The sequence below is a fragment of the Sphingomonas sp. SP6 genome, assembly GCF_058313435.1.
Genome location: NZ_JBZFLG010000003.1, coordinates 1 through 111418 on the forward strand (window position 1 = coordinate 1; position 111418 = coordinate 111418).

A 111418-nucleotide genomic window follows, 5' to 3' on the forward strand; every position below is an offset into this window, starting at 1 on the left:
CGGGCTGAGATCGCTGCCGGTCTGGGCGATGCCGATGATCGGCTTGCCGGACCGCAGCTCCTCCAGGCTCAGCCCGAAGTTCAGATACCGCTCCAGATACAGCGACGTCATGTCGATGTTCGATGGATTGTCGAACCACGCGCGACTGCGCAGCTTGGGGGCGTTGATCGGGTCGGCCATGTCGGTCGAATACTCTCGTCGGATCAGCGCGCGGAGACGCGGAAGATCATGCGGTGGTGATAGGGCTTGCCGGGGTCGACGCGGGCCGACCCGAAGGCGGGCTGGTTGGGCGTGTCGGGGAACACCTGCGGCTCCATCGCGATCGCGTCGCCCATCCGGTAGACGTGGCCCCGCTTCCCGACGAACGATCCGTCGAGGAAATTGCCCGTATAGACCTGGACTCCGGGCTGGTCGGTGAGCACCTCGAGCACGCGGCCCGAGGCGGGGTCCTCCAGCCGTGCGGCGAGCTTGGGCTCCTTCGTACGGCCCGCATCAAGAACGAAATTATGGTCGTAGCCGCGGCCGAACACGATCTGCGGGTCGCGGCCGTCACGGATACCGTCCGCGACGACGCGCCCCTGCGTGAAGTCGAACACGGTGCCGGCGACCGGCTTCATCTCGCCGGTCGGGATGAGCGCGGCATTGACGGGGGTGAAGCGCGCGGCGGGGATCGTCAGCCGGTGCTGGAGGACGCCGTCCGGCGCGCCCTCGCCACCCAGGTTGAACAGCGCGTGATTGGTCAGGTTGACGATCGTCGGCGCGTCGGTCTTCGCATCCATGTCGATGGTCAGGCTGCCCTTGTCGTCGAGCGCATAGGTGACCGTCACGTCGAGCTTGCCGGGATAGCCCTGGTCCCCTGCGGCGCTGGTCAGCGCCATCGTGACGCTCGCCTGCGCGCCGGATTTGACCGCGACGATCCGCCACGCGCGCTTGTCGAACCCCTGGGCGCCGCCGTGGAGCGAATTGGTCTTGTCGTTGAGCGGGAGCTGATAGCCCTTGCCGTCCAGAGTGAACCTGCCGCCGGCGATGCGGTTGGCGTAGCGGCCGACCGTCTGCCCCCAGAAATTGGGATGATCGACATAATTCTTGAGCGTGTCGTAGCCGAGCTCGATGTCGGCGACCTTGCCGTTCCGGTCCGGAACCTCGAACGCCTGGAGCGTCGCGCCGTAGGTGATGACGCGCGCCTTCACGCCGTTCGCCCCGGTCAGCGTCACCGCCTCGATCGCAGTGCCGTCGGGAAGCGTGCCGAAGCCCGCGCGCGCGGCGGTGGCCGCCCAGCCGAGGCCTGGACATGTTAGCGCTATCCCGGCTACACCGATCGCCAGCCTGCGACGGACCATCATCGTCCCCTCTCCCTCATTGACGCGATCGGTCGATAGTATAAACTCCGACAAATTGTAAAGCGGCGTCGCACCGATTTGCGAGGGCGGACGCTTCGAAGGGAGGGGATCGCCCGAATGCCTGCCGTGCCCACGTCCACCGGCGCGATCGCGCCGGGAACGCCGACCTACGGCTCCGCGCTGCGCCTGCTCGCCAGCCTGTTCTTCATGTGGGGGTTCATCACCGTCATCAACGGGACGCTGCTGCCCCACCTGCGCAGCGTGTTCGAGCTCTCCTATCTCCAGACCACGTTGATCGAGAGCGTCTGGTTCATCGCCTATTTCGTCGCCTCCTTTCCGAGCGCGAAGCTGATCGAGCGGATCGGTTATCAGCGCGCGATGGTGGTCGGCCTGGCGCTGATGGCGGTCGGGGCGCTGGCGATGGTGCCGGCGGCGCGGATCCCATCCTACGCGGTCACGCTGGCGGCGCTGTTCGTGATCGCGAGCGGGATCACGCTGCTCCAGGTCGCGGCCAACCCTTATGTCGCCGTCGTCGGCCCGCCCGAGACCGCCTCGTCGCGGCTCAACCTCGTCCAGTCGATGAACTCGCTGGGCGCCACGCTCGCGCCGCTGTTCGGGGGCTATCTGATCCTCGGCCGCTCGACATCGGGCACGGCCGCGGGCGCCGCGGTCCTGACTCCGGCCGAGCGGCTGGCCGACGCCCAGGCGGTGCAGCTGCCGTATCTGATCGTCGCTGCGGTGCTGGTCGCGCTGGCGGTCGTGATCGCGCGCTTCCCGCTCCCCGCGATGGGCCAGGCCACCGAGCGCGCGGCGAAGGAGGACCGGCGCAACCACTCGCTGTGGCGGCACCGCAACCTGGTGTTCGGCGTGCCTGCGATCTTCATCTACCTGATCGCCGAGATCGGCGTCGGCAACCTGTTCATCAACTTCGTCTCTCAGCCCGAGATCGGCAATCTGACCCACGAACAGGCGTCGCACTATCTGTTCCTGCTGTGGGGCGGGATGTTCGTCGGCCGGTTCGCGGGCAGTTTCCTGATGCAGCGGATCGCGCCCGAACGGTTGCTCGCGGGCGTCAGCATCGGCGCGTTCGTCGTGATGGTGCTGGCGGCGGTCACCAGCGGGCCGGTGGCGATGTGGGCGCTGATCTCCGTCGGGCTGTTCCACTCGATCATGTTCCCGACGATCTTCACGCTCGGCATCCGCGGCCTAGGCCCGTTGACCGAAGAGGGATCGGGGCTGCTGATCATGGCGATCGCGGGCGGCGCTCTGGTGTTCGTGCAGGGTATCATCGCCGACACCTACGGTCTTCAGACGTCGTTCTGGCTGACCGCGGCGTGCGAACTGTACGTGCTGTTCTACGCGCTTTGGGGAGCCAGGCCGGTCGGCGGCGACGCTTGACCGACCGGCCTTCGTCTGCGACCCGCCCTTACGAGTTCATGTCGGAGTAATCACCGTGACCAGCATCACCGGAGCCATCCTCGTCGGCGCCGAGCAGCGCGCCGCGGGCGCGACCTTCGACGCGGTCGATCCGTCGACCGGCCACGCGATCGGGCCGAAGTTCCACGAGGCGGGCGAAGCAGACGTGGCCGACGCCTGTGCGCTCGCCGCCGCCGCCGCGCCTGCGTTCGGCGCATCGACTCCGGAGGATCGCGCGACGTTCCTCGAGACGATCGCCGAACAGATCGTCGCGGTCGGCGACGAGCTGATCGCGCGCGCCGTCCAGGAAAGCGGGCTGCCTCGTCCGCGGATCGAGGGCGAGCGGGGCCGCACCGTCGGCCAGCTGAAGCTGTTCGCCGCGGTGCTGCGCGAGGGGTCGTGGATGGACCTCACGATCGACCCGGCACTCCCCGATCGCGCGCCGCTCCCCCGCCCCGATCTCCGCCGGATGAACCTCCCGCTCGGCCCGGTCGCGGTGTTCGGCGCATCGAACTTCCCGCTCGCCTTCTCGGTCGCGGGCGGTGACACCGCCTCGGCCTTCGCCGCCGGTTGCCCGGTCGTCGTCAAGGGTCACCCCGCGCATCCCGGCACGGGCGAGCTGGTCGCGCGGGCGATCCGCGCCGCCGCCGACGCCTGCGCGCTGCCGGCGGGCGTCTTCTCCTACCTGCCCGGCACCACCAACGCGCTCGGCGGCGCGCTCGTCGCCGATCCGCGGATCAAGGCGGTGGGCTTCACCGGCTCGCGCGGCGGCGGGCTGGCGCTGGTCCGCATCGCGCAGGGCCGCCCCGAGCCGATCCCGGTCTATGCCGAGATGTCGAGCATCAACCCGGTGATCCTCTTCCCCGCCGCCGCCAGGGCGCGCGGGGCCGAGCTGGGCAAGGCGTACGTCGCCTCGCTGACGCAGGGCGCCGGGCAGTTCTGCACCAATCCCGGGCTGGTGATCGCGGTCGAGGGCAGCGAGCTCGACGCCTTCACGGCTGCCGCCGCCGAGGCGCTGACCGGCGCGGCGGCGCAGCAGATGCTGACCCCGGGCATCGCCTCCGCCTTCGCGAGCGGCGTCGCCGCGCTCGAATCGCACGCCGCGGTCACGACCGTCGCGCGCGGCCCCGTGGGCGAGGGCGTCAACCAGGCGCAGGGCGCGTTATTCACCGCCGAGGCCGAGGCCTTCGCCGCCGACGCCGCGCTCGGCCACGAGGTGTTCGGATCGTCGTCGATTGTCGTTCGCGCGAAAGACTGGGGCGAGGTCGCGCGGCTGATCGCCGGGCTCGAGGGCCAGCTGACCGCAACCTTGCTGTTCGACGAGGCCGACGAAGCGCTGGTCGCGCCGCTGATCCCGCTCCTCGCCGAACGGGCGGGGCGAGTGCTCGCGAACGGCTGGCCGACCGGGGTCGAGGTCAGCCATGCGATGGTTCACGGCGGGCCGTTTCCCGCGACCAGCGACAGCCGCACCACCTCGGTCGGCGCGCTGGCGATCGCGCGCTTCCTGCGGCCGGTCTGCTTCCAGAACCTGCCCGAGCGGCTGCTGCCCGATGCGCTCAAGGACGCCAACCCCTTTGCCGCGCCGCGCCGCGTCGACGGCGCGCTGACGCTCGCCTGAGGAGGACCTCATGACCATCTCGCTGATCCAGTTCCGCGGGCGCGACGGAACGCGCGGCGTCGCCGCAGTGCATGACGGGGCGGACCCGGTGATCGTGCCCGGCGCGACCACCACCCTCGCCCTCGCCCGCCGCGCGCTCGCCGAAGGGACCACGCTGGCGGCGCTCGTCGCCGATACGATCGACGGCGAGTCCCTCGATCTCAATGCCGCGACCCTGCTCGCCCCGATCGATCACGAGGATCCGGCGCATCTGCTGCTGACCGGCACCGGCCTCACCCATCTCGGCTCGGCCGAAGGGCGCGACAAGATGCACCGCGCGGCCTCCGAAGCGACCACCCAGACCGATTCGATGAAGATGTTCCTAATGGGGGTGGAGGGCGGCAAGCCGGCGAACGGCGCCGGCGTCCAGCCCGAATGGTTCTACAAGGGCGACGGCTCGCAGCTGGTGGCGCCGATGGCGCCGCTCCCCTCCCCCGCCTTCGCGCTCGATGCCGGCGAGGAACCGGAGATCGCGGGCGTCTATCTGATCGCCGACGACGGCACGCCGGTTCGCCTGGGCTATGCGCTCGCCAACGAATTCTCCGATCACGTAACCGAGCGCGGCAACTACCTCTGGCTCGCGCATTCGAAGCTGCGCCCGGCAGCGCTTGGCCCCGAGCTGCTGCTCGGCGAGCTGCCGGCGAGCGTCGAGGGCACCAGCCGCATCCTGCGTGACGGCGCGACGATCTGGGAGAAGCCGTTCGTCTCGGGCGAGGCGAACATGTCGCACAGCCTCGCCAACCTCGAGCATCATCACTTCAAATACGCGCTGTTCCGCCGTCCCGGCGACCTCCACGTCCACTTCTTCGGTACCGCGACGCTGTCGTTCAGCGACGAGGTGCGGACGCAGGAGGGCGACGTGTTCGAGATCCACGCCGCGCCCTTCTCGCTTCCCGTCCGCAATCCGATCGGGCGGGCCGCCGACGAGACCGTGACGGTCCGCGCGCTGTGACCACGCCCGTCCGGATCGCGATCGTCGGACTCGGCAAGATCGCCAACGACCAGCACCTCCCCGCCATCGCCGGCAGCGACACGTTCGCGCTCGTCGCCGCCGCCAGCCATCACGGGACCGCGGAGGGCATCCCGGTGTTTCCGGACATCGATGCGCTGCTCGCGTCCGATGTCTCCGTCGACGCGATCAGCATGTGCCAGCCCCCGCAGGCGCGCTTCGACGATGCCGCCAAGGCGATCCGCGCGGGCAAGCACGTCTTGCTCGAAAAGCCCCCCGGCGCGACGCTCGCCGAGGTCGAGGCGCTGACCCGGCTCGCCGGCGCGGCGGGGACGACGCTGTTCGCGGCCTGGCATTCGCGCTTCGCCCCCGGCGTCCGCGACGCGCGCGCCTGGCTGACCGAGCGGCGGATCAATCGCGTCGAGATCGTGTGGAAGGAGGACGTGCGCCGCTGGCATCCCGGCCAGACGTGGATCTGGCAGGCGGGCGGGATGGGGGTGTTCGATCCCGGCATCAACGCGCTGTCGATCGCCACCGCGATCCTGCCGCGCCACTTCTTCCTGCGCGACGGCACGCTGGAGGTGCCCGCAAACTGCGCCGCCCCGATCGCCGCCGAGCTCAACATGGTCGGCATGAGCGGCTGCCCGGTCCACGCGGTGTTCGATTTCCGCCAGACGGGGCCGCAGACCTGGGACATCACAGTCGAGACCGACGACGGCGTGCTGGTGCTGAGCGATGGCGGGGCGAAGCTCTCGATCGACGGATCGCCGCGCGAGGTCGGCGAGGAGCGCGAGTATCCCAGCCTCTATCGCCGGTTCGGCCGACTGATCGCGGAAGGCCGTAGCGACGTCGATCCCTCGCCGCTGACGCTGGTGGCGGACGCCTTCCTGCGCTGCCGGCAAGTGGCGGTGGAAGCGTTCGTGGAGTGAGTGCGGGGTTGCGGGGTTGCGCGGCCAGGTCAATCACGCGCGCGTCGGCCGCACCGGCCGTTCGACGACGTTGTTTATCTCGCGGGTGTGCGGCGCGGGCTCGGTGACCTGATCCGGGCCTCCGGTCCGCCGCGCCTCGCAAACCGTGTCGTCCGCCGCGACCGAGCCGCTCGGGTGGTTCGTCACCCCTCCATCGCGCTCTTGGTATCCTCAAGCGCCAGATCGACCAGCACCCGCATCGCCTCGATCGCGCCCGCCTCGTCCTTGGCGGCGATCGCGTCGTAAACGCGGACGTGATCGGGGATGGGGTTGCGGGGCAGTGCGCGAAGCCGCTGCTTGAACTGCGTCGTCCAGTTGACCGCGGCGCCGATGCTGGCGGAGAGCACGACCAGCGCGTCGTTATGCGTCGCGCGCAGGATCGCGTTGTGGAAGTCGCGGTCGGCCGCGCGCCCCGCCTCGGTCGCCAGCGTGTGGCGGCGCATCGCAGCCAGCGCATCCTTGATCAGGGCGAGGTCCGCCTTGTCGCGGCGTTGCGCGGCGAGCCCGGCGGCGGCGGGCTCGACGATCGCGCGGAGTTCGAACAGCGAGCGGACATAGCCGATGTCCGGCTGGCCGGCGAAGGCCCAGGCCAGCACGTCGGGATCGAGGAGGTTCCACCGGTCGCGCGGCAGCACGCGCGTCCCCGCCTTGGGACGGCTCTCGACCAGACCCTTGGCGGCAAGCACCTGGATCGCTTCGCGGTACGCGCTGCGCGACACGTCGAGCTGTTCGGAAAAGGCGACCTCGCCCGAGAGCGTGTCCCCGGGCGCGAACTCTCCCGAGACGATGGCGGTGCCCAACTTATGCGCGATCGCACCGTTGAGGCGGCGACCGGTGCCGCGGCGTCGCCCTTCCAGGGGCGCCTGTGGCTCCACGCCGTCTAGTTCGTTCATGCCGGTCTCCCCCCTCCCCTGTAACAGTCGGTTTCGCCCGACGGAACGTGCGAAATGCCGTTGACTTGAGCGCATCATATGTCTGACTAAACGGAACGCAACCGCTGCGCGCCGATCGCACCGCGGGACATCGGGAGGATCGCATGAAGCGTCGTTGGGCTGCCGCAGTCGGCGTGCTCGCCATCACCTTCGGGGGCACCTCCCCGGCTGTGTCGCAGGAGCGCGCGACCGCGACGCTCCGGGCCGACCGCCCCGGGGCGACCTACGACCGGCGCATCTTCACCCAGTTCGCCGAGCATCTCGGCAACGGCATCTACGGCGGGCTGTGGGTCGGCCCGGACTCGCCGATCCCCAATACCCGCGGCTTCCGCAACGACGTGGTCGCGGCGCTCAAGGCGCTGGGTGTGCCGGTGATCCGCTGGCCCGGCGGCTGCTTCGCCGACGAATACCACTGGCGCGAGGGGATCGGGCCCAAGGCCAAGCGCCCGGTCAAGATCAACACGCACTGGGGCGGCGTCACCGAGCCCAACACCGTCGGCACGCACGAGTTCATGGACCTCGTCGGGCAGGTCGGGGCCGAGCCGTACATCTCGGGCAACGTCGGCAACGGGTCGCCGCGCGAGATGGCGGAGTGGGTCGAGTACATGACCTCGCCGGCCGGCAGCCTCGCCGACGAGCGCGCCGCCAACGGCCACAAGGCGCCCTGGGCGGTCCCCTATTTCGGGATCGGCAACGAGCTGTGGGGCTGCGGCGGCAACATGCGTCCCGAATACGCCGCCGACGAGACGCGCCGCTACGCGACCTTCGTCAAGGCGCCCAAGGATACGCGCATCCTCAAGATCGCCTCGGGCGCGAACGTCGACGACTATCACTGGACCGAGGTGATGATCCGCGAGGCCAAGGGCCAGGTCGACGGCCTCAGCCTCCATTATTACACCATTCCCGGCAGCTGGCCGCCGCGCGGCGACAGCGTCAATTTCGACGAGACCGCCTGGGCCGAGACGATGGCGCAGGCGCTGCGCATGGACGAGCTCGTCACCAAGCATTCGGCCGAGATGGACAAGCTCGATCCGGAGAAGAAGATCTTCCTCGCGGTCGACGAATGGGGCACGTGGTTCGCGCCCGATCCGGGTACCAACCCCGGCTTCCTGCGCCAGCACAACACGCTCCGCGACGCGCTCGTCGCCGCCGCCACGCTCAACGTCTTCGCCAAGCATGCCGACCGCGTGAAGATGTCCGCGATCGCGCAGATGGTGAACGTGCTCCAGGCGATGATCCTGACCGAGGGCAGCAAGATCGCGCTGACCCCGACCTACCAGGTCTTCATGATGTATAAGCCCTGGGCGGACGCGACGGTGCTGCCGATCACGGTCACCGCGCCGACCTATGCCAAGGGCAAATGGTCGATGCCCGCGGTCAGCGCCTCGGCGGTGCGCGACAAGGGTGGCGTGATCCATGTCGCGCTCGCCAACCTCGATCCGAACACGTCGGTGACGGTCTCGACGACGCTGACCGGCGTATCGGCGCGCGGCGTGACCGGGCAGGTGCTGACCGCGACGGCGATGAACGCGACCAACGGTTACGGCGTCGCCCCGACGGTCGCGCCGGTGCGGTTCGACGGCGCGAAGCTGGCAGGGGGGACGCTGACCGCGACGCTGCCGGCCAAGTCGATCGTCACGCTGGAGCTGAAGTGATGCGCTGGGCGGCGCTCGCGGCGGTCGCGCTTGCGAGCGCCGCGCCCGCCCAGACGCTCAACTCGCAGCTCACCGGCGATCTCGTCCCGACCCACGATCCGGTCATCATCCGCGAGGGCAAGATCTACCACGTCTTCTCGACCGGCGAGGACGGCGGCAGGCAGGTTCGCGCCAAGACCTCACCCGATCTGATCCACTGGACCGCGGCGGGCGGGCTGATCGACGCGCTCCCCGCCTGGGTCGCCACCGCCGTCCTCGGCGCGAAGGACATCTGGGCGCCCGACATCTCATTCGTCGATGGCCGTTACCGGCTCTACTACGCCGTCTCGACGTTCGGCTCGAACCGCTCGGCGATCGGGCTGTTCACCTCGCCGACGCTCGATCCGGCCAAGCCCGGTTACGGCTGGCGCGACGAGGGGCTGGTGGTCCAGTCGACCGCGGCAAGCGACTTCAACGCGATCGACCCGAACTTCATCCGCGACCGCGACGGCCGCGACTGGCTCGCGCTCGGCAGCTTCTGGACGGGGCTCAAGCTCTTTGCGCTCGGCAAGGACGGCAAGCTCGCCAAGCCCGGCGAGGCCCCGACGTCGATCGCCCGCCGCCCCGTCCCCGCCGGCGCGCCCGACCCGATCGAGGCGCCCTTCGTCATCGATCGCGGCGGCTTCTACTGGCTGATCGCCAGCTATGATTACTGCTGCAAGGGCGTGGCCAGCACCTACTACACCGTCGTCGGCCGATCGAAGGCGATCACCGGCCCGTATCTCGGCAAGGACGGCTCCTCGATGATGCAGGGCGGGGGGACCATCCTGCTCCGCGCCGATTTGACCGAGAAGGGCCGGTTTCGTGGCCCCGGCCACGCCGGCCATATGCGCGACGGCGACACCGACATCATCGCCTACCACGCATACGACAAGGACAACAAAGGCGCGCCGACGCTCCGCCTCGCCCGCTTGACGTGGGGCGCGGACGGCTGGCCGACAGCAGAGGAATGACCATGTTCACCCGCCGTACCTTCATCGCCGGCACCGCCGCCGCGACCGCGCTGCCCGCGCTGGCCAAGAGGCCCGCCGCACCCGTCATCGTCAACCCGGTGGTGAAGCAGCGCGCCGACGCGCAGGTATTCCGCCACACCGACGGCTGGTACTATCTCACCGGCTCGGTCCCCGAATACGACCGGCTGGTGCTGCGGCGATCGAAGACGCTCCAGGGCCTCGCCACCGCCGAGGAGCGGGTGCTGTGGCGGCACGAGAAGACGGGGCCGAGGTCGGGTTTCATCTGGGCGCCCGAGTTGCACCTGATCGACGGCCAGTGGATCATGTACTTCGCCGCCGGGCCCTCGGGCGGCGGCGAGGACGTGTTCCGGATCCGCACCTTCGCGGTGAAATGCGACGGGCCGGACCCGATGACCGGCAGCTGGTCCGTGCTCGGACAATTGCAGACAGAGTGGGACAGCTTCACCCTCGATTCGACCAGCTTCGTGTTCAAGGGCCGGCGCTACCTCGCCTGGGCGCAGCGCGAGCCGGGGATCGAGACCAATTCGAACCTGTATCTCGCCCCCCTCGCCACCCCGCTGACGCTCGCCGCCAAGCAGGTGCGGCTGACGGTGCCGACGCTCGACTGGGAGATCCGCGGGTTCAAGGTCGCCGAGGCGCCCGCGGTCCTCCACCGCAATGGCCGTCTGTTCATGACCTATTCGGCGAGCGCGACCGACGCGCGCTACTGCCTGGGGATGCTCACCTGCCGCGACGACGTCGACATCATGGATCCGGCGAACTGGTCCAAGTCGCCGGTCCCCGTGTTCCAGACCTCCGAGCGCAACAAGGTGTTCGGCCCCGGGCACAACAGCTTCACCGTCGACGAGAGGGGCCGCGACGTGCTCGTCTATCACGGCCGCGACTATGCCGAGATCAAGGGCGATCCGCTGTTCGATCCGAACCGCCACACGCGGATGCAGCATTTCCGCTACCGCGCAGACGGTACTCCCGATTTCGGCGAGCCGGTCGCCAACGGCCCGCTGCGCGTGTGATCCCGTTCGTGCCGAGCGAAGTCGAGGCACCTGACATCAGTCCCTCGACCGCGCTTGAGACGAACCGGGGAAGGCACGTCACGTGAGGATCGACCGGCGCGAGCTGCTGGCGGGTGGCGCGGCGCTCGCGGCGACGCCGGCCGTCGCCGCCGCGCCGCGCGCAGACGTGCTCGCGCCGACCCCGCCGATGGGTTGGAACAGCTGGAACAGCTTCGCCACCACGATCACCGAAGCGCAGACGCTCGAGCAAGCGCGGATCATGGCGCGCGAGCTGCTGCCGTTCGGCTACGATACGCTGACTGTCGACATCCAATGGTACGAGCCGGCGGCGAAGAGCTACGAATATAACGCGCATCCGGAACCGGCGATGGATGCGCATGGCCGGCTTCAGCCCGCGCCCAACCGCTTTCCGTCGAGCGCGAACGGGCGCGGGTTCGCACCGCTTGCCGCGCAGGTCCATGCGCTCGGGCTGAAGTTCGGCATTCACGTGATGCGCGGCATTCCGCGCGCCGCCGTCGAACGGGATCTGCCGGTATTCGGCACGCGCGTCCGCGCCCGCGACATCGCCGACACCTCCAGCATCTGCCCATGGAACCCCGACATGTATGGAGTGGACATGGCGAAGCCGGGTGCGCAGGCGTATTACGACGGCCTGTTCCGGATGTACGCGGGCTGGGGTGTCGACCTCGTCAAGATGGACGACATGAGCCGTCCCTATGACGCCCACGCGCCCGAGATCGAAGCCGCGCGCAAGGCCGTGGATGCCTGCGGCAGACCGATGATCCTCAGCCTCTCGCCCGGCGAGACCCCCCTCGCCCGCGCCGATCACGTCCGCGCTCATGCCGAGATGTGGCGCATCTCCGACGATTTCTGGGACGAATGGCCGCTGCTGCTGGCGCAGTTCACCCGGCTGGAGAATTGGAACGCCCACATGGGCGGCGGGCGTTGGCCCGACGCGGACATGCTCCCGCTCGGCCGGCTGGCGCTCGGCGCCCGTGACACGCGGCTCACGCCGGACGAACAGCGGACGCTGATGACGCTCTGGGCGATCGCGCGCTCGCCGCTGATCATGGGCGGCGACCTGCGCCACCTCGATCCCGCGACCAGGACGCTGCTGACCACCCCCGCGGTGATCGCCGTCAACCAGGCATCGCACGCCAACCGCCCGCATTTCTTAGCGGACGGCTGGCGGGTCTGGACCGCCCGGCCCGACGACGCTCCCGACGACGCTTACCTGGCGCTGTTCAACACGACCGACGGCGAGCGCGAGCTGCGCCTTCGGCTCGACCGGATCGGCATCGGCGGGCAGCGGATCGCCACCGACCTGTGGTCCGGCGAGCGCTCCGGGCCGATCGGCCGCGTCCTCCGCAAATGCGTCCCGGCGCACGGCGCGACCCTTGTCAGGCTGACGCGCGCCACGCTTTAGTCCGACAAGATTCCGCTTGCGAGCCGCGGGAAGTCGGACTAGGCGAATGTCCGAGTAATGGACGTCACAAGAACGTCCGTATCGGCTTCGACCGCCAATGGGGGGGATCAACATGGCACCCAAGACTTTCATTCTCTCGTCCGCTTCGGTCCTGTCGCTGCTGGCGGCGACGTCCGCGTTCGCTCAGGCCGGTTCCGAGCAGCCCGGCCAGCCCGGCACCCCGGCGCAGCAGGCCGGCGACACCACCGGCGGCACGCCTTCGGGTGATGCCACGGGAGCGGTCGATGCCCCCGCGCAGGATCAGGCGCAGGACGATGTCGTCGTCACCGGCGTCCGCGCCTCGATCGTCGGCGCGATCAACCGGCGCCGTGAGTCGACCCAGATCGTCGATTCGATCGTGGCCGAGGACGTCGGCAAGTTGCCGGACAATAACGTCGTCGAGGCGCTCCAGCGCGTCACCGGCATCCAGGTCACCGATCGTGGCCAGGGCGAGGCGGCGGGCATCCAGATCCGCGGGCTTCCGGACGCGCTGACCACGCTCAACGGGCGCAACATCTTCACGGGCGTGGGCCAGTCGTTCTCGCTCCAGGATATCTCGGCGAACCTCGTCAAGCGGGTCGACGTGTTCAAGACCCGCGCCGCCGAGCAGATCGAGACCGGCCTCGCCGGCCAGGTCGACGTCGTCACCCGCCGCCCGTTCGATTTCGACGGCTTCGCGATTTCGGCGCTCGCCCGCGGGATCTACGACGAGGAAGCCGACAAGGTGAACCCGAACGGCGCGCTGCTCATCAGCGACCGCTGGGAGACCGGGATCGGCGACATCGGCCTGCTGGTGAACGGCAGCTACACGCGGACCAAGTTCCGCCAGATGTCGACCACCGCGGGCGCGTTCGTGCCGTTCGCGACGCTCGCTCCGCCCGCCGGATCCGGGCTGACCGGCTTCCAGCGTATCTTCCCCGCCCCGACGAATCCGCTGACGGGCGAGTTCATCAACACGCCCGGCCTCGGCAACTGGCAGGTCGGGACGGAGACGGGTCTTCCCACCGCCGCGGGTTCGACGATGAGCGTCAACGGCGTCGAGACCCCCTATTGGCTGTCGCGCGACGCGGTGTTCAGCTCGGACCTGTACGGCAAGCGCGAGCGCCCATCCGTCAACGCCGCGCTCCAGTGGGCGCCCAACAGCAGCTCGGTCTATACCGCGGAGGTCTATTACGCGGGGTTCCGCGGGGAGACCTTCAACAGCCTGCAGTTCAGCTTCGTCGACTTCTGGGCGAACCCCCAGGCGCCGGAGCTTTACGATGGCACCAACATCGTGAAGTCGCGCGTCGCCAACAGCGTCTACGGCTTCAACAGCGCCGACTACGGCAACAGCCGCACCGACAGCTTCGTCTACGCGCTGAACGGCAAGTGGGACCTGGGCAGCCGCGGCAACATCGTCGCCGACGTGGCCTACCAGACCAGCGAGAACCGGACCAACTTCTTCGCCCAGCGCACCGAGCGGGTGGCAAACCAGATCACCACCGACTTCAACGCCGGCGGCGGCATCCCGTCCTACCACTTCGACGACGATTCGCTGCTGACCGATCCGGCGCAGTGGAACGTGGCGCAGCTTTACGACAATTCGAGCCGCGACAAGGGCAGCGCCATCACCGGGACGCTCGAGGGCAACTACACCTGGGACGAGGGTTTCCTCCGCCAGATCAAGGCGGGCTTCCGCTTCGACGACCGCAAGGCGTCGAGCGACGTCCGCACCGCGGACGCGGCGCCGCTCGGCCGCTCGCTCGCGAGCTTCCCGAAAGAGGCGACCTTCACCAACAAGGACTTCTTCGAAGGCCGCGCCGACATCCCGACCACCTGGGTGCTCCCCAACGGCTATTACAATTACGCGCACAGGGACGAGATCCGGGCGCTCTACGGACTGGCGACCTCGGATCAGCTCTCGCTCACCCGGGTGTTCGACATCGACGAGGTGACCCTCGCCGCCTACGTCCAGGCGGATGCGGAGCTGTCGATCTTCGGCCGGCCGCTCAAGCTCCAGGGCGGCGTCCGCTTTGTCTCGGTCGATACGGATGCGGTCTTCCGCGATCGGTTCAACGGCGGCGCGGTCTCGAGCTCGTCGCCGGGTTCGAGCCGCTTCCTGCCGAGCTTCACAGCTCGCTACGAGATCACGCCGAAGGTCCGCCTCCGGTTCAACTACGGGGAAACGGTGCGCCGGCCGAACTTCGCGGACATCAACCCGAACTTCTCGCTGACCGGGGATCTCACCAACGTCGGCTACGGCAGCGGCTCGGCGGGTACCGCCAATCTCCAGCCGACCACGTCGAAGAACTACGACGTCGCCGCGGAATGGTATTTCGATCGCAACAGCGCGATCACGGTCACCGGTTTCCGTCGCGAGATCCAGGGTCTCGTCGTCCCCGTCAGCCAGCTCGAGTACATCCCGAACAACGGCATCGTCGCCGGGGCGACCGATTACTTCGTGATCAGCCGTCCGGCGAACGCCTCCGACGGCGTCCTGAAGGGCCTGGAGATCGGGGTGACGTACTTCCCCACCTATCTGCCCAGGTTCCTCGATGGGCTGGGCTTCCAGGGCAGCGCCACGATCCTCGATTCCAAGCAGAACGTGCCGATCTTCAACGGCGCGGGTCAGCAGGTCGGCCAGCAGGAATCGGGCTTCTTCGGGGTCTCGGACTTCTCGTACAACGCCACCCTCGCCTACGATAACGGGCCGATCGGCGCACGTCTGTCCTACGTCTGGCGCAAGGCGTGGCAGGTCCGGTACGAGGCGCGGCTGTTCGCCAACCCGCTGGGTGTCTGGCGGCGTCCCGAGGGCAGCCTCGATTTCCAGCTGACCGCCAAGCTGACCGACCGGCTGGGCCTGACCTTCGACGCGGTGAACCTCCTCCGGCTCAAGCAGCAGGAATATTACAAGTTCGGGGATGTCGGGAACGCCGATCAGTTCAACCTCGGCACGGTGCTGGTCCCCAGGACCTTCGCGCTCGGCGTCCGCTACAGCTTCAACTGAGCTTCCTCCGACTGGGCGGGCCGCAAGGTCCGCCCATCTTGTTTTGAAGGACCTGTGCTGTGAAGCGTATCTTCCCGCTCGCGCTGCTGGCTCTCGTCTCGGCCTGCGGCGGATCGGACGGGGGCGGGACGACCACCCCGGTCGTCATGCCGACGCCCACCCCATCGCCGACCCCGACGCCGTCACCGACGCCCACTCCAACGCCGACCCCGAGTTCGATCCCGCTCACCGGCGACATCAGCCCGGTCCACGATCCGGCGATCCTGAAGGACGGGAGCACCTACCTCCTGTTCGCGACCGGCAATATCGGCGACCGCGAGGGGCTGCTGGGCTTGCGCACCTCGACCGATCTCCATGCCTGGACCCTGCGCGGCGCGAGCTTCACCGCCCTGCCCGCCTGGGTGAAGACGGCGGTGCCCGACGCCGCCGGGATGTGGGCGCCGGACATCTCGAAGGTCGGCAGCCAGTACCGGCTCTACTACGCGGTCTCGAGCTTCGGGAAGAACCAGTCGGCGATTGGTCTCGCTGTCGCGGACAGGGTCGATCCCGCCGCCCCCGCCGCCAACTGGCGCGATCAGGGACCGGTGATCCAGTCGCAGACGACCGACGATTTCAACGCGATCGATCCGATGGCCTTCACCGATGCCGACGGTCGGATGTGGCTGGCGTTCGGCAGCTATTGGTCCGGCCTCAAGATCATCCGGCTCGACCCCGCGACGGGGCTGCGCCTCGCCGGCGATCCCGCCCCGCGCGCGCTGGCGCAACGCGCCTCGCCCGACGCGATCGAAGCGCCCTACATCGTCCGTCATGGGAGCTATTATTATCTGTTCGCGTCCTTCGACGCCTGCTGCCAGGGATCGAAGAGCACCTATTACACCGTTGTGGGTCGGTCCTCGGCCCCCGACGGCCCCTATGTCGACCGCGACGGCAAGGCGATGACGAGCGGCGGCGGCACGATCGTCCTCACCAACGGCCAGGGCGACGGCAGCCGCTTCGTCGGCCGTGGCCACGTTGCGATCCTCCAGCAGGCCGACGGCGACTATATCGTCTATCATGCCTACGACACCCAGGCTAACGGCGCGCCGACGCTTCAGATTCAGCCCCTCGCATGGGACGGCGATGGCTGGCCGGTGGCGCAGTAGGGCGGCGCTGTCGGCGGCGCTGGCGCTCGCGACGCCGGCGCTCGCCGACCCTTATGCCGACCGCTTCGGCGCCGACGCCGACTGGTATCGCGGCCGCGTGCCGCTGTTCGAGAGCTCCGATCCCCAGCTCGACGCCGTTTACGACTATCGCTGGACAATCGTCCGCGCGCACCAGCGCGATCTCGGGACAAGCGGCTATCTCACCACCGAATTCCTCGACGACGTGCCGTGGCAGCGTGAGCCTTATGCCGGGCTCAACGACGCGACGGGCTTCCACCTGAACGAGCTCCGCTGGCTGCGCGATCGGCGGTTCGCGGCGGATTACCTCGATCACATGCTGACCGGCGGCGACGACCGGCATTTCACCGATTACATCGCCGACAGCGTCTGGAGCCGCTACCTCGTCGACGGCGATCGTGGCGAAGCGCTCAAGCATCTCTCCGCACTCCGGCACCTGTACGGCGCCTGGGACGACCATTTCGATTTCACCCGCGGGCTCTACTGGATCGAGCCCCTGCTCGACGCGACCGAATATACGATCTCCTCGATCGACGCCTCGGGCGGCAGGGACGGGTTCCGCGGCGGCGACGCCTTCCGCCCCTCAATCAACAGCTACATGTTCGCGCAGGCGCGCGCGCTCTCGCGGCTGACCGCGCTCGCGGGCGACGAGGCGGCCTCCGCCGATTATGCCGCACGCGCCCAGGCGATCCGCACTCGGGTGCAGGCGAACCTCTGGAACCCCGCGCTCCGGCACTTCACCGATCGCTACAAGGCGACCAACGATCACGTCCGCGCCTGGGATTTCATCCGCGGCCGCGAGTTGGTCGGATACGTGCCCTGGGCGTTCGACCTCCCCGACGATACGCCGGGTCATGCCGCGGCATGGAGGGCGCTGCTCTCTCCCGACGAGTTCGCCGCGCCCCATGGATTGCGCACCGTCGGGCCATCGTACCAATATTACATGCGCCAGTACCGCTACGAAGGGACCGCACCCGAATGCCAGTGGAACGGCCCGGTCTGGCCGTTCCAGACGACCCAGGCGCTCACGGGCATGGTCAACCTGCTCGATCATTACCGCCAGTCGGTCGTCACCCGCGCCGACTTCGCGCGCCTTCTCCGGCAATATGCACGGATGCACTTCCAGAACGGCCGGCTCGACCTGGAGGAGGACTATGACCCCGGAACCGGCAAGCCGATCGTCGGCCTGGCGCGTAGCCACCATTACTTCCACTCGGGCTTCATCGACCTGGTGATGACCGGCGTCGTCGGCATCCGGCCGCGCGCCGACGACGTGCTCGAGATCAATCCGCTGTTTCCCGAAAGAGGGCCGCAGGCGCTCGGCTGGTTCGCCGTCGACGGCGTCCGCTACCACGGTCACGACGTCTCGGTGCGCTGGGACGTCGATGGCGCGCATTACCGCGCGGGCAAGGGCCTGCGCGTGTCGATCGACGGGCGCGAGGTCGCCTCGGCGCCGGTTCTTCGGCGGATCATCGTCCCGATCGCCCGCGCCACCGCCGATCCGATGATCCGCCCGATCGACCGCGCGGTGCAGCTGGTCCGCGGCGACTTCCCGCGCGCGAGCGCCTCGAGCAACCCCGACCCCGAAGCGCTCCACGACGCGATCGACGGCCGCACCTGGTTCTTCCCGGAGGCGAAGAACGGCTGGGAGTCGGCGGGGGGCCGCGACGAATGGTTCGCGGTCGATCTCGGCCGGCCGACACGCCTGACCCGCGCCGAACTCGCCGTCTCCGCCGACGGGACATCGTTCGTCGCGCCGACGCACGTGGTGGTCGAACGCTGGAGCGGCACCGCCTGGACGCCGCTTGCGGAGACGCGACCGATCGCCAACGGAGTGACCCCACTCCGCTGGCCTGCGGTCGTCGGCGAGCGCATCCGGGTCCGGATGGAAGGGCGGGGCGCGGGGCGCTTCCGGCTGGTCGAACTCAAGCTGTTCTAGCTGTTCGCGACCGCCGCCGGCGCGCCCCCGACCACGACCGGGAAGGTGAAGACGTCGCCGGCCATCGGCTGCGCGGCCAGCGCCTCCGCGGACAGGCCCTGGCGCGCGGTGGTGGCGTAAGCGGTCCGACCGTCCGCGCCGCCGATCGCCACCTTGGTGACGTTCGCGACGGGAAAGCGCACCTCGTCGGTCAGCCGCCCGCGCGCATCGTACCGCCGCGCCGCCCCGCCGCCGTAGAAACCGAGCCATACGCCCCCGTCCGCGTCGCAGACCGCGCCATCGGGATAGCCTTCGTTTCCGGTGAACTCCAGGAAGCGAGCGGGCGCGGTAAGCGCGCCGTCCGCCGCGACGGTAAAAGCGGTGACCGTCCGCGCCACGGTATCGACATGGTACAGCCGCCGTCCGTCCGGCGCGATCGCCGGGCCGTTGGTAATGACGACCGGGTTGACGACCGTCGACGTCGCCACCCCGCGATCGAGGACGAACACGCGGCCGGTGGCGGACGCCTCGTCATTGTCCATCGTCCCGAAATAAACCCGACCCGACGGATGCACCGCCGCGTCGTTGAGCCGGTTGGCGGGATGCTCGGCGTCGATCTGGGCGATCCGCGCGAACGTGCCGGTCTCGGGCGAGAAGCGGTGCGGACCGGATTTCAGCCCCGCGATCAAGGCGCCGTCGTTGGCGGGGAGCACCCAGCCGACGAACTCCGGCGCAGACCAGCGATCGACCGTGCCGCTCGCCGGCGTGTGGCGGAAGATCGTGCGGCCCTTGATGTCGACGAACCAGAGCGCATCGCCGATCCAGATCGGCCCCTCCCCCAAGTCGGCGCCGATCTCCAGCAGCCGCGTCGCCTCGACCATATCATCACTCCGACTATTCGCAGCCTGCTTACGGCGTTCGCCGCCGGCGCTCCATACGTATTCATGACCTCACGCGCTTGCCCTGAACGGTGCAGCGGTGCGACACGCATGCGGGTCAGCCGGGAGATACATGCATGCCGATCCGTCGTTCGTTGCTGGGCGCGCTGGCGCTGAGCGCGCTCCTCGTCGGCGGAGCGGCCCCGGCACCGGCGCAGGGGACGGTTGCGATGACCGCAGGCCAGGATGGGCTCGAGCTGAGGCGCGGCGCGCTGGTGCTCCGTGTCGACGCGCTGACCGACGCGGTGATCCGCCTCCGCATCGGCAAGACGGGTGCCCTGCCGGAGGATGCGAGCTGGGCGGTCGCTGCCTCGGCCCGCAAGCAGCGGGTGCAGGTCACGCCGACCGCGGACGGCTTCCGGACCAGGCAGATCGCGGTCCACGTCGATCCGGCGACGCTCGCGGTCACCGTCGCCGATCTGGCGGGCAGGACGATCGTCGCCGACGCCGCCGCCGCGGCGGTCGACGGCACGGCCTTTTCGCTCAAGAAGACCATGCCGTTCGGCGAACATTACTTCGGCCTTGGCGACAAGACCGGTGGGCTTGATCGTCGCGGTAAGGCCTTCGTCGACTGGAACACCGACGCCTTCGGCTTCTCCTCGGCCGACGACCCGATCTACAAATCGATCCCCTTCTTCGTCGCGGTGGGTGGCGCGGGCGGCAGCTACGGCCTGTTCCTCGACAACACCTTCCGGACCGGCTTCGACTTCGGCCACAAGGCCGACGGCGTGCTGGAGATATCGGGTCCGGACGGCCCCATCGACTATTACGTCATCGCCGGGCCGACCACCGCCGAGGTCGTCCGCCGCTACACCGACCTGACCGGCAAGGCGCCACTCGTGCCGCAATGGGCCCTCGGCTATCAACAGTCGCGCTACAGCTACATGACCGCCGACGAGCTGCGCGCCGTTGCCGGGCGGCTGCGCGCCGCGAAGGTGCCGACCGACGTGCTCTGGCTCGACATCGGCTTCCTCGACAAGAACACGCCCTTCACCGTCGACAAGACCGCCTACCCCGACCTGCCCGGGCTGATCCGCGACATGGGCAAGGACGGATTCAAGGTGGTGACGATCACCGATCTCCACACCGCCGCCAACCGCCCGGACGGGACCTATCCGCCCTACGATAGCGGCAAGGCGGGCGATCACTTCGTCAAGAACCCCGACGGCTCGACCTATATCGCCCCGGTCTGGCCCGGTCCCTCCGCCTTCCCCGACTTCACGCAGAAGCGCACGCGCGACTGGTATGGCTCGCTGTTCAAGGAGCAGGTGGCGATGGGCGTCGCCGGCGCCTGGAACGACATGAACGAGCCGGCGATCTTCGAGACGCCGACCAAGACGATGCCGCTCGACACCGTCCACCGGATCGACACCGACGATTTCGCCCCCCGCAGCGCCGACCACCGCGAGATCCACAACGTCTACGGAATGGAGAACACCCGCGCGACGTTCGAGGGGTTGACGCGGCTCGCCCCGAACGAGCGCCCGTTCGTGATGACCCGCGCGAGCTACGCCGGGGGGCAGCGCTACGCCGTCACCTGGACCGGAGACAATAGCGCGACCTGGGATCACCTGAAGCTGTCCGTGCAGCAGATCATCAACCTCGGCCTGTCCGGCTTCTCGTACAGCGCCGCCGACGTCAGCGGCTTCGCAGGCGGGCCGAGCGCCGACCTGTTGACGCGCTGGTTCCAGATCGGCGCGTTCTACCCCGTGTTCCGCGATCACTCGGCGACCGGCACCCCGCGCGTCGAGCCCTGGGTCGACGGCCCCGACCATCTCGCGATCCGCCGCCGCTTCGTCGAGGAACGGTACCGGCTGATGCCGTATCTGTACGCGCTGGCGGACCAGAACGCGCGCGTCGGCGACTCCATCCTGCGCCCGGTGTGGTACGATTACCCCGAAGCGGCCAAACTGCCCTGCGATCAGAGCTGGGCATTCACGCTCGGCAGGTCGCTGCTGATCGCGCCGCCGCCTTCGCCCGAGAGCCCGCAGGCCTATGACGTCTGCCTGCCCAGCGGCGGATGGTTCGACTATTGGACCGGGCTGCCCGTCGCCGCGACCCCGATCGAGAGCCGCGGGCCGATCCAGTCGGCGACGCAGGCGACCGGCGCGGCGACCGCGATCGGCGACCGGGTGCGCGAGACGCCGCGGCTCGACCGCCTCCCGGTCTATGTCCGCGCGGGGAGCATCGTCCCGCGTCAACCGCTGGTGCAGTCCACCGCCGAGACGCCGGTCGGGCCGCTCGAACTCCACGTCTATCCCGGTGAGGGGTGCGAAGGCGTGCTCTACGCCGATGACGGCCACTCGATGGCCTATACCCGCGGCGTCCTGCTACGGCAGACGATCCGCTGCCAGCGGACTGCGACCGGGCTGGCGATCACGTTCGCCAAGCGCGAGGGGAGCTTCAAGCCCTGGTGGTCGCAGCTGCGCGTCGTCGTCCACGGCATGACCCGATCCGCCGTGGTCAGGCTCGGGGCGAACACCGTCGCGGCGCAGAGTGATGCGGCGGCGCAGACGCTGACCTTCGACATCGCGGACCAGTTGCAGGCGAGGGTGGTGACGATCGGCTGAAACTCGGCGATCAAGGGCATCTGATGAGCTGGATCCTCACCGTCCGACACCATGGCCGTGAGCGGCAACCCGTCGTCGTCATCGACGGCTTCGCCCCCGCGCCCGAGCGCTTCCTGGACGACGCCGAGTTCCTGTCCTTCCGCCCGATCGGCGAGCATTACCCCGGCGTCCGCGCGCCCGTCGCTGCGCCCATGCTTCGCTCGCTGCTCGCCGATCTCGCACCGGTCGCCGCCGAGACGTTCGGGCTGACCGAGCTCGAGACCGTCGACGCCTTCTACTCGCTCGTGACGACGCCCGCGCGCGATCTCGCGCCCATCCAGCGTCTTCCCCATTTCGACGAGGTCTCGCCCACCCGCCTTGCGTTGCTTCACTTCCTCGCCCGCGACGAGACCAGCGGCACCGCCTTCTATCGGCACCGCACGACCGGGTTCGAGAGCGTCGACGCCGCGCGCCTCCCCGCCTACCGCGCCGCGCTCGACGCCGATCTGAAGCGTCACGGTCTGCCCGATGCCGGATACATCGGCGGCGACACGCCGGTCTACGAGCGACTTGCGCTCCACCGCGGCCGTTTCAACCGCGCGCTCCTCTACCGCTCGAACACCCTCCACTGCGCGTTCATCCCGCCGGAAATGGCGCTCACCGCCGATCCCGCGTCAGGCCGGCTCACGGTCAACACCTTCCTAGACGGCCGCGCCTGACGCGCGACTGTTGCTCGCGCGCCACGCACCCGGGCCGCGGGCGGTGAACGTCCAGTGAATACGTATGTGGCATTCTTCCCACCAGGCTCGCCGCGGACCTAAAGCGCGGATGTGACAACGACCAGGATCGGCCGCGCGACGTGCGTGCGAGCCGGCGTTCAGGGGAGGACCAAGATGACGGCATCGGTGAAGCTTTCGGCGCGGGCACGACTTGCGGCCCGGGCGAGCGCGTTGACGCTGGCGGGCGCGATGCTTGCCGCTGGCCCGGCTCAGGCGCAGGAGGCGCCGAACCCCGGCTCGCCCAGCGCCGATCCCTCGTCGGCGGCCTCGGTCCAGAGCGCACCGATTCCCGCCGACGGCCGTCCCCAGTCGGCGGCTCAGCCCGATCCGGCCGCCACTGGTCCTGCGACCGATGCGCCGGCGCCGCAGGCCGATATCGGCACCCCCGCGGCGGACGCCTCGCCCGTGACCGACGACATCGTCGTCACCGGCATCCGCGCCTCGCTCGCCTCTTCCGCCAAGATCAAGCGCGACGCCACGCTGATCGTCGACTCGGTCTCGGCCGAAGACGTCGGCAAGCTCCCCGACGTGTCGATCGCGGACTCGCTGGCGCGCATCCCCGGCGTCACCGCGCAGCGTCTGGAGGGCCGCGACCAGCGGCTGTCGATCCGCGGCCTCGGCCCCGACTTCTCGACCACGCTCCTCAACGGCCGCGAGCAGGTCACCGTCGGCGACAATCGCGGCGTCGAATACGATCAATATCCGTCCGAGTTCTTCCAGAACGTCAACGTCTACAAGTCCGCCGACGCCTCGCTGATCGCGGCGGGCATCGCGGGGACGGTCGACCTGCGCATGCTGCGGCCGCTGTCGAGCAACAAGCGCGTGATCGCGCTCAATGCGCGCGGCCAGATGAACGGGATCGACAACCTCAACCCGGATTCGTCGCGCTATGGCTACCGCGCCTCGGCGACCTACGTCGACCAGTTCGCCGACGATACGTTCGGCGTCGCGATCGGCGTCTCGGCGACCCAGACCCCCTCGCAGGACGAGCGGTTCAACGCCTGGGGCTATAACGGCGCCGGCACCGCCGCCGACCCGTACGTGATCAGCGGCGCAAAGCCCTATGTCCAGTCGAACGAGCTGCGCCGCTACGGCGCGGTCGCAACGCTGGAGTGGAACCCGTCGGATCGTTTCCACTCGACCTTCGACGCGCTCTACTCGCACTTCACCGAGGAGCAGCACCTGCGCGGGATCGAGTTCCCGCTCGCTGGCAACGTCGGCCCGGACAACATCACCGTGAACTCGGTCACGGACGGTTTCGCCGACGACGTGACCTTCAACGGCGTTCACGGCATTCAGCGCAACGACTATAACAAGCGCACGGCCGAGAACTTCTCGTTTGGCTGGAACAACGATTTCGCGTTGTCGGACCGCGTGCACTTCAACGTCGATGCCAGCTGGAGCCGCGCGACCCGGACCGATTTTCTGCTCGAGACCTACACCGGCACCGGCTACCAGAAGGGCGGCCCCGACGACACCGTCACCGCGACCCATCGGTCGGACGGCATCACTCGCCTGGTGCCGACGCTGGACTATACCGATACCAGCATCTTCAAGCTCACCGATCCGCAGGGCTGGGGCTACAATGGCGTCGCGCCGGTGGTCCAGGCCGGCTTCCTCAACCGACCGAGCTTCAAGGACGACCTGAAGTCGCTGCGCGCCAGCTTCAACGGCGAGATCGATTCGGGGATCATGAAGAGCTGGGAGGTCGGCGCCAACTATTCTCAGCGCAAGAAGACCAGCGCTTACCAGTCCTACTTCCTCTGCCCCAACGGCGGGAACGCGGACTGCAGCGTGGCCGGCAGCGCGGTGACCTCGCTCGCGGTGCCCGAGCAGGCGATCCTGGGCGAGAACATCCCGCTCGATTACCTCGGTGTGCCCGCGGTGCTCGCGCTCGATCCGCTCTACCTTTACAATAACTCGCTCACGGCGGCGTACGACGGTCGTCCGGGCTCGCTCGTCCGCGACAACACCGTGACCGAGAAGATCTGGACGGGCTACGCCAAGCTGACGCTCGACGGCGAAGTCGGCGGCAGGAACCTGAAGGGCTCGCTGGGTCTCCAGGTAGTTCGCACCGACCAGAGCTCGGTCGGCCAGGTCGCCGGCGTCGTCGACGGCGTGGTCCTGATCGCTCCCGCCCGCGAGAGGGAGGTTTACACCAACGTCCTGCCTTCGGGCACGATGTCGTTGGAAGTGATCCCCAGCGGCTTCATCAAGCTCGGGGCGTCGCAGACGATGGTCCGTCCGCGGCTCGACCAGGAGCGGGTGACCCAGGACGTCACCATCAACATCGCCAACATCGGCGTCGCGCCGTTCGACCTCAACCCGGTGTTCACCTCCAACGGCGGCAACGTCTCGCTGAAACCGTATCAATCCACCAACATCGATCTCTCGTTCGAGAAGTACTTCAACGGCGGCGGCTATCTGGCGCTGTCGGGCTATTTCAAGAACCTGACCGATTTCGTCAATCCGACCAACACGCTGGCGCAGGACTTCTCGTCGCTTGTGGGCACGCTCTCGGCGGAGCAGCAGGCGGCGATCATCGCTAGCGGGCAGCAGATCGGTCAGATCACGCGCCCGGTGAATAACGGCAACGGCTATCTGCTCGGTCTTGAGATGACCGCCTCGCTTCCGTTCAAGCTGTTCTCGAACGCGCTCGACGGCTTCGGCGTGTTCGCGACCGCCAACTATACCAAGTCCGAGATCACCTACGCCAAGAACCCGGCGCCGATCACGCTGCCGGGCCTGTCCGACTGGGTCGCCAGCGGCACGGCCTATTACGAGAAGAACGGCTTCCAGCTGCGCGCCAACTATCGCTTCCGCTCGACCTTCCTCGGCGAAGTCGCCGGCCTCTCGGCGAACCCGACGTATCGTCAGGTGCGGCCGGAAGGCATCCTGGATGCGCAGATCGGCTACGAGTTCCAGGAGGGCTTCCTCAAGGGCCTCTCCATCCTGGTCCAGGGAAAGAACCTCACCGACGCCCCCTTCATCACCTACCAGAACAACGACGAGCGTCAGGTGATCGATTATCAGCGTTACGGCCGCGATTATTATATCGGGGTCGGCTACAAGTTCTGATCCACCCCTCCGGATCGGACACTCGGCCGCCGCCCGCGCGTATTCGGGGCGGCGGCCTTCTTTTTCGGAGCGAAAGCGAGGAAGAGGCTGCCGATGGACCAGCCCCCCGTCACCATCGTCATCGCCGGGGGCGGCACCGCCGGGTGGATGGCCGCCGCGGCGCTCGGCCAGTTCCTCGAGAGCGGCTACCGCGTTCGCCTGGTCGAGTCCGAGGAGATCGGGACCGTCGGCGTCGGCGAGGCGACGATTCCGCAGATTCGCCTGTTCAACGCCGGGCTCGGCCTGGATGAAGACGCCCTCCTCCGCGCCACGCAGGGGACGATCAAGCTCGCGATCGAGTTCGACGGCTGGCGCCGGCCGGGCGAGGCGTACCTTCACGCCTTCGGCGATGTCGGCCGCGACGTCGGACTGATCGCCTTCCAGCATTACTGGCTGCGCGCCCGCGCCGCGGGCTTCGCCGGACCGCTTTCACACTACACGCTCAACGACATCGCTGCCCGCGCGGAACGGATGCACCGCGGCGATCCCGTGACCGCGCCGACGATCCCGCCGCTCCCTTACGCCTTCCACTTCGACGCGACCCTCTACGCCCGCTATCTCCGCCGCTTCGCCGAGCTGCGCGGGGTCGAGCGGACAGAGGGCAGGATCGTGCGGGTCGAACAGCACGGCGACTCCGGCGATCTCGCCGCGCTCCACCTCGAATCCGGCGAGCGGGTGGCGGGCGAGATCTTCTTGGACTGCACCGGCTTCCGCGCGCTGCTGATCGGCGAGACGCTCGGCGTCGGATTCGAGAGCTGGTCGCACTGGCTCCCCTGCGACCGCGCCTGGGCCGTCCCGACCGAGAACGCGGGACTGCCCAAGCCCTACACCCGCGCCATTGCGCGGGAAGCGGGGTGGCAGTGGCGCATCCCGCTCCAGCATCGCACGGGCAACGGCCTGGTCTATTCGAGCGCGCACTGGAGCGACGACGCCGCGCGGGGGGCGCTACTCGCCAGCCTCGAAGGCCGGCCGCTCGCCGACCCCCGTCCCTTGCGCTTCACCGCGGGTCGTCGGCAAGCGGCCTGGTCGCACAACGTCGTCGCCATCGGCCTCGCGGGCGGCTTCCTCGAACCGCTCGAGTCGACCAGCATCCACCTGATACAGGCCGCGATCGCGCGCCTCCTCAAGCTGCTTCCCGGTGCCAAGGTCGACCCTGCCGAACGGCGCGAATACAACCGTCAGACCGATTTCGAGATCGAGCGGATCCGCGACTTCATCATTCTCCACTATCTGGCGAACGAGCGCGACGAGCCCTTCTGGCGCGAACGCCGGGAGACGCCGCCGCCCGACACGCTCGCCGCCAAGCTCGATCTCTGGCGCGGCAAGGGCCAGATCGTCCGGGAGCATGAGGAGCTGTTCACCGAGGTCGGCTGGCTCCAGGTCCTGGCCGGACAAGGGGTCGCGACCGCGGGCTGGCACCCGCTCGCCGACGCCATTCCCGAGAAGGACCTTGCCGAATACCTCCGGACGATCGAGGGGCTCTATCGGCGCGAGGTGGCGCAGTGGCCGACCCACGCCGAGTTCATCGCCCGGACCTGCGCCGCGCGTCCAGCCTAAGCGGCGGCGTGGAGATAGGCGGGATCGAAGCCACCGATCCGGCGCAATCGCGCCCAGTCGGTGATCGACACGTCGCGCCGGTCGCGCGCGATCACGCCGTCGCGGGCCAGGTCCCGGAGCATCCGGTTGACATGGATCGAGGTGAGGCCGGTCGCGTCGCCGATCTGCTCCTGCGTCATCGGCAGCTCGAACCGCTCGGGACTGCCGAGCCCCGCCGCCTCGCGCCGCGCGGCGAACTCGCACAGCATATGCGCGATCCGCGATCTGGCGTCGCGCCGCCCGACGTTGAGCACCCATTCGCGGAAGATCGAGGCATCGATCAGCGTGGCGCGCCACAGCGCCTCGTTGACGCAGGGCCGTTCGCGGATCAGCTGGCGCAGGTCGGCGTCGGGCACCCACGCCACAACTCCTTCGGTGATCGCCTGCAAGGTGTGGTCCGCCTTCGCGAGCAGCATCTGGTCGAGATCGAGGATGTCGCCCGGCAGGTGGAAGGAGACGATCTGCCGCGCCCCTTGCGACGTGGTCTTGTGACGGCAGGTGTATCCGCTCAGCAGCACGGCGCAGGTCGCGACGCGCTCGCCTTCGCGCACCAGCATCTGATTGGCCGCGAAGGTGCGGAGCTTGAAGGGCAAGGCGCGGATGGCGGCTCGGTCCTCGTCGTCCAGCGGAGCGAGGCATGACAGCCTGCGGATCACCCGGTTGAAAACGTCGTCATCGTTCGCGGTCACTCGTCCCCCGTCGCACCGCCGCCCGCCGACCTTATGGAAGTTCGACGCGCGTTGTTCAGGAGCCAAGGCGTTGCCTGGGACGCGCGACCGCGTCTTTGATGCAGGTTTAAAACCGCATCAAAGACGCATGTCGACCGCGATCCGGGCGAGATAGTCGCCGTGAGCCGGAATCGCACGCAGCGTCTGGGCCATGCCGGTGCGCAGGTCCGTCAGCGACTTGGCGAGCGCGTGCTGCGGCAGCATCGCCGCGAGCCGGTGGTGCGATCGGGGGACGATCCCCTGCCCCAGCATCACCGACGTCCAGCTGTCGACGCGGAAGATCTCGTGCCCGTCCTGGTGCGCCATCGCGCTTTCCGCGAACAGCGCGATCCGCTCGGCAAGGCTGTCGGGGATCGGCATGTCGGCGCAGCGCCGCCAGAACGGCTCCTGGCGCTGGGTGAGGTGGTAATGGAGGATGATGAAGTCGCGCACATGTTCCCATTCGGCGCGCGCCTGGGCGTTAAAGCGCTGGGCGAGCGCAGCGTGATCGCGGGTGAACGGGAATTGCTGGATCAGCCGCGTCACCGCGATCATCACCAGATGGATGCTGGTCGATTCCAGCGGCTCGATGAATCCGCCCGCGAGGCCAAGCGCGATGCAGTTCTTGGCCCAATGCTCGCGCCGCATCCCCGTCGTGTACCGGATCAGCCGCGGGTCGAAGAGCGGCGCGCCGTCGAGCGAGGCGAGCAGCGTTTCGCGCGCCGTGTCCTGCTCCATGAACCCGCTGGCGAAGACGATCCCGTTGCCGACGCGGTGCTGGAGCGGGATGCGCCAGCGCCAGCCGGCCTCATGGGTGATCGCGCGGGTGTAGGGGACCGGCGGGCCGGCGCTCTCGCTTTGCACCGCGAAGGCGCTGTCGCTCGCCAGCCAGTGGCTCCAGTCTTCGAACGGCACCCCCAGCGCCTGCCCGATCAGCAGCGCGCGAAAGCCGGTGCAGTCGAGGAACAGATCGCCCCCGACGCGCTCGCCGGAGGCGAGGTGCAGCGCGGCGATCGCGCCGCTTGCCGGGTCGAGCTCGACCCGTTCGATCCGCCCCTCGCGGCGCTTGGCGCCGGCGGGCTCGGCGATGGCGCGCAGGAACTTCGCATAGGCCGTCGCGTCGAGGTGATAGGCATAAGCGAGCGGCGACGTGTCTCCGCTCGCGAACTTGCCCGCGAGCGCCGCCTGCGCCTCGAGCGAATAGTCGCAATATTCGCCCGCGACGCCGGACGCCCGTCCCTCCAGCCAGAAATGCTGGAAATCGGCGAGCATCACCGATCGGCCGATCGTGCCGAACGGATGGAAGTAGCGGTCCTCCGCAAGCCGCCAGCCTTCGAACGAGATGCCCAGCTTGAACGTGGCGTTCGTGGCCCGAACGAAGTCCCGTTCCTCGACGCCGATCAGCTGGTGGAACGTCCGCGTCGTCGGGATGGTGGATTCGCCGACCCCGACGGTGCCGATCTCGTCCGATTCGATCAGTGTCACGTCGACCAGCGGCCCGAGCTGTTTGACCAGGGCCGTCGCGGCGAGCCAGCCCGCGGTGCCTCCGCCGGCGACGACCACACGAACGGGGGGAGGAGCTTGGGTCATCGGTTGAGCCTGTGCAGGAGATAGGCTCGCAGCCGCCGCGCGCCGATCTCGTCGAGCGGCGCAAGCGGTCCGCGCGCGGCTTCCGGCAGATGCGCGACGGGCTGCGCGGACTCGCCGAAGATGTAATAGTCGAACAGCGCGCGCCACGCCGCCTTTTCGGCCGGAGAGCGGTCGCGCAGCGTCAGCATGGCGTGGAGCATCGTGTCGGCGGGGGTGTCCAGGAACGGCGGGGCGTCGTTCCACCAGTAATTGACCATGACGTTGAAGGGCGAGAGCGCCTCGACATTGTGCCACCACATCGCCGGGTAGAAGAGCGCGTCGCCCGGCTCCAGCTCGGCGACTTGGGCGGCCGCCAGCGCCTCGGCGAACCGCGGATACCGATCGAGATCGGGAGCGCGCAGATCGACCAGGCTGACGACCTGCCCGCCGGGCGTCGGCTCGAGCGGGCCGGGATAGAGGTTCGCCACCTGCTCCGGGGGGAACAGGGTAAATCGGCGACGCCCGACCAGACAGCAGGCGATGTTGTTGGTCTGATCGTAATGCGTCGAGGCGATCGTCCGATTGCCGATCCAGATGCTCACCAGCAGCCGATCGGGCTCGGCGACCGAGCCGGCAAGCCGAAGGTCATTGGCGTCGCGAAAGCCCGGCAGATAGGTGTCGAGATCGGTCGAGCCGACGTAGAAGGACGGCGGCGCGGGATCGTCCAGGTGCGCGATGATCTGGTCGAGATAGGCGTCGAGCTGGACGCGGGACGGGGTGAAGTTGAGCTTGGTCAGACCCGGTTCGTAGAAATAGCGCCCTCCCGCCTCAGGCGGTGCCGTCGACCCGACCACCGGGCGACCCGAGGAGAACGATTTCAGGTAGTCGGCGGCCGCCGCGGGCGATCGCGCGCCCTCCGCCATCATGGGCCAGTCGCACACGACGCCCTTGAGGATTGCGGGCTCGCCCGCCGCGAGCAGCTCGGCGATCGGAAGGTCGCCGGGCGCAAGCCGCTCGATCACGCGGACCGGACGCGGAGCCGGGGTCATCCAGCGTCCTTGTCCCGCTTCATCGCCGCCAGCCGGCCGATGTTGCCGAGCGACGCCGCCGCGAGCACCGCGAGCGGCAGGTGTCCGTCGCGGTTGAGCCGGTGGACCGTCGCCGCATCAAGCCGAGCCAGCGCCTCGCGAGACACGATGACCACGTCGGCAACGGCGTAGCGACGTCCGTCCCCGATCTCGACGTCGAGCGTCACAGGCTGGAGCAGTCCGGCGTCGCCCAACGCCGACGCAAGCGCGCGCATCGCCGACGCGCCCTCGTGGATGATCCGCAGCGCATCCGCCATACGTTCGAGCAGCGGCGCATTGCCGCCGTGTGGGAGGAACAGCGGCTCGCCCTCGTCCTCGCTGATCCGTGGGTGATCGAGATCGACGTTGATCACCGGCCCTGCCGCGGCATCGGACGACCCCGCAGCGATCGACAGCGGTCCGCGTCGCAGGACCGCGGGGACGAAGCGCGCGTCCCACCCGCTCTCGCTCAGGAACAGATTCTCGCGCGGGTCGAGACCGAGCAGCGCGAAGGACCTGAGGTCGCCGCCCTCGTCCTGGCGGAAGACGATAGGATACTCGCGCTGGACCTCCTCGAACTCGCTTGGGAAGACCAAGGCCTGGTTCAGATCGTCGCCGAACGCCGCACCGTGACCGGTGCGCACGCGCAAGCCGGCATGATCGACGTTGTTGAGCAATACAACCCTGGTCATTGGCGCGTCCCGGCCGATTGCGGCGCGGCTCGGCCGAAGCACCGACGCGCCGCGGACCGGAGGGGTATCGGGCCATGACGGTCGCGGCAAGCCGCGTTCCCCTCCGCCATGGCCCGCCCCCGGTTAGAAGCGGAAGCGCGCGCCGAACAGGAAGCGCGAGCCGATCTCCTGCTCGAACCAGATGCTGTGCTCTTCGCGCGAGTAGGTCTTGAGCGTTTCCTTCGTCAGGTTGATGCCCTCCACCGTCACCGCGATCTGCGGCGTGATGTCGTAGCTCAGGTTGACGTCGAGCTGGCCGAAGGGCGCGACGAAGGTCGGGTTGCGCGCCACGTCGCCGCGGTTCGCGCTCGCCAGGAACTTGTCGCGCCAGTTGTACGCCAGCCGCGCCGAGATCCCGTATTTGTCGTAGATCAGCGTCGCGTTGGCGGTGTCGGACAGACCCTGCAGCGCGAACTGCGTGGTGCCCGGCGGGGCCGAGACGTTGAAGCCGATGTCACCCTCGACATGGGTGTAGGCCCCCGAGACGCCGATGCCGGTGTCGCCGAGGAAGTACTGACCCGCGACCTCGAAGCCGTAGATGTGGGCGCTTTTGTTGTTGACCGGGCGCGTCACCTGGTAGTTGAAGTACGGATCGTTCGCGTTCGCGGTGATGTCGTACTGGGTGAAGATCGACTGTTCGAAGTTGGCGAGGTTACCCAGGTTGGCCTGGAATTCGGCCTGCGCGGCGGCGACCGACGGCCGATTGTCGATCAGTGCCGTCATCGTGAACAGGCTCGCCTCGTCGATCGGCACGCCTAGCGCGTTGAGCGCCGCGACCGCATCGCCCGAACGGGTGCCAGGAGCGCCCGAACTCGGATCACGCAGCCCGAAGATCGTCTCGGTCGTCGTGTCGTTGCCGATGAAGTTCTGCACCCGCTTGTCGAAGAAGCCGAACGACAGGTAGCTGTCCTTCTTGAAATACCATTCTGCCGACACGTCGATGTTGTCGGAGATCAGTGGCTGCAGCCCCGGGCTACCGAAGGTGGCGGTCGGCTCGCTGTTGCCGAAGTAGGTCGGCCGGTTGGGCGAACCGACACCGGTGACCGCGAACAGATTGTCGTAGGTCGGCCGCGCGATCGTCTTGCCGAAGGAGAAACGGCCCACCAGCTTGTCGGTAAAGTTGACGCGGAAGTCCATCGCCGGGAGCAGATTGTCGTAGCTGCCCTTGGCGCTGTAGCTCTGGCTGCCCGAGGTGGTCAGCGCAAAGTCGTTGTCGCCCTGCCAGATCACCGCGCTGGGCAGTGCGAAGGTCGACGCCGAGGTCACGTCGGTATGCTCGTAGCGCAGCCCCGCGACCAGCTGGGCCCGCAGCCCCGCAAGCTCGCCGTTCCACGTCGCCTGGCCGTACGCCGCCCAGATCTTCTCCTTGATCGTGTCGTTGGTGTCCGAAAGGACCTGGAGCGGCGGATTGTAGAGGTTGAACAAGCCGGTGAAGAGCTTGGTGGCGTCGCCGCGGAAGGCGACCAGCTCCTGCCCGCTCGCCTGCGGATCGTAATGGTCGAAGCGGCACAGCAGGCAGTAGGTCTGCAGGCCGTTCGACAGCACCGAATCGGCGTCGCCCGGATGCGCGGCGCTCCAGTCGCCCAGGATCGCGCGCGTGGTGGTCGTGCGCGAGTTGGTGCGCGCGTCGCGGTAGTCGGCGCCGAAATCGAGGCGGCTGCCGCCGCCCAGGTCCCAGGCGCCGTCGATGCGCGCCTCCTTGACGGTCTGGCGCTGGCTGCCGGTGAAGTTGTTCGACACCGTGCTGCTGACGTCGCCGCTGTCGAGCTCGCCGTTGCCGTTGCCGTTGACGGCGTCGTTCAGCGTCCAGTTGGCGACCGGGAACCCGCTCGAGAAGTCGAGCCCGTGCTCGGCGACGACGTTGGCGGCGAGGCCGACCGCGGTCTGGCTCATGCCCAGCGGGTTGTCGGGCACGCTCGACGCCTTGCTGTAATGGCCGTCGACCGTGAAGGTCAGCCGATCGGTCGCCTCCCACTTGGCGTTGAGGCCATAGTCCTGCAACTCGTTCTTCTGCGCGCGATACTGGTTCTCGAACGCGATGTCCTTGGGACCGCCCGGATTGCCGTTCTGCCCGTCGTTGGTCTCATGCGTGTACACCGCGGTGACGACGCCGTGGTCCGGATTGGTGAAGGTCACCTCGTCGAACGGATGGCTGAACCAGATCGAGCTGTCCGAACGGCGCTCCTTGGCGGTCTGGCGCGCATAGAGCGCGTCGGCGGTCAGCGTCAGCGTGTCGGTCGGCTTGAACTGGACCACCGCCTGGCCGTTCAGCCGCTCGCGGTTGTTCTCCGAGAAGTGATAGCGCGCGTCCGAATCGGCGTAGGACACGAGGGTGCCGCCGGCGCCCGGCGCGTTGTTGATGACCGCGCCCGGCTTCACCAGCGAGGGATCGGACAGGAAGTCATCGAGCGTACGGACGGCCCAACCGTTGGCGGTGGCGCTCGTCGTCGAGAAGTTGCGCTTCTGATAGCTGCCGTACAGCGTCACGCCGAACGTCGCGTCGGGGTTCGTCCAGGAGATCAGGCCCGTCGCCTCGGGGGTGACGTGCGATCCGCAGTCGAGGCAATGATCGACGGTGGTGTCGTAATCCGCCTTGACGCCGATGCTGCCGCTGAGGCCGACGTTGCCGGCGTCGAGCGGCCGGCGCGTGATGATATTGATGGTCGCGCCGATGCCGCCGCTCGGCACCGCGGAGCGCGCGGTCTTGTAGACCTCCAGCGTCTTCACGCCTTCCGACGACAGGTTCGAGAAGTCGAACGAGCGGCCGTTGCCCGACGAGGGATTGTCCGTGCCGACCACGGGGACGAGCGAGGTCGCCAGCGTACGGCCGTTGAGCGTCACCAGGTTGAAGTCCGGGCCGAAGCCGCGGACGGTGACCTGCTGGCCCTCGCCGTTGACGCGGTTGATCGAGACGCCGGTGATCCGCTGGAGCGATTCGGCCAGGTTGGTGTCGGGGAACTTGCCGATGTCCTCGGCCGAGATCGCGTCGACGACGCCGTTCGAGTCGCGCTTGATCGCGATCGACCGTTCGAGCGAGGCCCGGATCCCGGTGACCACGACGTCGTTGCTGGTGTCGTCCGCGGCGGGCTGATCGGGCTGCGCGTTGGTCGCGGAGGCGCCCGCCTCGATGCCCGGAGGCGTGGACGCGCTGGTGTCGGCGCCCGGCGTGCCCTGTTGCGGGTCGCCCTGCGCGAGTGCCGGCATCGTCAGGCCGGCGGCAAGCGCCACGACCGAGACCGAGCGTACGAGCCCGGCTGCCAGGTTGATCGCCTTCATGTGTCCCCTCCTCCAGACGACCTCGACACCCTGTTTGTCGCGGTCGGAAATGAACGGTGTGATCCCGTTCCCAGCGTGCTGATACGGCGCTGGAACAGGCTTGTCGACACCGATGTCAAGAATGTGGTCGCTTTCGGCGCGTCCGTGACTCAATGTGTCCGCGGCGCAACACCAGGCACCGTGACGTCGCTCGACGCGACCTCATGCTCGGCGTCGGTCGCGACCGCGAGCCGGTACGCCCCCGCAGCCGTCGACCAGCCACCGGGGGTCCAGCGCGCGAGGATGCGCGGATCGGCCGCGATCGTCACCGTCGCGCTCTCGCCCGGCGCGAGCGGGAGTCGATTCCAGCCGGCGAGCCGCGGCGGCGACGTGTCCGGCCCGGTCACGTAGAGCTGCGCCAGCGCCACGCCGGCCCGCTTGCCCTCGTTGCGGACGGTCACCGTCGCGGACGGAACCGCCCCGCCCGCGAAGGTCGCGCCGGAATAGCGGAAGTTCGTATAGCCAAGGCCGAAGCCGAAGGGGAACAGCGGCCTGTTCCGTTTTGCCGCATACCAGCGATAGCCGACGTTCGCGCCTTCCAGATAATCGACGGGATAAGCAGGAACCGACCCGCCGGGCGATCCGGCGTTGCTCGCCGCGGCCGAGCGCGCCGCCTCGGGCGACACCACGGGTGCGGGCCGGGGCAGTTGCCCGGCAGCGCGCGGGAAGCTGATCGGCAGCCGGCCCGACGGGCTCACCTCGCCGAACAGGATGCGCGCCAGCGCCTCGCCGCCGCGCTGCCCCGGATACCAGGCCTCGACCACGGCAGGCACATCGGCCAGCCACGGCATCAGCACCGGGCCACCCGTCTCGAGCACGACCACGCTCTTCGGGTTCGCCGCCGCCACCGCGGAGATCAAGGCGTCCTGGTCGTCGGGGAGCGCGAGCGAGGGCGGGTCCTGCGCCTCGGTCTGCCACTGGGTCGCGAAGACGATCGCGATGTCGGCCGCCTTCGCCGCCACTGCCGCCGCCGCTCGGTCGGCGCCGTCGACGTAAGTCACCGTCGCTCCCGGCGCGAGCGCGCGGATCGCGCGCAACGGCGACGAAGCGTGCCACGTCTTGCGCGCGAACGACATCGCCGCGCCCTCGGTCAGCGGGATCTCGACCGGCACTCCGCCGACCGAGCGCACCTGCGACGAGCCGCCGCCCGACAGCACCCCGACATCGGCATGACCGCCGATCAGCACGATCGACGCGGCCGTCTTCGCCAGCGGCAGCACGTCGCGCTCGTTCTTGAGCAGGACGATACCCGCCTCCGCCTGCCTTTGCGCCACCGCGGCGTGCGCGGCATAGTCGATCGGTTGCGCCGTCGTCGGCGTCGGCCGGTCGTAGAGTCCGCTCGCGATCACCCCGGTCAGGATGCGCGTCACCATCTCGTCGAGCCGCGCCGCGGGCACACGCCCCGCCTTGAGCGCCGCATCGAGCGGTTTGCCGAAGTAGACCGCCTGGTCGAGTTCCTGCCCGGACTCCTGGTCGAGCCCGGCGAGCGCGGCCTTTTCGGTCGAGTGGACCGCGCCCCAGTCCGACATGACGAAGCCGCCGTACTTCCAGTCGCCGCGCAGCACGTCGGTCAGCAGGTGCTTGTTCTCGCAAGCGTAATCGCCGCCGATGCGGTTGTAGGCGCACATCACCGACCCGGGCTTGCCGGCTTCGATCGCGATCTCGAACGCCAGCAAGTCGCTCTCGCGCAGCGCCGCCTCGTCGATCCGCGCGTCGAGCACGGTGCGCCCGGTTTCCTGCGCATTGAGGACGTAATGCTTGACGGTCGAGACGATGCCGTTCGACTGCACCCCGGCGATCGCGCGTCCGGCAAGGGTGCCGGCGAGCAGCGGGTCTTCGCCGAGATACTCGAAATTGCGGCCGTTCCAGGCGTCGCGCGTCAGGTTGACGCCGCCCGCGAGCAGCACGTTGAAGGTCTTCGCGCGCGCCTCCGCGCCGATCATCGCGCCGCCGGCATAGGCGAGTTCGGGATCGAACGACGCCGCCAGCGCGAGCGACGAGGGAAGCGCGGTCGCGGTGTCGCCCTTGCGCTGCTCGACCTGATTGGCGACGCCCAGGCTGGCGTCGCTCTCCCGCAGCGTCGGGATGCCGAGCCTGGGCACGCCGGGCACGTAGCCCGCGGACGGGATCATATCCTGCGGCGCAGGCTTGGTCATCGGTGGGAACAGCCCGTGGACGTAGGCGAGCTTTTCCTCGCGCGTCATCGCCTTGACCAGCGCGGCGGCGCGCTCGGCGGCAGGGCGGCCGCTGTCTCGCCACGGCTGGTTCCCGGAGTCGGGCGAGCGCGCCGCGACCGCCGTCGGGGCGGCGGCGAGCAGGAGTGCGACGATCGCACGTGAGACAAAGCGACCGCCGTCCGCATGCGGACGGCGGTCGATCCCGGCTTGGACGTGTCCGACGTGGACAGGCCGGGTGGGGATCGTGCGGGCGAAGCGCGGCTCGCGACGGCGCGCCATGCGCTCGGGCAGGTCAGTCGTCACGGTGCTTCCCCTCCACCGTCGACCGGCTTGCGGCCGACGTGCTTGACGTCTTCATCCAAAAGACCGACACCGATGTCAAGAACGGGATTCGCGTGGGAGGGGTTGATGAGGCGAGCAATGCGGGTCGGCGCGGGGGCGCTGGCCGGATGGATCGCGCTTGGCGTCGCGGGTGCGCAGGCCGCCCCGCCCACACCCTCCACCCCCGCCAACACCGCGCATCCCGCGGCTTGGCCCAAGCTGACCTCGCCGATCCCAGCCGATCCGAAGATCGAGGCGAAGATCACCGCGCTGATGGCGAAGATGTCGCTCGAACAGAAGGTCGGCCAGGTCGTTCAGGGCGACATCGCCTCGATCACCCCCGCCGACGTCCGCACCTATCACCTGGGCTCGGTGTTCAACGGCGGCAATTCGGACCCGGGCGGCAAGTACAATGCGCCCGCGAAGGATTGGCTCGCGCTCGCCGACGCTTTCTGGGAGGCCTCGACCAGCGACGATCCGAAGCTGCCGCGCATCCCTGCGATCTGGGGGATCGACGCGGTCCACGGCCATTCGAACATCGTCGGGGCGACGCTGTTTCCCCACAATATCGGGCTCGGCGCGATGCGCGACCCTGCGCTGATGCGCAAAATCGGGGCGGCGACCGCGATCGAGATGCGCGCGACCGGCATCGACTGGACCTTCGCGCCCACGATCGCGGTGGTTCGCGACGATCGCTGGGGCCGCACCTACGAGGGGTTCGGCGAGGCGCCCGAGATCGCCGCCTCCTACGCCGGACCTTTGGTGGAGGGGCTCCAGGGCCGGATGGGGGACAGCGACTGGCTGCGCGGCCCGCACGTCATCGCCACCGCCAAGCACTTCCTCGGCGACGGCGGCACCCATGACGGCCGCGACCAAGGCGACTCGCAACTCCCCGAGGCGCAACTGCGCGATCTCTTCGCGCCGCCCTACGAAGCCGCGATCAAGGCGGGCGTCCAGTCGATCATGGCCAGCTTCTCCAGCTGGAACGGCCGCAAGATGACCGGTAACGACAGCTTGCTCACCGGTGTGATCAAGGATCGCTGGAGCTTCGACGGCTTCCTCGTCGGCGACTGGAACGCCCATGCGCAGGTCGAGGGCTGCACCGCCACGGTCTGCCCGCAGGCGATCAACGCCGGGCTCGACATCTACATGGCGCCCGACAGCTGGAAGGGGATCTGGGAGTCGACGCTCGCCGGGGTAAGGTCTGGCGCGATCCCGATGGCGCGGCTCGACGACGCGGTCCGCCGCGTCCTGCGGGTAAAGTATCGGGCGGGCATCTTCGACGCGCCCAAGCCCTCGGCGCGGCCGTTCGCGGGCGAGTGGAGCCAGCTCGGCTCCGCGGCGCACCGCGCGATCGCCCGTCAGGCGGTCGCCGAGTCGCTGGTGCTGCTCAAGAACACGGGCTCGGTGCTGCCGCTCAAGGCGGGCGCGCGGATCCTGGTGGCGGGCGACGGCGCGGACAATGTCGCCAAGCAGGCGGGCGGCTGGACGCTCTCGTGGCAAGGCACCGGCACCACTCCGGCGGACTTCCCTGGCGCCACCTCGATCTGGCGTGGCGTCAAGGAGGCTGCCCCGAACGCCACGCTGTCGGTGGACGGCAGCTTCACGACCAGCCCGGACGCCGCGATCGTCGTCTTCGGCGAGGAGCCTTATGCCGAGTTCCAGGGCGACCGCGCCGATGTCGGCTTCGACGATCCCGCGTCGGTCGACAACCTGGCCACCATGCGCCGGTTGAAGGCAGCGGGCATCCCTGTCGTCGCGGTCTTCCTGTCGGGACGCCCGCTCTGGGTGAACCCGTACCTCAACGCCGCGGACGCCTTCGTCGCCGCGTGGCTGCCGGGGTCGGAAGGCGAAGGCGTCGCCGACGTCCTGTTCGGCAAGGCCGAGTTCCGCGGCAAGCTGCCGTATAGTTGGCCCAAGCGGCCCGATCAGACCCCGCTCAACGTCGGCGATCGCGGCTACGCTCCGCTGTTCGCCTATGGCTTCGGGCTGACGACGAGGGAGCGGGGCGACCTCGCGCGCCTGTCCGAAGATCGCGGCACAGGCGGCGGCGACCGCAACGTCCTGTTCGCGCGCGGCAAGCCGACCGGCGGGCGGCGGTTGCTGATCGGTCCCGACGGCGGGCTCGCCCCCAATCCCGGTCCGGACCTGATCGCCCAGCACGCCGCCGATCGGCGCGCGCAGGAGGATTCGGTCCGCCTCACCTGGACGGGTCGCGGCCCGGCGACCGCGGCGTTGGTCGGTGCTCCCGTGGACCTCACTCGCGAGGCGAACGGCGACGTCGCGCTGATCGTGGAAGCCAGAGCGGAGAGCGGGCCCACCGCCCCCGTGACGCTCGGCGGGCACGACATCACCGCGCGTCTGACGGCACTCGGCCGCGACTGGGGCGAGGTGGCGGTTCCCTTGCGCTGCTTCGTCGGCGTCGATCTCGCCAAGCTCGACCGTCCGTTCGCGATCGCGACTGCGGGGCGGCTCGACCTGACGATCTCGTCGGTCCGCCTCGGCACGGCGGGGGTCGGGGCGGTCGACTGCCGATAGCGACGGCGGACCTCGCGCTATCCGCCGTTCGCCGCCACCGCCGCCTTCACCAACGCGGCGAACGCCGGCTCGTCGAGAGCGTCGCCCTCGCGAAGGTCGATCGCTCGGCGGGTCCCGCCGTCAAGGCTGGCATTGAACAGCCCCGCCGGATCGGCGAGTGAGGCGCCCTTGGCAAAGGTCAGCTTGACCTTGTCCCGGTAGAGCTCGCCGGTGCAGAGGAGCCCGCCCTTCGACCAGACCGGCACGCCGTCCGGGTTGGTCGGCTTGCGCCACTTGATGTCCTCGCCGATCGCCGGGTCCGCCGCGAGGATCAAGGCACGCACCTTCGCCAGCAGCGCCCCACGCCAGTCGCCGATCCGCGCAAGCTTCGCGTCGATCGCGGCGGACGCGCTCACCGCCCGGTGTACCCGCGGAACCAGTCGACGAAGCGCGGCACCCCGACCTCGATCGGCGTGGTCGGCGCATAGCCCAGGTCACCCGCGATCGCCGAGATGTCGGCATAGGTCGCCGGCACATCGCCCGGCTGGATCGGCTGATAATCGCGGATCGCATCGCGGCCGCAGGCGGCCTCGATCAGGTCGATCAGGCGGCCGAGCTCCTCGGGCCGGTTGTTGCCGATGTTGTAGAGCGCGTGCGGGCTGACGCTCCCACCCGCCTTCGCCGCGCCGTCGTCGGCGGGGGGATGGTCGAGCGCGGCGATGACGCCGGCGACGATATCGTCGATATAGGTGAAGTCGCGCTGCATCCTGCCGTGGTTGAACACCGCGATCGGTCGCCCCGCCAGGATCGCGTCGGTGAACAGCCACAGCGCCATGTCGGGCCGTCCCCACGGGCCGTAGACGGTGAAGAAGCGCAGCCCCGTCTGGGGGATGCGGAACAGGTGCGAATAGGTCTCGCTCATCAGCTCGTCCGCCTTCTTGGTGGCGGCGTAGAGCGAGACGGGATGGTCGACGCGGTCCTCGACCCGGAACGGCATGTCCTTGTTGCCGCCATAGACCGATGACGAAGAGGCATAGACCAGGTGCTTGACCTGCCGCTCGCGCGCCAGCTCGAGGATGTTGACGTGCCCGGCGAGGTTAGAGCGGACATAGGCGCGCGGGTTCCGGAGCGAATAGCGCACTCCGGCCTGCGCCCCGAGATGAACGATCCGGTCGATCTCGCGCCCCAAGACCGCCGCCTCCAGCGCCGCCTCGTCGGCGAAGTCGAGCTGGGTGAAGCGGACGCCGCCGCCCAGCTCGGCGAGCCGGTCGCGCTTGAGCTGCGGGTCGTAATAGTCGTTGAGATCGTCGACCCCGATCACCGCCTCTCCGCGCGCCAGCAGCACCCGCGCGACGTGGTAGCCGATGAACCCGGCGACTCCGGTGACGAGGACGGTCACGCAAGCAGCTCCGCCGCGAACGCGCGGACAGCCGGCCCGATCTCATCATGCTCCAACGCCAGCGCCAGGTTCGCCTGCACCCATCCCGCCTTGTCGCCGCAGTCGAACCGCCGACCGTCGAAGGTGTAGCCGTGGAACGGCTGCCTGCCGATCAGCTGCGCCATCGCGTCGGTCAGCTGGATCTCGCCGCCTGCACCCTTCACCGGATTGTCGAGGATGCGCATCACCTCGGGCTGGAGGATGTAGCGTCCCGGCGTCATCAGGTTCGACTTGGCGGTGCCCTTGGCGGGCTTCTCGACCACCTCCAGCACCTCGGTCAGCGCGCCGTCGACCTTACCCGGCGTGATGATCCCGTATTTGTCGGTCTCCTCCGGCGCGACTTCGAGCGCGCCGATCAGATTGCCGCCGACCGTCTCGTAGGCGGCGACCATCTGCGCCAGAAAGCCGGGAGTCCCCACCATCAGCTCGTCGGGGAGCAGCACCGCGAACGGCTCTTCGCCGACGATCTCGCGCGCGCACCAGACCGCATGGCCGAGGCCCAGCGGCTCCTGCTGGCGGACGTAGACGGGCGAGCCGGGCTTCTGACGGACCCCCTCGATCAGGTGCAGGCTCTTCCCGCGCCCCTTCATCGTCGCCTCGAGCTCGTAGGAGACGTCGAAGTGATCCTCGAGCGCACCCTTGCCCCGCCCGGTGACGAAGATGATCTGCTCGATCCCGGCTGCCAGCGCCTCCTCGACCGCGTACTGGATCAGCGGCTTGTCGACGACGGTCAGCATCTCCTTGGGCATCGCCTTGGTGGCGGGCAGGAAGCGTGTGCCGAGCCCGGCGACGGGAAAGACGGCCTTGCGGACTGGCTTGAACGTCACGATGGTCCCCCGGGCTGCTGCTGTCGCCGCGCCGCTTACCGGCGCGCGCGCGCGGGAGCAATTCGGAACGCGCGGTCGGACGTCGTGACGAGGTTGACGCGCCCTTAAGCTCACTCCGCTAAGCACCGCGCCCATGAAGGTCCTCGTCGTCTTCGGTACCCGGCCCGAAGCCATCAAGCTGTTCCCCGTCGTCCGCGCGCTCGCCGCTCGCGAAAGCGTGACGGTGCGCACGTGCGTCACCGCGCAGCATCGCGGGCTGCTCGATCAGGTGCTCCAGGTCGCTGGACTCACCCCCGATATCGACCTCGACCTGATGGAGCCCGGCCAGACGCTCGACCGCCTCACCGCGCGGCTGCTGACCGGGCTGGGCGAGGTGCTCGACCGGGAGGCGCCCGATCGCGTCATCGTGCAAGGCGACACGGCGACAGCGATGACCGGCGCGCTCGCCGCTTACTATCGCCGCGTCCCCGTTGCCCATGTCGAGGCCGGCCTGCGCTCGGGCGACATCTACCATCCGTGGCCGGAGGAGGTGAACCGGCGGATGATCGCGCCGATCGCCGACCTGCACTTCGCCCCGACGCAGACCGCCGCCGACGCGCTCGCCCGCGAGAACGTCACCGCCGGCGTCCACGTCACTGGCAACACCGTGATCGACGCCTTGCTGTGGACCCGCGACCGGATCGCCGCCGACCCGTCGCTCGCCGCCGGGCTCGACGAGATCGCCGCGCAGTTCGCGGGCAAGCGCATCGTCCTCGTCACCACCCACCGCCGCGAGAACTTCGGCGGGGGGATGGAGGCGATCGCCCGCGCGATCCGCCGGATCGCCGCGCGCGAGGACATGGCAGTGATCTTCCCGGTCCACCCCAATCCCAATGTCGGCCCGGTGATGGACCGTATCCTTGGCGGTCTCCCCAACGTCGCCCGAATCGCGCCGCTCGATTACCCCCACTTCATCCGCGCGCTCTCGCTCTCGACGCTGGCGCTGACCGATTCGGGCGGGGTGCAGGAGGAAGCTCCCGCGCTCGCCAAGCCTGTGCTCGTCATGCGCGACACGACCGAGCGGCCCGAGGGCGTCGCCGCCGGCACCGCGAAGCTGATCGGGGCGGACGAGAACCGGATCGTTTCCGAAGTCTCAACCCTTCTCGACGATAGCCACGCCTATTCCGCGATGGCGCGCGCGCACAATCCGTACGGCGACGGCCACGCGGCGGAACGGATCGCGGAGATCGTCGCCGATGGTGTCGGACGTTGAACTGAAGGTCGTCGTCGTCGGCCTGGGCTATATCGGCCTGCCCACCGCAGCCGTCATCGCCCGTACCGGCGCGAAGGTGCTGGGCGTCGACGTGTCCGAGCATGTCGTCGAGACCGTCAACTCCGGGCGCATCCACATCGAGGAGGTCGATCTCGACGGGCTGGTCTCTGGCGTGGTCGCACGCGGGGCGCTGCGGGCCTCGACCGAGATCGAGTCCGCCGACGTCTTCGTCATCGCGGTGCCCACCCCGTTCGGCCAGGATCACGCCCCCAACGTCGGCTACGTGCTTCGCGCCGCGACCACCGTCGCCGCCGCGCTCAAGGCCGGCGACACGGTGATCCTCGAGTCGACCTCGCCGGTCGGGACCACCGAACAGGTCCGCGACCTGCTGGCGAAGCTGCGGCCCGATCTCAAGGCGCCCGGCCTTGGAGAGGGCGCGGACTATGCGCTCGCTTATTGTCCCGAGCGCGTCCTGCCCGGTCGCATCCTCGTCGAACTGATCGACAACGACCGCGTCATCGGCGGCATCACACCCCGCTGCGCCCGCAAGGCGCTCGGCTTCTACCGCCGCTTCGTCCGCGGCGCGTGCGTCACGACCACCGCACGCGCGGCGGAGATGACCAAGCTTACCGAGAACGCCTTCCGCGACGTCAACATCGCCTTCGCCAACGAACTGAGCCTCGTCGCCGACACGATGGGGGTGGACGTGTGGGAGGTGATCCGCCTTGCCAACCGGCACCCGCGGGTCAACATCCTCCAGCCCGGCCCCGGCGTCGGCGGGCATTGCATCGCCGTCGACCCGTGGTTCCTCGTCGCCGCCGATCCGGCGCAGACGCCGCTGATCCGCACCGCGCGCGAGGTCAACGACGGCAAGACCGATCATGTCATCGCCAAGGCGTCGGCGCTGATCGCCCAGCGGCGCGGCCCCGTCGCGTGCCTCGGTCTCGCGTTCAAGGCGAACATCGACGACTTTCGCGAATCGCCCGCGCTCAAGATCGCGACCGCATTGGCCGAGACCTTCGGTGAGCGTATCCGCATCGTCGAGCCCTATGCCGCCGCGCTTCCGCGCGACTTCGACGGGTCGGGCGCGACGCTGATCGATCTCGACACCGCAATCGAAACCTGCGTGACGATGATCGTCCTCGTCGACCATGACCTGTTCCGCTCGGTCCCGCTCGACGAACGCGCGACCAAGGCCGTGCTCGACACGCGCGGCATCTGGCCCGATCAGCCGCGCGCCCAGCCCGATCGGCCGGAGCTCAAGCTGGCGGGCTGAAGGTCCCGACATTGCGGGGCCGTCAAGCCGCGGTTAAGGCCGCGCGCTTCAGCGACGACGTCCCGCCATGCTCAGACGCTTCCTTCCCGCCCGCCGCGACAGCGAGCCGCTCGCCGCCGTGCCGCCGGGCCACCGTGTCTATGCGGTCGGCGACATCCACGGCAGGCTCGACCTGCTCGACGCCGCGCTCGCCCGCCTCGCCGCCGACGACCGGGCACGCGGGCCGGCCGAGACGAGCCTGATCTTCCTCGGCGACCTCGTCGATCGCGGGCCCGATTCGGCGGGCGTGGTCGAACGCCTCCGGCGCCTTGCGCACGACCAAGCAGGACCGCGGTTTCTGCTTGGCAATCACGAGGAGGTGTTCCTGCTCGCCCTCACAGGGGATCAGCGCGCGGTGCGGCTATTCTGCCGGATCGGCGGCCGCGAGACACTGATCAGCTACGGCGTTTCGCCGGAGGACTATGAGCGGCTGAGCTACGAAGACGTCGCCGAGCGGCTGACCGCGCTGGTGCCCGCCGAGCACCGCGAGTTTCTGGATGGCTTCGAGCAACTCATCGTCGTCGGCGACTATGCCTTCTCGCACGCCGGCGTCCGTCCCGGCGTGCCGCTGGCCGAACAGCGCGGCGAGGACCTGCGCTGGATCCGCGAGCCCTTCCTCGACCACCGCGGCGCGCTGGAGAAGGTGATCGTTCACGGCCACACGATCCGCGAGGACGTCGAGTTCCGCCGGCACCGGATCGGGATCGACACCGGCGCCTACGCGACCGGACGTCTCACCGTGCTCGGGCTTGAGGCCGAACAGCGCTGGATCGTCGACTAACGAAGTGGGAGATGGCTTGCCCGGAACGTCGGCCGCGGCTAATGTGTTGCACAGCGGCAATAGCCCGGGATCGAAGTCTTTTTTCCCGGTCTATTGCGGTTGCCATCGGCACGGCGGCGTGCTTATGGCCTCGACGACGAACAAAAGGGAGTTCCCGATGCGTCTTGCTTCTTACCTGATGGCCGCAGCGGCCGCCACGATGGCGACTGCTCCGGTCATGGCCGCGCCGGCGAACCCGGCCGCCAGCCTCTCGGTCGCCAAGTCGGTCCGGGCCGGCACCCCCACCACCGCCAAGAACAAGGCGATGGGCGGCGGCATCCTGATCGCGGTCCTCGCCGCTGCCGCGGTTGTCGCCGGCATCGTCGTGGTGGCGCAGGAGGACGACAAGACCGACAGCCCGTGAGTCGTCGGCGTCAGCCTTGAAAAAGGAATAGCGGCCTTCGGGCCGCTATTTTTTTGCCCTGTCGCCAGCCGTGGTCGCGGAAGCATCGCCGGACCATGATCCTGCGCTGCTCCCCCGTCCAGATCATCGCCTCCGGTTCGGCCCCGCGAAACCGAACATCCAGGCCGCGACCTTGCGCATCTGGATCTCCTCCGATCCTTCGGTGATCCGGTAGCGGCGGTGGTGGCGGTAGATGTGCTCGAACGGCTTGTGCCGCGAATAGCCGATCCCGCCATGGACCTGCATCGCCCGATCCGCAGCCTCGCAGCACAGCCGATTTGCATAGTAATTGCACATGCTGATCTTGTCGGAGAGCCGCTTCTCCAACTCGGGCTTGGGCATCTGGTCCATCTGCCACGCGGTCTCGCGAATCATCAGCCGCAGCATCCGGATCTGGGTCGACAGCTCGACCAATGGGAACTGGATCGCCTGATTCGCGGCGAGCGGCTTGCCGAAGGGCTTGCGCTCCATCGCGTATTTGACGCTCTCCTGGACGCAGTAATCCGCCGCGCCGCACGACGACGCCGCCTGGCGGATACGATTCTCGTGGACGAAATGCTGCGCGACCGCGAGGCCCTTGCCCTCCTGTCCCAGGATCGCGTCGTCGCCGACCACCACGTCCTTGATCGTCAACCGCGGGTGGTCGGTCGGCATGTTGAAGGTCCACAGATATTCCTCGATCGTGACGCCCGGGTCCTTGGCGTCGACCAGGAAGCAGGTGATCCCCTCCGCGTCGCCGTCCTTGCCGCTCGACCGGGCGAACAGCATGATGTGCGTCGCGACGTGCATCCCGGTGATCCACATCTTCGGCCCGCTGATTCGCCACGAGCCGCCCTCGCGGACCGCGCGGGTCTCCATGAAGGTCGCGTCGGAGCCGTGGTCCGGCTCGGTCAGCCCGAAGCAGATGCGGTAGCCGCCCTCGAGCATCCCGGGGATGAATTCGTCCGCCTGCGCCTTCGTGCCGAAATCGCGGAACATCAGCACCTGCGGGAAATTGGCGACGATCGAATGCTCGTTCTGCAGGTCGTTGTGGAGCCCCAGCCCCTGCGACGCGAAGTGATCGCGGATGACGGCCATCCACAGGTTCGATCCGTCCTTGCCGCCATATTCCTTGGGCAACGCGAAGCGCAGGTGCCCGGCCTTGTCGGCGCGGCGCTTGGCCTCGCGCAGCAGTTCCTCCCACTCGTGGCGGGGCAGGCCCTGGTTGTCCCAGTCGGTGCGGGCATGCTCGCGGCGATGGTCGAAGAAGCGCTCGTTGTCGTTCTGCGCCTGAAGCGGCTTGATCTCGGCGTCGATGAAGGCGTCGAGCTCGGCAAGATAGTCGGTCAGCTCGGTCGGCAGATTGAAGTCCATGTCCCTCTCCATGCAGCGATCTAAGTCGAGTCTTTTAACTGGCGTAGCGCGCCGCCGCGTGATTTACACGTCCCAAGCATGGAAAAGCTGACGCGAGAGGACATCGGGGAGCGGCTGGGTGCGGCGCTGGGCGGCGCGGTCGCCGGGCTGACGCTGCTGACCGGCGGCGCGAGCATGGAGACATGGGCGTTCGAGGCTCGCGGCGAGGCGCTGATCCTGCGTCGCCGCAACGCCGCGGTGGGCACCCATCCCGGGCAGAAGCCGCCGCTCGCGCTCGAGGCGGAGGTGATCGTAGCCTGCGAGGCGCACGGCGTGCCCGTCCCCGGCGTCGTCCACGTCTGCACCGAGGCCGACGGGCTGGGCGAGGCCTATGTCATGCAGCGGGTCGCGGGCGAGACGCTGGGCAAGAGGATCGCGACCGATCCGGCCTTCGCGCCCGCCCGCGCGGTGCTGGCGCGGCAGTGCGGCGCGGCGCTGGCACGGATTCACGCGACGCCGCCGCTCCCGGCGCTCGCGCGGGTCGACGTGCGCGAAACGCTCGCGAACTACGAGGCGACATGGCGGGGATCGGGCGCGGTCCGCCCGACGATCGACGCCGCCTTTCGCTGGCTCGAGCGCCGCATCCCCGACGAGACCGCATTGACCCTCGTCCACGGCGATTTCCGGAACGGCAACATCATGGTCGCGCCCGACACCGGCCTTGCCGCGGTGCTCGACTGGGAGCTGGTCCATGTCGGCGACCCGGCCGAGGACATGGGCTGGATCTGCACCAATTCGTGGCGCTTCGGCCGTCCGCAACGGCGCGTCGGCGGGTTCGGCGAGGTCGCCGATCTGCTCGCCGGCTACGAGGAGGCGGGAGGGGCGCCGATCAGCCCGGATCGCGTCGACTTCTGGACGATGGTCGGCAGCCTGAAATGGGGTGTGATGACGACGATGATGTATGCCCGCTGGGCGTCGGACCCGAGCGTCGGCCCGGAGCGCGCGGTCATCGGCCGTCGGCTGAGCGAGACCGAGGCCGACATCGTCGCGATCCTGGAGCGCGCCCGATGATCACCCACCCGACCGCGCAGGAACTGGTCGAGAGCGTCGCCAAGTGGCTGCCGCTCGACGGCAGCGCCGGCGGCTTCAGCCTGCGCGTGGCGCGCAACGCGCTCGAGATCGCCGCCCGCGACCTCGCGCTCGCCCCCGCCGCCGACGCGCGCGCGGTGGAGCGCATGGCGGCCATGCTCGGGCGCTGGGGAACGCGCGACGAGCTCGACCGCGGGCTGGTCGACGCGATCCGCTCGGGTGCGATAAGTCCCGACGACCCGAAGCTGCTCGGGCATCTCAAAGCCGCCGCGCTCGACGCGCTCGCGATCGACCAGCCGAAATACGCGCACGAGCTCGGCTGAGCCTAAGCGCTTGACCGCGCGACTCCCGCTGCCGCAAAGGCGGCGCATGGTTCCCTTTTCGTTCGGTGGACACGATCTGATCGCGCTGGCGGGCGGCCTCTACTGGCCGTCGCGGCGGGCATTGCTCGTCGCCGACCTCCATCTCGAAAAGGCCAGCTGGTATGCCGGGTTCGGGCAGATGCTGCCGCCCTACGATTCGCGCGCGACGCTCGCCGATCTCCAGGCGTTGCTCGCCGCGACCGGGGCGGCGGAGGTCTGGTGCCTCGGCGACAGCTTCCACGATCCGCGGGGCTGCGAGCGGCTCGACGAGGAATCGCAGGCGCTGCTGCGCGGCATGACCGCGGCGACGCGCTGGACCTGGATCACGGGCAACCACGATCGCTACGGTGTCGATCGCTGCGGCGGCGCGGTCGCGGATGAGGCGATGGTCGACGGGCTGGTCCTCCGCCACGAGGCCGATCCGCGCGAAACGCGCCCCGAACTCTCGGGCCACTTTCATCCCAAGCTGCGCGTCCGTGTTCGCGGCAAACTGATCGCCCGCCGCTGCTTCGTCGCGACCGGGACGAAGCTGATCCTGCCGGCGTTCGGCGCGCTCACCGGCGGGCTCGACGTCGATCACCCCGAGATCGTCCGCGCGGTCGGCCGGAGCGCGCAGGCGCTGGTGCCGGTGGAGGACCGGCTGCTGCGCTTCCCGATCGCGGCGTGAGACGCAGACCTCCTCGCAGCGGGAGGAGGCACGAATGGCCGGGCGGGGCAGCCGCAGGCACCCCGTAGCCCCCGCCCGCCTGCGGCTGCCCCACCCGCGACGTCCGTCACTCCTCCCCGTTCCGAGGAGGCCAAGGGGAATGCTTGCCCCCCTCCCCCCCGCGCGTTACGTGACCCGCTCAATTCCCGCGTCAGGACCTTCATCCATGTCCCCGTTCCGCACCGCGCTCGCTCTCGCCCTAGTCGCATCGCTTGCCGCGTGCGGCGGGGGGCGCAAGGCGAACGGCGCCGATCTCGCCGCCGCCAAGGTGACGACCATCGGCGTCAACAGCTATCTGTGGCGCGCGACGCTCGACACGCTCAGCTTCATGCCGCTCGTGCAGACGGATTCGAACGGCGGCGTCGTCGTCACCGACTGGTACGTCAATCCGCAGCGCCCGACCGAGCGGACCAAGGTGACGGTGTCGATCCTCGATCAGGACCTGCGCGCCGACGCGGTCCGTGTCGCGGTGCTGCGCGAAGTCAGCCAGGGTGGCGGCTGGGTGAATGCTCCCGTCGATGCCTCGACCCCGCAGAAGCTCGAGGACATCATCCTCACCAAGGCGCGCGACCTGCGCCGCGCCTCGGTCGCCAGCTGAGGCAGAGATGAGCGAGCGGTTCGACGCCGCCAGCGTCGACGCGCGCTGGCAGGCCGTGTGGGACGAGCGGCGCACCTTCGCCGCCGACGACCATAGCGCCAAGCCCAAGAGCTACGTGCTGGAGATGTTTCCCTATCCCAGCGGGCGCATCCACATGGGGCACGTTCGCAACTACACGATGGGCGACGTGCTCGCGCGGTTCCGCAGGATGCGCGGGATGGAGGTGCTTCACCCGATGGGCTGGGACGCCTTCGGGATGCCCGCGGAGAACGCCGCGATGGAGAAGGGCGTTCACCCGCGCGGCTGGACCCTCGACAATATCGCCGCGATGAAGGCGCAGTTGAAGCGCCTCGGCTTCGCGCTCGACTGGACCCGCGAGCTGGCGACGTGCGAGCCCGATTATTACGGCCACGAGCAGGCGCTGTTCCTCGATTTCCTCGCGTCGGGCCTCGTCTACCGCAAGGAATCCTCGGTCAACTGGGACCCGGTCGACATGACCGTGCTCGCCAACGAGCAGGTCATCGACGGCCGCGGCTGGCGCTCGGGCGCGCTCGTCGAGAAGCGCAAGCTCAACCAGTGGTTTTTGAAGATCACGCAGTTCGCCGACGATTTGCTGCGCGGGCTCGGCGCGCTCGAGCATTGGCCGGGCAAGGTCAAGCTGATGCAGGAGAACTGGATCGGCAAGAGCCAGGGGCTGACGTTCGGGTTCCGCCTCAAGGGTCCCTCGACTGCGCTCGGGACGAACGACCCTGCCCCGCTCGTGCCGAGCGAAGTCGAGGCATCGGTCGAGGTCTATTCCACCCGCCCCGACACGATCTTCGGCGCGTCGTTCGTCGCGATCGCGGCGGATCATCCGATCGCGCAGCGCATCGCCGCGGACAACGCGCGGGCGGCGGACTTCATCGCGCTGTGCAAGCAGGGCGGCACCACGGCGGCCGAGCTGGAGACGCAGGAGAAGCTGGGCTTCGACACGGGCCTGCGCGCGATCCACCCGTTCGACGGGCGCGAGCTGCCGGTGTTCATCGCCAACTTCGTGCTGATGGATTACGGCACGGGCGCGGTGATGGGCGTCCCCGCGCACGATCAGCGCGATCTCGACTTCGCACGCAAGTACGGGCTCACCGTCCAGCGTGTCGTCTCCGAAGGCGACAAGAGCGATCCGGTCTTCGAGGGCGACGAAGCGTACACCGGCCACGGCACGCTCGTGAACTCGCACTTCCTCGACGGCATGGACGTCGAGGACGCCAAGCGCGAGGTGATCCAGCGCGCGGAAGCCGGCGGCTGGGGCGAGGGCACAACCGTCTATCGCCTGCGCGACTGGGGCGTCAGTCGCCAGCGTTACTGGGGCACGCCGATCCCGGTGATCCACTGCGCCGACTGCGGCGTCGTACCGGTCCCGCGCGAGCAGCTGCCCGTCGTGCTGCCCGAGGACGTGAGCTTCGCGGTCCCCGGCAACCCGCTCGATCGCCACCCGACCTGGAAGCACGTCGCCTGCCCGCAATGCGGCGGCGCGGCCCAGCGCGAGACCGACACGCTCGACACCTTCGCCGATTCGAGCTGGTACTTCATCCGCTTCGCCAGCCAGCCCAAGGACGCGCCGTTCGACCGCGCGGTCGCCGAGAGCTGGCTCCCGGTCGGGCAGTATATCGGCGGGGTCGAGCACGCGATCCTCCACCTGCTCTACGCCCGCTTCTGGACCCGCGCGCTCAAGCACATCGGCAAACTCGACATCGCCGAGCCGTTTGCGGGGCTGTTCACCCAGGGGATGGTGACGCACGAGACGTATTCCTTCCCTCCGATTGAGGAAGGTCACGGTCCCACTTGGGTGTCGACTGACGATATCGAACGTCGTGGTGATGGCGTTTTCCAACGCAGCAGCGGCCGTCAAGTGACGGTCGGGCGCGTCGAGAAGATGTCGAAGACCAAGAAGAACACGGTCGATCCGAATCCGATCGTCGACCGCTACGGCGCGGATGCGGTGCGCTGGTTCATGCTGTCCGATTCGCCACCCGAGCGCGACCTCGAATGGAGCGAGAACGGCATCGAGGGGGCGCACCGCTTCACCCAGCGGCTGTGGAAGCTGGTCGGCGAGAAGCACCAGGGCGGCACCGGTGAGGATATCGGCCTGCGCAAGCTCGCCCACCGCACCACCGCGCTGGTCGCCGAGGATATCGAGGGCCTCCAGTTCAACAAGGCCGTCGCCCGGCTCTACACGCTCGTCGGCGCGATCGAGAAGGCGGCCCCGTCCGCCGATCGCGACGCCGCGGTCGCGACGCTGCTGCGCTTGGTCGCGCCGATGACCCCGCATATCGCCGAGGAAGCGCACGAGCGCCGCGGCGGCGACGGGTTGATCGCCGACGCCGCCTGGCCCGCGGTCGACCCGGCGCTGCTGGTCGACGACGAGGTGACGATCGCGATCCAGGTCAACGGCAAGCTCCGCGACACGCTCGTCATGCCCAAGGGCGCGGCCAAAGCGGATGTCGAGGCCGCCGCGCTCGCCAGCGAGAACGTCGTCCGCATCCTGGGCGGCAATGCGCCGAAGAAGGTGATCGTCGTCCCCGATCGCCTGGTGAACCTGGTCGCGTGAGGGCGTTCCTCCCTCTCCGTTCGTCTCGAGCGAACGGGACCTGGCTTGCCGCCCTCCTCCCCCTCGCGCTCGCCGGCTGCGGGCTGCACCCGCTCTACTCCGGCGGCACCAGCTCCCCCGTGGCCGCGACGCTCGCCGGGATCGAGGTCGCCCCGATCCAGGGCAAGGCCGGGTTCCTGCTGTCGAACGCGCTCAAGGACCGGCTCGAGGCGGCGGGGCGCGACACCCCGCGCTACCGGCTCCAGGTCAAGCTCGACGACCAGATCATCGGCCTGGCGCTGCGCCGCGACAACGCCGTCACCCGCGAGCGGCGGACGCTGCGCGCGCGCTACCAGCTGATCGATCTATCGACCGGTAAGGACATGGTCGTGCTCGATGCGACCGCGGGTTCGGACGCGGGGATCGACGTGGTCAGCTCCGAATATGCGACCATCGCCGCCGAGAACACCGCGCTCGAGAACCTGGCGCAGATCGTCGCCGAGCAGATGGTCACCCGCATCGCGATCTACGCGCGCGGCCACGCGCCCGCGGCGGCGCTGCCGTGAAGGCGAACGAGGCGCAGGCCAAGGCTGCGCTCGATTGGCCCGCCCCCGACATCCGACTCTATCTGCTCCACGGCCCCGACGAGGCGGGGGCGGCGGCTCTGGCGCAGCGGCTCGCAAAGGCGCTGGGCGATGGCGCGGAGCGGGTGGACCTCGATGCCGCCACGCTCAAGAGCGATCCCGCGCGCCTGGCCGACGAGGCCGCGTCGCTGTCGCTGTTCGGCGACACACGGTGGATCCGCGCGACCGGGGTCACCGAAGATGCGATCGCCGCGGTCGAGGCGCTGCTCGCCGCCGAGCGGGCCGGCAATCCGGCCGTCCTGATCGCACCGGGGGTCAAGACGACGGGCGCGCTCGTCAAGCTCGCCACCGCGTCGAAGGCCGCGCTCGCGATCGGCTGCTACGTGCCGACCGAGCGGGACGCGGGCGCGATCGTCGCCGAACTCGCGCGCGACCAGGGGCTGCGTCTCCAGGGCCGCGTCGCCGCCAAGATCGCCCAGGCCGCAGGGTACGATCGCAGCGTCATGGCGCGCGAGATCGAGAAGCTGGCGCTTTACCTCGACGCCGCGCCCGATCGCCCCGCCACGCTCGACGATGCGGCGCTCGCCGCGATCGGCGCGGACCTGGGCGAAAGCGAGACGACACGGCTGGTCGCGGTCGCGCTCGCCGGGGACGCGGCGGCGCTCGGCGACGAGCTGGCGCGCGCGGGCGAAGCGGGAACCTCGCCCATCGTCTGGCTGCGCGCGCTCGCCCGCCGGCTGGCCGCGCTCGCGGCGATGCGCGCCGAGATCGACGGCGGCGGTACGGTCGACGCGGCGATGAAGCGTCAGCGCGTGCACTGGCGCGAGGAAGCGACGACCAAGGCGCTGCTCGCGCGCTGGACCGCCGCCGCGCTCGCCGCCGCGCACGACCGGGTTAAACGGGCCGAACGAGCGACGATGGCTCCGGGCAATGCGGGCGGGGTGCTCGCCGGTCACGAAGCGGTCGCGCTGGCGCAGACGCGGCGCTGACCGCACGTCGAAAGGCCCGGCCGGCGTGACGCCGACCGGGCCTCCCGTGACGAACGTGTGGACTTAGCGGTAGAAGCCCGGGATCACGCGAACGACGCGGCCGCGGCGATAATCGACCAGCACCACGTCGTTATAGTGACGGATCCAGCGCGTGCCCGCATAGGCGACCGGCAGGCGGTACATCCAGGGATCACGGATCCAATAGGCCGAGCCGTAATAGGACGGCGCGATCCGCGCGCCGACGCCGAAGCGGGTGTAGCGGAACGGCGCCCGCCAATTGCCCCGGGCATAAAGCCGCGGATTGGTGTTGCGATAGTTCGACCAGTCGTTCGAACCCCAGCGATGGTTCCGATCGCGATAGTCCTCGCGGTACTCGCGCTGGGCGTCGCGCACGTCGCCGCGGTTTTCGCGGATGTCTCGCACGTCGCCGCGAGCGCGCGCATTGTCGAGCTGGCGCTGCTCGCGGTGGATGTCGCGGCGGTCGCGCTGAAGCTCCCGCTGCGACTGGGCGCTGGCCATCGCCGGCAGGGCCGTGGCTGCGATCAGCAGGGTCGTGATCAGTTTACGCATGATGTCGGTCTCCCAAGAGTGGGACGATTCGCGTCGGACGCTCCTCGTCTTGAGACGCTCAATGCCGGTCACCCGCTGAATGTTTCGGGAACGGTATCGTCAGCGAAACGACAGCTTGCGGAATCGAGGCGGCCGCCCGCGTGCTCCGGTCCGGCCAGCACTACGGCTGGTCGCGCCCGCCGCCGGCGCCGCCCGCCCCCGCCGCGCCGACCGCGCCGATGTTGCCGAACAGGTCATGGAAGAAGCCGCGCTTGCGCCCGAGCGTGGGGGTGATCTTGCCGTAAGGATCGATCGCCGCGACCTGCTCGGCCCCCGAGCGGCGGATCGCAGCGACGTTGCCGCCGGCGTCGAAGCTGACCTGGATCACCAGCTGTTCACGAACCCGCGGCGAGTTGAACGCATAATTGCGGCTGTCGCGTGCGACATAATACCAGTCGCCCTGATTGAACTGCGCCGCGAAGCTGGGCGTCCCCAGCGTCGCCTGCACCGATTGCCGGTTGTCGACGCCGGGGCGGATCGAGTTCACCAGATCGGCGTCGATGATGTAGCCCTGGTGCGAGCGGAGCGGAGTGCACGCCGATGCGGCGAAAAGCGCAGTGGCGGCCCAGAAAACCTTGGCATGGACGTGACGCATGAACACTCCGCGAGGCCCGAAGCGTGCGTGTTGCGCGCGCGGCCGATCGGCTCAATATGCCGCGGCGTCGCGTCGGGCAAGCCGCGCGGGCAGGAGACAGATGTGAGCTGGTGGGACGCGCTGCTCGGGCGCAGGGACGAAACGGCGCTGCCGCTCTACGACGCGGTCGTGCGCGAGGGGCGTCGGCCGCATTGGTATGCCGAGGCGCGGGTGCCCGACACGATCGACGGCCGGTTCGACTGCATCGCCACGGTGCTGGCGGTGGCGCTGCTCCGGCTCGAGCAGGACCCCGTCGGCGCCCCGTCCGCGGCGCGCGTCACCGAGCGCTTCGTCGAGGACATGGAGGGGCAGATCCGCGAAGCCGGGATGGGTGACGTCGTCGTCGGCAAGCACATGGGCAAGCTGATGGCGATGCTCGGCGGCCGGCTCGGCGCGTACCGTCGCGGGCTGGCCGGCGACGATCTGGACGGCGCGCTGCTCCGCAATCTCTATCGCGGCGCACATCCTGGCGATGCCGCGCTGGCGGAGGCCCGGCTGGCGCTGCTGGCGTGGCGCAACCGGCTCGCGGCGACGCCGCTCCCCGAGCTCCTGACCGGAGCCGTCGCATGACGCCGGAGTTCAGTCGCCCCGAGCGCGTCGACACGATCGGCGAGGAACCGCGCATCATCCGTGTCCAGGCCGACGAGGCCGAGCGCCGGCGCCTCGCCGGTCGCTTCGCGCTGATCGCGGTCGATCGGCTGGCGGCCGAGTTCGCGGTTCGCCGAGACGCCGCCGGCGTGGTCGCCGAGGGGCGTGTCGAAGCGGCGGTGACCCAGGCCTGTTCGGTGACCGGCGATCCCATCACGGCAACGGTCGACGAGCCGGTCAGCCTGCGCTTCGTCGAGCCGGTCGTCGTCGGCGAGGAGATCGAGCTCGCCGACGAGGACGTCGACACCGTCGAGATCGAGGACGGCGCGATCGACCTGGGCGAAGCCGCGGCCGAGACGATGGCGCTCGCGCTCGACCCTTATCCGCGAAGCGCCGCGGCGCAGGCGGCACTCGAGGCAGCGGGGGTGAAAAGCGAGGACGACGTGGAGACCGCGGCCTTCGGCGGGCTGGCGGCGCTCAGGGACAAGCTGAAGGGCTAGACGCCGATCCGGTCAACGCCCCCGCAGCGTGCGGGTGAGCCAGAGCGCCATGTCATCCAGCGGCGCGGCGTCGGTCGGCGGCAAACCGTCCTCTTCCATCGACGGCGCGGTGCCGAGAGAATGGCCGAGCCCCGGATAGGTCCGCAGCGTGACCCGGCCCGCCGCGTCGGGTCTGGCGGCCAGCGCGCGCGCCGCCGCCGGATCGACGTTGGCGTCGTTCAGTCCTTGCAGGATCAAGGTCGGCGGCGTCGCGGCGCTCCAGCTCTCCCCCACGCCCTTCAGCGCACGCCCGGTCGCATCCATGCCGAGCCCCCCGTTCGGCGTGTCGGCGTACCAGCCGGCGATGATCGGATCGGCCTCGACGAAGCTGATCCGCCCGTCCTTGTCGGTGTCGAGCAGCGGATTGACCCGCTCGCCGGGGCGGAAGCCCCGGAACATCCCGACGAAGACGTGGGGCAGCAGCCCTCCCGGCCCGGCGTCGGCGCGGGCGATCGCGTCGGCGTCCAGCGCGCCGTTCGTCGCATAGCGCTGGAGATACGGCTTGCCGACCCGCAGATAATGACCTTGGACCGTGGCCGCCGGGCTGTCGACGACCGGCGCCATCAGCACCAGCGCGCGAACGCTCGGCTCCGCGGCGGCGACCGTCGCCGCGACCGTCGTCCCCTGGCTCCACCCGATCAACGCCAGCGGCAGCCGCGCGAGATCGGCGCGCGCCCGCACGAAGGCGACCGCCGCGCACCCGTCGGCCGCCAGATCGGCGCCGGTCAGCGTCGCGAACTTCGCCTGGTCGGCGGTGGTCGGGCCGGTCACGTAGCGCTTGTTGTAGCGCAGCGTCACGAAGCCCGCGCAGGCGAGCCGATCGGCGACCTGCCGCAGCGGGCGAGAAAGCGTCTTCCCGTCGCGACCGACGACGGTCCCGTCCCGATCGGCGATGTCGGACCCGGCGAACAGGACCGCGACCCCGCGCAGCGCCGCGGGGCCGGGCGGCGACTCGATCTCGCCGGCGCTGGCGAAGTCGGCGAGGCGCAGCGTCACCGGCTCGCGTCGCGGAACGCAGGCCGGAGTGGCGGCGGCATAAGCGAGCAGCGCGGCGGCGATCATCACGCCGGTCTGGCAGGACGAGCGGGGCGGCGCAAACTCAATCCTCCGGCCCCAGCGCCGCATCCAGATCGCGCGGACGGACGAACCGCGTCAGCGTCGCGCCGCCCGGCCCGATCGACGGCCAGTCCGCCACGTCGAAGCTCAGCTCGGCGACGGCCGCGGTCGGATATTTCTCCTGGACCGCGCTGCGCAGCGGGCCCGAACGCTCCGCGACCAGCAGCAGCACCAGATCCTCCAGCCCCGGATTGTGCCCGATCACCAACAGGGATCCGAACTCCGGCCCGGTCTCGCGCACGATATCGAGCAGCGTCGCCGACGAGGCGAGATACACGCGCTTGTCCCACGCCGGCGACAAGGCCGCCCCATAACCCGCCTCGATCTCGGCGATGGTCTCCTCGACGCGGCGCGCCGGCGAGGCGACGACATGATCGAACGCAAGCCCCTCGCCCCGCAGGTGACGCCCGATCAGCGCGGCGGCGCGGCGACCCTTGGCGTTGAGCGGGCGATCGAAGTCGCGCGCCACGGGGTCGTCCCAGCCGGACTTGGCGTGGCGCAGCAGCGTCAGCGTCTTCACCGGATCAACCTCGATCAAGGGCGGGAACACCTTCATGCCCCAGCACGGGCGCAGAGGAAAGGCGTTCGCGCACACGCCGCGTCGCTTCGTCGAGCGGGACGCGCGCGACCGCGACACCGGCCGGAAAGGCGGTGAGCAGCCGTGACGGCATCGCCGCCGACAGCAGCACGAAGGCGCCGCGATCGTCGGCGCGGCGGATCAGTCGCCCGAACGCCTGGGCCAGCCGCGCCCGCACGATGCGGTCGTCATACGCGCTCCCTCCGCCCGCTAGCCGACGCGCGGCGTGGAGCACGGTCGGCTTGGGCCAGGGCACGCCCTCCATCACGACCAGCCTGAGCGATTCGCCGGGCACGTCGACGCCGTCGCGGAGCGCATCGGTGCCGAGCAGGCTGGCGTGGCGATCGTCGCGGAAGATGTCGACCAAGGTTCCGGTGTCGATCGGGTCGACGTGCTGCGCGTGGAGCGGCAGCCCCGCGCGCGCCAGCCGGTCGGCGATCCGGGCGTGGACCCCGCGCAAACGACGGATGGCGGTGAACAGCCCCAGCGTCCCGCCCCCCGCCGCCTCGATCAGCCGTGCGTAGGCGCCCGCAAGGCTCGCGACGTCGCCGCGCTTCACGTCGGTGACGATCAGCACCTCGGCGTTGGCGGCGTAATCGAACGGCGACGCCGCCTCGAACCGGCGCGCGCTGGCGATGAGATGCGGCGCGCCGACCCGCGCCTCGGCCGTCTCCCAGTCGCCGCCCGCGGTCAGCGTCGCCGACGTGACCAGCGCGCCGTGCGCCGGCCGCAGCACGACCTCCGCGAAGGGCTTGGTCGGGTCCAGCCAGTGGCGCAGCAGCCCGACATCGTATTCGCGCCCCTCGCCGCGGTTGACGATCAGCCAGTCGACGAACTGCGGCAACGCCGGCCCGCCGACGCGCGCGAGCAGCGCCAGCCATGCCGACACCGCCTCCGCCCGCCACTGGAGCGACGCGATCGCCCCCTCGACGCGCGCGCGCGCGGGCGCGTCCATCCAGTCCGGCGCGTCGGCGAGCACCGCCTCAAGCCGCCGCCCGAGCACCACGAGAGGACGGTACAACGCCTCCAGCGCGCTCGCCGCGCCCGCCGCCGCCTCGATCAGCTCGGGCGTCGGCTCGGCGAGCTCGGTCTCCAGCGCATAGCCGGCGTCGTCCGGCTTCTCGGCGCGCGCGTAGACGAGGCCGCGCACCGCCGCGAGCAAGGTCTCCATCGGCCCGAACGGCTGGCCCTCGGCCAGCCGCTGCAACCAGCCCTCGCTCGCCAGCGCCTGCGCCGCCTGGACAGCGTCGGCGATCGCAACCCCGCCCGCCTCGTCGTAGCTCGCGACATCCGACAGGCGCGCCTGCAACCCCCGCCGCCGCCCCCGCCCGCCCGCCTCCGGCCCCATGATCCAGCGGCGGAGCTCGATCATCTCGCCGCCGGTCAGCGCGGTCGAGAACATCGTGTCGGCGGCGTCGAACAGGTGATGCCCCTCGTCGAAGACGTAGCGCGTCGGCCGCGTCGCGAGTTCGCGCCCGCGCACCGCGTTGACCATCACCAAAGCGTGGTTGGCGATCACCAGATCGGCCTCCGCCGAGGCCCGCGCGGCGCGCTCGATGAAGCATTTGCGGTAGTGCGGGCAGCCCGCGTAGACGCATTCGCCGCGCCGGTCGGTCAGCGCGGCCTGGCCGTTGCGGCGGAACAGGGTCGTCAGCCACCCGGGCAGGTCCCCGCCCACCATGTCGCCGTCGACGCTATACGCCGCCCAGCGCGCGACCAGCTGGGCCAGCACCGCCGCGCGCCCGGCGAACCCGCCCTGGAGCGCATCCTCCAGGTTGAGCAGGCACAAATAATTCTCCCGCCCCTTGCGCGTGACGACCTTCTGTCGCCGCACCCCGTCGTCGGGGTAGACCTTGCGGGTCTCGTGGCTGAGCTGGCGCTGGAGCGCCTTGGTGTAGGTCGACACCCACACCGCGCCTCCCGCCTGCGCCGACCACACGGACGCTGGCGCGAGATAACCGAGCGTCTTGCCGATCCCCGTCCCCGCCTCCGCCAGCACGAGATTGGGCGATTCGCGGACCGCGCGCGGCGCGAACGCCTGCGCCGCGGCGTCGGCATAGGCGCGCTGCCCGGCCCGGACCTCCGCCCCGGTCCCCGTCAGTTCGGCGAGCCGCGCCTGGGTCGCGGCGGGATCGATCCCGACCGTCCGCGGCGCGGGCCGCGGCGCGCGCTCCTCCCATTCGGGGAGCTTCGAGAACAGCCAGCGCTCGTGCTCCTTGGGCTTGGCGATGCGCTCGGCCAGCAGCGGCGCCCAGGCCCAGCGCAGCCGCGTCAGCGCCTGCACCGCGGTCCATGCCCCCTCGCGCTCGGCCCAGTCACCCGCGGGGGTCGCCAGCAGCCGCGCCGTCGCCGCCAGGAGCATCGGCGCGACCGCGGCATCGTCCTCGGGCACGCTCAGCCCCGCAGCGTCCGCCAGTCCCTTGGCGGTCGGCACCAGGAAGCGCGCGGGCCGCAGGAAGGCGAACAGCTCGAGGACGTCGAGCCCCGACAGCTCGGCATAGCCCAGCCGCTGCCCGACCAGCGGCGCGTTCATCACGATCATCGGCGTGTCCGCCGCGCGCCGGATCGCCTCGCCGCGCCCCACCGGGCGCGTCTCGCCGCCCTCGGCGATCCAGATGCCCGAATGGCTGGCGTGGAGAGCGGGATAGGGGAACACGGCCGCGACGTAGAACATCGCACGAACGACCGCCAGAGCTACCGCTTTCTTGCGAATGCTTCGCGTCATCATCAACGCGAACATTTCGCGCGCGCGGTATGGATTCCCGGGCTACCTTGTGCTTAAGCCCGCCGCAAACCCGCAGGAAAGGCGCGCCCGCCCGATGAACATCCACGAGTATCAGGCCAAGGAACTCCTCGCGAAGTTCGGCGTGCCCGTCCCCGCCGGCTATGCCGCGCTGTCGGTCGACGAGGCGGTCGCCGCGTCGGCGAAGCTCCCGGGACCGCTCTACGTCGTCAAGGCGCAGATCCACGCCGGCGGCCGCGGCAAGGGCAAGTTCAAGGAACTCGGCCCCGACGCGAAGGGCGGCGTCCGGCTGGCCAAGACCGCCGACGAGGTCCGCGCCGCGGCGGCCGACATGCTCGGCAACACGCTCGTCACGGTCCAGACCGGCGAGCACGGCAAGCAGGTCAACCGCCTCTACGTCACCGACGGCGTCGACATCGCCAAGGAGTTCTACCTCGCGCTGCTCGTCAACCGCGCGACCAGCCGCATCTCGATGGTCGTCTCGACCGAGGGCGGTATGGACATCGAGACGGTCGCCCACGACACGCCCGAGAAGATTCATGCGATCGACATCGATCAGGCGACCGGCTTCATGCCGCACCACGGCCGCGCCGTCGCCGCGGCGCTGGGCCTGACCGGCGATCTCGCCAAGCAGGCGTCGAACGTCGCGTCCAAGCTGTACGACGCCTTCATCGGCACCGACGCCGAGCAGATCGAGATCAACCCGCTCGCGGTGACCGACGACGGCAAGCTGATGGTGCTCGACGCCAAGGTTGGGTTCGACGGCAATGCGATGTTCCGCCACAAGGACCTGATGGAGCTCCGCGACGAGACCGAGGAGGACCCCGCCGAGCTCGAGGCGTCCAAGTACGACCTCGCCTATATCAAGCTCGACGGCGACATCGGCTGCATGGTCAACGGCGCGGGCCTGGCGATGGCGACGATGGACATCATCAAGCTGAACGGCATGTTCCCGGCGAACTTTCTCGACGTCGGCGGCGGCGCGACCACCGAGAAGGTGACCGCGGCGTTCAAGATCATCCTCGCCGATCCGAACGTGAAGGGCATCCTGGTCAACATCTTCGGCGGCATCATGAAGTGCGACATCATCGCGGAGGGCATCGTCGCCGCCGCGAAGGAGGTGAACCTCTCGGTGCCGCTGGTGGTCCGGCTGGAGGGGACGAACGTCGACAAGGGCAAGGACATTTTGTCCAATTCCGGCCTCGCGATCGTTCCTGCTAACGACCTGGGCGACGCGGCGCAGAAGATCGTCGCCGAGGTGAAGAAGGTGGCTTGAGATACGTCCCCATCGTCCTTGTGTCGGCAGCGCTGATCGGCTGCCGACCGGGCGCGGGGATCGGTGAAGACAGAATGGATTTCGCGAACGGCGATGCCTGGATCAAGCATGATCACGAAAGCCAGGTCATCGACGAGAGCGGTGAGATACTGATCGATCACGTCAAGGAGGCGCACGGCGACGGCCCGATGGTCCGCGGAACACTCGAGAACGGTTCCGCATTCACGGTCGACGCTCGCAGCGGCGCACTCCAAAAGGTTGGAGACAGGATGTGAAGGTAGTCGTCCCCGTCAAGCGTGTGCTTGACTATAACGTGAAGCCCCGCGTGAAGGCGGACGGGTCGGGAGTCGACCTCGCCAACGTCAAGATGAGCATGAACCCCTTCGACGAGATCGCCGTCGAGGAGGCGATCCGGCTCAAGGAGAAGGGCGTCGTTACCGAGATCGTCGCGGTCTCGATCGGCGAGCAGAAGAGCCAAGAGACGCTGCGCACCGCGCTCGCGATGGGCGCCGATCGCGCGATCCTGGTCGTCGCCGAAGGCACGGTCGAGCCGCTCGGCGTTGCCAAGATCCTCGCCAAGATCGTCGCGGAGGAGCAGCCGCAGCTCGTCATCCTGGGCAAGCAGGCGATCGACGACGACGCCGGCCAGACCGGGCAGATGCTCGCCGGGCTGCTCGGCTGGGGCCAGGGCACCTTCGCCTCCAAGGTCGAGATCGCCGACGGCCAAGCCAAGGTCACGCGGGAGGTCGACGGCGGGCTCGAGGTCGACACGTTCAAGCTCCCCGCGATCGTGACGACGGACCTGCGCCTCAACGAGCCGCGCTATGCCTCGCTGCCGAACATCATGAAGGCCAAGTCCAAGCCGATGGCGCAGAAGACGCCCGCCGATTACGGCGTCGACGTCGCCCCGCGGCTGACCACCCTCAAGGTCGTCGAGCCCGGCAAGCGTCAGGCCGGCGCGAAGGTGGCCGACGTCGACGAACTGGTGATGAAGCTCCACGCGATGGGCATCGCGAAGTGAATTCTTAGGATTTCCGTTCGTGGTGAGTTGGGACTGAGCGCAGCGAAGGCCCGTATCGAACCACCCGCCTGCCCCAAGTCCTTCGATACGCCACTTCGCATTCGCTCAGCGGCTACTCAGGACGAACGGACGTTTTCCACTCCGAATGGGAGTACAATGACATGAAAACCCTGGTTTGGGTCGAGCACGACGGATCGACCGTCAAGGACGCCACCCTGTCGGCGGTCACCGCCGCGTCGCAACTGGGCGAGGTCCACCTCCTCGTCGCCGGGCAAGGTGTCGGCGCGGTCGCCGAAGCCGCGGCGAAGATCGCGGGCGTCGGCAAGGTCCACGTCGCCGACGACGCCGCCTACGCCCATGCGCTCGCCGAGAACGTCGCACCGCTGATCGTCGAGCTGATGGGCCATCACGACGCCTTCGTCGCGCCCGCGACCACCAGCGCGAAGAACATCACCCCGCGGGTCGCCGCCCTGCTCGACGTCCAGCAGGTCAGCGAGATCCTGTCGGTCGAGGGCGAGGACACCTTCACCCGTCCGATCTACGCCGGTAACGCCATCGCAACCGTCCAGACCAGCGACGCCAAGAAGGTGCTGACCGTCCGCACCACCGCGTTCGAGAAGGCCGCGGCCGAAGGCGGATCGGGCACGATCGAGGCGGTTTCGTCGACCGGCGACACGGGCCTGTCGACCTTCGAGAGCCAGGAGATCGCCAAGTCGGCGCGCCCCGAACTCGCGAGCGCGAAAATCATCGTCTCCGGTGGCCGCGCGCTCGGCAGTAGCGAGCAGTTCCACGCGCTGATCGATCCGCTCGCCGACAAGCTCGGCGCGGGCGTCGGCGCGAGCCGCGCGGCAGTCGACGCGGGCTATGCTCCCAACGACTATCAGGTCGGCCAGACCGGCAAGATCGTCGCCCCCGAAGTGTACGTCGCGGTCGGCATCTCGGGCGCGATCCAGCATCTCGCGGGGATGAAGGACTCGAAGGTGATCGTCGCGATCAACAAGGACGCCGACGCCCCGATCTTCCAGGTCGCCGACCTCGGGCTGGTCGGCGACCTGTTCAAGCTGGTGCCGGAGTTGACCGAGAAGCTCTGAGCGGGGCCGCGGGCGGCGCAGCAGTCGTTTGTCCCGCGACCGTGAGCCCGATCGGTCGCGTCCCGCGTTCTCCTTCGCCGGCATCCATGCCGCTGGCGAAGGAACACACCATGGCCGACTCACCCGAAGCGAAGCCGACCGACAAGGACCAGGAGCCCGACGTCGGCAAGGCACCGGGCGGCGGCGACTCGTCGGGGGCGGGCAACATTCTGGGCGGGGTGCAACCCGCGTATGACGATCCGGAAGGCGCCGAGCGCCGTGACCGCTAGCCGAGACCGGCCCGCATCCGATGGAGACGAGACATGACCGCGACGCCTCACAACCACCCCGGCAACGAACCCGATGCGGGCGACATGGCGGTCGATCCTGCGGAGGTCCCGACGACCCCCGAACTGCCGGACGACGAGGCCGAAAAGCTGGGCGACTTCGCCTGAAGCCCTCAGCCGGGCGTGCCTAGCGGCCGGTCACTTTGGGCAGCGGCTCCGGATCGCAGTCCAGCCCGTGCTCGCTCCGGACCGTCTCGATCTCCTCGGAGCTTCGGTTCTCCAGCCCGATCAGCGTATCGCGCGCGGTGACGCTGGTCTTGATCAGCTCGTCGATCTTGGCCTGGAGCGCCGCGCCGTCGCGGTTCTGCGTCGCCTGGAGGATCGGGAGGATCAGCAGCGTCAGGACGTTGATCGCCAGGTTCGCGCCGCCGAGCAGGTGATCGCTCCCCGACGCATAGGCCGTGAACCCCGTGATCGAGATCGCGACGCACAGCGCCAGCATCAGCGGCCGCCCCACGAATCGCGCGCAGCCGGTGGTGAACCGATCGAACATCCTCATCGCGCCAACCTCTGCTCGCGGTGACCGCACCGGCCCCGGCCAGCCGTGCGTACGCTTCGGCCCCGCTCGCGCAACGCGGAAAGCGCGGCGGTCTCGCTCGCCCCTAACGTAGATCAATCACACCGCCGGGTCCGGCCGCACTGGGACCGTCGCCTCGCGACTTTGCGCCAGCCGCGCCCGCCGCTAGCGTGGAGCGATGCTCCTCGCCCTCCTCCTCGCCGCCCAAGCCGCCGCCGCGACGACGCCGCCGGCGCCCATCACCACCATCGCGACCGCCCCCGCTCCCGCCGCGAGCCGGTGGCCGACCAGGGACGCGGACGCGACCCTCCGCGGCTTTCGCTTCAAGACCGGCGAGATCCTCGACCTTCGTCTCCATTATACGACGCTCGGCGCGCCGCACCGCGATGCGAGGGGCGAGATCGACAATGCGGTCATGGTGCTCCATGGCACCGGCGGGACGGGCAAGCAGTTCCTCGCCCCACAGTTCGCCGATCGGCTGTACGGCCCCGGTCAGCCGCTGGACATCGCCAGATACTGGATCATCCTGCCGGACAACATCGGCCACGGCGGGTCGTCCAAACCGTCCGACGGGCTGCGGATGAGCTTCCCCAGATACGATTACGACGACATGGTCGCCGCGCAGCACCGCCTGCTGACCGAGACGCTCGGGATCAAGCGGATGCGCCTCGTGATGGGCACGTCGATGGGCTGCATGCACGCTTTCGTCCTCGGCGAGACCTACCCGAATTTCGCCCGAGCGCTGATGCCGCTGGCGTGCGAGCCGGTCGCGATCGCCGGCCTCAACCGCATGTGGCGGCAGCTCGTCATCGACGGGATCGAAGCCGACCCGGCCTGGGCGGGGGGGAACTATACCGATCAGCCGCAGCAAGGCTTGCGCACCGCCGCCTCGCTGCTGTTCGTCGCGGGCGGCGCCCCGCTCTGGCTCCAGGCGCAATTCCCCACCCGTGCGGCGGCGACCGGCTACGTCCGCGAGCGCGTCGCCGCGTCGATGAAGGGCATCGACGCCAACGACGTGATCTACCAGGTCGACGCCTCGCGGACGTACGATCCCTGGTCGAGACTCGAGGCGATCACCGCGCCGACCGCGTGGATCAACTCGGCGGACGACTTCATCAACCCGCGCGGGCTGACCTATCCGACGCAGGCCGTGACGCGGATGAGGGACGCGACCTTCCGGCTGATCCCGGAGACCGCGGCGACGCGCGGCCACGGAACGCACACCTGGGCGGTCAATTGGGAGGCGGATCTGCGGACGCTGCTGAAGCGGACGGAGTAGCGTCGCCACACGTTCGCCGCGCTCAAGCGATCCCCGGCAAGTCCAGTCCGTTCTCCCGCGCGCACGCCACCGCCTCCGGGTAGCCCGCATCGGCATGCCGCATCACGCCCGACGCGGGATCGTTCCACAGCACCCGCTCCAGCCGCCGCGCCGCCTCGGGCGTGCCGTCGGCGACGATCACCATGCCGGCGTGCTGCGAATAGCCCATGCCGACCCCGCCGCCGTGATGGAGCGATACCCAGGTCGCGCCGGACGCGGTGTTGAGCAGCGCGTTGAGCAGCGGCCAGTCGCTCACCGCGTCGCTCCCGTCGCGCATCGCCTCGGTCTCGCGGTTGGGGGAGGCGACCGAACCCGAATCGAGGTGGTCGCGCCCGATCACCACCGGCGCGGAAAGCTCTCCGCTCGCGACCATCGCGTTGAACGCGAGCCCGAGCCGGTGACGGTCGCCCAGCCCGACCCAGCAGATGCGGGCGGGCAGTCCCTGGAACCGGATCCGCTCGCGCGCCATGTCGAGCCAGCGGTGGAGGTGCGTGTCGTCGGGCAGCAGCTCCTTCACCTTGGCGTCGGTCTTGTGGATGTCCTCGGGATCGCCCGATAGCGCCACCCAGCGGAACGGCCCGATGCCGCGGCAGAACAAGGGTCGGATATAGGCCGGCACGAAGCCGGGGAACGCAAAGGCGTCCGCGACCCCCTCGTCCTTCGCGACCTGGCGGATGTTGTTGCCGTAATCGACCGTCGGCACCCCCGCCGCCTGGAAGGCGAGCATCGCCTCGACATGCCGCGCCATGGACGCCTTGGCCGCGGCGGCGACGGTCGCGGGGTCCTGCTCGCGCGTCGCGATCCAGCGTTCCACCGTCCAGCCCGCGGGAAGGTAGCCGTTGACCGGATCGTGCGCGCTGGTCTGGTCGGTCAGCAGATCGGGACGGACGCCACGCGCGAACATCTCGGGCAGCAGTTCGGCGGCGTTGCCGAGCAGGCCGACCGAGACCGGCTCTTTGGCGTTGGTGACGATCGCCAGCGCCTCGTCCAGGCTCTCGGTCGCGCGGTCGAGATAGCCGGTGCGCAGCCGCATCTCGATCCGGCTTTGCTGGCATTCGATCGCGAGGCACGACGCCCCCGCCATCACCGCCGCGAGCGGCTGCGCCCCGCCCATCCCGCCCAGCCCTGCGGTCAGCAGCCACTTGCCGGAGAGGTCGTCGCCGTAATGCTGGCGGCCCATCTCGACGAAGGTCTCGTAGGTCCCCTGCACGATGCCCTGCGTGCCGATGTAGATCCACGACCCCGCGGTCATCTGGCCGTACATCGCCAGCCCCTTGCGATCGAGCTCGTCGAAATGCTCCCAGGTCGCCCATTTCGGGACGAGGTTGCTGTTCGCGATCAGAACCCGCGGCGCATCGGCATGGGTGCGGAACACGCCGACCGGCTTGCCCGACTGGACGAGGAGGGTCTCGTCGCCTTCGAGCCGCTTGAGCGTCTCGACGATCCGGTCGTAGCTCTCCCAGTCGCGCGCCGCCCGCCCGATCCCGCCATAAACCACCAGATCCTCAGGCCGCTCCGCCACATCGGGATGCAGGTTGTTCATCAGCATCCGCAGCGGCGCCTCGGTCAGCCAGCTCTTGGCCGAAAGTGCGCTGCCGATCGGCGCCTTGATGACGCGGGATGGGTCGTGGCGGGTCATCGGGCGAACTCCAGGCAGGCGGTGAGCACGGCGCGAAGCGTCGCGCTGATCGGCGCGGCATAGGCGGGGTCGAAGGGCGGCGGCCAGTTGGCCTCGTCGGGCGTGTCCGGCTCGGGAGCATAGCCGCGGATCGCCAGCTCCATCTGGATCGCGTGCACGCCGCTGGCGGGTTCGCCATAGTGCCGCGTCGTCCACCCGCCCTTGAAGCGCCCGTCGATCACCTGATCCGGACCGCACGCCGCGGACACCGCCGCGGTCAGCTCGGGCGAACAGGTCGCGCCGCCGTTGGTGCCGATGTTGAACCGCGGCAGCACGCCGTCGAACAGGCGCGGGATGACGCTCCGGATCGAATGCGCGTCGTAGAGTACGACGTGGTCATGGTCCTTCCGCAACCGATCGATCTCGGCCTGGAGAGCGGCGTGATACGGATCGAAGTAGCGCTCGCGTCGCTCGGCGATCTCCTCCTCGGACGGCCCCTCACCGCGATACAGCGGCTCGCCGTCGAACGTCGTCGTCGGGCATAATTCGGTCGTCGCCTGCCCCGGATAGAGCGACGCGCCCGAGGGATCGCGGTTCACGTCGATCACCGAGCGCGACACCGGCGTCCGCACCGTCGTCGCGCCCAGCTCGAAGGCGAAGGCGTAAAGCCGGTCGATCCACCAGTCCGCATCCCGCCGCGCCAGCCAGGGAGAGACGAAGGCGTCGTCGCAGCCGACGAGGTCGGTGCCAGTATGCGGGAACGCGACAATCAGCGGCGCGGTGCCGCGATGAATCTCGATCATCTTCCAATGCCTTCCCTGCAAGGAGAGGTGGCAGCGCGCAGCGCTGACGGAAGGGTGTCACCAGCCGTGACGGAGTACACCCTCGCAAAGCGGGACACCCCTCCGGCGCTACGCGCCACCTCCCCTTGCAGGGGAGGCAAGAAGATTGCGCTCACCCCACCACCCCCGGCAACTCCGCCACCCGCGCCAACACCCCGCCCCGCACCAGCGCCGTCGCCTTCGCCATGTACGGCGCGAAATGCCGGTCCTCGCCCAGCGTCGGCACGTCCGCCCGGATCGCCGCCCGCGCCGCCTCCAGCGCGTCGGACGACCGCAACGGCGCATGGAAATCGCAGCCTTGCGCCGCCGCCAGCGCCTCGATCCCGATCACCTCCGCCGCATTCGCCGCCATCGCCAGGAGCCGCCGCGAGCCATGCGCCGCCATGGACACATGATCCTCCTGATTCGCGCTCGTCGGGATCGAGTCGACCGAAGCCGGATACGCCCGCTGCTTGTTCTCGCTCACCAGCGCCGCCGCGGTCACCTGCGGGATCATAAAGCCGCTGTTCAGCCCCGGCCGCGGCGTCAGGAACGCGGGCAGTCCGGAGAGCGCGGGATCGACCAGCATCGCCACCCGCCGCTCGGCGATCGAGCCGATCTCGCAGATCGCCAGCGCGATCGTGTCGGCAGCGAAGGCGACCGGCTCGGCGTGGAAATTGCCCCCCGACAGCGCCTCGTCGCCATCCTCGCCCGTGAAGATCAGCGGATTGTCGGTCACCCCGTTGGCCTCGATCTCCAGCGTCTCCGCGGCGGCGCGGAGCAGATCGAGGCACGCGCCCATCACCTGCGGCTGGCAGCGCAGGCAATAGGGGTCCTGCACGCGCGGATCGTCTTCGCGGTGGCTGGCGCGGATCGCCGAGCCTGCCATCAGCGCGCGCAGCGCCGCGCCGACCGCGATCTGCCCCGGCTGGCGGCGCAGCGCATGGATACGCGCGTCGAACGGCGCGTCGGTTCCCTTCGCCGCCTCGGTCGACAGCGCGCCCGTGACCAGCGCGGCCTGGAACACCCGCTCGGTTTCGAACAGCCCGGCGAGCGCGTTCGCGCACGAGAATTGCGTCCCGTTGAGCAGCGCCAGCCCTTCCTTCGGACCGAGCTCCAGCGGCGACAGACCCGCCCGCGCCAGCGCCTCGGTCGCAGGCATCCGGCCGTCGGGCGTATCGACCTCGCCCACTCCGATCATCGCCGCCGCCATGTGCGCAAGGGGGGCGAGATCGCCCGACGCCCCGCACGATCCCTGCCCCGGGATCACCGGCAGCAGGCCGGCGGCGAGCATCGCCTCGATCAGCGCCACCGTCGCGAGCCGCACGCCCGACGCGCCCTGCCCCAGACTCGCGAGCTTCAGCGCCATCATCAGCCGCACGATCGCGGCGGGCGTATCGTCGCCGACGCCCGCGGCGTGGCTCAGCACGATGTTCCGCTGGAGCGTCGCCAGATCGGCGTCGGCGATGCGGACGCTCGCGAGCTTTCCGAAGCCGGTGTTGATCCCATAGACCGGCGCGCCCTTCGCCACGATCCGCTCGACCGCGGCGGCGGAGGCGGCGACCGCCTCGCGTGCGGCGGGATCGAGGGTCAGCGACGCGCCGAAGTAGATGTCGCGCCAGATGGCGAGCGGGGTGTCGCCCGGAGTGAGGATGTGCATGGTCGCTCCATAGCCAATCCTCCCCGGCACGGGGAGGTGTCAGCGAAGCTGACGGAGGGGGCTCTCCGCGGGCGAGTCGCCTGCGGAAAACCCCCTCCGTCTCGCTACGCTCGCCACCTCCCCGCAAGCGGGGAGGATCTACACCCCCGCCGCCGCCGCCGGCCTTCCCCGCATCGCCTCCGCCCACCGGGCGACGTTGGCCATCCCCTCGGGCACCTGGAACTTCACCATCCGCGAGAAATCGAGCCCGGTGAAGGCGATGATGTCCGCGATCGTGATCCGGTCGCCCGCCAGCCACTCCGCCTCGCCCAGCCGCCGGTCGAAGAAGCCGAGCGTCTTCTCCGCCCCCTCGCGGTTGCGCCCGGCGATCTCCACCGATTGCCGTTCGAGCGCCGCCAGCGCCGGATGGCCGTGGCGCACCGCCATCATCAGCGGGTTGGCGAGCATCATCTCCGCGCGGCGCATCCACATCTCGATCTCGGCGATCTCGCGCGCATCGCGGCCGAACAGGTTCGGCTCCGGGTAGAGGCTTTCCAGATACCGCCCGATCGCCACCGACTCCGTGATCGCGGTGCCGTCCCCCAGGTCGAGCACCGGCACCACGGGCAGCCCCGCACGGGCGACGTAATCGGGCGTCCTGTGCGCGCCCGCGAAGATGTCGACCTCGACCACCGCGACGTCGTCGATCCCCTTTTCCGCCATTACCCAGCGCACCCGGCGCGGGTTGGGCGCGCGGCGGCTGTCGTAGAGCGTCAGGCTCATGCGGCGGGCTCGGCCGGCGCCAGCTTGTCCTGCGTCTTCGTCTCGAAGTCGCCGGCGTCGTGCCGCTCATGGAGCTGGCTCGCGGGATCGCCCATCATCCGGTTGACCATCCGCCCGCGCTGCACCGCCGGCCGCGCCGCGATGCGGTCGGTCCAGTGCATCACGTTGGTATAGTCCTGCACCTGGAGGAACTCGCCCGCGTCATAGACCAGGCCCTTCACCAGCGCGCCGTACCAGGGCCACACCGCCATGTCGGCGATCGTATAGTCGGCCCCCGCGAGATACTCGGCCTCGCCCAGCCGCCGGTCGAGCACGTCGAGCTGGCGCTTCACCTCCATCGCGAAGCGGTCGATCGCATATTCGATCTTGATCGGGGCGTAGGCGTAGAAGTGCCCGAACCCGCCGCCCAGATACGGCCCCGCGCCCATCTGCCACATCAGCCACGACAGGCATTCCGCCCGCGCCGGCTGCGCCGTCGGCAGGAACGCGCCGAACTTTTCCGCCAGGTGGAGCAGGATCGCGCCCGATTCGAACACGCGGATCGGCTCCGCCCCGCTCCGGTCGACCAGCGCCGGGATCTTCGAATTGGGATTGGCGGCGACGAAGCCGCTGCCGAACTGGTCGCCGTCCATGATCTTGATCAGCCAGGCGTCATACTCGGCCCCGGCGTGGCCGGCGGCGAGCAGCTCCTCGAGCATCACCGTCACCTTCACGCCGTTGGGCGTCGCCAGCGAATAGAGCTGAAGCGGGTGCTTGCCGACCGGCAGCTCCTTGTCGTGGGTCGGCCCCGCGATCGGCCGGTTGATGCTGGCGAAACGCCCCGCCGCCTCCTTGTTCCACGTCCACACCTTGGGGGGTTCGTAGTCGCTCACCGGAATGCTCCTCGATTTCTGTACCGCTCGGTATGCCGACCGGCCCGGCGCGTCAACGCCTCTTGCCACGCGCGGCCTCAAGGGCGAGACGAAGTGTCATGCGTTACCTTCTTTCAGCCGCCCTGCTGCTCGCGTCCCCGGCGCTCGCCGCCCCCGACGCGCCTTCGCCGATCCTGACCACGCGAGAGGCGAGGGACGTCCTCACCTATGCCCAGCCGCAGGTCGCCCGTGTCACCCATGTCGATCTGAACCTCGTCGCCGATTTCGCCGCCAAGGTGATGCGCGGCACCGCGGCGCTCGACATCCTCGCCGCGCCGACCGCGCGCGAGATCGTGCTCGACGACAAGGGCCTCGTCATCGCGAAGATCACCGACGCGCGCGGCCGTCCGCTCGAATGGTCGGTCGGCGCCGACGATCCGGAGAAGGGCGCCCCGCTGACGGTCCGGATCGGCACGGCGCGCCGCATCGTCGTCACCTATGCGTCAAGGCCCGACGCAAGCGCGCTCGGCTGGCTCGCGCCGGCAGAGACGGCAGGCAAGCGCAGGCCCTACCTGTTCAGCCAGGGCCAGGCGATCAACAATCGCAGCTGGATCCCGACGCAGGATTCTCCCGGCATCCGCCAGAGCTGGACCGCGAGCATCACCGTCCCCGAAGGCCTGACCGCGGTGATGAGCGGCGAGCGCCTGACCCCCAGGGGCGAGCGCGCCGGCAGAGGCCAGCGCCGCTTTCGCTTCCGCATGGACCACAATGTCCCGCCATACCTGATCGCGCTCGCGGTCGGCGACGTCGCGTTCCAGCCCATCGATGCGCGCACCGGCGTCTGGACCGAGCCGTCGCAACTCGCCCGCGACGCCGCCGAACTCGCCGACACCGGCAAGATGGTGACGACCGCGGAGGGGCTCTACGGCAAGTACCGCTGGGGCCGCTACGACGTGCTCGTCCTGCCGCCGTCCTTCCCGTTCGGCGGGATGGAGAACCCCACCCTCACCTTCGCCACCCCGACGATCATCACCGGCGACAAGTCCAACGTCGACGTGATCGCCCACGAGCTGGCGCACAGCTGGTCCGGCAACCTCGTCACCAACGCCACCTGGGCCGACAGCTGGCTCAACGAGGGCTTCACCACCTATTTCGAGAACCGCATCGACGAGGCGCTCTACGGCAAGGAGCGCGCCGCCACGCTCGCCGATCTCTCCTGGGACGATCTCCAGCGCGACCTGAGGGAGGCTTCGCCCGCCAAGACCCGCCTTCACGGCGACGAGACCGGCAGCTACGGCCAGCTCGACTATGACAAGGGCTCGGTGTTCCTCCGCACGATCGAAGTCACCGTTGGTCGCGCCAAATGGGACGCCTATCTGACGAGCTATTTCGACCGTCACGCCTTCCAGCCGCAGACCAGCGCCGGCTTCCTCGCCGACCTTCGCGCGAACCTGATCCGCGGCGACCAGGCGCTCGAGGCGAAGCTCCAGCTCGATCGCTGGGTCTACGAGCCCGGACTCCCCGACAACGCCGTCCACGTGAAATCGGCGACGCTCGCCGCGATCGACCAGACGGTGGCGAAGGTCGCGGGCGGCGGCTCGCTCGTCGGCATCGACGCCTCGCATTGGTCGACCCAGGAGTGGCTCCGCTTCCTCGACGGCCTCCCCCGGAAGCAGACCCCGGCCCGGCTCGCCGACCTCGACGCCAAGTTCGCGCTGTCGACCTCGACCAACGCCTACATCCGCTCGGCCTGGCTGCGGCTGGCGATCGCCAACCGCTACGCCCCCGCGATCCCCTCGATCGAGCAGTTCCTGCCCAGCGTCGGCCGGATGCTGCTGATCGTCCCCGTGTACAAGGCGCTCAAGGAGCAAGGCGACTGGGGCCTCCCCATCGCCCGCCGCGTGTTCGAGCGGGCGAAGAGCGGGTATCATCCGGTGACGGCGGGGGCGGTCGCGAAGCTGCTGGGGTGATCTCCATAGCGTGGTTCCGGCCTCAAGCCGGAGCGATGAAGCGGATTCGCCCTCAGCTCCGGTGGGACAGCCGCCCCACCTCGCCCAGTTCACTTCTTGCTCGAGGATCGATGGGAAAGCTGCCGGACCGCAAACGCCCAATAGCGGTCGCGCGACGTTTGGTGCAGAAGTCGGGTTATGGTCCGCATACGTGCCTACTCCTTTGTCTTGACCCTGCCTCTGTTGGTGGCGTTGGCCGGGGTCGTCTGGTTCATCGTCGCGGACAGCGGACGTGGGATCATCGGTTGGTTCGTGTTTGCGGTAGCCATCATTCTCCAAGCTATTCTGGGGCTTACGGTGGTTTGCCCCCGCTGCGGCAAGTCGGCCTACACCATCGGTCCGAACTGGGGTCCGATTGGGATCGCAAGCAAGCCCGTGCCTGACGTGATCTGCTCCAAGTGCGGATTTGATCTGCGTGATGGCCGCGCCTCCAACGGCAGCTAACCCCCAAGCCCGGCCGTTCCGACCACTCCGGCACCCGCGGCTCGCCCTAAAGCGGGCGTCCGCTTCCGGGAGAAAGAGCGGACGGTCGCGAACCGCCCAGAAGCGGACGTCGAGGCGGGCTTCATTGCCTCTCGTAGGTCAGCGTGATCGTTTCGGCCGGCTTGGTGACGAGCCAGCTCACCTCGCTGAATGTCTTGCGGTCTGCGCCAAGGCTGTTCCTGCCGCTGACGAACGGCTTGCCCGCCTTGAAGAAGGTCCAGCTGTAGCTCGTCGGAGAGGTGGCCTTTACTGCGAGGGCGTTACCCCTCGCCGCGCCTTCGCCGATGTCAGCTGCGGGCTTCCCGTCGAAACTGGTGACGATCACACTCTTGGACTCGACCGAGACCATTCGCATCGCACCGTCGCCGGCATCGCTGTAGATCAAGGTTTCGGGCTTCTCGCCGGGGTCGTTCAACCGAAGCTTCCAAGTGCCAAACCATGGGCTTGCCGCCTGCTGCGCGGACGCAGCGAGCGGCACGAAGGCGATACAAACGATTGCGAGGCTCAGCTTCACGTCGGCGTACCCCTTTGTCGATCGGCGATTTGGTCGGGCACATAGGTCCGAAAGCTGCCGGTCGGCAAACCCCCGATATCGGACCTTCCTCATGCGGGGTCCAGCCGCAATCGCCCGACTGCAAGCCGCAAGGCGATGTACGAAAATCCGTGGTTTGATTGCGAAATGCGTCGCCCCGCTCCTCCGCCGGTTCGACCCAATCGCCCAGCCGGTCGATTGATGCGCGCCACGAAGCGGGCGCGTGGGTGTCGCGTTCCTGTAGCGTGGGTGGCGCGCACGCGCCGCGTCGCCGCCGCGCCCCGGTGGCGCTCCCGTGGCGTCTCAGCCGCGTCGGTGCCGCGTGTGCGGCGCGTTCCTGCCGCGTCCCCGTCGCCCCCGAAACGCGCGTCCACGCCTCAACCGCCGCAACCTGTCTCCTCAACCCCACCCTTGACCCGCCCCGCCCCCACCTCGAAAGCGGCGGCATGACAGGCCATCCCCTTGCCGGCGTCCGCGTGGTCGAGCTCGCGCGCATCCTCGCCGGTCCGTGGGCGGGGCAGATCCTCGCCGATCTCGGGGCGGAGGTGATCAAGGTCGAGAGCCCCGCGGGTGACGACACCCGCACCTGGGGCCCGCCCTTCGTCGAGGCGGACGGCGAGCGCGCCGCGGCCTATTACCACGCCTGCAACCGGGGCAAGGCGGCGACCGTCGCCGACTTCACGAATCCCGCCGACGTCGCCCGCGTGAAGGCGCTGATCGCCGACGCCGACGTCGTGATCGAGAACTTCAAGGTCGGCGGCCTCGCCAAATACGGACTCGACCACGCCAGCCTCGCCGCCGAGCATCCGCGCCTCGTCTATTGCTCGATCACCGGCTTCGGCCAGGACGGCCCCTATGCGCCGCGCGCGGGGTACGATTTCATCATCCAAGGGATGGGCGGAATCATGTCGCTGACCGGCGAGCCCGACGGCGCGCCGCAGAAGATCGGGGTCGCCTTCGCCGACATCATGACCGGGCTCTACGCGACCATCGGCATCCAGGCGGCGCTGCTGATGCGCGCGCGCACGGGGCGGGGCCAGCTGGTCGACTGCGCCTTGCTCGACACGATGACCGGCGTCCTCGCCAACCAGGCGGCGAACTTCTTCGCGAGCGGCGTCAACCCGCCGCGGATGGGCAACGCCCATGCCAACGTCTCGCCGTACGCGGTCTTCCCGACGTCGGACGGTTGGTTGATCCTCGCCGTCGGCAACGACGCGCAATATTGCCGCTTCGCCCGGATCGTCGGCATCGCCCCCGACCCGCGCTGGGAGACCAACGCCGGCCGGATCGAACACCGCGCGCCGCTGTTCGCCCTCATCGAGGAGCGCTGCCGCACCTTCCACCGCGACGATCTCCTCGCCCGGCTCGAAGCCGCAGGCGTCCCCGCCGGTCCGATCAACACCGTCGAACAGGCACTCGCCGATCCGCAGGTCCAGGCCCGCGGCATGGTCCTGCCGCCGACCGAAACGCGGCCGATCGCCGGCCTGCGCACCCCGATCCGCTTCTCGGACGCCGCCCTCTCGCTCGGCCGCGGCGCGCCCGCGCTCGGCTCCACCCCGCTCGCGGAGGCGCGGTTCGCTCCGACCCCGTTCGCTCCGAGCGACGTCGAGAAGCCGCTCCCGAACGCCCACATGTCTCGACTTCGCTCGACACGAACGGAATAGGGAAGCCATGCCCCCCCTCGACGACCAACAGACCGAAGCCCGCACCTGGTTCGAGCACTTGCGCGACCTGATCTGCGCGGAGTTCGAGGCGATCGAGCGCGAGGCGGGGTCCGGCGCCGCCTTCGCCTACACTCCTTGGGACCGCCTCGACCCCTCCGGCGCGCCCGGCGGCGGCGGAGTCCGCGGCGTGATGAAGGGCCGCGTGTTCGAGAAGGTCGGGGTCAACGTCTCGACCGTCGGCGGCGCGCTGGAGGGCGAGTTCGGCAAGACGATCCACGGCGCGGCGGAGGACCCGACCTTCTTCGCGACCGGCATCAGCCTGGTCGCGCACATGGCCAATCCGCACGTTCCCGCGGTTCACATGAACTGCCGGTTCCTGGTGACGACCAAGCGCTGGTTCGGGGGTGGCGCGGACCTCAATCCTCCGCTGCCCATCGAAGAGGACACCGCCGATTTTCACGCGACGCTGAAGGCCGCGTGCGACGCGCACGATCCCGCCTATCACCCCCGCTTCAAGGCCTGGGCCGACGACTATTTCTACATCCCCCACCGCGGCGTCCACCGCGGCGTCGGCGGCATCTTCTACGACCATCTCGAGGGCGATTTCGCCGCGAACCTTGCCTTCACGCAGGACGTCGGCCGTGCCTTCCTGGAGACCTATCCGCGGATCGTCCGCCGCCGCATGGCCGCGCCGTTCACCGACGCCGACATGGTCCAGCGCGACGAATGGCGCGGCCGCTACGCGGAGTTCAACCTGGTGTACGATCGCGGCACGTTGTTCGGGCTCAAGACCGGCGGCAACATCGACGCGATCCTGATGAGCCTCCCGCCAGTCGCCACATGGTCCTGATCCCCGTCCAGCCGCACGAGGTCGCGACCGTCGTCACCACGCTGGAGATGACGCGCCGCCCGCCCGCGCGGCCGTTCCCCGACAGTCCGCTCCGGCTCGTCGACTGGCCGCAGCCCGATCTCGCCAACTACCGCAAACTCTTCCGCCGCATCGGCTCGCCCTGGCTCTGGTACTCGCGCCTCGCGATGGCCGACGCGAAGCTCGCGGGGATCGTCCACGATCCCGCCGTCACCGTCCATGCCGCGGTCGACCGCTCCGGGATCGAGGTCGGATTCCTCGAACTCGATTTCCGCCACGCCGGCGCGTGCGAGCTGTCCTATTTCGGCTTCGTTCCCGAACTCGCCGGGCAGGGCCACGGCACCTGGCTGATGGCCCATGCGCTCACCCGCGCGTGGCGGCCGGGCGTGACGCGCGTCTGGGTTCACACCTGTACGCTCGATCACCCTCGCGCGCTGCCGTTCTACCGCGCGCAGGGCTTCACCGCGGTCAAGCGCACGCTCGAAACCTTCCCCGATCCCCGCGCGCTCGGCCTCCTTGAAGCCGACGCCGCGCCGCAGATTCCTCAGCTCGCGAGCCGGCGGTAGGCGACGACGCCGAGCAGCACGAGCGCGGTCTGATACAGTGCGGCGATCGCGGCCATCCCGGCGTCGACCAGCGCCAGCACGACCGGGTTGAGGTGCGCCGGCGCGCGCAGCCAGCTATCGAGCGGCACGAGTGGCGTCAGCGCGATCCACTGGAGCGCGAACAGCGCCGCCACCGCCCCGAACACCCCGTTCGCGGTGCCCGTCAGTCGCCAGCTCCGCCCCAACGCGCCCGCCGCCGACACCGGCTCGACCGCCAGCACCGTCGTCGCCGCGACGAACCGGGCCTGGAGAAACAAGCCCGGCAGGATCAGCCACATGCCCAGCCCGACCGGGATCGCCGCCAGCACGCTGGCCAGCAGGAACCGCGGCCCCAGCCGCCCGGCGCGGCCGAGCGCCTGCGCCACCGTCGGCCGCCCTGTGCCCGCCAGGAGGACCGTCAGCGCCGCGCCGCCGAAGACCGCGATCACGTCGGCCAGCAGATACCAGCCCGCATTCGCCTCACCCCAGACGCTCAGCGCGTCGAACCACCGCGCCAGCGTCGCCTGCGTCCGCTCGGCCGGCAGCATCGGCGGCGGCGCCGTCAGCAGCTGCACCGCGAGTGCCGGCAGGAACAGGAACGGAGCGCCGAGCGCCACGATCAGCGTGCGCTCGCGCGCCCACAGCGCCCGCACGTCCGCGAGCAGCGTCGCCATGCTCACCGGCGCGCTCACGAGGCCAAAGACGCTTCCCGCACGGTCCGGATGGCGAGGTACAGCCGCGCGCAGAACACCGCCAGGACGACGGTCGCCCCGAGCGTGACGACGGCGTCGACCACCGCGACCAGGAAGTCGACCAGCGCCTTCTCGTCGGAACCCAGCAGCAATCGGAAGATCAGGCCGAGCACCGACGTCGCGGCCGCCTCGACCACGCCGAACACGATGACGAAGAGGATCAGGACCCCGATCAGGCGAAGCGCGAGCCCGCGGGTGAGTCTGAACGTCCGGACGATCGCGCTGACGCCCCGTCGCTCGTTGGCGATGACCGCATTGAGCGGCGCCAGCCGCACCCCGGCCCAAATGGCGAGCAGCGACCAGACCGTGAGATAGACCGACGCCCAGAGCAGCTTGCCAAAATCGAGCCGTGTCTGGGCGCCGTCGACCATCGCCGCCTGCCAGTCGATCCCGCTCGCCGCCAGCAGCAAGAGGCCGGGCGCGACCGTCGCGCAGAGGATCACCACGAACACCACGTTCGCCGCGATCCCGCCCGGGAGCCTGTCGCGAGCGAGCGCGTAAGCGGCGCGCTCATCGACGCTCGGATCGCTTGCGAGCATGACGATCGCCAGCGTTCCGAAGATCGTCACGACGAGAACGGCCAACCCCATCGGCCAGATCAGCGCCGGCCCCGCGGCGCTTGCGAACGCCAGCGCGGCGGCGCGCACGACCGACGGCAGGAACACCGTCAGCATCGCGACGCGCGTGATCGTCGCGCCACGGCCGGCGAGCACCTGGGTGGTGCTGTCCCAAACGGCGCTCATCCTCACCATCGCGCGTCTCCCGTTCGCTGCCAGCGTGCGCCCGCGGTAGCGGATCGCCTCGACCCGCGCCACCGCTTGCAACCCCGCCGCCGGCGACGCATCTCACGCTGCGTGAGCACCATCGAATGGCGCGTGTCGCCCGGCCTGACCAATTACGCCGACGCGCTCGCGGACATGGAGGCGCGCGCCGCGGCGGTCGCCGCGGGCGCGGCGGACGAGCTGATCTGGCTGCTCGAGCACGCGCCGGTCTATACCGCGGGTACCAGCGCCGATCCGGCCGAACTGCTGGACGCGCGCTTCCCTGTCGTCGCCGCGGGGCGCGGCGGACGCTACACCTATCACGGTCCGGGCCAGCGGGTCGGCTATCTCGTCCTCGACCTCAATCGGCGCGGTCGCGACGTGCGCTGCTTCGTCCATGCGGTCGAAGGATGGGTGATCGCCGCGCTCGCGACCCGCGGGATCACGGCGTTCCGCGCGCCCGGGCGCATCGGCATCTGGACTCTGGACCGCGAAGGACGCGAGGCGAAGATCGGCGCGATCGGGGTGCGAGTGCGAAAATGGGTCACGCTGCACGGCTTTTCGGTGAACCTGGCGCCCGATCTTTCGCACTTCGGCGGCATCGTCCCGTGCGGCATCGCCGACCACCCGGTCACCAGCGCCGCAGCGCTCGACCGGGCCATTTCCATGGAAACCTTCGATGCGGCGCTCGCGTTGACCCGCGACGCCTTTCTCGATAGCTTGACTTGCGACAGTGAAATCCGGGCTTGAGGGGGCGGCGTCTTGCGTTTAATACCCACGGCGATTTGGGTATTAATCGTTCGTACACGCCGTCCAAATCCGTCAATCTAGGGAGCAACAGTATGCGCGCCATTTCGAAGATCCTGACCGGTTCGGCCCTCGCCGCGGCCGCCCTCGCCGTTTCGGCGTGCGGTTCGAAGACCGAGAACACCACGACCGAGAATACGACCATCACCGACATGAACGCGACCGAGGGCATGGACACCATGTCCGACAACATGACCGCGGTCGACGGCGCCACCAACGGCGGCATGATGGCGAACGACACCGGTGCGATGGGCGGCAACGACATGATGATGTCGAACTCGACCACCACGTCGACGACCACCAACGCGATGTGATCCGCGCCGGACGCCCGCTGGGGCGTCCGGACGATCTGCAAAGGCCGTCCGGGCGACCGGGCGGCCTTTTTCATGCGCGGTCCTCGGCGTAGCCCGAAGAGGCGAGGCGTTCCCTGCCCCGCTACCGGGCCAGGAACTCGGCGATCGCCTGCCCCAGCTCGGGCTTGACCACCGCACTCATGTGCCCGCCCGGCACCTCGACGTAGCGCGCATTCGGGAGCGCGTCGGCCAGCGCCGCGGCGGAGCCGTTGTCGAAATCCTCGACGCCCGCCACTACGAGCGCCGGCTGCGCGAAGCCCTCCACCATCTCGGCCGGCGTGTCGACGAACGTGTCGAGTACGCCAAGCAGCGCGACCGGATCGCCCCTCGTCGTCTTCAGGAACGCCTCGGCCAGCCACTCGGGACTGCCCCGCTCGTGCCGGCCGAGCCGCGTCAGGATCTTGCGGAAGTGATCCACCCGCCGCGCGGTATGGACCAGCCCGTCATACCCCATGCCCGCGAACACCACCCGCCGCGGCGTCGCGCCGGTCGCAAGCAACCGCGACGTCGTCCGTGCGCCGAGCGAATAGCCGCCCAGGTCGTAATCGGTCAGGCCCAGGTGCGCGATCAGCGCGTGTCCATCGCGCGTCAGCGCGTCGGGCGGATAGGCGGCGGGATCGTGCGGACGTCCGCTGGCACCATGCGCGCGCAGGTCCGGCATGATGACGCGGAAGCCCCTGGCGGCGATTGCGGCGGCGTGACCGTACCGGATCCAATTGGTCTCGGCATCCGAGAAATAGCCGTGGATCAGGACGACGGGACGCCCCTCCCCCATTTCGCGCCACGCGATTGGAACTCCGTCGAAGCTTACGAAGGACTCAGTCGGGGAGCTTGCCACAGGCGTCCATCCACTTCTTGACCACGCCCGCATTCTCCTCGCTGCGCATTCTCGGCAAGTCGCGGGTGTCGATCCAGGCTTCGTGCAGGCTCTCCGCCGCATAGTGATGGACCGGGCGGAACCGCTCCGGCGCGTCGAAGCTGCCGACCGTCAGGTCGACGTTCCTTGCGTCCTGCAGGAACTCGAACCCGAGCGGCGTACCGCAGGCCGAGCAGAATGGACGGTGCGCGATCGGGGACGATCGGTACCAATCGGGCGTCGACAGCCACGTCACCGCGTCGTGCGGCACGTTGACGAAGGCGATCGAGACGCCGCCCGTCGCGCGCTGGCACATCCGGCAGTGGCACAGATAGGCGTCGTCGCTTTCCACCTCGGCGGAATAACGGACGCGCCCGCATTGGCAGCCTCCGGTCATCGTCGTCACGCTTCGTCCTTCCATACCGCTCCTCCACCGCTTTCGACCGGCGCAACCACGAATGCAACCACGGCAAGCGGCAGCGCTTCACATCCATGAGCAGGCTTATTATATGTGCCGAATGTCAGACAGCATCGGTTTCCTGATCAGTGACGTGTCCCGGCTCATGCGCCGCCGCTTCGACGAGCGTGCGCGCGCGTTCGGCGCGACCCGAACCCAGTGGAAGGCGCTGGCGCACATCGGTCGCAACGAGGGGATGAACCAGGGATCGCTCGCCGAGCTGCTTGAGGTCGAGCCGATCACCCTTACCCGCATGGTCGATCGCCTGGAGGAGGCGGGGCTCGTCGAGCGCCGCCGTCACCCCGGCGATCGCCGCGCGTGGCGGCTGTTCCTGACCGACAGGGCGCGTCCCATCCTCGACCGGATGCGCGACGTCGCCGAAGAGCTCACCGGCCAGGCGCTTGACGGCATCTCCGCCGATCAGGCCGCCCAACTCACCGCCACCCTCGAACAGATGCGCGCCAACCTCCACGCGCCTACCCCGCAAAAGGACGCCGCCCATGGCTGACGCCGATCCCCAGCGCGCGCCCGTCGCCGAACGCGAAGTCACCTTGCCCGTGGAGGATTTCGCCACGCCCGCCGAGCCGAAGCGGCGGCGGTGGCTTCGTCCGCTGCTGCTGTTCGGGGTGCCGCTGCTGATCGCGGCGATCGCTGGCTATGTGTACCTGACCTCAGGTCGCTACGTTTCGACCGACAACGCCTACGTGCAGAACGACATGATCTCGGTCAGTCCGGACGTGACCGGACGCATCGTGGCGGTGAACGCGCGCGAGAACCAGCGCGTCCGCAAGGGCGACGTGCTGTTCACGATCGACCCAGAACCCTACCGGATCGCGCTCGCCCAGGCCGACGCCGATCTCGCCACCGCGCGCGTCAACGTCGCGACGATGGCGACCGACACCGGCAGCGCGCAGGCGGATATCCAGGACGCGCGTGCGCAGATCACCCTCGCCGAGGCGACCTACCAGCGCCAGGCCGCGCTCATGAAGGAAGGCTTCACCACCCGCGCCGCGCTCGACGCCGCGACCCAGGCGGTGGCGGCCGGCAGGGCGAAGCTCGCGACGGCGCTCGCCTCGGCGGCTCGCGCACGTCAGCAGCTCGGCTCGGGAGGCGGTTCGGGCCAGCCCGCGGCGATCCAGGTCGCGTTGGCGAAGCGCGAGAAGGCGGCGCTCGACCTCGCTCGCACCACCGTGCGCGCTCCCAAGGACGGGATCGTCAGCCAGACCTCGCGACTTCAGATCGGGACGATCACGCCCACGGGTGTTCCCGCGCTCAGCCTGGTCGTCAGTCAGCAGCCCTGGGTCGAGGCGAACTTCAAGGAGACCGATCTCAACCACATGGCCGTCGGTCAGTCCGCCGAACTCACCTTCGACGCTTATCGCGGGATGAAGGTGCGCGGCCACGTCCAGTCTATCGGGGCGGGCACGGGCAGCGAGTTCTCGGTGTTGCCGGCGCAGAACGCCAACGGCAATTGGGTGAAGGTGACGCAGCGCGTACCGGTCCGCATCGCGATCGACGGCCGCCCGCCCCGCGAGTTGATCGCCGGGCTTTCGACCGACGTCCGGGTCGACACGGGCAAACGCTGATGGCGAGCGCTGCTCTCCCGTCGCGCGCCGCACCCCGGGCGGCGCCCCCGCCGATCGCGCCGGCGGGGAGTGCGCCGCTGCTCCAGACCACCAATCGGGGGCTGCTGACCGTCGGGGTCATGGGGGCGATGATCATGCAAATCCTCGACACCACGATCGCCAACGTCGCGCTGCCGCACATGACCACCGCGCTCGGGGCGACCGCGGACACGATCACCTGGGTGCTGACCAGTTACATCGTCGCGACCGCGATCGCGCTGCCCGCCACGGGCTGGCTGTCCGATCGGCTGGGCAGCCGGAACCTCTTCCTGATCGCGACCGGCGGGTTCATCCTCGCGTCGATGGCGTGCGGCACCGCCGTCTCGCTTGAGGAGATGGTCGTGTTCCGCGTCCTCCAGGGCGTGTTCGCCGCCTTCATCAACCCCCTCTCGCAGACCGCGATGCTCGATATCAACCCGCCCGATCGCGCGGCCAAGGCGATGAGCGTCTGGGGCATGGGAGTGATGGTGGGGCCGATCATGGGGCCGGTGATCGGCGGCTGGCTGACCGAGAGCTACAATTGGCGCTGGGTGTTCTACGTGAATGTCCCCGTCGGCGTGCTGACCTTCGCGATCCTCTGGTTCCTGCTGCCGTCCCGACCCAAGGCGCGGCGCTCGTTCGATTACGCCGGGTTCGTCTTCGTCGGCGTCGCCGTGTCCGCGTTCCAGCTGATGCTCGACCGCGGCCAGACCGCCGACTGGTTCTCGAGCTGGGAGATCGTCGTCGAGGGGCTGGTCGCGCTCGCGGCGGCGTGGATGGCGGTGATCCACCTCGCGACCGCGAAGAAGCCGCTGTTCGATCGCCACCTGTTCCACAATCGCAACCTCGTCACGGGCATGTTCTTCATGGTCGTGATCGGCATCTCCACGATGGCGCCGATGGCGCTGCTGCCGCCGATGCTCCAGTCGCTGTTCGGCTATCCGGTGATCGACACCGGGCTGATGATGGCGCCGCGCGGCGTCGGCGTGCTGTTCACGATGTGGCTGGCCGGCCGGTTGATGGGCAAGATCGACACCCGCATCGTGATCGTCGTCGGGCTGCTGATCTTCGCCGTCTCGCTCCGCCAGATGGCGGGCTATTCGCTCGAGCAGGATTTCTGGCCGATCGTCACCGCGGGCTTCATCCAGGGGCTCGGCATGGGTCTGGTCTTCATGCCGCTGAACGCGCTGGCGTTCGCGACCCTCGACGGGCGCTACCGCACCGACGGCGCCTCGCTGCTCAATCTCACCCGCTCGATCGGCCAGTCGGCGGGGATCTCGATGGTGACGGTGCTGCTCGCCCGTAACCTCCAGGTGAGTCACGCCGATCTGTCGCAGCACGTCACCGCCGCGTCCGCGCCGATGGTCGATCTCGGCGCGCTGGGGCATCTGAACGTGCTGACCGACACCGCCTTCTCGATGGCGGACGCGCTGGTCAACCAGCAGGCGGCGATGATCGCCTATCTCGACGATTTCTACCTGATGAGCTGGATTTCGATCGCAGCCGCCCCCCTCGTGCTCCTGCTCAGGAAACCGAAGGGGAAGGTCGAGGTCGTCCATTCCGAGTGAGCGCGGCGGCGAAGTCCGCCGGCGGCGCGGCTTCGGGCCAGCTCGGCACGTCGGCGGGAATCGTGACCCAGGCCTGCTTCATGGCGGTGAAGATGTGCGCGCGGCACACGAGCTCCTCCGATCGGTCGAGGGTTCCCGCCCGCACGACCGCCAACCCCGGCCGGCGGGTGTTGGTGTTGTAGAGCCGGGAGTGACACACCGAGCAGACCCGCTGCGACGAGGTTCGATCTTCCGTGACGATCTCGTAGATCGCGATCGGCCCACTGACGCTCAGCGCCGCTTCGGGCACGATGGCCTGCAGGCTGAACGCGCTCCCGCTCCAGCGCTGACAGATGTGGCAGTGGCAGGCGTATACGGGCGGCGGAACGTCGACCGCGAGCTCGTACCGACACGCGCCGCAGCGGCAGCCTCCCGTCACCGTCATCTCAAGCGGCCTTCTTCAGATGCCTCCGCCCGAGCAGCTCGGCGATCTGCACCGCGTTGAGTGCCGCCCCCTTGCGCAGATTGTCGCTGACGCACCACAGGTTGAGCCCATTCTCGACCGTCGGGTCCTCGCGCACCCGGCTGACGAAGGTGGCGAAGTCCCCGACGCACTCTACGGGCGTGACGTATCCGCCGTCCTCGCGCTTGTCGACGAGCATCACTCCCGGCGCCTCGCGCAGGATGCGCTGCGCCTGCTCGGCGGAGATCTCGTCCTCGAACTCGATGTTGATCGCCTCCGAATGGCCGACGAAAACCGGCACCCGGACGCACGTCGCAGTGACCTTGATTCGGGGATCCAGGATCTTCTTGGTCTCGACCACCATCTTCCACTCCTCCTTGGTCGATCCGTCGTCGAGGAAGCTGTCGATGTGCGGGATGACGTTGAAGGCGATCTGCTTGGTGAACTTCCGGGGCTCGGCCGGGTCGCCGACGAAGATGTTGCGGCTCTGCTCGAACAGCTCGTCCATTCCCGCCTTGCCCGCGCCGGAGACCGATTGGTAGGTCGCGACGACCACCCGCTTGATCCGCGCGACATCGTGGAGCGGCTTGAGCGCGACGACCATCTGCGCGGTCGAGCAATTGGGGTTGGCAACGATGTTGCGCTTGGCGAAGCCGTCGATCGCCCGGGGGTTCACCTCGGGCACGATCAGCGGGACGTCCGGGTCCATCCGGTAGAGCGAGGAATTGTCGATCACCGTGCAGCCCGCGGCGGCGAAGCGTGGCGCGTGGACCTTGGTCGCCTCGCTGCCGATCGCGAACAGCGCCATGTCCCAACCGGCGGGGTCGAAATGGTCGATGGTCTTGACCGTGAGCATCCGGCCGGTGTCGCCATATTCGATCTGGTCGCCCTGAGACCGCGAGGAGGCGAGCACCGCGATCTCGTCGGCGGGAAACTCGCGCTCGGCGAGGATGTTGACCATCTCGCGCCCGACGCTGCCCGTCGCGCCGGCGACGACGACCCGATACCCCATGACCTGCTCCGTATCGCAGCGCGACGTCCGTTCGTCCGCGCGCGCCTCCTAGAGAGCATAACCGTCAGGCGGGCAAGACCGCGGCGGCATCGGGCTCGATCGGGCGCGCGGCGCGCCGCTTCACGAAGGGCTGGCGCTCGCCGTAGGCAAGGCTGCGCCACGCCCATTCCATCGGCCCCATCGCGAACCGCCGGACCCACAGATTGGCGATCACGAGGCAGAGGACGATCACCGCGGTCGCCACCGCGAACATCCCCGCCCAGGCGAACCGGCCCCACAGGTTGAATCCGTAAGGCGAGAACAGGATATGCATCCCGATCAGCTGTTCGAGGAAATAGAGCGAAAAGGCGGTCCGCCCCGCCGCCTTGAACGGAGACAGCGCCGCACGCCCGGTCGCGGTCTTCACCACCAGGTTGATGAGGCACAGGTGCCCGAAACCGGTGGCCAGACGTGCGAACTCGCTGGTGAACCACAGGGACTTGGGTGCGATGTCGAAGGCGATGATCTCGGCGGTGGCCAACGAGCGGCAGGTCAGCCCAAAGCCGTAGGCGAGGATCATGCCGGCGAGATAGAAGCGCGCGCTGCGGCCACCCTGGATCACGCGCCACTTCCACAGGGCGATGCCGATCAGCATCGCGCAGAACGCCTCAATCACCGTCATGAACAAGGCGTTCTTGCCGATGAAGAACTGCATCCAGCCGGACCAGCTGAAGGTGTAGTAAGCCACGACGCCACCGGCGTGCGCGGTCCTCTCCGCCTTCGCCAAATCACGAAGCGGCGGCGGCATGGTCAGGCGCTGCATTTTCTTGTCCGCCAGCGCCTTGATGTCTGCGGTGTCGGATGCGGTGAGCGTCTGACCGGCTCGCTGCTTGGCTTGGGCGGCCTCGGCCTTGGCGAGCAGATCGACGCGGCCGGCATAGTCGATCGCGCCATTCACCGCGGTGAACGCCGCGAAGCCGAGCCCGATCGTCAGCAGCCAGCGCGCGCCCAGCTTGCGGAACGGGAACAGGAACATCGCGGCGAGCGCGTACGGGGTCAGAATGTCGCCGGTCCACAGCCAGGCGAAGATGTCGAACAGCCCGAATGCGAGCAACCAGAGCGTGCGGCGAAAGTAGAGGTCCGCCACCGCCACCGGGCCGGTCGGCTCCATCGCCTTGGCGGTCAGCACCATCATGCCCGCGCCGAACAGGAACTCGAGCAGGCAGCGCTGCGTGCCCTCGAGATAGATGTTCACGAAGGACCAGGCCGCAGCGTCTGCGGGCGTCCAGCCGATCCGGCGGACGTCGAACATCGCAAGCGGGATCGACGCCGCCTGATACGGGATGTTCATGTAGAAGATCGCCAGGATCGCGAGCCCGCGGGTGATGTCGAGCACCTCGATCCGTTCGCGCCCGGTCACCGGCGCCTGGCTGAACGCTCCCGTCATCGTGATCCCCTTGTCCCCGCGACGGGGGGCTAGCGGATCGTCACGCCGTCCGATTGTACGGAATCGTCATCGCGCGAACAGGTGGCGATCGAGGAAGGCGAACAGGGTGGTCCAAACGTGCACGTCGCGCACCGCCCCGTGCGCCTGGCCGGGATAGAGCATCATCTCGAAAGGACGGTCGTTCGCCTGGAGGATCGCCGCCAGGGCAGTCGTGTTCTCCAGAAAAACGTTGTCGTCGGCCATGCCGTGCAGGAGCAGCAGCGGGTCGCGGATCGTCAGCGCATCGGCGAGCGCGCCGGACTTCGTGTAGGCCGCCGGGTCGCTGCGCGGATCGCCCAGATACCGTTCGGTATAATGCGTGTCGTACAGCGACCAGTCGGTGACGGGAGCGCCGGCGACGCCCGCCGCATAGAGACCGGGATCGGCCTCCAGCATCTTCAGCGTCATATAGCCGCCGTAGGACCAGCCGTAGGTCGCGATCCGCTCCGGATCGACGAACGGCAGCGTTTGGAGATAGCGCGCGCCCGCACGCTGGTCGGCGACCTCGACCGAGCCCATGGCGTGACGGATCGCATCCTCGAACGCCTTGCCGCGGTTGGCAGAGCCCCGGTTGTCGATCTGGAAGAAGATCCAGCCGCGGTCGACGATCGCCTGCTCGAGCGGCTGGCCAGACCATTGGACGTCGACGGTCTGGCTGTGCGGTCCGCCGTAATGCTGGAAGAACACCGGGTAGCGCCGCCCGCGGACGAGCGGCGGCGTGATCATCTGCCAGTGGAGCTCGGAGCCATCCTGGGCACGCAGCGTCCCGTAGGTGGTCGGACGATGGCTCGCCCGATACGGCGCATAGGGATGGCCGTCGGCGATCGCATTCTCGTTGATCCACGCGGCGCGACGACCGTCGGCGTCGGCGAGATAGGTCTGCGGCGGCTGGCTTCGGTTCGAGCGGGTGACGATCATCCGCGTCGCGCCCGCATCCATCGTCGCCGCGTGCCACCATCCGCGCTCCGTCAACCGCCGCGGCTCGGCCGGGCGCCGAAGGTCGACCGCATAGATGTGACGTTCGAGCACGCCGTCCCGGTTGCCGGTGAAGAAGACCCGGCCTTGCCGCTCATCGACGCCGATCACGCCCGCGACCTCCCAGTCACCGTGCGTCAGCTGCGTCCAGCCGCCCTTCCGGAACAGATAGAGGTGCCCATGGCCGTCCCGCTCCGACCACCAGAGGATCGCGCCGTCCGCCAACACCCGGAACACGCTCGACAGATTGATCCAGCTCTTCGGCGCGGCCCGTTCGGTGAAGACGATTTCGGACCGCCCGGTCGCGGGGTCGACACGCAACAGGTCGAGCACGGTCTGGGCGCGGGTCTCGCACTGGACGTAGAGCGCGGACCCGTCCGGCGCCCAGTTCACCCGCGCCAGGTAGATGTCCGGGTCCGGGCCGAGATCGACCTTCACGGCACCCGTCCCGTCGGGGCGTATGACGTGAAGCTCGACCCGGACGTTCGGGGTTCCGGCTGCGGGATAGCGCTGCTCGTAGAGCCGCGTACCGCTGGCGCCGATCGCCGCACGGGCGGCGACATGGACAGGCGCTTCGTCGAACCGCTCGACCGCGAGGAACCGCTCGTCGGGCGACCACCATGCTCCGGTGCGGCGATCCATCTCCTCCTGGGCGACGAACTCGGCCTCGCCCCAATGGATCGTCCCGCCGCCGTCGCTCGTCACGCGCTGCACCTCGCCGCTATCAGCGAGCGGGCGCACCCAGAGGTTCTGGTCGCGCACGAAGCTCAGATACGTGCCGCGGGGCGAGATCGCCGGGTCGAGCGCATCGTGGATGCCGAGCCGCCGGACCGTCCCGTCACGATCCGCCAGGATCAACTCGCCATCGACCGGGGCCAGCAGTGCGCGCCCGTCGGGGGACCAGTCGTATTCGAGCACGCCGCGCTTGCCGGTAAGCGTCCGGTCGCGCTCGCGGCGCATCTTCTCGCCCTCGGACATGGCGGCGGCCTTGGAGAGCGTCTTGGAGTCGAGGAGCATCCGCTGCTCGCCCGTCGCAGTGTCGACCGCCCACAAATCGAACCGCTCGCGTTCGTCGTCGCGGTTCTTCACCAGCGCGACGAGCGTCCCGTCGGGGGAAAGCGCGAGGGATTGCGGCTGCGGCCCCGACAGGTCGGGGCTGGCGAACACGCGCTCAAGGGTCAGCGGCAGCGGATCAGCGGCCATCGCCGGCCCACCCGCCACGGCGATCGCCCAGGTCAACCACCACCATCGCGTCACCCGATCCTCCGCCAGCGGACATCGGATCGAAGTGGCGGAGGCGTGAACCAGTGTCCACGATAAAGGGCGCCGACGTCCCCGCCCGCGCCCTTCCTACTCTCAGCGGCGGCGGATCACTCCGCGGCGGTCGCCTCGCCCTTCGCAGGACGGGTGTCGCGGCGCTCGGCGATGCGCGCCGACTTGCCGGTGCGGCCGCGCAGGTAATAGAGCTTGGCGCGGCGGACGGCGCCCTTGCGGACCACGTCGATCGAATCGATGTTGGGCGAATAGAGCGGGAAGACGCGCTCGACGCCCTCGCCGAAGCTCATCTTGCGGACGGTGAACGAGGAACCCATGCCCTTGTTCGACCGCGCGATGCATACGCCCTCATAGGCCTGGACGCGGGTGCGCTCGCCCTCGACCACCTTCACGCCGACCTTCAGCGTGTCGCCGGGGCGGAATTCGGGGATCGCACGGACGGCGGTCAGCTTGGCGATCTGCTCGGCTTCGAGCTGCTGGATCAGGTTCATGTCACTCAACCCTCTTGTCATCGCCGCGCGCCAGAGGGCGGTCGACCCGAGCGCCGACATGGCGCTCCCACAGGTCCGGCCGCCTTAGCCGTGTGTCGGTCTCGGACTGGGACAAGCGCCAGGCCGCGATCCTCGCATGATCCCCCGATCGCAGCACTTCGGGGATCGTGCGCCCTTCCCAGTCCACTGGTCGGGTATAATGCGGATATTCGAGGAGGCCGCTTTCGAAGCTCTCCTCGTCCCCGCTGGAAGCCGCGCCCATTACGCCGGGGAGCAGCCGAACGCAAGCGTCGAGGACGACCATCGCCGCCGCCTCTCCGCCCGACAGGACATAGTCGCCGATCGACAGCTCCTCGACCGAACGTGCGGCGAAGAGCCGTTCGTCGAACCCCTCGAACCGGCCACAGAGGATCGTGACTCCGGGGCCGGCAGCGAGGTCGCGGACGCGGCGCTGGGTCAACGGCGCGCCGCGCGGCGTCATCGCGATCACCGGACGCCCGCCCGGCTGCGCATCGAGCGCCGCCGCGACCACGTCCGCGCGCAGCACCATCCCCGCCCCGCCCCCCGCCGGCGTGTCGTCGACGGTGCGGTGCCGGTCGGTCGCGAAGTCCCGGATGTTGACCGCATCGAGCGACCACAGCCCCTCTCCCAGCGCGCGCCCGGCGAGCGCGCAGCCGAGCGGTCCGGGGAACATCTGCGGGTAGAGGGTGAGGACCGTTGCGGCAAAGGTCACGGTTCAATCCAATGGCCGGCGTCGATGACGCCTGCCACATGGGCGAGAGTCAAGCGTTCAGGAAAATGCCGCGGGTCAGATCGTGGGATCAACGGCTCGCCGTTAAGCAGCCGCTTCGGCAGTCTCCAGAGCAGCCAGAACGGAACGGCGAAGACCGCACGTCCACAAAACGAACTCGTCTGGTCCGTGTATTTCAGCCAAGGAATTTCACGCACGACCGGCCCGAACTCGGCTTCAAGTTCGTGAACATAGTCGTCCACATCGATGCCGAATATCAGGGCGTCCTGACACACCGCAGAGTCACGGTCGAGCGCGCAGCCGCCATCCGCCTCACCGGCACGGTTCGCGCGGTACCGGCGCGTCACCTCGATCACGCGACCCACGCTCGACATCGTCAGACCGTCCAGTTTTCGACGCGGAGGCCGGGGATGGGAGCGAAATCCCGTTCGTTGTTCGTGACGAGCAGAAGCTGTCGCGACCGCGCGTGCGCCGCGATCAAGCGGTCAAAGCCGTTCCGCTCCGGCCCGATCTGTCGGATGAGCAGCCCGTAATCCTGGGCCGCTGCGGCATCGAACTCGAGCAGCGTGACGGTCTGCAGCAAGAGGTCCAGGCGGAGCTCATCCTCCGGCTCGGCCGATGGGTCCTTCGCCCCGACCCTCAATTCCGCCAACGTGATCGCGGAAATCGCCAAGCCCCCATCGAACGCCTGCTCCAATCGCGTGGCGAGGCGCTGGCTCCTCGCCAAGGCGAAGTCGATGCAGGCGTTGCTATCCAGCATGATCATGGTCAGGCCGCCTGATCGCGCTTCGGCTTGCTCCAATCCCTCTCCTCCGGCTCGATGTCGCCACGTCCGCCGGACATGAAGCCCGGTGAGAAGGCACCGTAAAGGCTCATGAAAACCCGCTTGGCATCGTTTCGACGATAGAGGGTGAAGCGGCCGTCCGCGTGCGGAACGACCACGAGTTCCTCGCCATCGACGAGGCCGAGCGCCTTCGGCAGCCTCAGCGCGACCGAGTTGCCCGATTTGAACGTCTTCGCGGTAAACTCCGCCATGCTCGCCTCCGTATCTACGCCGCGTATACACGGGCAAGCGTGCGGTCGCAAGGAACCACCCCGCCCGCCCCGCGTCCGGTTCCACCATGGACGATTGCATCATCATCGGGGCCGGCCCCGCCGGGCTGACCGCCGCCATCTATCTGGCGCGGTTTCATCTGCGGATCCGACTGCTCGACGCGGGCGACAGCCGGGCGGGGTTGATCCCCTGCACGCACAACCATGCGGGCTATCCGGACGGCATCTCGGGACGCGACCTGCTCGCGGCGATGCTGGCGCAGGCTGAGCGCTACGGCGCGGTGCGCGAGGCCGCGAAGGTCACCGCAATCCAGCCGAGCGGCGAGACGTTCGTGGTCCACACCCCCGAGCGGGCGATCGAGGGCCGGACGGTGTTGCTCGCTACGGGCGTGAAGAACAACCGGCCCGACATGCCGGACGAGATCCACGACGCCGCGCTCGAACGCGGGCTTTTCCGATACTGTCCCATCTGTGACGGCTACGAGGTGACCGACAAGCGCGTGGGCGTGGTCGGCACCGAGATGCACGGGATGAAGGAAGCGCTGTTCCTGCGCGGCTACACCAAAGACGTGACGCTGATCTCGCCCGATGGCGGCCACCGCCTGGACGAGACCTGCCGGCGCAAGCTGGAGGAGGCCGGCATCGCTCGGGTCGACGGCCCGTGCGGCGGCTGGGCGATCGAGGGCGATACGCTGGCGTTCGGCACCGCCGAGGGTCGGCTCGCGTTCGACAGCGTCTATCCCGCCATGGGCTCGGTGATCCGCTCCGAACTGGCGGTCGCCGCGGGCGCGCGAGCGAGCGCGGACGGCTGCCTGGAGGTGGACGACCACCAGCGCACCAGCGTGCCCGGCCTGTTCGCAGCAGGCGACGTAGTGAAGGGTCTCGACCAGATCAGCCATGCGATGGGCGAAGCGGGCGTGGCGGCGACGACCATCCGCAACCTGCTGGACGAACGCTCGCCGATCCGGCGCTAGTCGATGTAGGCCGCGCCGATCACAAGCCGTTCGTCGGTCCAGTCGAGCACCGCCGACATCGGCGCCATGAAGCGCTTGCCGTCCGCGCGCTCGACTTCGATCACGTCGCCGGCGCCGAAGTTCTCGACCGCGACGATACTGCCCACCGCGTTGCCGTCGCCGGTGACGACCGGCAGACCCAGCAGGTCGGCATGGTAATATTCGTCGTCGCCAAGCGGCGGCAATGCGCTGCGGGCGACCGTCAACTCGGTCCCACGGAGCGCCTCGGCAGCGGTGCGGTCGCGCACCTCGGCGAAGCGCGCGACCGTGCCGCGCAGCGACGTCAGCGTCAGTGCGCCGTCGTTGAAGCTGGTGAACGCCGACAGATCGTCGGCGAACACCTTCAGCTTGACCTCGCCGCCGATCCCATGCGCACCGGCGACCGCGGCGAGAACGACGCGCCGCTCGTTCGGCCGATCAGCCTTGCGGCGAGCCGGGCTGCCGGCGTCCGGCATCGTCGTCCCCTTCGGCGGGCGCGGGGGTCGAGACGCCTTCATTGGTCGCGTCCTCGTCGTCATCGGCGGAGGTGCGGGGATCGGGGTCGCTCAGCGGATTCGTGGCCATGACGGGCTCCTTTTGAGGCGAAGGAACGCATCATGGCCGCAAACGGATGCTTACTGCTCGGCGGTCGCTTCGGCGACCTGCTCGGCCTCTGCGGTCGGCGTCTCGGTCGCGGCCTCGACTTCGCTCCCCATCACCGCCTCCGCCTCGGCGTCCTGCTGCGCCTTGAGCTTCTCGGCGCGCTCCTCGGCGCGTTCGGTCGCCTTCTCGCCGGGCTTGCCCTTGTTAGGGTTGCTGCGCGCAGGCCGCTCCTTCACCCCGGCCTTGTCCAGGAAGCGGGCGACGCGGTCGGTCGGCTGCGCACCGACGCCCAGCCAATGCTTGGCGCGCTCGGCGTCGAGCACGACGCGCTTCTCGTCGTCCTTGCCGAGCAGCGGGTTGTAATTGCCGATCTTCTCGATGAACTTGCCGTCGCGCGGGCTGCGGCCGTCGGCGACAACGATGCGGTAGTAGGGACGCTTCTTCGAGCCGCCACGCGACAGGCGAATGCTGAGTGCCATTGGTCTTCGTCTTCCTTCTTCGGGTTCGTGTGAGAGTTACTTCTTCCGGAAACCGCCCATGCCGGGGGGCAGGCCGGGCCGGCCCGGGAGGCCGGGCATGCCGCCGCCGAGCTTGCCCATCATGTCGCCGAGCCCCTCGCCGCCGATCGCGTCGCCGAGCCCGCCGAGGCCGCCCTTGCCGAGCATCGCCATCATCCCCTTCATGCCGCCCATCTTCTTGATGCGCTTCATGGCGGTGGCCATTTCCTGGTGCATCTTCAGCAGCTTGTTGACGTCCTGAACGGTGGTGCCGGAGCCCTTGGCGATGCGGATCTTGCGCTTGGCGTTGATCAGCTCGGGCTTGGCGCGCTCCTTGCCCGTCATCGAGGTGATCATCGCGTCCATGCGCAGCAGGATCTTGTCCCCGCCCGCCTGATCGACCGCGGCCTGCGCCTTCTTCATGCCGGGGATCATGCCGGCGAGCGCGCCGAGCCCGCCCATCCGGCGCATCTGGCCGAGCTGGGCACGCAGATCGTCCATGTCGAAGTGGCCCTTGGCCATCTTCGCCGCCATCCGCTCGGCGTCGTCCTGCTGGATCGCCTCCGCCGCGCGCTCGACGAGGCTGACGACGTCGCCCATGCCGAGGATGCGGCCCGCGACCTGCGCCGGGCGGAACGGCTCGAGCGCGTCGAGCTTCTCGCCGGTGCCGGCGAACTTGATCGGCTTGCCGGTGACGCTGCGCATCGACAGCGCCGCGCCGCCGCGCGCGTCGCCGTCCATGCGGGTCAGCACGACGCCGGTGAGCGGGACCTGTTCGGAGAAGTTGGTCGCGACGTTGACCGCGTCCTGCCCGGTCAGTGCGTCGACGACGAGGAGGATTTCCTGCGGGCGCGACACCTCGGCGACGGCGCGCATCTCGTCCATCAGCGCCTGATCGACGTGGAGACGGCCCGCGGTATCGAGCATCAGCACGTCGAACCCCTGGAGCTTCGCCGCCTGCATCGCGCGCCGGGCGATGTCGACCGGCTGCTGGCCCTGAACGATCGGCAGCGTCGCGACCTCGACCTGCGTGCCGAGCGTCGCCAGTTGCTCCTGCGCCGCCGGACGATTGACGTCGAGCGACGCCATCAGGACCTTCTTGCGCTCGGTCCCAAGCGACCCCTGCGACAGGCGGCGCGCGATCTTGGCGGTGGTGGTCGTCTTGCCCGAGCCCTGGAGGCCGACCATCATCACGATCGCGGGCGGAGTGACGCCGAGCTGGAGCTCGGTCCCCTGCGGGTCCTCGCCGCCGAGCATCTCGACCAGCGCGTCGTTGACGATCTTGACGACCTGCTGACCCGGCGTGACCGAGCGCAGCACGTTCTGGCCGATCGCCGCCTCGGTGGCCTTGTCGACGAACTCGCGCGCGACGGGGAGCGCGACGTCCGCTTCGAGCAGCGCGATGCGGACCTCGCGCATCGCCTGGCGCACGTCCGCCTCGGTCAGCGCGCCACGGCCGCGCAGCCGGTCGAACACTCCACCCAGACGATCGCTCAGGCTCTCGAACATCAACTTCCCTTCCGGCAATGCCGGTCGTACCTGGTGATCCGGACCCAAACGCAAAAGCGCCGGCGGGCGAAACCTCGCCGGCCAGCGTCACGCTCCGGTCGTGCCGGATGCGTGTTTCTCTTGTCGCGTTCACTTCGGAACCGGACGGCGTTAGCCGATCCGTCCCGCAAACGCAACCATCAGACGGGAGCCGGCTCTCCAGCCCTCACCCCGCGACGCCGGAGCCAGCGCTGGCACGGCAATTCGACGAAGCGCCGGCTGAGCGTCGCCACCGCGATCGAGACCGGGATGGCGAGGAGCGGCGGCAGCGTCAGCGCCGCACCTTTGAGGCAGAACAGCTCCTGCCAGAGATAGAGGCTGAACGAGATCGTGCCGAGGAAGTGGATCGGTCGCCAGCGCGTCGCGCGGGCCATCCAGAAGCCCGGTCGGTCGACCAGCACGACGATGACCAGCGCGGCGAGCAGGGACTCGATCGTCCGCCCGAACGTGAAGGTCCAGGCGCCCTCGACCGTCGCGGCGATCGCGGGGGTAGCGACGAACAGGAAGACGACCGCGCCCGTCACCCAGCGATCACGCACCTTCGCCACCCATTGACCGACGCGCGCGCGGTGGAACGCCAGCAGGCAGCCGACCGCGATCGGATCGAGCGCGGTGTGGAACATCGAGGTCAGCGACAGCCGGCTCGCGGGCCACAGCTGGTAGGACAGGACGCGCACCGCGGGCATCGCCAGGATCAGCGCGATCAGGATGAGCGAGGCGTGACGCCGCCAGCGGATCAGCACCAATGGCCAGAGCCAGTAGAATTGCTCCTCGAGCGCGAGGCTCCAGAAATGGCCGAGCGACCGATGCCCCTCCCAAGGACCGTCGCCGGTCGGCCCGAAGAGGACCGCCGAGTAATTCTCCGCCTGGAACGCCGCGACCGCGATCTGAAGCGCCGAGACCTGCGCCACGCCGAAGAGCCCGAGCGCCACGACGACGGCGATATAGAGGTACGACGCCGGGAAAATGCGGGCGACGCGGCGGGCGTAGAATTCGCGAAGTGAGATGCGCCCCCCTCGCTCAAGCTCGGCGATCAGCAGCGAGGTGATCAGGTAACCGCTCAGCACGAAGAAGATCAGCACGCCGAGTGCGCCGCTCGCGATCACGTCCAGCGTCGCGAGCAGGAGCGGCCAGCGCCCGCCGGGCAGCAGGCTTTGCACGTGGCTGAGCACGACCAGCGAGACCGCGACGCCGCGCAGTCCGTCGAGTTCGGCGATCCTGCGGCCCGCTTGGTTGCTCACCCGCGGGCGGATAGATGCCGGTAGTTAGCGCCACGTTAAGCAAGTCCCGTCTATATCTTGGCAACGGATGGCGCTTAGCCCCTCGTCCATGGCGTTCGACCAGCCCCATCCCCGGCCGCGCGCCGACGCGGGCCAGGAAGCCGCGATTATCGGGGTGACCGCGCTCGCGCTGATCCTGTTCGTGGGCGTCGGCGGCACCGCGATGACGAGTGTGCTGCGGACCCTTACCGGCAGCGGCGAGACGCTCGATCATTCGCTGCTGATCGCGCTCTGCCTCAACATCGCGCTGATCCTGCTCGGCTGGCTCAGGCACCGCGATGTCCTCGCCGAGAGCGCCGGGCTGACCGCCGCGGAGGAGCGCGCGCACTCGCTCGCCAGCCGCGACGCGCTGACCGGACTGCTGAACCGACGCAGTCTGATCGAGGACGGTGCGGCGCTGCTGCTGCGCGTCCAGCGCAAGGGCAGGCTCGCGGCGCTGCTGATCATCGACCTCGACCATTTCAAGACGATCAACGAGGCGCACGGCCATGCGGCGGGCGACGCGCTGCTCCGGGTCATCGGCGAGGAGATCACGGCCGCCGTGCCGCCGGGAAGCATCGTCGCGCGGACCGGCGGCGATCAATTCGCCTGCGCCTTCGCGGTCGATCCGGGCGCTGTCGATGGCGTTGCCAGGATCGCGGAGCAGGTCGCGAGCCAGCTCGGCCAGCCGCTCCTCGCGGGATCGCAACGCGCGACGGTGTCGACCTCGATCGGCACCGCGCTGTCCGTCGGCGGCGGATCGATCGAGGTGCTGATCCGCCACGCCGAGATCGCGGCGGCGGCGGCGAAGCGCGCGGGCCGCAACCGCGTGCTCGCGTTCACGACGGAGATGGAGGACGCGCTCCAGGCGCGGCTGCAATTGGAGCGCGGCTTGCGGACGGCGATCCCTGCGGGCGAGATCGTGCCCTTCTTCGAGAAGCAGATCGACCTCAGCACCGGCCGGCTCGCCGGGTTCGAGCTGCTGGCGCGGTGGGAGCAGCCGGGCGGCCGGATCCTCGGTCCCGACGTCTTCATCCCGGTCGCGGAGGAGATCGGACTGATCGGCGAACTGTCGCAGGCGGTGATGCGCCGCGCCTTTGCGGCCGCGCGCGACTGGGACGGCGCGCTGACGCTGTCGGTCAACATCTCGCCTCTTCAGCTGCGCGACGCCTGGCTGCCGCAGAAGATCATCAAGACGCTGACCGAGACCGGATTCCCCGCCTCTCGGCTGGAGATCGAGATCACCGAAAGCGCGCTGATCGACAATCTGGCGCTGGCGCAATCGATCATCGGCAGTCTCAAGAACCAAGGCGTGCGGGTCGCCCTCGACGATTTCGGGACCGGTTTCTCCAGCCTCTCGCATCTGCGCGCGCTGCCGTTCGACCGGATCAAGATCGACCGCAGCTTCGTCATGGTGATGCACGAGAGCGCGCCATCGGCGGCGATCGTCGCCGCGGTTTCGGGGCTGGGCAAGACGCTGCGGTTGCCGGTGACCGCGGTCGGCATCGAGGACGCGGACACCGAGGCGCGGCTGATCACGCTCGGCTGCGGCAAGGGTCAGGGGTGGCTTTACGGCCGGCCGATGTCGCTCGCCGACGTGCGCCGACTGCTCGCCTCGGAGCGGCTGCTCGTTCACCAGGCGGACGAACTCGAGGAGCGCCGCGCCGCGGGCTGAGTTCGTGGACTCGGTCAGCACCTGCGACTAGAGCGCGGGCCATGCCGGCCCATCCCGCCCCCGACGTGATCTCGCTCGGGTGCCGGCTCAACCTTGCCGAGAGCGAGACGATCGCGGCGATGCTCGCCGGACGCGACGCGGTGGTGGTCAACAGCTGCGCGGTGACCGCGGAAGCCGCCAGGCAGACGCGCGCCGCCATCCGGCGCGCGCGGCGTGCGCGGTCGGGCGCGGAGCTGATCGTCACCGGCTGCGCCGCGACAATCGATCCGGCGGCGTTTGCGGCGATGCCCGAGGTCGACCGAGTGGTCGCCAACGCCGCCAAGCTGCTGCCGGCGAGCTGGAGCGTCGGCGGGACCGTGCCGATCGCGGCGAGCACCGGGACGGCGCGGGCGTTCGTCGCGGTGCAGACCGGGTGCGACCACGCCTGCACCTTCTGCACGATCCCGGCGGGGCGCGGCGCGAGCCGGTCCGAACCGGTCGCGGCGGTGGTCGCGCGGATCGCCACCCTCGGAAGGCGCGAGGTCGTGCTGAGCGGAGTCGACCTGACGAGCTGGGGCCACGATCTGCCGGGCACACCGACGCTCGGCGCGCTTGTCGAGGCGATCCTGGCAGAGACGCCGGTCAAGCGGTTGCGGCTGTCGTCGCTCGATTCGATCGAGATCGACGACGCGCTGTTCGAGCTGGTCGCAAGCGAGCCGCGGATGATGCCGCATCTCCATTTGTCGCTGCAGGCGGGCGACGATCTGACGCTCAAGCGGATGAAGCGGCGGCATAGCCGCGCCGACGCGGTCCGGCTGGTCGAACGGCTGAAGGCACGGCGCGAGGTCGCGATCGGCGCGGATCTGATCGCCGGCTTTCCCACCGAAAGCGAAGCGATGTTCGCCAATACGCTGGCGCTGATCGACGATTGCGACATCGTCCATGCGCATGTCTTCCCCTATTCGGAGCGCGACGGGACGCCGGCGGCGCGGATGCCGCAGGTGGCGCATCCGGTACGGCGCGAGCGCGCGGCGCGGCTGCGCGCGGCGGCCGACACCCGCAAGGCTGCATGGCTCGGCGGGCTGATCGGCAGCGTGCAGGACGTGCTGGTCGAGAAGCCCGGCGATCGCGGGCACGCGCCGGGGTTCGCCGAGGTGCGGTTCGCGGCTTCCCACGCGGTCGGCGAAATCCTACCTGCGCGGATCACCGCCGCCACCGCGACCCATCTCATCGGAACCGCATGACCGACCAGCGCTCCTCCTGGCACGACAAGCTCCTCGGCGGGTTCCGCCGGACCTCGGACCGGCTGGTCGGCAACCTTGCGGGCCTCGGGCTCGCACGGCTCGACGAGGCGACGCTCGACGACATCGAGGAGTCGCTGATCGCTTCGGACCTGGGGCCCGAGACCGCCGGACGGGTGCGCGCGCGGCTGGCCGACGGCTCGTACGAGCGCAACATGGAGGAGCTCGGCATCCGCCTCGTGGTGGCGGAAGAGGTCGAGCGCTCGCTCGCCAAGGTCGCGCGCCCGCTCGAGATCGAGGCGTTCCCGCGTCCGCAGGTGATCCTGGTGATCGGGGTCAACGGCAGCGGCAAGACGACGACGATCGCCAAGCTGGCGCACCTGCTGGTCGAGCAGGATTATCAGGTGATGCTGGCGGCGGGCGACACGTTCCGCGCGGCCGCGATCGGCCAGCTCAGGACCTGGGCCGATCGCGTGGGCGTGCCGATCGTGACCGGCCCCGAGGGCGGCGACGCGGCGGGGATCGTGTGGGACGCGGTCAAGAAGGCGACCGAGATCGGCACCGACGTGCTGATCGTCGACACCGCCGGCCGCCTCCAGAACAAGCGCGAGTTGATGGACGAGCTCGCCAAGATCCGGCGGGTGCTGGGACGGATCAACCCCGCCTCGCCGCACGACGTGGTGCTCGTGCTCGATGCGACCACCGGGCAGAACGCACTCAACCAGATCGAAGTGTTCAAGGAGATCGCCGGGGTCACCGGGCTGGTGATGACCAAGCTCGACGGCACCGCGCGGGGCGGCGTGCTCGTCGCGGCGGCGGAGAAGTTCGGACTGCCCATCCATGCGATCGGGGTTGGCGAACAGCTCGGCGACCTGCGGCCGTTCGACGCGACCGAGGTCAGCCGGATCATCGCGGGGGTCGAGGGGCGGTGAGCAAGGCCAGTCCGGGGTTTCGCGCGGCGGTCGACTATGGGCCGCTGGCGGTGTTCTTCCTCGCCAACTTCCTGTTGCCGGCGACGCTGGCGGTACGGATCGTCTCGGGCGTGTCTGACGTGCTGGCTGGCCTCAGCCCTGAGCAGGCCAAGACGATCGCGCGGGTGCTGGTCGGCACCGCCGCCTTCGTGGTCGCGACCGTCGCGGCGATGGTCGCGGCGCAGGTGAAGCTCAGGCGCATCCCGCCGATGCTGTGGATCTCGGGCGGGCTCGTCGTCGTGTTCGGCGGGCTGACCTTGTGGTTCCGCGACGAACGCTTTCTCCAGATGAAGCCGACGCTCGTTTATCTGATGCTTGGGGCGGTGCTGGCGTTCGGGCTGGCGACCGGACGCCCGCTGCTCGCGGCGGTGCTGGGGAGCGCCTATCCGGGGCTGACCGAGACGGGATGGCGCAAGCTCACGCGCAATTGGGCGTTGTTCTTTGTCGCGATGGCAGTCGCGAACGAGGTGGTGTGGCGCTCGTTCGGCTGGGACGTGTGGGTCGCGTACAAACTGTGGGGCGCGATCCCGGCGACCCTACTGTTTGCAGTCGCAAACGTGCCGATGCTGCTGCGGCACGGGCTACAGACCGAGGCGCCTGCGGTGCAGGACTAGCGGGGGCGGCGCACCGCCCCCGCCCGCTCACGCCGCGTCGAAACGCTTGCCGGCCTCGTCCCAGTTCACGACGTCCCACCAGGCCTTGAGATAGCCGGGGCGGTCGTTCTTGTACGTCAGGTAATAGGCGTGTTCCCAAACGTCGTTGCCCAGGATGGGCGTGCCCTTCTCCTTGGCGTCGTCCATCAGGGGATTGTCCTGATTGGGCGTCGAGGTGACCTTGAGCGCGCCTGATGAATCCTTGATCACCCACGCCCAGCCCGAGCCGAACTGGCCCGCGCCCTTGCCGTTGAAGTCTTCCTTCAGCTTGTCGAGCCCGCCATAAGCGTCGATCGCGTCCTTGAGCGCGCCCGACGGCTGCGAGGAGCCCTTCGGGCCCATGATCTTCCAGAAGAAATCATGGTTCCAATACCCACCGCCGTTGTTGCGGACGAGCGGCGGCAGCGTCGAGATCATGCCGAGGATGTCCTCAATGCTCTTGCCCCCCAGCTTGGGATCGGCGGCGACGCCCTCGTTGAGTTTGGCGGTGTAGGCGGCGTGGTGCTTGTCGTGGTGAAAGGTCATCGTCTCCTTGGAGATGACCGGCTCCAGCGCATCATAGTCGTAGGGCAGCGGAGGGAGTTCGAACGCCATGGGGGTCTCCTTGATCGGGGTTGGCCGGGGAACGATCACGAGGGCGAAATGGTCCCGGTCGGGTCGTTGCGCAAGCGAGTTGAAGTCGGGCCGTCAGCCCCCCGCGCCGATCAGATCGTGCCGCCGCAGCGCGTGGCGGAGCTGGTCGTAGGTGAGGCCGAGCGACTCGGCGGTCGCGCGCTGATTGAAGCGGTTGTCCGCCAGCGCCTTGGTCAGCAAATCCTTCTCGAACTGCGCGACGCGGCTCTTGAAGTCGGAAGGGCCGACCTCACACGCCGCGACCTCGTCGTGGCTGTCGGGGCGATCCTGGCTAGGCGCGGACGGCGGCGGCGCGGCGGTGGGCATCGGCCGGGTCGAGGATTGCGGACGGTGCGGCGAGGCGAACGGATCGAACTCGATGCGGGCGATCGGCTCCTCGAGCTCCCAGCGATAGACCGCGCGTTCGACGACGTTGCGCAGTTCGCGAACGTTGCCGGGCCAGCGGTATTCGGTCAGCTGCGCCTGGGCCTCGGGCGTGAACCCGTGCCAGCGGTTCCAGCCCATCTCGGCGGCCATCCGGCGCCCGAAATGGTCGGCGAGCACCGCCACGTCGCCGCGACGCGCCCGAAGCGGCGGCAGCGTGACGACCTCGAAACACAGGCGGTCGAGCAGATCGGCGCGGAATTCGTGGCGCTCGACCTTGTCGGGAAGGTGCTCGTTGGTGGCAGCGACGATGCGGACGTCGACGCGGTGCGGGCGCGACGCACCGATGCGGGTGACTTCGCCGTATTCGACCGCGCGGAGCAGGCGTTCCTGCGCCGCCATGCTGAGCGTCCCGAGCTCGTCGAGGAACAGCGTCCCGCCGTCCGCCTCCTCGAACCGGCCCGGTCGCGCCTTGGTGGCGCCGGTGAACGCGCCGGCCTCGTGGCCGAACAGTTCGGCCTCGATCAGAGTCTCGGGCAGTGCGGCGCAGTTCATGACGATCAGCGGCTGATCCCAGCGCGGGGAGAGGCGGTGCAGTCGTTCGGCGACGAGTTCCTTGCCGGTCCCGCGCTCGCCGATTACCAGCACCGGGCGGTCGAGCGCCGCGGCCCGGCTCGCGCGTTCGAGCGCGTCGAGGAAGACGCCGGATTGGCCGAGAACCTGGGTCTGCCGTTCCATTCCCAAGCTCTGGCGTAAATTCCCAACGTTCCGCAAGGGGTGTGTTGCGGGCCCCACATACCGTCATCCCCGCTCAGCTGCCGATCCCGCGGTGGGGTGTGCCGTATGCCCTTCATGTTATTGGGAAATCTCTGGCCCTGCGGGGTGCCGTGACGATGGTGGTACGCGCGGGGAGCGATTGGCACGGCCTCTGCAATACCCTTGGCATCCCGCTTCGAGCGGCCTCTTCAACCGAACCAAAGGGAGTTTTCGCCATGACCGCCTCCGTCACCAGCCGCCTCGCCGCGATCGCCCTGACCGTCCTCGCCAGCGCCACGCTGCTGGTCGGCGCGGTGGGCCCGGCACAACAGGCGGCCCCGGTCGCCGCGACCCAGACGATCGCGTAATTGGGCGTCATCGTCCGGGTGGACCACCCTACCCCCCGTCCCGTCCCGACGCTAAACTGGACTGAACTTCTGCCATCTGGGAGTGATCTGATGGGCATCTTCTCAAGAACCCGCGACATCGTCGCCGCCAATTTCGCCGAGTTGCTCGACAAGGCGGAGGACCCGGCGAAGATGATCCGCATGATCATCCTCGAGATGGAGGAAACGCTGGTGGAGGTTCGCGCATCCGCCGCGCGGACGATCGCCGACGGCAAGGAGATGCGCCGCCACATCGCCAAGCTGGAAGGCCTGGAGACGAGCTGGACCGAGAAGGCCGAGCTGGCGCTGTCGAAGGACCGCGAGGACCTCGCCAAGGCCGCGCTGGTCGAGCGCCAGAAGGCTTCGGACATGGCCGAGCAGCTTCGCGCCGAATGCCAGGTACTCGACGACGCGCTGCGCGCCAGCGAGGAGGACATCGGCAAGCTCCAGAGCCGGCTGCGCGAGGCGCGCGCCAAGCAGAACGCGATCCAGACCCGCTACGAGACCGCGAACAACAAGGCGCGACTGCGCGAGATGTGGAACGGGCCGAAGACGCACGAGGCGTTCAGCCGCTTCGACATCCTGGAGCGCCGCGCCGACGAGGCCGAGGGCCGCGCCGAGGCGATGGGACTGGGCGCGCTGCCCAAGACGCTGGAGGAGGAGATCGCCGAGCTGCGCGGGGCCGAGAAGGTCGATGCCGAGCTCGCCGCGATGAAGGCCCGCCTCTCGAACAGGGAGGGGTGAGATGGAAGACGTGCTGGTGCCGATCGTCGTCATCCCGGTCATCTTCATCGCGCTGCCGTGGCTCATCCTCCACTATGTCACCAAGTGGAAGCAGGCGCCGAAGATCACGCAGGAAGACGAGAACCTGCTCGACGAGATGTTCAATCTCGCCCGGCGGCTGGAGGATCGGGTGACCACGGTGGAGCGCATCGTCGCCGCCGACAATCCGAACTTCAAGCCCGGCCTCTCCGATTATCGTTCGACATCCGATTACCGGCTCGAAAGCCGGACCGACAGGAGGAACTGATGTCCGATCGTACGAAGTTCTATCTCGACAAGCAGAACGGCAAGTTCAAGGGCGTCTGCGCCGGGATCGCCGACTATACGGGCATCGAGGTGCTCTGGGTCCGGCTGGCGGCGGTGCTGCTGACCGTCACCGGGGTGGGGATGCCCTGGATCCCGCTCGCCTACATGCTGGTCGCCTGGATGGCGCAGAAGAAGCCGATCGGCCTCTACCAGTCGGAGGAGGCGGCCAAGTTCTGGCAGGGCGTGCGGACCAACCCCAAGCGCTCCACCACCGAGGTCCGCTCCAAGTTCCGCGAGCTCGACCGGCGCCTGGCCGACATCGAGCTCCACTACACCAGCCGCAACACGCAGCTCGCCGACGAGATCGACAGCCTGCGCTGAGCACGCCGGGCGAGAAGGGGAGAGATACGATGAGTTTCCAGGGACCCGGCTTCGTCCTCGCGATCATCGCGATGAGCATGATCGCCTGGGTGATCACCACCGCGATCCGCGCCAAGCACGGCTATCCGATCACCGACGACTGGGGCGGGCGCGTCCACAAGGACGAGTTGGCGGAAGGTCGCAAGGTCGAGCTGCTCGCCAGCGAGAACGCCCGGCTGACCGGGCAGATCGGCCGGCTCGAGGAGCGCCTGGCGGTCCTCGAACGGATCGCCACCGATCCCGCGGAGCGCACCGCCCGCGCGATCGACGCGCTCCGCTGACCGCAAGAAGGGGGGAGGATCATGAACGAGGGACAAGAGATCGTCGCCAACCTGCCCGCGCTGCTCGCGCTCGGCATGGGGCTGGGGTTCACCGGGATCGCGGGCTGGGTGTTCACCACCTGGCTCAGGATCAAGAACGGCTACCCGCTGGAGAACAGCTGGGGAAAGGCGATCTACCCCAAGGCGGATAGCGAAGCGGTCGAGCGCGTCAGGCTGCTGACCCAGGAGAACGCACAGCTTCGCGCCGAGGTGGGGTCGATCAAGGATCGGCTCGCCAACGTCGAGCGGATCGTGACCGACGGCGGGGTGATGCTCTCCCACGAGATCGACCGCCTGCGCGACCACGCCAACTGAGGAGATGTCGAGATGGGTGAAGTCGCCTTGCTGATCCCGGTCCTTGGGATCTCGTGCGGATTGTTCGCGATCATCGGCGGAGTCTTCGTCAAGCCCTGGCTTGCCTACCGCGAGAAGCGGCTGGAGATCGAGGCGAGCATGGTCGCCGAGAAGGCCGCGCAATACGCTGCCCAGACCGAGCGGCTCGAGCGGCGGGTCCGCGTGCTGGAGCGGATCGCGACCGACAAGGGCGTCGACCTCAGCGACGAGATCGACCGCCTGCGCGACGAGGGCGGGCCGACCGCTCTCAACTGAAATCCCAACGGAGTTTGACCGATGAACCCGTTCGAAATGGTGATTGCGATCGTCGCGATCGTGATGATCGCCCGCGTGATCATGCACCGCCAGCGTACGCTGTCCTCCGACGCGGCGCCGACCGACGCGGTCGATACGATGCGCCTCAAGGATGAGGTGCGGCAGTTGAAGGAGCGCGTCCAGGTGCTGGAGCGCGTGATCACCGACGAGCGCAAGAGCATCGATCTCGACCGCGAGATCGAGCGGCTGCGCGACCACTGAACCCTGAAGTTCCCAGGAAGGAGGGAGAGATGTTCGATCCCACGGTCTACCTGATCATCGCGGCGGCGACGCTGGCTGCGGTCGCGATGCTGACCTTCGCGGGCCTCTCGGGGTTCCGCGGCTGGCTGGACCTCAAGCGCCACCAGATCGTCGGCGAGCGCAGCGGCGACGGCGTGCCGAGCGCCGGCGCCCGCATCGAGATCGCCGATCTGAAGGAGCGGATCCGCAAGCTGGAGGCGATCGCCGCCGGGGTGGAGCTGTGAGCGCCCCCGCCCCGCCCACCGCGCCGCTCGACCCGGCTGCGGTCGCCGCCGCCGTCGGCTGGGCGGTTGCGGGTCGCAGCGCGCCGCTCTACCCGGCGGCGGATGGCCGACCTGGACGCAATCCGCGAAGAATATGAGTTCCTCGATGCCGACGATCGCTATCGGCTGCTGATCGAGCTCGGCCGCGCGCTGGAGCCGATGCCCGAGGCGCTCAAGACCGACGCGACGAAAGTAGCCGGCTGCTCCGCCTCGGTCTGGGTCTATCCGACGCGGACCGGCGACGGAACGCTCCACTTTCTCGCCGATTCGAATGCCGCGATCACCAAGGGGATCATCGCGCTGGTGCTGGCGACGGTGCAGGACCGCAGCGTGTCCGAGATCGCCGCCACCGACATCGACGCCGCGCTGGCGCCGTTCGCGCTGAAGGCGCAGCTGAGCTCGAACCGGACGCAGGGCATCCCCAACATGATCGCGCTGATCAAGGAGACCGCGGCGCGGTACTCCAATCCGTCATCCCCGGCTTGACGCGGGAACCAGCCGGCGGCGCGCCCCCCGGCTAGAGGCGCGAGGGCGTCCCGCGTGGCCCTACCGGCTCCGGCGCGAGGCCGGGATGACGGGGCGTTTGCAACCGCGCCGCGACCTCGGCCACGTCCTCGCCCTGTTCGACGACCAACCACGTCGCCGGGGTGCGCGGATCGACCAGGGTCACGGCGCCTTTGGGGCACAGGCCGAGGCACTTGGTCTCGGTCACTTGGACCGCGCTCTTGCGGCCTTTGCCGAAACCCTCGATCTTGGCGAGCGCCTTGACGAGCGGAGTCCGGCCCTTCTTGCCGAACCCGCCGCCGGCCTTCTTCGAGCATTTGCCGCAGACCAGGAAAATGGCGCCGCACCCGCCCTTCGCCGTCTTCACGCGGGTTTCCAGCTCCGCGCCTCTTCCGCGGTCCGGAGCACGTCATAGGCGGCCTGGATCGCCTGGAAGCGCGTCGCAGCTTCGGCGTCGCCGGGGCGAACGTCGGGGTGATTGGCCTTGGCGAGTCGGCGCCACGCTGCGCGGACGTCGTCGAACGACACGTCCACTTCGAGTTCGAGCACTTCGAGGGCGCGCATCTCGTCCCGGCTGCGGGTGCCGTCGCCCGGGCCGGCCCAGGCGTTCTGACGCGACTGGGTGAAGCCGGAGGCGTCGCGGCGCTCGTTCGCCTCGCGCGCCGCTGCCTCCTCCGCAGACAGCCCTTCGAAATAGTCCCAGCCGCGATTGTACTCGGCGGCGTGCGGCTGACAGAAATACCAGCGCTCGGGGCTGTTCGGAGACTTCGGCGCGGGGAAGTCGCCCGGCTGGTCGCAGCCATGGCGGTCGCACAGGCGCACCGCCACCGCCTCGCGCTCCGCGCCGTAGCTGCGCCAGCGGGGAAAGCCCCAGTCGCTCGATCGAGAGGAACGCGCCATTCTGCGGTGCGAGATAGGGGCGGCAGGACGTTCGGGGAAGCGCAAGCGCGGAATTTGCGTGGTCACGTGTCCATTTTCCGACCGAGCAATGCGATTGCGTGAGGAATGGTTGCTGCGCTGCGTCATCCATATCGCGCGCGGTCCTCGGCCCCTAGTTCAAGCGCCGCACCCCTAACGAGGACGCCCGTGACCTCCATTCTGAAAACCTGGCGGCAGGATGTGCCGGCGTCGATCGTCGTCGCGCTCGTCGCGCTGCCGCTCTGTCTGGGCATCGCGCTCGCCTCGGGCGCGCCGTTGTTCTCGGGGCTGATCGCAGGCATCGTCGGCGGCATCGTCGTCGGCGCGATCTCGAAATCGCCGTTGTCTGTCGCCGGGCCGGCGGCAGGGTTGACCGTGATCGTGCTCGCCGCGGTCGAGAGCCTGCCGAGCTACCCGGCGTTCCTGCTCGCGGTGGTGCTGGCCGGCGTGATCCAGCTCGGCTTCGCGGCGACGCGCGCCGGGGTGCTCGCCGAATTCGTGCCCTCGTCGGTGATCACCGGCATGCTGGCGGCGATCGGGCTGATCCTGATCCTCAAGCAGGTACCGCACGCGATCGGCTATGACGGCGACTTCATCGGCGACTTCCGGTTTTTCCAGAAGGATGGCGACAACACGCTGACGACCATCGTCCACACCGTCCAGAACAGCGTCACCGGAGGGGCGGCGATCATCGGCATGGTGTGCGTCGCCTTCCTGTTCTGGTGGGATGCGGCGCGGCCCAAACAGGGGCCGCTGCGTTTCGTGCCGGGACCGCTGGTCGTCGTGTTGCTCGGCGTCACGCTCAACGCGCTGTTTGCGGCGGTCTTCCCGCATCTGGCGCTCGGGACGACGCACCTGGTCCAGGTGCCCATCGCCGACAGCGTCGCCAGGTTCGGCTCCTTCTTCTCGTTCCCGGACTTCGCCCGGATCGGCGACGCCGCGGTCTGGACGACCGCGCTGACGCTGGCGATCGTCGCCAGCCTCGAATCGCTGCTGAGCGTCACCGCGGTCGACGAGCTCGACGCCAAGCGCCGCGTCACCCCCAAGAATCGCGAGATCGTGGCGCAGGGCTGCGGCAACATCGTCTCCGGGCTGGTCGGCGGCTTGCCCGTCACCTCGGTGATCGTGCGGTCTTCGGCGAACGTCGACTCGGGTGCGGACAGTCGGCTGTCGACGATGCTCCACGGGCTGTGGCTGCTGCTGTCGGTCGCGCTGATCCCGGTGTTGCTGAACCTGATCCCGCTGGCGGCGCTCGCCGCGATCCTGATCGCGACCGGGTACAAGCTCGCCAAGCCGAAGCTGTTCGTCGAGCGGTGGAAGCAAGGATGGACGCAGTTCGTCCCGTTCGTCGCGACCATCGTCGCGATCCTGTTCACCGATCTGCTGATCGGCATCTGCATCGGCCTCGCCATCGGCTTCGCCTTCGTGATCGCGCGCAACTTCCGCCCGGCGATCACCTTCGCCGCCGAGGGGCCGGATTGCCTGATCCGCGCCCGGCGCAACCTCTATTTCATCCACAAGCACGAGCTACAGAAGACGCTGTCGCGGGTGCCCGACGGCGCCAGTCTGCTGATCGACCTCACGTCGACCAACTACGTCGATCTCGACAACGTCGACCTGATCAACGGCTTCATCAAGGGGGCGGCCTTCCGCGGCATCCAGGTCAAGGTCCGTGGCGATCTCGCCCGAAGGACCGCCCCGCTGATCCGCGCTCCCCAGACCGAAGTGGTGTACGCATGAAGGAAGAGACCCAGCTGCTCCTCGCCAACCGTGCCTGGGCGGCCGAGCTGCTTGACGAGGACCCGGACTTCTTCCGCCGCCAGGCGGCAGGGCAGCGCCCCGAGTTCCTGTGGATCGGCTGCTCCGACAGTCGCGTCGCGCCCGAACAGAAGACGCAGTCGCTGCCGGGCCGCATGTTCCTCCACCGCAACATCGCCAATCTGGTGCGCGCCGACGACCTCAACCTGATGAGCGTCTTGCAATATGCGGTCGACGTGCTGGGGGTCGCCAATATCGTCGTCTGCGGGCATCACGGCTGCGGCGGGATCAAGGCCACCCTAGACGGCGGGACGACGGGCCCGGTCGACCGCTGGCTCGATGCGGCGCGGGCGGTGCTGTCCGACCACGGCCACGAGATCGACGCCCAGGGGAGCGAGGAGGCCCGGGTCAACCGGCTGGTCGAGTGCAACGTGCGCGATCAGCTGCTCAACCTGGCGCGGACCGCGACGGTCCAGTCGGCGTTCGCGCGGGGGCAGGAGCTGACGCTGCACGGCTGGGTGTACGACATCCGCGACGGGCTGCTGCGGCCGCTGATGCGGATCGACCGCAAGACGGACCTGGCGGACGTGGGGCGGCCGGAGAAGGTGCTGCTGACGACGGGGGAGATGAGTTAGTCGTCACCCCGGCCCCGAGCCGGGACCCAGATTCAGCTGGACGCGACCTCAAGGCAAGGTTGCCGACGGTCTGCCCGGCTCAACCTCGGACCCCCGGCTCGGGGCCGGATGGCGCTGCGCTCACCCCGCCAGCGCCTCCGC

Annotated in this window: 112 protein-coding genes and 1 pseudogene (1 of these 113 cut by a window edge); 63 read left to right on the forward strand and 50 right to left on the reverse strand. The window is 69.1% G+C overall.

From position 1 onward, the window contains the following. Positions 1 to 180 (reverse strand): hypothetical protein (locus tag AC4GYY_RS10110; RefSeq protein WP_491120264.1); only part of this gene is annotated, 180 nt, incomplete at its 3' end. 23 nt (positions 181 to 203) lie between these two features. Beyond that, entirely contained in the window at positions 204 to 1340 is a 1137-nt protein-coding gene (locus AC4GYY_RS10115) for an aldose epimerase family protein (protein WP_491121182.1), read from the reverse strand. Positions 1341 to 1457: 117 nt separating this feature from the next. On the opposite strand from AC4GYY_RS10115, the gene AC4GYY_RS10120 reads away from it, so the two are divergent. The 4 genes from AC4GYY_RS10120 to AC4GYY_RS10135 are packed head-to-tail and all read left to right on the forward strand — an operon-like array spanning position 1458 to position 6291. Then, positions 1458 to 2738, forward strand: a complete 1281-nt coding sequence (locus AC4GYY_RS10120; protein WP_491120265.1) for a sugar MFS transporter — start codon at positions 1458 to 1460, stop codon at positions 2736 to 2738. A gap of 55 nt (positions 2739 to 2793) precedes the next feature. Then, the gene (locus AC4GYY_RS10125) at positions 2794 to 4374 is read left to right on the forward strand and encodes an aldehyde dehydrogenase (NADP(+)) (protein WP_491120266.1); all 1581 of its coding nucleotides are present in this window, start codon (positions 2794 to 2796) and stop codon (positions 4372 to 4374) included. Positions 4375 to 4384: 10 nt separating this feature from the next. After that, on the forward strand, positions 4385 to 5365 hold the full coding sequence (gene araD1, locus AC4GYY_RS10130) for an AraD1 family protein (protein ID WP_491120267.1): 981 nt from the start codon (positions 4385 to 4387) through the stop codon (positions 5363 to 5365). Next, positions 5362 to 6291 (forward strand): Gfo/Idh/MocA family protein, encoded by a 930-nt coding sequence (locus tag AC4GYY_RS10135; protein WP_491120269.1) that lies wholly within the window; start codon positions 5362 to 5364, stop codon positions 6289 to 6291. Before araD1 ends, AC4GYY_RS10135 begins: the two co-directional genes overlap by 4 nt. A gap of 33 nt (positions 6292 to 6324) precedes the next feature. Here AC4GYY_RS10135 and AC4GYY_RS10140 read toward each other — a convergent pair whose 3' ends face one another. Next, a complete protein-coding gene (locus AC4GYY_RS10140) occupies positions 6325 to 6477 on the reverse strand; it encodes a hypothetical protein (RefSeq protein ID WP_491120270.1) in 153 nt (50 codons plus the stop codon). Beyond that, positions 6474 to 7223, reverse strand: coding sequence for a FadR/GntR family transcriptional regulator (locus AC4GYY_RS10145; RefSeq protein ID WP_491120271.1), 750 nt, complete (start codon positions 7221 to 7223; stop codon positions 6474 to 6476). The genes AC4GYY_RS10140 and AC4GYY_RS10145 overlap by 4 nt, the downstream gene beginning before the upstream one ends. Before the next feature lie 143 nt (positions 7224 to 7366). Between AC4GYY_RS10145 and AC4GYY_RS10150 the strand changes: the two genes are divergently transcribed. From AC4GYY_RS10150 to AC4GYY_RS10180, 7 genes and pseudogenes are all read left to right on the forward strand, one after another. Continuing rightward, a complete protein-coding gene (locus AC4GYY_RS10150) occupies positions 7367 to 8917 on the forward strand; it encodes an alpha-N-arabinofuranosidase (RefSeq protein ID WP_491120272.1) in 1551 nt (516 codons plus the stop codon). Further along, entirely contained in the window at positions 8917 to 9909 is a 993-nt protein-coding gene (locus AC4GYY_RS10155; protein ID WP_491120273.1) for an arabinan endo-1,5-alpha-L-arabinosidase, read from the forward strand. The genes AC4GYY_RS10150 and AC4GYY_RS10155 overlap by 1 nt, the downstream gene beginning before the upstream one ends. Beyond that, positions 9906 to 10934 (forward strand): annotated as a pseudogene (locus AC4GYY_RS10160) (glycoside hydrolase family 43 protein); the annotation flags it as partial. The gene AC4GYY_RS10155 and the pseudogene AC4GYY_RS10160, both read left to right, overlap by 4 nt. A gap of 91 nt (positions 10935 to 11025) precedes the next feature. Then, on the forward strand, positions 11026 to 12369 hold the full coding sequence (locus AC4GYY_RS10165; protein ID WP_491120274.1) for a glycoside hydrolase family 27 protein: 1344 nt from the start codon (positions 11026 to 11028) through the stop codon (positions 12367 to 12369). Positions 12370 to 12481: 112 nt separating this feature from the next. Further along, a complete protein-coding gene (locus tag AC4GYY_RS10170) occupies positions 12482 to 15394 on the forward strand; it encodes a TonB-dependent receptor (RefSeq protein WP_491120275.1) in 2913 nt (970 codons plus the stop codon). A 59-nt stretch (positions 15395 to 15453) separates the two neighbouring features. Beyond that, a complete protein-coding gene (locus AC4GYY_RS10175; protein WP_491120277.1) occupies positions 15454 to 16536 on the forward strand; it encodes an arabinan endo-1,5-alpha-L-arabinosidase in 1083 nt (360 codons plus the stop codon). After that, positions 16514 to 18493 (forward strand): MGH1-like glycoside hydrolase domain-containing protein, encoded by a 1980-nt coding sequence (locus AC4GYY_RS10180; protein ID WP_491120279.1) that lies wholly within the window; start codon positions 16514 to 16516, stop codon positions 18491 to 18493. Before AC4GYY_RS10175 ends, AC4GYY_RS10180 begins: the two co-directional genes overlap by 23 nt. Here AC4GYY_RS10180 and AC4GYY_RS10185 read toward each other — a convergent pair. After that, positions 18490 to 19353: an SMP-30/gluconolactonase/LRE family protein gene (locus tag AC4GYY_RS10185; protein WP_491120281.1), complete on the reverse strand. Its 864-nt coding sequence runs from the start codon at positions 19351 to 19353 to the stop codon at positions 18490 to 18492. The two genes, AC4GYY_RS10180 and AC4GYY_RS10185, sit on opposite strands and share 4 nt — an antisense overlap. A gap of 134 nt (positions 19354 to 19487) precedes the next feature. On the opposite strand from AC4GYY_RS10185, the gene AC4GYY_RS10190 reads away from it, so the two are divergent. The 4 genes from AC4GYY_RS10190 to AC4GYY_RS10205 all read left to right on the forward strand — a co-directional run bounded on the left by AC4GYY_RS10190 (position 19488) and on the right by AC4GYY_RS10205 (position 27412). After that, positions 19488 to 21980 carry a glycoside hydrolase family 31 protein gene (locus tag AC4GYY_RS10190; RefSeq protein ID WP_491120283.1) on the forward strand — a complete coding sequence of 831 codons (2493 nt, stop codon included), beginning with the start codon at positions 19488 to 19490 and terminating at the stop codon, positions 21978 to 21980. A gap of 23 nt (positions 21981 to 22003) precedes the next feature. Continuing rightward, positions 22004 to 22678, forward strand: a complete 675-nt coding sequence (locus tag AC4GYY_RS10195; protein ID WP_491120285.1) for a DUF6445 family protein — start codon at positions 22004 to 22006, stop codon at positions 22676 to 22678. Between the two features lie 174 nt (positions 22679 to 22852). After that, positions 22853 to 25816 (forward strand): TonB-dependent receptor, encoded by a 2964-nt coding sequence (locus AC4GYY_RS10200; protein ID WP_491120287.1) that lies wholly within the window; start codon positions 22853 to 22855, stop codon positions 25814 to 25816. A gap of 93 nt (positions 25817 to 25909) precedes the next feature. Further along, positions 25910 to 27412 carry a tryptophan halogenase family protein gene (locus AC4GYY_RS10205; protein ID WP_491120289.1) on the forward strand — a complete coding sequence of 501 codons (1503 nt, stop codon included), beginning with the start codon at positions 25910 to 25912 and terminating at the stop codon, positions 27410 to 27412. Here the strand turns inward: AC4GYY_RS10205 and AC4GYY_RS10210 are convergent. The 6 genes from AC4GYY_RS10210 to AC4GYY_RS10235 form a co-directional block, all read right to left on the reverse strand. Continuing rightward, positions 27409 to 28140 (reverse strand): Crp/Fnr family transcriptional regulator, encoded by a 732-nt coding sequence (locus AC4GYY_RS10210; protein WP_491120290.1) that lies wholly within the window; start codon positions 28138 to 28140, stop codon positions 27409 to 27411. The genes AC4GYY_RS10205 and AC4GYY_RS10210 overlap by 4 nt on opposite strands. 117 nt (positions 28141 to 28257) lie before the next feature. Next, positions 28258 to 29748 (reverse strand): tryptophan halogenase family protein, encoded by a 1491-nt coding sequence (locus tag AC4GYY_RS10215; RefSeq protein ID WP_491120292.1) that lies wholly within the window; start codon positions 29746 to 29748, stop codon positions 28258 to 28260. Beyond that, positions 29745 to 30776 (reverse strand): cupin-like domain-containing protein, encoded by a 1032-nt coding sequence (locus AC4GYY_RS10220; protein ID WP_491120294.1) that lies wholly within the window; start codon positions 30774 to 30776, stop codon positions 29745 to 29747. Before AC4GYY_RS10220 ends, AC4GYY_RS10215 begins: the two co-directional genes overlap by 4 nt. Next, positions 30773 to 31486 carry a SapC family protein gene (locus AC4GYY_RS10225; protein WP_491120295.1) on the reverse strand — a complete coding sequence of 238 codons (714 nt, stop codon included), beginning with the start codon at positions 31484 to 31486 and terminating at the stop codon, positions 30773 to 30775. The genes AC4GYY_RS10220 and AC4GYY_RS10225 overlap by 4 nt, the downstream gene beginning before the upstream one ends. A gap of 123 nt (positions 31487 to 31609) precedes the next feature. Continuing rightward, positions 31610 to 34801 (reverse strand): TonB-dependent receptor, encoded by a 3192-nt coding sequence (locus AC4GYY_RS10230; protein WP_491120297.1) that lies wholly within the window; start codon positions 34799 to 34801, stop codon positions 31610 to 31612. Positions 34802 to 34950: 149 nt separating this feature from the next. Continuing rightward, complete coding sequence (locus AC4GYY_RS10235; RefSeq protein WP_491120299.1) at positions 34951 to 37320, reverse strand: beta-glucosidase; 2370 nt, start codon at positions 37318 to 37320, stop codon at positions 34951 to 34953. A gap of 105 nt (positions 37321 to 37425) precedes the next feature. On the opposite strand from AC4GYY_RS10235, the gene AC4GYY_RS10240 reads away from it, so the two are divergent. Beyond that, positions 37426 to 39876, forward strand: coding sequence for a glycoside hydrolase family 3 protein (locus AC4GYY_RS10240; RefSeq protein WP_491120301.1), 2451 nt, complete (start codon positions 37426 to 37428; stop codon positions 39874 to 39876). A gap of 17 nt (positions 39877 to 39893) precedes the next feature. On the opposite strand, the gene AC4GYY_RS10245 is transcribed toward AC4GYY_RS10240, so the two are convergent. From AC4GYY_RS10245 to galU, 3 genes are read right to left on the reverse strand one after another with little or no spacing between them, the layout of a single operon-like run. Then, positions 39894 to 40271 carry a DUF1801 domain-containing protein gene (locus AC4GYY_RS10245; RefSeq protein ID WP_491120302.1) on the reverse strand — a complete coding sequence of 126 codons (378 nt, stop codon included), beginning with the start codon at positions 40269 to 40271 and terminating at the stop codon, positions 39894 to 39896. Beyond that, the gene (locus AC4GYY_RS10250; RefSeq protein ID WP_491120303.1) at positions 40268 to 41254 is read right to left on the reverse strand and encodes an NAD-dependent epimerase/dehydratase family protein; all 987 of its coding nucleotides are present in this window, start codon (positions 41252 to 41254) and stop codon (positions 40268 to 40270) included. The genes AC4GYY_RS10245 and AC4GYY_RS10250 overlap by 4 nt, the downstream gene beginning before the upstream one ends. Beyond that, positions 41251 to 42120 carry a UTP--glucose-1-phosphate uridylyltransferase GalU gene (gene galU / locus AC4GYY_RS10255; protein WP_491120305.1) on the reverse strand — a complete coding sequence of 290 codons (870 nt, stop codon included), beginning with the start codon at positions 42118 to 42120 and terminating at the stop codon, positions 41251 to 41253. Before galU ends, AC4GYY_RS10250 begins: the two co-directional genes overlap by 4 nt. 133 nt (positions 42121 to 42253) lie before the next feature. On the opposite strand from galU, the gene wecB reads away from it, so the two are divergent. The 4 genes from wecB (at position 42254) to AC4GYY_RS10275 (ending at position 45871) form a co-directional block, all read left to right on the forward strand. After that, positions 42254 to 43372 (forward strand): non-hydrolyzing UDP-N-acetylglucosamine 2-epimerase, encoded by a 1119-nt coding sequence (gene wecB, locus AC4GYY_RS10260; protein WP_491120307.1) that lies wholly within the window; start codon positions 42254 to 42256, stop codon positions 43370 to 43372. Beyond that, on the forward strand, positions 43356 to 44648 hold the full coding sequence (wecC, locus tag AC4GYY_RS10265) for a UDP-N-acetyl-D-mannosamine dehydrogenase (RefSeq protein WP_491120309.1): 1293 nt from the start codon (positions 43356 to 43358) through the stop codon (positions 44646 to 44648). Before wecB ends, wecC begins: the two co-directional genes overlap by 17 nt. 67 nt (positions 44649 to 44715) lie before the next feature. Beyond that, entirely contained in the window at positions 44716 to 45468 is a 753-nt protein-coding gene (locus AC4GYY_RS10270) for a metallophosphoesterase (RefSeq protein ID WP_491120310.1), read from the forward strand. A 157-nt stretch (positions 45469 to 45625) separates the two neighbouring features. Further along, positions 45626 to 45871: a hypothetical protein gene (locus AC4GYY_RS10275; protein WP_491120312.1), complete on the forward strand. Its 246-nt coding sequence runs from the start codon at positions 45626 to 45628 to the stop codon at positions 45869 to 45871. A 123-nt stretch (positions 45872 to 45994) separates the two neighbouring features. Here the strand turns inward: AC4GYY_RS10275 and AC4GYY_RS10280 are convergent, their stop codons facing one another. Next, entirely contained in the window at positions 45995 to 47263 is a 1269-nt protein-coding gene (locus AC4GYY_RS10280; RefSeq protein ID WP_491120313.1) for an acyl-CoA dehydrogenase family protein, read from the reverse strand. Positions 47264 to 47341: 78 nt separating this feature from the next. Here AC4GYY_RS10280 and AC4GYY_RS10285 point away from each other — a divergent pair, with 78 nt between their 5' ends. From AC4GYY_RS10285 to holA, 7 genes are all read left to right on the forward strand, one after another. Continuing rightward, positions 47342 to 48313, forward strand: a complete 972-nt coding sequence (locus tag AC4GYY_RS10285) for a phosphotransferase family protein (protein WP_491120315.1) — start codon at positions 47342 to 47344, stop codon at positions 48311 to 48313. Next, positions 48310 to 48654: a DUF6285 domain-containing protein gene (locus AC4GYY_RS10290; protein WP_491120317.1), complete on the forward strand. Its 345-nt coding sequence runs from the start codon at positions 48310 to 48312 to the stop codon at positions 48652 to 48654. The genes AC4GYY_RS10285 and AC4GYY_RS10290 overlap by 4 nt, the downstream gene beginning before the upstream one ends. A gap of 46 nt (positions 48655 to 48700) precedes the next feature. Then, entirely contained in the window at positions 48701 to 49360 is a 660-nt protein-coding gene (gene pdeM, locus AC4GYY_RS10295; RefSeq protein ID WP_491120319.1) for a ligase-associated DNA damage response endonuclease PdeM, read from the forward strand. Between the two features lie 205 nt (positions 49361 to 49565). Continuing rightward, positions 49566 to 49997 (forward strand): DUF3576 domain-containing protein, encoded by a 432-nt coding sequence (locus AC4GYY_RS10300; protein WP_491120320.1) that lies wholly within the window; start codon positions 49566 to 49568, stop codon positions 49995 to 49997. A 7-nt stretch (positions 49998 to 50004) separates the two neighbouring features. Next, positions 50005 to 52584, forward strand: a complete 2580-nt coding sequence (leuS, locus tag AC4GYY_RS10305) for a leucine--tRNA ligase (RefSeq protein WP_491120321.1) — start codon at positions 50005 to 50007, stop codon at positions 52582 to 52584. Continuing rightward, the gene (lptE, locus tag AC4GYY_RS10310) at positions 52581 to 53129 is read left to right on the forward strand and encodes an LPS assembly lipoprotein LptE (protein ID WP_491120323.1); all 549 of its coding nucleotides are present in this window, start codon (positions 52581 to 52583) and stop codon (positions 53127 to 53129) included. The genes leuS and lptE overlap by 4 nt, the downstream gene beginning before the upstream one ends. Then, positions 53126 to 54136 carry a DNA polymerase III subunit delta gene (holA, locus tag AC4GYY_RS10315; RefSeq protein ID WP_491120325.1) on the forward strand — a complete coding sequence of 337 codons (1011 nt, stop codon included), beginning with the start codon at positions 53126 to 53128 and terminating at the stop codon, positions 54134 to 54136. Before lptE ends, holA begins: the two co-directional genes overlap by 4 nt. A gap of 63 nt (positions 54137 to 54199) precedes the next feature. Here the strand turns inward: holA and AC4GYY_RS10320 are convergent, their stop codons facing one another. Together AC4GYY_RS10320 and AC4GYY_RS10325 are read right to left on the reverse strand one after the other, a co-directional pair. After that, on the reverse strand, positions 54200 to 54706 hold the full coding sequence (locus AC4GYY_RS10320; protein WP_491120327.1) for an RcnB family protein: 507 nt from the start codon (positions 54704 to 54706) through the stop codon (positions 54200 to 54202). Positions 54707 to 54866: 160 nt separating this feature from the next. After that, a complete protein-coding gene (locus tag AC4GYY_RS10325; protein ID WP_491120329.1) occupies positions 54867 to 55340 on the reverse strand; it encodes an outer membrane protein assembly factor BamE in 474 nt (157 codons plus the stop codon). A gap of 102 nt (positions 55341 to 55442) precedes the next feature. On the opposite strand from AC4GYY_RS10325, the gene AC4GYY_RS10330 reads away from it, so the two are divergent. Both AC4GYY_RS10330 and AC4GYY_RS10335 read left to right on the forward strand, forming a co-directional pair. Continuing rightward, entirely contained in the window at positions 55443 to 55949 is a 507-nt protein-coding gene (locus AC4GYY_RS10330; protein WP_491120331.1) for a ubiquinol-cytochrome C chaperone family protein, read from the forward strand. Next, the gene (locus AC4GYY_RS10335; protein WP_491120332.1) at positions 55946 to 56467 is read left to right on the forward strand and encodes a DUF177 domain-containing protein; all 522 of its coding nucleotides are present in this window, start codon (positions 55946 to 55948) and stop codon (positions 56465 to 56467) included. Before AC4GYY_RS10330 ends, AC4GYY_RS10335 begins: the two co-directional genes overlap by 4 nt. Before the next feature lie 12 nt (positions 56468 to 56479). On the opposite strand, the gene AC4GYY_RS10340 is transcribed toward AC4GYY_RS10335, so the two are convergent. Genes AC4GYY_RS10340 through AC4GYY_RS10350 form a run of 3 tightly spaced genes read right to left on the reverse strand, consistent with a single transcriptional unit; the run spans position 56480 to position 60873 of the window. Beyond that, positions 56480 to 57568 carry a serine aminopeptidase domain-containing protein gene (locus AC4GYY_RS10340; RefSeq protein ID WP_491120334.1) on the reverse strand — a complete coding sequence of 363 codons (1089 nt, stop codon included), beginning with the start codon at positions 57566 to 57568 and terminating at the stop codon, positions 56480 to 56482. Positions 57569 to 57605: 37 nt separating this feature from the next. Further along, positions 57606 to 58142 carry a SixA phosphatase family protein gene (locus tag AC4GYY_RS10345; RefSeq protein WP_491121183.1) on the reverse strand — a complete coding sequence of 179 codons (537 nt, stop codon included), beginning with the start codon at positions 58140 to 58142 and terminating at the stop codon, positions 57606 to 57608. Positions 58143 to 58146: 4 nt separating this feature from the next. Continuing rightward, entirely contained in the window at positions 58147 to 60873 is a 2727-nt protein-coding gene (locus AC4GYY_RS10350; protein ID WP_491121185.1) for an ATP-dependent DNA helicase, read from the reverse strand. A 145-nt stretch (positions 60874 to 61018) separates the two neighbouring features. Between AC4GYY_RS10350 and sucC the strand changes: the two genes are divergently transcribed. The 6 genes from sucC (at position 61019) to AC4GYY_RS10380 (ending at position 64764) form a co-directional block, all read left to right on the forward strand. Further along, positions 61019 to 62218, forward strand: coding sequence for an ADP-forming succinate--CoA ligase subunit beta (gene sucC, locus AC4GYY_RS10355; RefSeq protein WP_491120335.1), 1200 nt, complete (start codon positions 61019 to 61021; stop codon positions 62216 to 62218). A 20-nt stretch (positions 62219 to 62238) separates the two neighbouring features. Further along, complete coding sequence (locus AC4GYY_RS10360) at positions 62239 to 62493, forward strand: hypothetical protein (RefSeq protein WP_491120337.1); 255 nt, start codon at positions 62239 to 62241, stop codon at positions 62491 to 62493. Next, on the forward strand, positions 62490 to 63239 hold the full coding sequence (locus AC4GYY_RS10365) for an electron transfer flavoprotein subunit beta/FixA family protein (protein ID WP_491120339.1): 750 nt from the start codon (positions 62490 to 62492) through the stop codon (positions 63237 to 63239). The genes AC4GYY_RS10360 and AC4GYY_RS10365 overlap by 4 nt, the downstream gene beginning before the upstream one ends. Before the next feature lie 161 nt (positions 63240 to 63400). Next, the gene (locus AC4GYY_RS10370) at positions 63401 to 64330 is read left to right on the forward strand and encodes an electron transfer flavoprotein subunit alpha/FixB family protein (protein WP_491120341.1); all 930 of its coding nucleotides are present in this window, start codon (positions 63401 to 63403) and stop codon (positions 64328 to 64330) included. Between the two features lie 110 nt (positions 64331 to 64440). Beyond that, on the forward strand, positions 64441 to 64599 hold the full coding sequence (locus AC4GYY_RS10375; RefSeq protein ID WP_491120343.1) for a hypothetical protein: 159 nt from the start codon (positions 64441 to 64443) through the stop codon (positions 64597 to 64599). A gap of 33 nt (positions 64600 to 64632) precedes the next feature. After that, positions 64633 to 64764, forward strand: coding sequence for a hypothetical protein (locus tag AC4GYY_RS10380; protein WP_491120344.1), 132 nt, complete (start codon positions 64633 to 64635; stop codon positions 64762 to 64764). Between the two features lie 19 nt (positions 64765 to 64783). Here the strand turns inward: AC4GYY_RS10380 and AC4GYY_RS10385 are convergent, their stop codons facing one another. Next, on the reverse strand, positions 64784 to 65155 hold the full coding sequence (locus tag AC4GYY_RS10385; protein WP_491120346.1) for a low affinity iron permease family protein: 372 nt from the start codon (positions 65153 to 65155) through the stop codon (positions 64784 to 64786). A 196-nt stretch (positions 65156 to 65351) separates the two neighbouring features. Between AC4GYY_RS10385 and AC4GYY_RS10390 the strand changes: the two genes are divergently transcribed. Then, positions 65352 to 66452: an alpha/beta fold hydrolase gene (locus AC4GYY_RS10390; RefSeq protein WP_491120348.1), complete on the forward strand. Its 1101-nt coding sequence runs from the start codon at positions 65352 to 65354 to the stop codon at positions 66450 to 66452. A gap of 22 nt (positions 66453 to 66474) precedes the next feature. On the opposite strand, the gene hutU is transcribed toward AC4GYY_RS10390, so the two are convergent. The 5 genes from hutU to yghU form a co-directional block, all read right to left on the reverse strand. After that, complete coding sequence (gene hutU / locus AC4GYY_RS10395) at positions 66475 to 68130, reverse strand: urocanate hydratase (protein WP_491120350.1); 1656 nt, start codon at positions 68128 to 68130, stop codon at positions 66475 to 66477. Further along, a complete protein-coding gene (gene hutG, locus AC4GYY_RS10400; RefSeq protein WP_491120351.1) occupies positions 68127 to 68912 on the reverse strand; it encodes an N-formylglutamate deformylase in 786 nt (261 codons plus the stop codon). Before hutG ends, hutU begins: the two co-directional genes overlap by 4 nt. A gap of 151 nt (positions 68913 to 69063) precedes the next feature. Further along, positions 69064 to 70590 carry a histidine ammonia-lyase gene (gene hutH, locus AC4GYY_RS10405; RefSeq protein WP_491120353.1) on the reverse strand — a complete coding sequence of 509 codons (1527 nt, stop codon included), beginning with the start codon at positions 70588 to 70590 and terminating at the stop codon, positions 69064 to 69066. Between the two features lie 138 nt (positions 70591 to 70728). After that, positions 70729 to 71352 carry a glutathione S-transferase family protein gene (locus tag AC4GYY_RS10410; protein WP_491120355.1) on the reverse strand — a complete coding sequence of 208 codons (624 nt, stop codon included), beginning with the start codon at positions 71350 to 71352 and terminating at the stop codon, positions 70729 to 70731. Continuing rightward, a complete protein-coding gene (yghU, locus tag AC4GYY_RS10415; protein ID WP_491120357.1) occupies positions 71349 to 72224 on the reverse strand; it encodes a glutathione-dependent disulfide-bond oxidoreductase in 876 nt (291 codons plus the stop codon). Before yghU ends, AC4GYY_RS10410 begins: the two co-directional genes overlap by 4 nt. Positions 72225 to 72322: 98 nt before the next feature. Between yghU and AC4GYY_RS10420 the strand changes: the two genes are divergently transcribed. Both AC4GYY_RS10420 and AC4GYY_RS10425 read left to right on the forward strand, forming a co-directional pair. Next, positions 72323 to 74173, forward strand: a complete 1851-nt coding sequence (locus AC4GYY_RS10420) for a M1 family metallopeptidase (RefSeq protein ID WP_491120359.1) — start codon at positions 72323 to 72325, stop codon at positions 74171 to 74173. A gap of 207 nt (positions 74174 to 74380) precedes the next feature. Continuing rightward, positions 74381 to 74656, forward strand: a complete 276-nt coding sequence (locus AC4GYY_RS10425; RefSeq protein ID WP_491120361.1) for a hypothetical protein — start codon at positions 74381 to 74383, stop codon at positions 74654 to 74656. Between the two features lie 121 nt (positions 74657 to 74777). Here the strand turns inward: AC4GYY_RS10425 and AC4GYY_RS10430 are convergent, their stop codons facing one another. Further along, entirely contained in the window at positions 74778 to 75209 is a 432-nt protein-coding gene (locus AC4GYY_RS10430) for a hypothetical protein (protein WP_491120362.1), read from the reverse strand. A gap of 464 nt (positions 75210 to 75673) precedes the next feature. Between AC4GYY_RS10430 and AC4GYY_RS10435 the strand changes: the two genes are divergently transcribed. The 3 genes from AC4GYY_RS10435 to AC4GYY_RS10445 are packed head-to-tail and all read left to right on the forward strand — an operon-like array spanning position 75674 to position 78325. Beyond that, positions 75674 to 76891, forward strand: coding sequence for a CaiB/BaiF CoA transferase family protein (locus AC4GYY_RS10435; RefSeq protein WP_491120364.1), 1218 nt, complete (start codon positions 75674 to 75676; stop codon positions 76889 to 76891). Positions 76892 to 76898: 7 nt separating this feature from the next. Next, a complete protein-coding gene (hemF, locus tag AC4GYY_RS10440; RefSeq protein WP_491120366.1) occupies positions 76899 to 77741 on the forward strand; it encodes an oxygen-dependent coproporphyrinogen oxidase in 843 nt (280 codons plus the stop codon). Beyond that, positions 77732 to 78325, forward strand: a complete 594-nt coding sequence (locus AC4GYY_RS10445; protein ID WP_491120368.1) for a GNAT family N-acetyltransferase — start codon at positions 77732 to 77734, stop codon at positions 78323 to 78325. The genes hemF and AC4GYY_RS10445 overlap by 10 nt, the downstream gene beginning before the upstream one ends. Here AC4GYY_RS10445 and AC4GYY_RS10450 read toward each other — a convergent pair. Next, entirely contained in the window at positions 78304 to 79035 is a 732-nt protein-coding gene (locus AC4GYY_RS10450) for a serine/threonine-protein kinase (RefSeq protein WP_491120369.1), read from the reverse strand. The genes AC4GYY_RS10445 and AC4GYY_RS10450 overlap by 22 nt on opposite strands. Then, complete coding sequence (locus tag AC4GYY_RS10455; protein ID WP_491120371.1) at positions 79032 to 79910, reverse strand: hypothetical protein; 879 nt, start codon at positions 79908 to 79910, stop codon at positions 79032 to 79034. The genes AC4GYY_RS10450 and AC4GYY_RS10455 overlap by 4 nt, the downstream gene beginning before the upstream one ends. 27 nt (positions 79911 to 79937) lie before the next feature. Here AC4GYY_RS10455 and lipB point away from each other — a divergent pair, with 27 nt between their 5' ends. Together lipB and AC4GYY_RS10465 are read left to right on the forward strand one after the other, a co-directional pair. Beyond that, a complete protein-coding gene (lipB, locus tag AC4GYY_RS10460) occupies positions 79938 to 80606 on the forward strand; it encodes a lipoyl(octanoyl) transferase LipB (protein ID WP_491121187.1) in 669 nt (222 codons plus the stop codon). Between the two features lie 92 nt (positions 80607 to 80698). Continuing rightward, on the forward strand, positions 80699 to 80977 hold the full coding sequence (locus AC4GYY_RS10465) for a hypothetical protein (RefSeq protein ID WP_491120373.1): 279 nt from the start codon (positions 80699 to 80701) through the stop codon (positions 80975 to 80977). 121 nt (positions 80978 to 81098) lie between these two features. Here AC4GYY_RS10465 and AC4GYY_RS10470 read toward each other — a convergent pair whose 3' ends face one another. Both AC4GYY_RS10470 and AC4GYY_RS10475 read right to left on the reverse strand, forming a co-directional pair. After that, positions 81099 to 81854 (reverse strand): alpha/beta fold hydrolase, encoded by a 756-nt coding sequence (locus AC4GYY_RS10470; RefSeq protein ID WP_491120375.1) that lies wholly within the window; start codon positions 81852 to 81854, stop codon positions 81099 to 81101. Beyond that, positions 81835 to 82269 carry a GFA family protein gene (locus tag AC4GYY_RS10475; protein WP_491121188.1) on the reverse strand — a complete coding sequence of 145 codons (435 nt, stop codon included), beginning with the start codon at positions 82267 to 82269 and terminating at the stop codon, positions 81835 to 81837. Before AC4GYY_RS10475 ends, AC4GYY_RS10470 begins: the two co-directional genes overlap by 20 nt. A 121-nt stretch (positions 82270 to 82390) precedes the next feature. On the opposite strand from AC4GYY_RS10475, the gene AC4GYY_RS10480 reads away from it, so the two are divergent. Genes AC4GYY_RS10480 through AC4GYY_RS10490 form a run of 3 tightly spaced genes read left to right on the forward strand, consistent with a single transcriptional unit; the run spans position 82391 to position 85501 of the window. Next, on the forward strand, positions 82391 to 82837 hold the full coding sequence (locus AC4GYY_RS10480; protein WP_491120377.1) for a MarR family winged helix-turn-helix transcriptional regulator: 447 nt from the start codon (positions 82391 to 82393) through the stop codon (positions 82835 to 82837). After that, on the forward strand, positions 82830 to 83915 hold the full coding sequence (locus tag AC4GYY_RS10485; RefSeq protein ID WP_491120379.1) for an HlyD family secretion protein: 1086 nt from the start codon (positions 82830 to 82832) through the stop codon (positions 83913 to 83915). Before AC4GYY_RS10480 ends, AC4GYY_RS10485 begins: the two co-directional genes overlap by 8 nt. Beyond that, complete coding sequence (locus AC4GYY_RS10490) at positions 83915 to 85501, forward strand: DHA2 family efflux MFS transporter permease subunit (protein WP_491120381.1); 1587 nt, start codon at positions 83915 to 83917, stop codon at positions 85499 to 85501. The genes AC4GYY_RS10485 and AC4GYY_RS10490 overlap by 1 nt, the downstream gene beginning before the upstream one ends. Here the strand turns inward: AC4GYY_RS10490 and AC4GYY_RS10495 are convergent. The 9 genes from AC4GYY_RS10495 to AC4GYY_RS10535 form a co-directional block, all read right to left on the reverse strand. Further along, positions 85458 to 85925: a GFA family protein gene (locus AC4GYY_RS10495; RefSeq protein WP_491120383.1), complete on the reverse strand. Its 468-nt coding sequence runs from the start codon at positions 85923 to 85925 to the stop codon at positions 85458 to 85460. The genes AC4GYY_RS10490 and AC4GYY_RS10495 overlap by 44 nt on opposite strands. A 1-nt stretch (position 85926) precedes the next feature. Further along, on the reverse strand, positions 85927 to 86955 hold the full coding sequence (locus AC4GYY_RS10500) for an aspartate-semialdehyde dehydrogenase (protein ID WP_491120385.1): 1029 nt from the start codon (positions 86953 to 86955) through the stop codon (positions 85927 to 85929). 64 nt (positions 86956 to 87019) lie between these two features. Beyond that, positions 87020 to 88381, reverse strand: coding sequence for a DUF418 domain-containing protein (locus AC4GYY_RS10505; RefSeq protein ID WP_491120387.1), 1362 nt, complete (start codon positions 88379 to 88381; stop codon positions 87020 to 87022). Positions 88382 to 88447: 66 nt separating this feature from the next. Beyond that, entirely contained in the window at positions 88448 to 90598 is a 2151-nt protein-coding gene (locus tag AC4GYY_RS10510; protein ID WP_491121190.1) for a DPP IV N-terminal domain-containing protein, read from the reverse strand. 167 nt (positions 90599 to 90765) lie between these two features. Then, entirely contained in the window at positions 90766 to 91161 is a 396-nt protein-coding gene (gene rplS / locus AC4GYY_RS10515) for a 50S ribosomal protein L19 (protein ID WP_491120389.1), read from the reverse strand. Between the two features lies 1 nt (position 91162). Further along, on the reverse strand, positions 91163 to 91894 hold the full coding sequence (gene trmD, locus AC4GYY_RS10520; RefSeq protein ID WP_491120391.1) for a tRNA (guanosine(37)-N1)-methyltransferase TrmD: 732 nt from the start codon (positions 91892 to 91894) through the stop codon (positions 91163 to 91165). Further along, positions 91891 to 92268, reverse strand: a complete 378-nt coding sequence (locus AC4GYY_RS10525) for a hypothetical protein (RefSeq protein WP_491120393.1) — start codon at positions 92266 to 92268, stop codon at positions 91891 to 91893. Before AC4GYY_RS10525 ends, trmD begins: the two co-directional genes overlap by 4 nt. Positions 92269 to 92288: 20 nt before the next feature. After that, positions 92289 to 92678, reverse strand: a complete 390-nt coding sequence (locus AC4GYY_RS10530; RefSeq protein ID WP_491120394.1) for a type II toxin-antitoxin system VapC family toxin — start codon at positions 92676 to 92678, stop codon at positions 92289 to 92291. Positions 92679 to 92680: 2 nt separating this feature from the next. Continuing rightward, positions 92681 to 92947, reverse strand: coding sequence for an antitoxin (locus AC4GYY_RS10535; RefSeq protein WP_491120396.1), 267 nt, complete (start codon positions 92945 to 92947; stop codon positions 92681 to 92683). Positions 92948 to 93033: 86 nt separating this feature from the next. Between AC4GYY_RS10535 and AC4GYY_RS10540 the strand changes: the two genes are divergently transcribed. Next, on the forward strand, positions 93034 to 93939 hold the full coding sequence (locus AC4GYY_RS10540) for an NAD(P)/FAD-dependent oxidoreductase (protein ID WP_491120397.1): 906 nt from the start codon (positions 93034 to 93036) through the stop codon (positions 93937 to 93939). On the opposite strand, the gene rimM is transcribed toward AC4GYY_RS10540, so the two are convergent. The 5 genes from rimM to AC4GYY_RS10565 form a co-directional block, all read right to left on the reverse strand. After that, positions 93936 to 94433, reverse strand: coding sequence for a ribosome maturation factor RimM (rimM, locus tag AC4GYY_RS10545; protein ID WP_491120399.1), 498 nt, complete (start codon positions 94431 to 94433; stop codon positions 93936 to 93938). The genes AC4GYY_RS10540 and rimM overlap by 4 nt on opposite strands. Next, complete coding sequence (locus tag AC4GYY_RS10550) at positions 94396 to 94542, reverse strand: hypothetical protein (RefSeq protein ID WP_491120401.1); 147 nt, start codon at positions 94540 to 94542, stop codon at positions 94396 to 94398. Before AC4GYY_RS10550 ends, rimM begins: the two co-directional genes overlap by 38 nt. A gap of 50 nt (positions 94543 to 94592) precedes the next feature. Further along, positions 94593 to 95039, reverse strand: a complete 447-nt coding sequence (gene rpsP, locus AC4GYY_RS10555) for a 30S ribosomal protein S16 (RefSeq protein WP_491120403.1) — start codon at positions 95037 to 95039, stop codon at positions 94593 to 94595. A gap of 36 nt (positions 95040 to 95075) precedes the next feature. Beyond that, the gene (gene ffh, locus AC4GYY_RS10560; RefSeq protein ID WP_491120404.1) at positions 95076 to 96566 is read right to left on the reverse strand and encodes a signal recognition particle protein; all 1491 of its coding nucleotides are present in this window, start codon (positions 96564 to 96566) and stop codon (positions 95076 to 95078) included. Between the two features lie 179 nt (positions 96567 to 96745). After that, positions 96746 to 97846 carry an acyltransferase family protein gene (locus AC4GYY_RS10565; protein ID WP_491120406.1) on the reverse strand — a complete coding sequence of 367 codons (1101 nt, stop codon included), beginning with the start codon at positions 97844 to 97846 and terminating at the stop codon, positions 96746 to 96748. A gap of 67 nt (positions 97847 to 97913) precedes the next feature. Here AC4GYY_RS10565 and AC4GYY_RS10570 point away from each other — a divergent pair, with 67 nt between their 5' ends. From AC4GYY_RS10570 to AC4GYY_RS10585, 4 genes are read left to right on the forward strand one after another with little or no spacing between them, the layout of a single operon-like run. Continuing rightward, entirely contained in the window at positions 97914 to 99539 is a 1626-nt protein-coding gene (locus AC4GYY_RS10570; RefSeq protein WP_491120408.1) for a putative bifunctional diguanylate cyclase/phosphodiesterase, read from the forward strand. A gap of 41 nt (positions 99540 to 99580) precedes the next feature. After that, the gene (locus tag AC4GYY_RS10575; RefSeq protein ID WP_491120410.1) at positions 99581 to 100762 is read left to right on the forward strand and encodes a MiaB/RimO family radical SAM methylthiotransferase; all 1182 of its coding nucleotides are present in this window, start codon (positions 99581 to 99583) and stop codon (positions 100760 to 100762) included. Continuing rightward, positions 100759 to 101691, forward strand: coding sequence for a signal recognition particle-docking protein FtsY (ftsY, locus tag AC4GYY_RS10580; RefSeq protein ID WP_491120412.1), 933 nt, complete (start codon positions 100759 to 100761; stop codon positions 101689 to 101691). Before AC4GYY_RS10575 ends, ftsY begins: the two co-directional genes overlap by 4 nt. Then, positions 101688 to 102344 carry an inner membrane-spanning protein YciB gene (locus tag AC4GYY_RS10585; protein ID WP_491120414.1) on the forward strand — a complete coding sequence of 219 codons (657 nt, stop codon included), beginning with the start codon at positions 101688 to 101690 and terminating at the stop codon, positions 102342 to 102344. Before ftsY ends, AC4GYY_RS10585 begins: the two co-directional genes overlap by 4 nt. Before the next feature lie 27 nt (positions 102345 to 102371). Here AC4GYY_RS10585 and AC4GYY_RS10590 read toward each other — a convergent pair whose 3' ends face one another. Further along, positions 102372 to 102977, reverse strand: coding sequence for a superoxide dismutase (locus AC4GYY_RS10590; RefSeq protein ID WP_491120416.1), 606 nt, complete (start codon positions 102975 to 102977; stop codon positions 102372 to 102374). 93 nt (positions 102978 to 103070) lie between these two features. Continuing rightward, positions 103071 to 104117, reverse strand: coding sequence for a phage shock protein operon transcriptional activator (gene pspF, locus AC4GYY_RS10595; protein WP_491120417.1), 1047 nt, complete (start codon positions 104115 to 104117; stop codon positions 103071 to 103073). Between the two features lie 254 nt (positions 104118 to 104371). Here pspF and AC4GYY_RS10600 point away from each other — a divergent pair, with 254 nt between their 5' ends. The 10 genes from AC4GYY_RS10600 to AC4GYY_RS10645 all read left to right on the forward strand — a co-directional run bounded on the left by AC4GYY_RS10600 (position 104372) and on the right by AC4GYY_RS10645 (position 107948). After that, on the forward strand, positions 104372 to 104503 hold the full coding sequence (locus tag AC4GYY_RS10600; protein WP_491120419.1) for a hypothetical protein: 132 nt from the start codon (positions 104372 to 104374) through the stop codon (positions 104501 to 104503). A gap of 90 nt (positions 104504 to 104593) precedes the next feature. Beyond that, a complete protein-coding gene (gene pspA, locus AC4GYY_RS10605; RefSeq protein ID WP_491120421.1) occupies positions 104594 to 105265 on the forward strand; it encodes a phage shock protein PspA in 672 nt (223 codons plus the stop codon). A gap of 1 nt (position 105266) precedes the next feature. Next, the gene (gene pspB / locus AC4GYY_RS10610; RefSeq protein WP_491120422.1) at positions 105267 to 105551 is read left to right on the forward strand and encodes an envelope stress response membrane protein PspB; all 285 of its coding nucleotides are present in this window, start codon (positions 105267 to 105269) and stop codon (positions 105549 to 105551) included. After that, positions 105548 to 105931 carry an envelope stress response membrane protein PspC gene (pspC, locus tag AC4GYY_RS10615; protein WP_491121192.1) on the forward strand — a complete coding sequence of 128 codons (384 nt, stop codon included), beginning with the start codon at positions 105548 to 105550 and terminating at the stop codon, positions 105929 to 105931. Before pspB ends, pspC begins: the two co-directional genes overlap by 4 nt. A gap of 29 nt (positions 105932 to 105960) precedes the next feature. Further along, entirely contained in the window at positions 105961 to 106251 is a 291-nt protein-coding gene (locus AC4GYY_RS10620) for a hypothetical protein (protein WP_491120423.1), read from the forward strand. A gap of 21 nt (positions 106252 to 106272) precedes the next feature. Then, complete coding sequence (locus AC4GYY_RS10625; protein WP_491120425.1) at positions 106273 to 106605, forward strand: hypothetical protein; 333 nt, start codon at positions 106273 to 106275, stop codon at positions 106603 to 106605. A gap of 12 nt (positions 106606 to 106617) precedes the next feature. Then, positions 106618 to 106899, forward strand: coding sequence for a hypothetical protein (locus AC4GYY_RS10630; protein WP_491120427.1), 282 nt, complete (start codon positions 106618 to 106620; stop codon positions 106897 to 106899). 81 nt (positions 106900 to 106980) lie between these two features. Continuing rightward, positions 106981 to 107160 (forward strand): hypothetical protein, encoded by a 180-nt coding sequence (locus tag AC4GYY_RS10635; RefSeq protein ID WP_491121193.1) that lies wholly within the window; start codon positions 106981 to 106983, stop codon positions 107158 to 107160. A 29-nt stretch (positions 107161 to 107189) separates the two neighbouring features. Further along, on the forward strand, positions 107190 to 107423 hold the full coding sequence (locus tag AC4GYY_RS10640) for a hypothetical protein (RefSeq protein WP_491120429.1): 234 nt from the start codon (positions 107190 to 107192) through the stop codon (positions 107421 to 107423). A 102-nt stretch (positions 107424 to 107525) separates the two neighbouring features. Beyond that, complete coding sequence (locus AC4GYY_RS10645) at positions 107526 to 107948, forward strand: SufE family protein (RefSeq protein WP_491120430.1); 423 nt, start codon at positions 107526 to 107528, stop codon at positions 107946 to 107948. Between the two features lie 31 nt (positions 107949 to 107979). On the opposite strand, the gene AC4GYY_RS10650 is transcribed toward AC4GYY_RS10645, so the two are convergent. Together AC4GYY_RS10650 and AC4GYY_RS10655 are read right to left on the reverse strand one after the other, a co-directional pair. After that, on the reverse strand, positions 107980 to 108333 hold the full coding sequence (locus tag AC4GYY_RS10650) for a (2Fe-2S) ferredoxin domain-containing protein (RefSeq protein WP_491120432.1): 354 nt from the start codon (positions 108331 to 108333) through the stop codon (positions 107980 to 107982). Beyond that, positions 108330 to 108866 (reverse strand): J domain-containing protein, encoded by a 537-nt coding sequence (locus AC4GYY_RS10655; protein ID WP_491120434.1) that lies wholly within the window; start codon positions 108864 to 108866, stop codon positions 108330 to 108332. Before AC4GYY_RS10655 ends, AC4GYY_RS10650 begins: the two co-directional genes overlap by 4 nt. A 186-nt stretch (positions 108867 to 109052) precedes the next feature. Between AC4GYY_RS10655 and AC4GYY_RS10660 the strand changes: the two genes are divergently transcribed. Both AC4GYY_RS10660 and AC4GYY_RS10665 read left to right on the forward strand, forming a co-directional pair. Further along, the gene (locus AC4GYY_RS10660) at positions 109053 to 110624 is read left to right on the forward strand and encodes a SulP family inorganic anion transporter (RefSeq protein ID WP_491120436.1); all 1572 of its coding nucleotides are present in this window, start codon (positions 109053 to 109055) and stop codon (positions 110622 to 110624) included. Then, the gene (locus tag AC4GYY_RS10665; protein ID WP_491120437.1) at positions 110621 to 111277 is read left to right on the forward strand and encodes a carbonic anhydrase; all 657 of its coding nucleotides are present in this window, start codon (positions 110621 to 110623) and stop codon (positions 111275 to 111277) included. The genes AC4GYY_RS10660 and AC4GYY_RS10665 overlap by 4 nt, the downstream gene beginning before the upstream one ends. A gap of 120 nt (positions 111278 to 111397) precedes the next feature. Here the strand turns inward: AC4GYY_RS10665 and AC4GYY_RS10670 are convergent, their stop codons facing one another. Further along, positions 111398 to 111418 carry the end of an acyl-CoA dehydrogenase family protein gene (locus AC4GYY_RS10670; protein WP_491120439.1) on the reverse strand. It continues 1659 nt past the right edge of the window, so 21 of the gene's 1680 nt are visible here — the last part of the coding sequence; the start codon falls outside the window, past its right edge — the gene reads right to left on this strand; it ends in the stop codon at positions 111398 to 111400.

What these genes read in the sequence shown, in the direction of transcription:
- AC4GYY_RS10465 (WP_491120373.1), top strand. Translation starts at nt 80,699, where the DNA reads ATGCGCGCCATTTCGAAGATCCTGACCGGTTCGGCCCTCGCCGCGGCC.
- AC4GYY_RS10200 (WP_491120287.1), top strand. Translation starts at nt 22,853, where the DNA reads ATGACGGCATCGGTGAAGCTTTCGGCGCGGGCACGACTTGCGGCCCGG.
- AC4GYY_RS10285 (WP_491120315.1), top strand. Translation starts at nt 47,342, where the DNA reads ATGGAAAAGCTGACGCGAGAGGACATCGGGGAGCGGCTGGGTGCGGCG.
- AC4GYY_RS10665 (WP_491120437.1), top strand. Translation starts at nt 110,621, where the DNA reads ATGAAGGAAGAGACCCAGCTGCTCCTCGCCAACCGTGCCTGGGCGGCC.
- AC4GYY_RS10335 (WP_491120332.1), top strand. Translation starts at nt 55,946, where the DNA reads ATGACGCCGGAGTTCAGTCGCCCCGAGCGCGTCGACACGATCGGCGAG.
- AC4GYY_RS10385 (WP_491120346.1), bottom strand. Translation starts at nt 65,155, where the DNA reads ATGAGGATGTTCGATCGGTTCACCACCGGCTGCGCGCGATTCGTGGGG.
- AC4GYY_RS10275 (WP_491120312.1), top strand. Translation starts at nt 45,626, where the DNA reads ATGCGTCTTGCTTCTTACCTGATGGCCGCAGCGGCCGCCACGATGGCG.
- AC4GYY_RS10445 (WP_491120368.1), top strand. Translation starts at nt 77,732, where the DNA reads ATGGTCCTGATCCCCGTCCAGCCGCACGAGGTCGCGACCGTCGTCACC.
- AC4GYY_RS10495 (WP_491120383.1), bottom strand. Translation starts at nt 85,925, where the DNA reads ATGACGGTGACGGGAGGCTGCCGCTGCGGCGCGTGTCGGTACGAGCTC.
- AC4GYY_RS10620 (WP_491120423.1), top strand. Translation starts at nt 105,961, where the DNA reads ATGAGTTTCCAGGGACCCGGCTTCGTCCTCGCGATCATCGCGATGAGC.
- AC4GYY_RS10375 (WP_491120343.1), top strand. Translation starts at nt 64,441, where the DNA reads ATGGCCGACTCACCCGAAGCGAAGCCGACCGACAAGGACCAGGAGCCC.
- AC4GYY_RS10390 (WP_491120348.1), top strand. Translation starts at nt 65,352, where the DNA reads ATGCTCCTCGCCCTCCTCCTCGCCGCCCAAGCCGCCGCCGCGACGACG.
- AC4GYY_RS10380 (WP_491120344.1), top strand. Translation starts at nt 64,633, where the DNA reads ATGACCGCGACGCCTCACAACCACCCCGGCAACGAACCCGATGCGGGC.
- leuS (WP_491120321.1), top strand. Translation starts at nt 50,005, where the DNA reads ATGAGCGAGCGGTTCGACGCCGCCAGCGTCGACGCGCGCTGGCAGGCC.
- AC4GYY_RS10270 (WP_491120310.1), top strand. Translation starts at nt 44,716, where the DNA reads ATGCTCAGACGCTTCCTTCCCGCCCGCCGCGACAGCGAGCCGCTCGCC.
- AC4GYY_RS10205 (WP_491120289.1), top strand. Translation starts at nt 25,910, where the DNA reads ATGGACCAGCCCCCCGTCACCATCGTCATCGCCGGGGGCGGCACCGCC.
- AC4GYY_RS10290 (WP_491120317.1), top strand. Translation starts at nt 48,310, where the DNA reads ATGATCACCCACCCGACCGCGCAGGAACTGGTCGAGAGCGTCGCCAAG.
- AC4GYY_RS10215 (WP_491120292.1), bottom strand. Translation starts at nt 29,748, where the DNA reads ATGACCCAAGCTCCTCCCCCCGTTCGTGTGGTCGTCGCCGGCGGAGGC.
- pspF (WP_491120417.1), bottom strand. Translation starts at nt 104,117, where the DNA reads ATGGAACGGCAGACCCAGGTTCTCGGCCAATCCGGCGTCTTCCTCGAC.
- hutU (WP_491120350.1), bottom strand. Translation starts at nt 68,130, where the DNA reads ATGACCCGCCACGACCCATCCCGCGTCATCAAGGCGCCGATCGGCAGC.
- AC4GYY_RS10575 (WP_491120410.1), top strand. Translation starts at nt 99,581, where the DNA reads ATGCCGGCCCATCCCGCCCCCGACGTGATCTCGCTCGGGTGCCGGCTC.
- AC4GYY_RS10510 (WP_491121190.1), bottom strand. Translation starts at nt 90,598, where the DNA reads ATGGCCGCTGATCCGCTGCCGCTGACCCTTGAGCGCGTGTTCGCCAGC.
- AC4GYY_RS10410 (WP_491120355.1), bottom strand. Translation starts at nt 71,352, where the DNA reads ATGAGCCTGACGCTCTACGACAGCCGCCGCGCGCCCAACCCGCGCCGG.
- wecB (WP_491120307.1), top strand. Translation starts at nt 42,254, where the DNA reads ATGAAGGTCCTCGTCGTCTTCGGTACCCGGCCCGAAGCCATCAAGCTG.
- rpsP (WP_491120403.1), bottom strand. Translation starts at nt 95,039, where the DNA reads ATGGCACTCAGCATTCGCCTGTCGCGTGGCGGCTCGAAGAAGCGTCCC.
- AC4GYY_RS10340 (WP_491120334.1), bottom strand. Translation starts at nt 57,568, where the DNA reads ATGATCGCCGCCGCGCTGCTCGCTTATGCCGCCGCCACTCCGGCCTGC.
- AC4GYY_RS10645 (WP_491120430.1), top strand. Translation starts at nt 107,526, where the DNA reads ATGGCCGACCTGGACGCAATCCGCGAAGAATATGAGTTCCTCGATGCC.
- hutH (WP_491120353.1), bottom strand. Translation starts at nt 70,590, where the DNA reads ATGCACATCCTCACTCCGGGCGACACCCCGCTCGCCATCTGGCGCGAC.
- AC4GYY_RS10435 (WP_491120364.1), top strand. Translation starts at nt 75,674, where the DNA reads ATGACAGGCCATCCCCTTGCCGGCGTCCGCGTGGTCGAGCTCGCGCGC.
- rplS (WP_491120389.1), bottom strand. Translation starts at nt 91,161, where the DNA reads ATGAACCTGATCCAGCAGCTCGAAGCCGAGCAGATCGCCAAGCTGACC.
- AC4GYY_RS10145 (WP_491120271.1), bottom strand. Translation starts at nt 7,223, where the DNA reads ATGAACGAACTAGACGGCGTGGAGCCACAGGCGCCCCTGGAAGGGCGA.
- AC4GYY_RS10420 (WP_491120359.1), top strand. Translation starts at nt 72,323, where the DNA reads ATGCGTTACCTTCTTTCAGCCGCCCTGCTGCTCGCGTCCCCGGCGCTC.
- ftsY (WP_491120412.1), top strand. Translation starts at nt 100,759, where the DNA reads ATGACCGACCAGCGCTCCTCCTGGCACGACAAGCTCCTCGGCGGGTTC.
- AC4GYY_RS10625 (WP_491120425.1), top strand. Translation starts at nt 106,273, where the DNA reads ATGAACGAGGGACAAGAGATCGTCGCCAACCTGCCCGCGCTGCTCGCG.
- AC4GYY_RS10530 (WP_491120394.1), bottom strand. Translation starts at nt 92,678, where the DNA reads ATGATCATGCTGGATAGCAACGCCTGCATCGACTTCGCCTTGGCGAGG.
- AC4GYY_RS10225 (WP_491120295.1), bottom strand. Translation starts at nt 31,486, where the DNA reads ATGACCAGGGTTGTATTGCTCAACAACGTCGATCATGCCGGCTTGCGC.
- AC4GYY_RS10655 (WP_491120434.1), bottom strand. Translation starts at nt 108,866, where the DNA reads ATGGCGCGTTCCTCTCGATCGAGCGACTGGGGCTTTCCCCGCTGGCGC.
- AC4GYY_RS10280 (WP_491120313.1), bottom strand. Translation starts at nt 47,263, where the DNA reads ATGGACTTCAATCTGCCGACCGAGCTGACCGACTATCTTGCCGAGCTC.
- AC4GYY_RS10120 (WP_491120265.1), top strand. Translation starts at nt 1,458, where the DNA reads ATGCCTGCCGTGCCCACGTCCACCGGCGCGATCGCGCCGGGAACGCCG.
- AC4GYY_RS10570 (WP_491120408.1), top strand. Translation starts at nt 97,914, where the DNA reads ATGGCGCTTAGCCCCTCGTCCATGGCGTTCGACCAGCCCCATCCCCGG.
- AC4GYY_RS10475 (WP_491121188.1), bottom strand. Translation starts at nt 82,269, where the DNA reads ATGACCGGAGGCTGCCAATGCGGGCGCGTCCGTTATTCCGCCGAGGTG.
- AC4GYY_RS10155 (WP_491120273.1), top strand. Translation starts at nt 8,917, where the DNA reads ATGCGCTGGGCGGCGCTCGCGGCGGTCGCGCTTGCGAGCGCCGCGCCC.
- araD1 (WP_491120267.1), top strand. Translation starts at nt 4,385, where the DNA reads ATGACCATCTCGCTGATCCAGTTCCGCGGGCGCGACGGAACGCGCGGC.
- pspA (WP_491120421.1), top strand. Translation starts at nt 104,594, where the DNA reads ATGGGCATCTTCTCAAGAACCCGCGACATCGTCGCCGCCAATTTCGCC.
- AC4GYY_RS10550 (WP_491120401.1), bottom strand. Translation starts at nt 94,542, where the DNA reads ATGGCCACGAATCCGCTGAGCGACCCCGATCCCCGCACCTCCGCCGAT.
- AC4GYY_RS10240 (WP_491120301.1), top strand. Translation starts at nt 37,426, where the DNA reads ATGAGGCGAGCAATGCGGGTCGGCGCGGGGGCGCTGGCCGGATGGATC.
- AC4GYY_RS10590 (WP_491120416.1), bottom strand. Translation starts at nt 102,977, where the DNA reads ATGGCGTTCGAACTCCCTCCGCTGCCCTACGACTATGATGCGCTGGAG.
- wecC (WP_491120309.1), top strand. Translation starts at nt 43,356, where the DNA reads ATGGTGTCGGACGTTGAACTGAAGGTCGTCGTCGTCGGCCTGGGCTAT.
- AC4GYY_RS10485 (WP_491120379.1), top strand. Translation starts at nt 82,830, where the DNA reads ATGGCTGACGCCGATCCCCAGCGCGCGCCCGTCGCCGAACGCGAAGTC.
- AC4GYY_RS10505 (WP_491120387.1), bottom strand. Translation starts at nt 88,381, where the DNA reads ATGACGGGAGCGTTCAGCCAGGCGCCGGTGACCGGGCGCGAACGGATC.
- AC4GYY_RS10195 (WP_491120285.1), top strand. Translation starts at nt 22,004, where the DNA reads ATGAGCTGGATCCTCACCGTCCGACACCATGGCCGTGAGCGGCAACCC.
- AC4GYY_RS10480 (WP_491120377.1), top strand. Translation starts at nt 82,391, where the DNA reads ATGTCAGACAGCATCGGTTTCCTGATCAGTGACGTGTCCCGGCTCATG.
- hemF (WP_491120366.1), top strand. Translation starts at nt 76,899, where the DNA reads ATGCCCCCCCTCGACGACCAACAGACCGAAGCCCGCACCTGGTTCGAG.
- AC4GYY_RS10300 (WP_491120320.1), top strand. Translation starts at nt 49,566, where the DNA reads ATGTCCCCGTTCCGCACCGCGCTCGCTCTCGCCCTAGTCGCATCGCTT.
- AC4GYY_RS10180 (WP_491120279.1), top strand. Translation starts at nt 16,514, where the DNA reads ATGGCTGGCCGGTGGCGCAGTAGGGCGGCGCTGTCGGCGGCGCTGGCG.
- AC4GYY_RS10220 (WP_491120294.1), bottom strand. Translation starts at nt 30,776, where the DNA reads ATGACCCCGGCTCCGCGTCCGGTCCGCGTGATCGAGCGGCTTGCGCCC.
- AC4GYY_RS10325 (WP_491120329.1), bottom strand. Translation starts at nt 55,340, where the DNA reads ATGCGTCACGTCCATGCCAAGGTTTTCTGGGCCGCCACTGCGCTTTTC.
- AC4GYY_RS10115 (WP_491121182.1), bottom strand. Translation starts at nt 1,340, where the DNA reads ATGGTCCGTCGCAGGCTGGCGATCGGTGTAGCCGGGATAGCGCTAACA.
- AC4GYY_RS10190 (WP_491120283.1), top strand. Translation starts at nt 19,488, where the DNA reads ATGCCGATCCGTCGTTCGTTGCTGGGCGCGCTGGCGCTGAGCGCGCTC.
- rimM (WP_491120399.1), bottom strand. Translation starts at nt 94,433, where the DNA reads ATGCCGGACGCCGGCAGCCCGGCTCGCCGCAAGGCTGATCGGCCGAAC.
- AC4GYY_RS10500 (WP_491120385.1), bottom strand. Translation starts at nt 86,955, where the DNA reads ATGGGGTATCGGGTCGTCGTCGCCGGCGCGACGGGCAGCGTCGGGCGC.
- AC4GYY_RS10370 (WP_491120341.1), top strand. Translation starts at nt 63,401, where the DNA reads ATGAAAACCCTGGTTTGGGTCGAGCACGACGGATCGACCGTCAAGGAC.
- ffh (WP_491120404.1), bottom strand. Translation starts at nt 96,566, where the DNA reads ATGTTCGAGAGCCTGAGCGATCGTCTGGGTGGAGTGTTCGACCGGCTG.
- AC4GYY_RS10350 (WP_491121185.1), bottom strand. Translation starts at nt 60,873, where the DNA reads ATGTTCTACGTCGCGGCCGTGTTCCCCTATCCCGCTCTCCACGCCAGC.
- AC4GYY_RS10170 (WP_491120275.1), top strand. Translation starts at nt 12,482, where the DNA reads ATGGCACCCAAGACTTTCATTCTCTCGTCCGCTTCGGTCCTGTCGCTG.
- AC4GYY_RS10640 (WP_491120429.1), top strand. Translation starts at nt 107,190, where the DNA reads ATGTTCGATCCCACGGTCTACCTGATCATCGCGGCGGCGACGCTGGCT.
- AC4GYY_RS10230 (WP_491120297.1), bottom strand. Translation starts at nt 34,801, where the DNA reads ATGAAGGCGATCAACCTGGCAGCCGGGCTCGTACGCTCGGTCTCGGTC.
- AC4GYY_RS10630 (WP_491120427.1), top strand. Translation starts at nt 106,618, where the DNA reads ATGGGTGAAGTCGCCTTGCTGATCCCGGTCCTTGGGATCTCGTGCGGA.
- AC4GYY_RS10150 (WP_491120272.1), top strand. Translation starts at nt 7,367, where the DNA reads ATGAAGCGTCGTTGGGCTGCCGCAGTCGGCGTGCTCGCCATCACCTTC.
- AC4GYY_RS10600 (WP_491120419.1), top strand. Translation starts at nt 104,372, where the DNA reads ATGACCGCCTCCGTCACCAGCCGCCTCGCCGCGATCGCCCTGACCGTC.
- AC4GYY_RS10540 (WP_491120397.1), top strand. Translation starts at nt 93,034, where the DNA reads ATGGACGATTGCATCATCATCGGGGCCGGCCCCGCCGGGCTGACCGCC.
- AC4GYY_RS10635 (WP_491121193.1), top strand. Translation starts at nt 106,981, where the DNA reads ATGCACCGCCAGCGTACGCTGTCCTCCGACGCGGCGCCGACCGACGCG.
- AC4GYY_RS10320 (WP_491120327.1), bottom strand. Translation starts at nt 54,706, where the DNA reads ATGCGTAAACTGATCACGACCCTGCTGATCGCAGCCACGGCCCTGCCG.
- sucC (WP_491120335.1), top strand. Translation starts at nt 61,019, where the DNA reads ATGAACATCCACGAGTATCAGGCCAAGGAACTCCTCGCGAAGTTCGGC.
- hutG (WP_491120351.1), bottom strand. Translation starts at nt 68,912, where the DNA reads ATGATCGAGATTCATCGCGGCACCGCGCCGCTGATTGTCGCGTTCCCG.
- AC4GYY_RS10490 (WP_491120381.1), top strand. Translation starts at nt 83,915, where the DNA reads ATGGCGAGCGCTGCTCTCCCGTCGCGCGCCGCACCCCGGGCGGCGCCC.
- pdeM (WP_491120319.1), top strand. Translation starts at nt 48,701, where the DNA reads ATGGTTCCCTTTTCGTTCGGTGGACACGATCTGATCGCGCTGGCGGGC.
- AC4GYY_RS10535 (WP_491120396.1), bottom strand. Translation starts at nt 92,947, where the DNA reads ATGGCGGAGTTTACCGCGAAGACGTTCAAATCGGGCAACTCGGTCGCG.
- AC4GYY_RS10185 (WP_491120281.1), bottom strand. Translation starts at nt 19,353, where the DNA reads ATGGTCGAGGCGACGCGGCTGCTGGAGATCGGCGCCGACTTGGGGGAG.
- pspB (WP_491120422.1), top strand. Translation starts at nt 105,267, where the DNA reads ATGGAAGACGTGCTGGTGCCGATCGTCGTCATCCCGGTCATCTTCATC.